The 114,043-nt window shown below is 71.1% G+C and carries 100 protein-coding genes and 3 pseudogenes (1 of these 103 only partly in view); 35 read left to right on the top strand and 68 right to left on the bottom strand.

Annotated elements, in window-relative coordinates:
* Positions 1–597, top strand: the 3' portion of a protein-coding gene (locus tag NQU55_RS16610) for a serine hydrolase domain-containing protein (protein ID WP_168092150.1). Its footprint begins 585 nt before the window's first position; the window shows 597 of its 1,182 coding nt (coding positions 586–1,182); the start codon falls outside the window, past its left edge; it ends in the stop codon at positions 595–597.
* Between the two features lie 350 nt (positions 598–947).
* Here the strand turns inward: NQU55_RS16610 and NQU55_RS16605 are convergent, their stop codons facing one another.
* From NQU55_RS16605 to NQU55_RS16585, 5 genes are all read right to left on the bottom strand, one after another.
* On the bottom strand, positions 948–2,024 hold the full coding sequence (locus NQU55_RS16605; protein ID WP_168092151.1) for an acyl-CoA dehydrogenase family protein: 1,077 nt from the start codon (positions 2,022–2,024) through the stop codon (positions 948–950).
* Positions 2,021–3,181, bottom strand: a complete 1,161-nt coding sequence (locus tag NQU55_RS16600) for an acyl-CoA dehydrogenase family protein (RefSeq protein WP_240976245.1) — start codon at positions 3,179–3,181, stop codon at positions 2,021–2,023. The genes NQU55_RS16605 and NQU55_RS16600 overlap by 4 nt, the downstream gene beginning before the upstream one ends.
* Positions 3,182–3,334: 153 nt before the next feature.
* A complete protein-coding gene (locus tag NQU55_RS16595) occupies positions 3,335–4,528 on the bottom strand; it encodes a CaiB/BaiF CoA transferase family protein (RefSeq protein ID WP_168092153.1) in 1,194 nt (397 codons plus the stop codon).
* Between the two features lie 84 nt (positions 4,529–4,612).
* Positions 4,613–6,058, bottom strand: a complete 1,446-nt coding sequence (locus NQU55_RS16590) for a CoA transferase (RefSeq protein ID WP_168092154.1) — start codon at positions 6,056–6,058, stop codon at positions 4,613–4,615.
* A 69-nt stretch (positions 6,059–6,127) separates the two neighbouring features.
* A complete protein-coding gene (locus NQU55_RS16585; RefSeq protein ID WP_168092155.1) occupies positions 6,128–6,865 on the bottom strand; it encodes a helix-turn-helix domain-containing protein in 738 nt (245 codons plus the stop codon).
* A gap of 324 nt (positions 6,866–7,189) precedes the next feature.
* Between NQU55_RS16585 and NQU55_RS16580 the strand changes: the two genes are divergently transcribed.
* Complete coding sequence (locus tag NQU55_RS16580) at positions 7,190–9,700, top strand: ATP-binding protein (RefSeq protein WP_168092156.1); 2,511 nt, start codon at positions 7,190–7,192, stop codon at positions 9,698–9,700.
* A gap of 75 nt (positions 9,701–9,775) precedes the next feature.
* Here the strand turns inward: NQU55_RS16580 and NQU55_RS16575 are convergent, their stop codons facing one another.
* Positions 9,776–10,273, bottom strand: coding sequence for a hypothetical protein (locus NQU55_RS16575; protein ID WP_168092157.1), 498 nt, complete (start codon positions 10,271–10,273; stop codon positions 9,776–9,778).
* 417 nt (positions 10,274–10,690) lie between these two features.
* Here NQU55_RS16575 and NQU55_RS16570 point away from each other — a divergent pair, with 417 nt between their 5' ends.
* Both NQU55_RS16570 and NQU55_RS16565 read left to right on the top strand, forming a co-directional pair.
* Positions 10,691–11,005, top strand: coding sequence for a peptidoglycan-binding domain-containing protein (locus tag NQU55_RS16570; RefSeq protein ID WP_256790780.1), 315 nt, complete (start codon positions 10,691–10,693; stop codon positions 11,003–11,005).
* A 17-nt stretch (positions 11,006–11,022) separates the two neighbouring features.
* Positions 11,023–11,439 (top strand): peptidoglycan-binding domain-containing protein, encoded by a 417-nt coding sequence (locus NQU55_RS16565; protein ID WP_168092159.1) that lies wholly within the window; start codon positions 11,023–11,025, stop codon positions 11,437–11,439.
* 180 nt (positions 11,440–11,619) lie between these two features.
* Here the strand turns inward: NQU55_RS16565 and NQU55_RS16560 are convergent, their stop codons facing one another.
* Positions 11,620–11,835, bottom strand: coding sequence for a DUF6243 family protein (locus NQU55_RS16560; RefSeq protein ID WP_168092160.1), 216 nt, complete (start codon positions 11,833–11,835; stop codon positions 11,620–11,622).
* A gap of 384 nt (positions 11,836–12,219) precedes the next feature.
* Here NQU55_RS16560 and NQU55_RS16555 point away from each other — a divergent pair, with 384 nt between their 5' ends.
* A complete protein-coding gene (locus tag NQU55_RS16555; RefSeq protein WP_168092161.1) occupies positions 12,220–13,437 on the top strand; it encodes an SUKH-4 family immunity protein in 1,218 nt (405 codons plus the stop codon).
* 152 nt (positions 13,438–13,589) lie between these two features.
* Here NQU55_RS16555 and NQU55_RS16550 read toward each other — a convergent pair whose 3' ends face one another.
* Complete coding sequence (locus NQU55_RS16550) at positions 13,590–14,582, bottom strand: helix-turn-helix transcriptional regulator (protein WP_256790779.1); 993 nt, start codon at positions 14,580–14,582, stop codon at positions 13,590–13,592.
* A gap of 93 nt (positions 14,583–14,675) precedes the next feature.
* Here NQU55_RS16550 and NQU55_RS16545 point away from each other — a divergent pair, with 93 nt between their 5' ends.
* On the top strand, positions 14,676–15,074 hold the full coding sequence (locus NQU55_RS16545) for a VOC family protein (RefSeq protein ID WP_168095322.1): 399 nt from the start codon (positions 14,676–14,678) through the stop codon (positions 15,072–15,074).
* Between the two features lie 579 nt (positions 15,075–15,653).
* Here the strand turns inward: NQU55_RS16545 and NQU55_RS16540 are convergent.
* The 6 genes from NQU55_RS16540 to NQU55_RS16515 are packed head-to-tail and all read right to left on the bottom strand — an operon-like array spanning position 15,654 to position 21,290.
* Positions 15,654–15,938, bottom strand: coding sequence for a hypothetical protein (locus tag NQU55_RS16540; protein ID WP_168095323.1), 285 nt, complete (start codon positions 15,936–15,938; stop codon positions 15,654–15,656).
* Between the two features lie 13 nt (positions 15,939–15,951).
* Positions 15,952–18,132, bottom strand: coding sequence for a heavy metal translocating P-type ATPase (locus NQU55_RS16535; protein ID WP_168095324.1), 2,181 nt, complete (start codon positions 18,130–18,132; stop codon positions 15,952–15,954).
* A gap of 2 nt (positions 18,133–18,134) precedes the next feature.
* Positions 18,135–18,443 carry a DUF1490 family protein gene (locus NQU55_RS16530; protein WP_168095325.1) on the bottom strand — a complete coding sequence of 103 codons (309 nt, stop codon included), beginning with the start codon at positions 18,441–18,443 and terminating at the stop codon, positions 18,135–18,137.
* A gap of 47 nt (positions 18,444–18,490) precedes the next feature.
* Positions 18,491–19,438, bottom strand: a complete 948-nt coding sequence (locus tag NQU55_RS16525; RefSeq protein WP_168095326.1) for a metal ABC transporter permease — start codon at positions 19,436–19,438, stop codon at positions 18,491–18,493.
* Entirely contained in the window at positions 19,435–20,352 is a 918-nt protein-coding gene (locus NQU55_RS16520; protein ID WP_256790778.1) for a metal ABC transporter ATP-binding protein, read from the bottom strand. Before NQU55_RS16520 ends, NQU55_RS16525 begins: the two co-directional genes overlap by 4 nt.
* Positions 20,349–21,290 (bottom strand): metal ABC transporter solute-binding protein, Zn/Mn family, encoded by a 942-nt coding sequence (locus NQU55_RS16515; protein WP_168096031.1) that lies wholly within the window; start codon positions 21,288–21,290, stop codon positions 20,349–20,351. The genes NQU55_RS16520 and NQU55_RS16515 overlap by 4 nt, the downstream gene beginning before the upstream one ends.
* A gap of 779 nt (positions 21,291–22,069) precedes the next feature.
* Between NQU55_RS16515 and NQU55_RS16510 the strand changes: the two are divergent.
* Positions 22,070–22,716: pseudogene (locus tag NQU55_RS16510) on the top strand (transposase); the annotation flags it as partial.
* Positions 22,717–23,124: 408 nt separating this feature from the next.
* On the opposite strand, the gene NQU55_RS16505 reads toward NQU55_RS16510, so the two are convergent.
* The 6 genes from NQU55_RS16505 to NQU55_RS16480 all read right to left on the bottom strand — a co-directional run bounded on the left by NQU55_RS16505 (position 23,125) and on the right by NQU55_RS16480 (position 27,186).
* Positions 23,125–23,523, bottom strand: a complete 399-nt coding sequence (locus NQU55_RS16505; RefSeq protein ID WP_168096030.1) for a PIN domain-containing protein — start codon at positions 23,521–23,523, stop codon at positions 23,125–23,127.
* Positions 23,520–23,804 carry a hypothetical protein gene (locus NQU55_RS16500; protein ID WP_168096029.1) on the bottom strand — a complete coding sequence of 95 codons (285 nt, stop codon included), beginning with the start codon at positions 23,802–23,804 and terminating at the stop codon, positions 23,520–23,522. Before NQU55_RS16500 ends, NQU55_RS16505 begins: the two co-directional genes overlap by 4 nt.
* 50 nt (positions 23,805–23,854) lie before the next feature.
* Positions 23,855–24,256, bottom strand: a complete 402-nt coding sequence (locus NQU55_RS16495; protein ID WP_168096028.1) for a hypothetical protein — start codon at positions 24,254–24,256, stop codon at positions 23,855–23,857.
* A gap of 187 nt (positions 24,257–24,443) precedes the next feature.
* Entirely contained in the window at positions 24,444–25,364 is a 921-nt protein-coding gene (locus NQU55_RS16490) for a methionyl-tRNA formyltransferase (protein ID WP_256790777.1), read from the bottom strand.
* Entirely contained in the window at positions 25,361–26,197 is an 837-nt protein-coding gene (locus tag NQU55_RS16485) for a HalD/BesD family halogenase (protein WP_168095186.1), read from the bottom strand. The genes NQU55_RS16490 and NQU55_RS16485 overlap by 4 nt, the downstream gene beginning before the upstream one ends.
* The gene (locus tag NQU55_RS16480) at positions 26,194–27,186 is read right to left on the bottom strand and encodes an isopenicillin N synthase family dioxygenase (RefSeq protein ID WP_168095187.1); all 993 of its coding nucleotides are present in this window, start codon (positions 27,184–27,186) and stop codon (positions 26,194–26,196) included. Before NQU55_RS16480 ends, NQU55_RS16485 begins: the two co-directional genes overlap by 4 nt.
* A gap of 852 nt (positions 27,187–28,038) precedes the next feature.
* On the opposite strand from NQU55_RS16480, the gene NQU55_RS16475 reads away from it, so the two are divergent.
* On the top strand, positions 28,039–28,827 hold the full coding sequence (locus NQU55_RS16475) for a HalD/BesD family halogenase (RefSeq protein WP_168095188.1): 789 nt from the start codon (positions 28,039–28,041) through the stop codon (positions 28,825–28,827).
* A gap of 380 nt (positions 28,828–29,207) precedes the next feature.
* Positions 29,208–30,338, top strand: coding sequence for a hypothetical protein (locus tag NQU55_RS16470; RefSeq protein ID WP_256790776.1), 1,131 nt, complete (start codon positions 29,208–29,210; stop codon positions 30,336–30,338).
* A 129-nt stretch (positions 30,339–30,467) separates the two neighbouring features.
* Here the strand turns inward: NQU55_RS16470 and NQU55_RS16465 are convergent, their stop codons facing one another.
* Positions 30,468–30,995, bottom strand: a complete 528-nt coding sequence (locus NQU55_RS16465; protein ID WP_168095190.1) for a phosphoheptose isomerase family protein — start codon at positions 30,993–30,995, stop codon at positions 30,468–30,470.
* Between the two features lie 992 nt (positions 30,996–31,987).
* Entirely contained in the window at positions 31,988–32,863 is an 876-nt protein-coding gene (locus tag NQU55_RS16460; RefSeq protein ID WP_168092290.1) for an RICIN domain-containing protein, read from the bottom strand.
* A 196-nt stretch (positions 32,864–33,059) separates the two neighbouring features.
* Between NQU55_RS16460 and NQU55_RS16455 the strand changes: the two genes are divergently transcribed.
* The 3 genes from NQU55_RS16455 (at position 33,060) to NQU55_RS16445 (ending at position 34,452) form a co-directional block, all read left to right on the top strand.
* On the top strand, positions 33,060–33,668 hold the full coding sequence (locus NQU55_RS16455; protein WP_168092291.1) for an NADPH-dependent F420 reductase: 609 nt from the start codon (positions 33,060–33,062) through the stop codon (positions 33,666–33,668).
* A gap of 78 nt (positions 33,669–33,746) precedes the next feature.
* On the top strand, positions 33,747–34,031 hold the full coding sequence (locus NQU55_RS16450) for a hypothetical protein (RefSeq protein ID WP_168092292.1): 285 nt from the start codon (positions 33,747–33,749) through the stop codon (positions 34,029–34,031).
* A complete protein-coding gene (locus tag NQU55_RS16445; protein WP_240976266.1) occupies positions 34,012–34,452 on the top strand; it encodes an LLM class oxidoreductase in 441 nt (146 codons plus the stop codon). The genes NQU55_RS16450 and NQU55_RS16445 overlap by 20 nt, the downstream gene beginning before the upstream one ends.
* Positions 34,453–34,462: 10 nt before the next feature.
* Here NQU55_RS16445 and NQU55_RS16440 read toward each other — a convergent pair.
* Positions 34,463–34,762, bottom strand: a pseudogene (locus NQU55_RS16440) (DDE-type integrase/transposase/recombinase); the annotation flags it as partial.
* On the opposite strand from NQU55_RS16440, the gene NQU55_RS16435 reads away from it, so the two are divergent.
* Positions 34,696–36,147, top strand: a complete 1,452-nt coding sequence (locus tag NQU55_RS16435) for an MFS transporter (protein ID WP_240976267.1) — start codon at positions 34,696–34,698, stop codon at positions 36,145–36,147. The pseudogene NQU55_RS16440 and the gene NQU55_RS16435 overlap by 67 nt on opposite strands.
* Here the strand turns inward: NQU55_RS16435 and NQU55_RS16430 are convergent.
* The 3 genes and pseudogenes from NQU55_RS16430 to NQU55_RS16420 all read right to left on the bottom strand — a co-directional run.
* Positions 36,107–37,939 (bottom strand): annotated as a pseudogene (locus NQU55_RS16430) (helix-turn-helix domain-containing protein); the annotation flags it as partial. The gene NQU55_RS16435 and the pseudogene NQU55_RS16430 overlap by 41 nt on opposite strands.
* A gap of 173 nt (positions 37,940–38,112) precedes the next feature.
* Complete coding sequence (locus NQU55_RS16425) at positions 38,113–38,991, bottom strand: 3-hydroxybutyrate dehydrogenase (RefSeq protein WP_256790775.1); 879 nt, start codon at positions 38,989–38,991, stop codon at positions 38,113–38,115.
* A 270-nt stretch (positions 38,992–39,261) separates the two neighbouring features.
* A complete protein-coding gene (locus tag NQU55_RS16420; RefSeq protein ID WP_168096690.1) occupies positions 39,262–39,939 on the bottom strand; it encodes a macro domain-containing protein in 678 nt (225 codons plus the stop codon).
* A gap of 331 nt (positions 39,940–40,270) precedes the next feature.
* Between NQU55_RS16420 and NQU55_RS16415 the strand changes: the two genes are divergently transcribed.
* On the top strand, positions 40,271–41,908 hold the full coding sequence (locus NQU55_RS16415) for an ADP-ribosyltransferase domain-containing protein (RefSeq protein ID WP_256790774.1): 1,638 nt from the start codon (positions 40,271–40,273) through the stop codon (positions 41,906–41,908).
* A gap of 402 nt (positions 41,909–42,310) precedes the next feature.
* Here the strand turns inward: NQU55_RS16415 and NQU55_RS16410 are convergent, their stop codons facing one another.
* Complete coding sequence (locus tag NQU55_RS16410; RefSeq protein ID WP_256790773.1) at positions 42,311–43,213, bottom strand: RICIN domain-containing protein; 903 nt, start codon at positions 43,211–43,213, stop codon at positions 42,311–42,313.
* On the opposite strand from NQU55_RS16410, the gene NQU55_RS16400 reads away from it, so the two are divergent.
* Both NQU55_RS16400 and dmpI read left to right on the top strand, forming a co-directional pair.
* Entirely contained in the window at positions 43,163–44,089 is a 927-nt protein-coding gene (locus NQU55_RS16400) for a LysR family transcriptional regulator (protein WP_308402244.1), read from the top strand. The two genes, NQU55_RS16410 and NQU55_RS16400, sit on opposite strands and share 51 nt — an antisense overlap.
* Positions 44,090–44,288: 199 nt before the next feature.
* Positions 44,289–44,471 (top strand): 4-oxalocrotonate tautomerase DmpI, encoded by a 183-nt coding sequence (gene dmpI, locus NQU55_RS16395; protein WP_168094642.1) that lies wholly within the window; start codon positions 44,289–44,291, stop codon positions 44,469–44,471.
* A 204-nt stretch (positions 44,472–44,675) separates the two neighbouring features.
* On the opposite strand, the gene NQU55_RS16390 is transcribed toward dmpI, so the two are convergent.
* Complete coding sequence (locus tag NQU55_RS16390) at positions 44,676–45,137, bottom strand: SRPBCC family protein (RefSeq protein ID WP_168094643.1); 462 nt, start codon at positions 45,135–45,137, stop codon at positions 44,676–44,678.
* A 194-nt stretch (positions 45,138–45,331) separates the two neighbouring features.
* Between NQU55_RS16390 and NQU55_RS16385 the strand changes: the two genes are divergently transcribed.
* The gene (locus NQU55_RS16385; RefSeq protein WP_168094644.1) at positions 45,332–46,231 is read left to right on the top strand and encodes a DMT family transporter; all 900 of its coding nucleotides are present in this window, start codon (positions 45,332–45,334) and stop codon (positions 46,229–46,231) included.
* 776 nt (positions 46,232–47,007) lie between these two features.
* Here the strand turns inward: NQU55_RS16385 and NQU55_RS16380 are convergent.
* The 3 genes from NQU55_RS16380 to NQU55_RS16370 are packed head-to-tail and all read right to left on the bottom strand — an operon-like array spanning position 47,008 to position 48,987.
* The gene (locus NQU55_RS16380; protein WP_168094649.1) at positions 47,008–47,853 is read right to left on the bottom strand and encodes a phosphotransferase family protein; all 846 of its coding nucleotides are present in this window, start codon (positions 47,851–47,853) and stop codon (positions 47,008–47,010) included.
* 23 nt (positions 47,854–47,876) lie between these two features.
* Complete coding sequence (locus tag NQU55_RS16375) at positions 47,877–48,176, bottom strand: alpha/beta fold hydrolase (protein WP_206329721.1); 300 nt, start codon at positions 48,174–48,176, stop codon at positions 47,877–47,879.
* A 46-nt stretch (positions 48,177–48,222) separates the two neighbouring features.
* Positions 48,223–48,987 carry an alpha/beta fold hydrolase gene (locus NQU55_RS16370; protein WP_168094645.1) on the bottom strand — a complete coding sequence of 255 codons (765 nt, stop codon included), beginning with the start codon at positions 48,985–48,987 and terminating at the stop codon, positions 48,223–48,225.
* A 152-nt stretch (positions 48,988–49,139) separates the two neighbouring features.
* Here NQU55_RS16370 and NQU55_RS16365 point away from each other — a divergent pair, with 152 nt between their 5' ends.
* Complete coding sequence (locus NQU55_RS16365; protein WP_168094646.1) at positions 49,140–50,102, top strand: LysR family transcriptional regulator; 963 nt, start codon at positions 49,140–49,142, stop codon at positions 50,100–50,102.
* A 409-nt stretch (positions 50,103–50,511) separates the two neighbouring features.
* Positions 50,512–52,050, top strand: a complete 1,539-nt coding sequence (locus NQU55_RS16360) for a hypothetical protein (protein WP_168094647.1) — start codon at positions 50,512–50,514, stop codon at positions 52,048–52,050.
* Between the two features lie 80 nt (positions 52,051–52,130).
* Here NQU55_RS16360 and NQU55_RS16355 read toward each other — a convergent pair whose 3' ends face one another.
* The gene (locus NQU55_RS16355) at positions 52,131–53,357 is read right to left on the bottom strand and encodes a cytochrome P450 family protein (RefSeq protein WP_256790772.1); all 1,227 of its coding nucleotides are present in this window, start codon (positions 53,355–53,357) and stop codon (positions 52,131–52,133) included.
* Positions 53,358–53,603: 246 nt separating this feature from the next.
* Here NQU55_RS16355 and NQU55_RS16350 point away from each other — a divergent pair, with 246 nt between their 5' ends.
* Positions 53,604–54,278, top strand: coding sequence for a TetR/AcrR family transcriptional regulator (locus NQU55_RS16350; protein ID WP_256790771.1), 675 nt, complete (start codon positions 53,604–53,606; stop codon positions 54,276–54,278).
* 142 nt (positions 54,279–54,420) lie between these two features.
* Here the strand turns inward: NQU55_RS16350 and NQU55_RS16345 are convergent, their stop codons facing one another.
* The 6 genes from NQU55_RS16345 to NQU55_RS16320 all read right to left on the bottom strand — a co-directional run bounded on the left by NQU55_RS16345 (position 54,421) and on the right by NQU55_RS16320 (position 58,480).
* Positions 54,421–55,605, bottom strand: a complete 1,185-nt coding sequence (locus NQU55_RS16345; protein WP_168093041.1) for a winged helix DNA-binding domain-containing protein — start codon at positions 55,603–55,605, stop codon at positions 54,421–54,423.
* A gap of 18 nt (positions 55,606–55,623) precedes the next feature.
* Positions 55,624–56,007 (bottom strand): VOC family protein, encoded by a 384-nt coding sequence (locus NQU55_RS16340; protein ID WP_168093042.1) that lies wholly within the window; start codon positions 56,005–56,007, stop codon positions 55,624–55,626.
* A 185-nt stretch (positions 56,008–56,192) separates the two neighbouring features.
* Positions 56,193–56,660 (bottom strand): SRPBCC family protein, encoded by a 468-nt coding sequence (locus NQU55_RS16335; RefSeq protein WP_168093043.1) that lies wholly within the window; start codon positions 56,658–56,660, stop codon positions 56,193–56,195.
* Complete coding sequence (gene sigJ, locus NQU55_RS16330; RefSeq protein ID WP_240976377.1) at positions 56,648–57,490, bottom strand: RNA polymerase sigma factor SigJ; 843 nt, start codon at positions 57,488–57,490, stop codon at positions 56,648–56,650. The genes NQU55_RS16335 and sigJ overlap by 13 nt, the downstream gene beginning before the upstream one ends.
* A 206-nt stretch (positions 57,491–57,696) precedes the next feature.
* Positions 57,697–57,843: a hypothetical protein gene (locus NQU55_RS16325; protein ID WP_206329352.1), complete on the bottom strand. Its 147-nt coding sequence runs from the start codon at positions 57,841–57,843 to the stop codon at positions 57,697–57,699.
* Between the two features lie 184 nt (positions 57,844–58,027).
* Positions 58,028–58,480: a VOC family protein gene (locus NQU55_RS16320; protein ID WP_168093045.1), complete on the bottom strand. Its 453-nt coding sequence runs from the start codon at positions 58,478–58,480 to the stop codon at positions 58,028–58,030.
* Positions 58,481–58,539: 59 nt separating this feature from the next.
* Here NQU55_RS16320 and NQU55_RS16315 point away from each other — a divergent pair, with 59 nt between their 5' ends.
* From NQU55_RS16315 to NQU55_RS16305, 3 genes are all read left to right on the top strand, one after another.
* Positions 58,540–59,142 (top strand): CGNR zinc finger domain-containing protein, encoded by a 603-nt coding sequence (locus NQU55_RS16315; RefSeq protein WP_168093046.1) that lies wholly within the window; start codon positions 58,540–58,542, stop codon positions 59,140–59,142.
* A gap of 5 nt (positions 59,143–59,147) precedes the next feature.
* Complete coding sequence (locus NQU55_RS16310) at positions 59,148–59,570, top strand: SRPBCC family protein (protein ID WP_256790770.1); 423 nt, start codon at positions 59,148–59,150, stop codon at positions 59,568–59,570.
* Positions 59,571–59,765: 195 nt separating this feature from the next.
* Positions 59,766–60,539 carry an isocitrate lyase/PEP mutase family protein gene (locus NQU55_RS16305; protein WP_168093048.1) on the top strand — a complete coding sequence of 258 codons (774 nt, stop codon included), beginning with the start codon at positions 59,766–59,768 and terminating at the stop codon, positions 60,537–60,539.
* Between the two features lie 49 nt (positions 60,540–60,588).
* Here the strand turns inward: NQU55_RS16305 and NQU55_RS16300 are convergent, their stop codons facing one another.
* The 3 genes from NQU55_RS16300 to NQU55_RS16290 all read right to left on the bottom strand — a co-directional run bounded on the left by NQU55_RS16300 (position 60,589) and on the right by NQU55_RS16290 (position 63,886).
* The gene (locus NQU55_RS16300; RefSeq protein WP_206329350.1) at positions 60,589–61,467 is read right to left on the bottom strand and encodes an aminoglycoside phosphotransferase family protein; all 879 of its coding nucleotides are present in this window, start codon (positions 61,465–61,467) and stop codon (positions 60,589–60,591) included.
* Between the two features lie 144 nt (positions 61,468–61,611).
* A complete protein-coding gene (locus tag NQU55_RS16295; RefSeq protein ID WP_168093050.1) occupies positions 61,612–63,207 on the bottom strand; it encodes a sensor histidine kinase in 1,596 nt (531 codons plus the stop codon).
* Entirely contained in the window at positions 63,200–63,886 is a 687-nt protein-coding gene (locus tag NQU55_RS16290; RefSeq protein WP_168093051.1) for a response regulator transcription factor, read from the bottom strand. The genes NQU55_RS16295 and NQU55_RS16290 overlap by 8 nt, the downstream gene beginning before the upstream one ends.
* Before the next feature lie 167 nt (positions 63,887–64,053).
* Here NQU55_RS16290 and NQU55_RS16285 point away from each other — a divergent pair, with 167 nt between their 5' ends.
* Positions 64,054–64,494, top strand: coding sequence for a PepSY domain-containing protein (locus tag NQU55_RS16285; RefSeq protein WP_168093052.1), 441 nt, complete (start codon positions 64,054–64,056; stop codon positions 64,492–64,494).
* A gap of 49 nt (positions 64,495–64,543) precedes the next feature.
* Here the strand turns inward: NQU55_RS16285 and NQU55_RS36830 are convergent, their stop codons facing one another.
* The gene (locus NQU55_RS36830) at positions 64,544–65,140 is read right to left on the bottom strand and encodes an RDD family protein (RefSeq protein WP_168093053.1); all 597 of its coding nucleotides are present in this window, start codon (positions 65,138–65,140) and stop codon (positions 64,544–64,546) included.
* A gap of 123 nt (positions 65,141–65,263) precedes the next feature.
* On the opposite strand from NQU55_RS36830, the gene NQU55_RS16275 reads away from it, so the two are divergent.
* Both NQU55_RS16275 and NQU55_RS16270 read left to right on the top strand, forming a co-directional pair.
* On the top strand, positions 65,264–65,809 hold the full coding sequence (locus tag NQU55_RS16275) for a hypothetical protein (protein WP_206329348.1): 546 nt from the start codon (positions 65,264–65,266) through the stop codon (positions 65,807–65,809).
* Between the two features lie 200 nt (positions 65,810–66,009).
* The gene (locus NQU55_RS16270; RefSeq protein WP_168093054.1) at positions 66,010–66,441 is read left to right on the top strand and encodes a cupin domain-containing protein; all 432 of its coding nucleotides are present in this window, start codon (positions 66,010–66,012) and stop codon (positions 66,439–66,441) included.
* A 33-nt stretch (positions 66,442–66,474) separates the two neighbouring features.
* Here NQU55_RS16270 and NQU55_RS16265 read toward each other — a convergent pair whose 3' ends face one another.
* The 3 genes from NQU55_RS16265 to NQU55_RS16255 form a co-directional block, all read right to left on the bottom strand.
* Complete coding sequence (locus NQU55_RS16265) at positions 66,475–67,539, bottom strand: magnesium and cobalt transport protein CorA (protein WP_168093055.1); 1,065 nt, start codon at positions 67,537–67,539, stop codon at positions 66,475–66,477.
* Between the two features lie 156 nt (positions 67,540–67,695).
* Complete coding sequence (locus NQU55_RS16260) at positions 67,696–69,423, bottom strand: carboxylesterase/lipase family protein (RefSeq protein ID WP_256790769.1); 1,728 nt, start codon at positions 69,421–69,423, stop codon at positions 67,696–67,698.
* Between the two features lie 52 nt (positions 69,424–69,475).
* Positions 69,476–70,876, bottom strand: a complete 1,401-nt coding sequence (locus tag NQU55_RS16255) for a condensation domain-containing protein (protein ID WP_168093056.1) — start codon at positions 70,874–70,876, stop codon at positions 69,476–69,478.
* 180 nt (positions 70,877–71,056) lie between these two features.
* On the opposite strand from NQU55_RS16255, the gene NQU55_RS16250 reads away from it, so the two are divergent.
* Both NQU55_RS16250 and NQU55_RS16245 read left to right on the top strand, forming a co-directional pair.
* On the top strand, positions 71,057–72,094 hold the full coding sequence (locus NQU55_RS16250; RefSeq protein ID WP_256790768.1) for a phosphotransferase family protein: 1,038 nt from the start codon (positions 71,057–71,059) through the stop codon (positions 72,092–72,094).
* 101 nt (positions 72,095–72,195) lie between these two features.
* The gene (locus NQU55_RS16245; protein WP_168094345.1) at positions 72,196–72,864 is read left to right on the top strand and encodes a dienelactone hydrolase family protein; all 669 of its coding nucleotides are present in this window, start codon (positions 72,196–72,198) and stop codon (positions 72,862–72,864) included.
* Between the two features lie 100 nt (positions 72,865–72,964).
* Here NQU55_RS16245 and NQU55_RS16240 read toward each other — a convergent pair whose 3' ends face one another.
* Positions 72,965–73,849, bottom strand: coding sequence for an alpha/beta fold hydrolase (locus NQU55_RS16240; RefSeq protein WP_168094344.1), 885 nt, complete (start codon positions 73,847–73,849; stop codon positions 72,965–72,967).
* A gap of 36 nt (positions 73,850–73,885) precedes the next feature.
* Positions 73,886–74,479, bottom strand: coding sequence for a TetR/AcrR family transcriptional regulator (locus NQU55_RS16235; RefSeq protein ID WP_168094343.1), 594 nt, complete (start codon positions 74,477–74,479; stop codon positions 73,886–73,888).
* Positions 74,480–74,599: 120 nt separating this feature from the next.
* On the opposite strand from NQU55_RS16235, the gene NQU55_RS16230 reads away from it, so the two are divergent.
* Positions 74,600–75,175: a GNAT family N-acetyltransferase gene (locus tag NQU55_RS16230; protein ID WP_168094342.1), complete on the top strand. Its 576-nt coding sequence runs from the start codon at positions 74,600–74,602 to the stop codon at positions 75,173–75,175.
* Positions 75,176–75,290: 115 nt separating this feature from the next.
* Here NQU55_RS16230 and NQU55_RS16225 read toward each other — a convergent pair whose 3' ends face one another.
* Positions 75,291–77,510, bottom strand: coding sequence for an MMPL family transporter (locus NQU55_RS16225; protein ID WP_168094341.1), 2,220 nt, complete (start codon positions 77,508–77,510; stop codon positions 75,291–75,293).
* A 499-nt stretch (positions 77,511–78,009) separates the two neighbouring features.
* Here NQU55_RS16225 and NQU55_RS16220 point away from each other — a divergent pair, with 499 nt between their 5' ends.
* Both NQU55_RS16220 and NQU55_RS16215 read left to right on the top strand, forming a co-directional pair.
* Positions 78,010–79,176 carry a sensor histidine kinase gene (locus NQU55_RS16220; protein ID WP_256790767.1) on the top strand — a complete coding sequence of 389 codons (1,167 nt, stop codon included), beginning with the start codon at positions 78,010–78,012 and terminating at the stop codon, positions 79,174–79,176.
* A gap of 80 nt (positions 79,177–79,256) precedes the next feature.
* Complete coding sequence (locus tag NQU55_RS16215) at positions 79,257–79,955, top strand: response regulator (protein WP_206329659.1); 699 nt, start codon at positions 79,257–79,259, stop codon at positions 79,953–79,955.
* 56 nt (positions 79,956–80,011) lie between these two features.
* Here NQU55_RS16215 and NQU55_RS16210 read toward each other — a convergent pair whose 3' ends face one another.
* The 3 genes from NQU55_RS16210 to NQU55_RS16200 form a co-directional block, all read right to left on the bottom strand.
* Complete coding sequence (locus tag NQU55_RS16210) at positions 80,012–80,365, bottom strand: hypothetical protein (protein ID WP_168094340.1); 354 nt, start codon at positions 80,363–80,365, stop codon at positions 80,012–80,014.
* Between the two features lie 221 nt (positions 80,366–80,586).
* A complete protein-coding gene (locus tag NQU55_RS16205) occupies positions 80,587–80,760 on the bottom strand; it encodes a hydrophobic protein (RefSeq protein ID WP_168094339.1) in 174 nt (57 codons plus the stop codon).
* 79 nt (positions 80,761–80,839) lie between these two features.
* Positions 80,840–81,340, bottom strand: coding sequence for a VOC family protein (locus tag NQU55_RS16200; RefSeq protein WP_168094338.1), 501 nt, complete (start codon positions 81,338–81,340; stop codon positions 80,840–80,842).
* A gap of 218 nt (positions 81,341–81,558) precedes the next feature.
* Between NQU55_RS16200 and NQU55_RS16195 the strand changes: the two genes are divergently transcribed.
* The 4 genes from NQU55_RS16195 (at position 81,559) to NQU55_RS16180 (ending at position 85,510) form a co-directional block, all read left to right on the top strand.
* The gene (locus NQU55_RS16195) at positions 81,559–83,094 is read left to right on the top strand and encodes a phage tail sheath family protein (protein ID WP_256790766.1); all 1,536 of its coding nucleotides are present in this window, start codon (positions 81,559–81,561) and stop codon (positions 83,092–83,094) included.
* A gap of 73 nt (positions 83,095–83,167) precedes the next feature.
* Positions 83,168–83,608 carry a phage tail protein gene (locus tag NQU55_RS16190; RefSeq protein ID WP_256790765.1) on the top strand — a complete coding sequence of 147 codons (441 nt, stop codon included), beginning with the start codon at positions 83,168–83,170 and terminating at the stop codon, positions 83,606–83,608.
* Between the two features lie 90 nt (positions 83,609–83,698).
* Positions 83,699–85,027, top strand: coding sequence for a phage tail sheath family protein (locus NQU55_RS16185; protein WP_256790764.1), 1,329 nt, complete (start codon positions 83,699–83,701; stop codon positions 85,025–85,027).
* A 66-nt stretch (positions 85,028–85,093) separates the two neighbouring features.
* Positions 85,094–85,510 carry a contractile injection system spike tip protein gene (locus NQU55_RS16180; RefSeq protein WP_256790783.1) on the top strand — a complete coding sequence of 139 codons (417 nt, stop codon included), beginning with the start codon at positions 85,094–85,096 and terminating at the stop codon, positions 85,508–85,510.
* 76 nt (positions 85,511–85,586) lie between these two features.
* Here the strand turns inward: NQU55_RS16180 and NQU55_RS16175 are convergent, their stop codons facing one another.
* The 17 genes from NQU55_RS16175 to NQU55_RS16095 all read right to left on the bottom strand — a co-directional run bounded on the left by NQU55_RS16175 (position 85,587) and on the right by NQU55_RS16095 (position 113,892).
* Entirely contained in the window at positions 85,587–87,932 is a 2,346-nt protein-coding gene (locus NQU55_RS16175) for an ADP-ribosyltransferase (protein WP_256790763.1), read from the bottom strand.
* A complete protein-coding gene (locus NQU55_RS16170; protein WP_168093361.1) occupies positions 87,929–90,298 on the bottom strand; it encodes an ATP-binding protein in 2,370 nt (789 codons plus the stop codon). Before NQU55_RS16170 ends, NQU55_RS16175 begins: the two co-directional genes overlap by 4 nt.
* The gene (locus NQU55_RS16165; protein WP_168093360.1) at positions 90,295–90,921 is read right to left on the bottom strand and encodes a Pvc16 family protein; all 627 of its coding nucleotides are present in this window, start codon (positions 90,919–90,921) and stop codon (positions 90,295–90,297) included. Before NQU55_RS16165 ends, NQU55_RS16170 begins: the two co-directional genes overlap by 4 nt.
* Before the next feature lie 128 nt (positions 90,922–91,049).
* Positions 91,050–94,940 carry a beta-propeller fold lactonase family protein gene (locus NQU55_RS16160; protein WP_168093359.1) on the bottom strand — a complete coding sequence of 1,297 codons (3,891 nt, stop codon included), beginning with the start codon at positions 94,938–94,940 and terminating at the stop codon, positions 91,050–91,052.
* A complete protein-coding gene (locus NQU55_RS16155) occupies positions 94,937–98,347 on the bottom strand; it encodes a baseplate J/gp47 family protein (RefSeq protein ID WP_168093358.1) in 3,411 nt (1,136 codons plus the stop codon). Before NQU55_RS16155 ends, NQU55_RS16160 begins: the two co-directional genes overlap by 4 nt.
* Positions 98,344–99,015 carry a phage tail protein gene (locus NQU55_RS16150; protein ID WP_168093357.1) on the bottom strand — a complete coding sequence of 224 codons (672 nt, stop codon included), beginning with the start codon at positions 99,013–99,015 and terminating at the stop codon, positions 98,344–98,346. The genes NQU55_RS16155 and NQU55_RS16150 overlap by 4 nt, the downstream gene beginning before the upstream one ends.
* A gap of 171 nt (positions 99,016–99,186) precedes the next feature.
* Complete coding sequence (locus NQU55_RS16145; RefSeq protein ID WP_256790762.1) at positions 99,187–101,553, bottom strand: baseplate J/gp47 family protein; 2,367 nt, start codon at positions 101,551–101,553, stop codon at positions 99,187–99,189.
* 3 nt (positions 101,554–101,556) lie between these two features.
* Positions 101,557–101,964, bottom strand: coding sequence for a GPW/gp25 family protein (locus NQU55_RS16140; RefSeq protein ID WP_168096463.1), 408 nt, complete (start codon positions 101,962–101,964; stop codon positions 101,557–101,559).
* 76 nt (positions 101,965–102,040) lie between these two features.
* Positions 102,041–103,837 (bottom strand): VgrG-related protein, encoded by a 1,797-nt coding sequence (locus tag NQU55_RS16135; protein WP_168096464.1) that lies wholly within the window; start codon positions 103,835–103,837, stop codon positions 102,041–102,043.
* Entirely contained in the window at positions 103,834–104,595 is a 762-nt protein-coding gene (locus tag NQU55_RS16130; RefSeq protein ID WP_168096465.1) for a CIS tube protein, read from the bottom strand. Before NQU55_RS16130 ends, NQU55_RS16135 begins: the two co-directional genes overlap by 4 nt.
* Before the next feature lie 100 nt (positions 104,596–104,695).
* Entirely contained in the window at positions 104,696–105,127 is a 432-nt protein-coding gene (locus NQU55_RS16125; RefSeq protein WP_256790761.1) for a phage tail protein, read from the bottom strand.
* A gap of 2,585 nt (positions 105,128–107,712) precedes the next feature.
* Positions 107,713–107,880, bottom strand: coding sequence for a DUF6760 family protein (locus NQU55_RS16120; RefSeq protein WP_168095642.1), 168 nt, complete (start codon positions 107,878–107,880; stop codon positions 107,713–107,715).
* On the bottom strand, positions 107,877–108,302 hold the full coding sequence (locus NQU55_RS16115; RefSeq protein ID WP_168095643.1) for a hypothetical protein: 426 nt from the start codon (positions 108,300–108,302) through the stop codon (positions 107,877–107,879). Before NQU55_RS16115 ends, NQU55_RS16120 begins: the two co-directional genes overlap by 4 nt.
* A 146-nt stretch (positions 108,303–108,448) precedes the next feature.
* Positions 108,449–109,990: a hypothetical protein gene (locus NQU55_RS16110; protein ID WP_168095644.1), complete on the bottom strand. Its 1,542-nt coding sequence runs from the start codon at positions 109,988–109,990 to the stop codon at positions 108,449–108,451.
* Positions 109,991–110,116: 126 nt separating this feature from the next.
* The gene (locus NQU55_RS16105) at positions 110,117–111,466 is read right to left on the bottom strand and encodes an NHL repeat-containing protein (RefSeq protein ID WP_256790760.1); all 1,350 of its coding nucleotides are present in this window, start codon (positions 111,464–111,466) and stop codon (positions 110,117–110,119) included.
* Positions 111,467–111,916: 450 nt separating this feature from the next.
* Positions 111,917–113,167, bottom strand: a complete 1,251-nt coding sequence (locus tag NQU55_RS16100) for a CU044_5270 family protein (RefSeq protein WP_168094936.1) — start codon at positions 113,165–113,167, stop codon at positions 111,917–111,919.
* Positions 113,164–113,892, bottom strand: a complete 729-nt coding sequence (locus NQU55_RS16095; protein WP_206329784.1) for a sigma-70 family RNA polymerase sigma factor — start codon at positions 113,890–113,892, stop codon at positions 113,164–113,166. The genes NQU55_RS16100 and NQU55_RS16095 overlap by 4 nt, the downstream gene beginning before the upstream one ends.
* Between the last annotated feature and the right edge of the window lie 151 nt (positions 113,893–114,043).

The following is a 114,043-nucleotide window of genomic DNA, read 5'->3' as shown; positions in this document are numbered from 1 at the left end:
ACCAACGATCCGGGCGTCTGGTCGTACTCCAACACCAACTACATTCTCGCCGGGATGATCATCAAAAAGGTCACCGGGCACAGCTGGGCGGACGAGGTGAACGCCCGGATCATCGGCCCGCTGAGGCTGACGAAGACCAGTACGCCCGGCAGCTCCCCGTCCATCCCGGGCCCGCACGCCCACGGCTACCGCGGGTTCGGTACCGGCACCGCCCTCGACGTCACGGAGTTCAACCCGAGTGCGGTCGATGCCTCAGGATCGATCATCAGCAGTGCGGACGACCTGAGCCGGTTCTACACCGCGCTGTTCGACGGCCGTCTGCTGGATCCGGCGCGACTTGACGAGATGACGACGACCGTGTCGGCGCCGGAACTGAAGGCGGAGTACGGACTCGGCCTTGCCGAGTTCTCGCTGCCCTGCGGCGGAAGCTACTTCACCCACGTGGGCGGGGTGTCCGGCTACCGCACCCAGGTCGGTGTCACACCCGATGCGACGCGGACCACCGTGGTGCTGGCCACCGGCGACGGGGACAAGAACACCCAGAAGGCCATGAGCCGGCTCATGGAGCAGGGGCTGTGCCGCAGCAAGGTTCAGTAGCCGGAAGGATGTCTTGAGACCGAAGGTCTTGTCGACGCCGCCGGAGTCGTCGGCCAGCCACACTCCACTGACCGTGACCTCGGTGGGCAGGCCGAAGAGGCTACCGTCCACCTTCACCAGGGCCGTTCCGGTCACGCCCCCGAGCTCCGGCCCCCAGTACTGGACCTTGATCTCCGACCCGAAACCGACGTTGGTCTCCTGCGTCCAACGGATGAGCAGGGCGCCCATGCACCAACCGGACTGGAACCCGGCGTTGTCGTGAACAGGCCGTCGCTGCCCGGTGGGGAGCGAATCCGAGCCGCCGACCGGTCTTGGCCGGTCGGCGGCGAGGCAGGGTGTGAGGCAAGGGGTCAGGGTGTGGTGGTGAGGGCGGGCCAGAGGGCGGTGGCGGTGAGGGGACGGGCCAGGCGGTGTGCCCAGTAGGTTTCGTCACCGTCTTCATCCCGCCAGGACCACAGGCGGGTGGTGGCGAAGTGGAGCGGATTGAGCTGCGTGATGCCGACGGCGCCGTGGAGTTGGTGGGCGATGCGGGCGATCTCGGCGGCCGAGGCGGAGGCCTGGGTCTTCGCGGCGGCGACGGCGACGTATGCGGCCGTCCCGCCGGTGTCGAGCGGCACGGCGGCGGCCTGGACGGCGGCGCGGACCAGGGCGGTCTCTTCGATCAGCCGCGCTTCTTCCTGCTTGACGGCCTGGAAGTGGTTGAGCGGACGGCCGAACTGGGTGCGGGCGGTGGTGTGGGCGACCGTCAGATCCACGCAGCGTTCGGCAGCACCGGCGATCAGGGCGGAGCGAGCCAGGGCCGCGCGGAGCCGGGCCTCGTCGAGCAGTTCGGAGGAGATCCGGCGGACCCGCGAGGCGGGGATCTCAAGGGTGGCGAGGTACAGGTCGTCTCGGGGTTCTTCGGCGGCGTTGCCGCCGGGGGTGAGGACGGCCTGGCCGGGGGTGAGGGTGAACAGGACGGGGCCGAAGGGGGCGGCGGCCAGCACGACCACCGCGGTGGCGGCGCGGGCCCAGGGGACACGGCGCAGGGTGCCGGTGACCAGCAGGGCGTCGTCGTCCCCGGAGGAACCGGCCGAGCCGACGCCGGAGGCGGCCGGGTGGGCGTAGCGGATCGTCAGCTCGGGGGCGATCGCGTAGCTGAGCGGTCCGCCCGGGACAGGGAGGCCGACGCGGCACAGCAGGGGGCGGGCGACCAGGGCGGTCTCGGCGAGGGGGGCGGGAACGGCGCGGTGTCCTGCTTCGCAGGCGGCGGCGAGGAGTTCGCCGGTGGAGGCGTCCTCGGGCGGGAGGGCCACGGCGTCGGGGGCGGTGGTGTTGGTGACGACGGCGATGGTGTCCGCAGCGGCGTGAAAGGTGGTGGTGTCGTAGGCGTCGGCGGGGATGACGGGGGTGCTGGTGTCGATGGTGTGAGTAGTGTGGCTGTTCATCGGTGCTGCTCCAGACCTCGGGTGATGATGCCGCGAAGGATTTCGTTGGTGCCGCCGCGCAGGGTGTAGCCGGGGCTGTGCAGCAGGGCGAAGGCGAGCAGTTCGGGGTGGCTGCCGGGGGTGCCGTGCGGGTCTGCCGGGGTCGGCAGGATGCTGCGGACGGTGTCGACCAGTGCGCCCTCCAGGCGGGTGCCGAGGTCTTTGACCAGGGCGGCCTGGGTGTCGGGCGAGTTCCCGGCGTCCAGAGCCGCGGCCACGCCGAGGGACAGCCGGCGGATACTGTGCAGGCGGGCCGTCAGGATGCCGATCTGGACGAGCTGTTCGGCCGTGGCCGAGCGCTGCTCCAGTTCGCGGAGCAGGGAGACCAGCAGGGGGAAGGTGGACAAGTAGCGTTCCGGGCCGCTGCGTTCGAAGGCGAGTTCGCCGGTGACCTGCTTCCATCCGCTGCCCCGCTCCCCGAGCAGCATGCCGTCGGGGACGTCGACGCCTTCGAGGTGGACGGCGTTGAAGCGGTGCTCGCCGCTCATCAGGCGGATCGGCTCGATGCGTACGCCCGGCGCGCGCAGGTCGACGATGAACTGGCTGAGCCCTGCGTGCTTGTCCCCGGTGTCGTCGGTGCGGGCCAGGACGATGGCGTAGTCGTTGACGTGGGCGCCGCCGGTCCACATCTTGGTGCCGGTCAACCGCCAGCCGTCGGCGGTGCGTTCGGCGCGGGTGGTGACCGAGGCGAGGTCGGAGCCGCTGTTCTTCTCGCTCATGCCGATGGAGAAGAAGCACCGCCCGGCGGCGATCCTCGGCAGGAAGAAGCGACGCTGCTCCTCGGTGCCGTGCTGGAGGATGGAGGGGCCGGCTTGCCGGTCGGAGACCCAGTGGGCGCTGACCGGAGCGCCGGCCGCGAGCAGTTCCTCGATCACCACGTAGCGTTCCAGGAAGCCGCGGTCGGCGCCGCCGTACTCGGTGGGCAGGGCCATGCCGACCCAGCCGCGCCCGGCGAGGCGGCGGCTGAAGCCGGGGTCCCAGCCGGCAAGCCAGGAGTCGGGACGGCCGAGGACGGTGCCGCGGGCGCGCTCCTCGTCGACAAAGGCGCGGACCTCGGCGCGGAGTCGGCGGGCCGATTCGGGCAGGGCGGGATCGGGGAAGGCGATCGGAGAAAGCATCGAGGTCGGTGAAAGCGTCGAAGGAGACATGGCTCATTCGCTCCCGGGTTGGTGACTTGATCGGTGCATTGTTTGGTGCATTGATTGGTGCATTGATTGGTGCATTTCTTTGCGTTACGGAGCTTCGTTACGGAGCCTCGCTACGGAAATCGGTCAGCCCGTGGTGTGCAGCACGGAAGGGTCGAAGCCGGCTTCGCGGAGCACCTCGTCGGTGTGCTGGCCGATGCCCGGGCAGGGCCGCAGCTCCGGCTCCGGGTCGGCCGAGTAGCGCACCGGGCGGCCGATGACCCGGTAGCGGCCCTCGGTGGGGTGTTCGGCCTCGTACAGCAGGCCGCCCTCTTGGGCGTAGGCCGTGGTGGCGGCGGAGGCCAGGTCGAGCACGGGGGCGGCGGCGATGCCCGCCCGGTCGCAGAACGCCTGCCACTCGGCGCTGGTGTGGCGCGGCGTCAGCTCCGCGAGCAGCGGATAGAAGGCGTCGGCGTTGCGGGCCCGGTCGGGGCCGGTGGAGAAGCGCGGGTCGGCGGCCAGTTCGGGGCGGCCCACGAAGGCGGTGAAGTCCCGCCAGTTGCGGTCGCTGTGCGGCAGGATGCACATCCAGCCGTCGGCGGTGCGCAGGGCTCGGCGCTGCGGGCTGAGCGAGCGGGCCGAGCCGAAGGCTCCGTCGGCCTCCAGGGCGGCCGCTCCCAGGTGCTCGACCAGGTTGAAGGCGAGCATGGTGTCGGCCATCGGGACCTCGATGTGCTGTCCGGTGCCGCCATGCTCCCGGTAGTGCAGCGCGGCCAGTACCGACTGGGCGATCTGCATGCCGCAGATCTTGTCGGCGAGGACGGTGGGAACGTAGTGCGGTTGGCCGGAGACCTGGTGGTTGAGCCAGACCAGGCCGCTGGCCGCCTGGATGATGTCGTCGTAGGCGGCGTGCGTGCCGTAACGGCTGTCGCTGCGGAAGCCCTGGGCATTGGCGTAGATCAGGCCGGGGTTGACGGCCGCGACCTCGTCGTAGCCGAGGCGGAGCTTCTCCAGGGCCTGCGGGCGCAGGTTGGTGATGAAGACGTCGGCGGTGCCCAGCAGGGCGAGCAGGGCGTCGCGGCCGTGCGGGGCCTTGAGGTCGATGGCGGCGCTGCGTTTGTTGCGGTTCAGGTTGAGTGCCGGGCCGCCCATGCCGGGGTGACGGCGCGGCGGGTAGTGGCGCGTCATGTCGCCCGTGGGCGGCTCGACCTTGATCACGTCCGCGCCCAGGTCACCGAGTTCCTTGGCGGCGTACGGGGCCATGATCACACTGGCCAGTTCGATGACGCGGACTCCGGCGAGGAGTCCTCGGCCGGACGGGCGGATCGGCTTTTCGGGCATCTTGCGGTGCCTCCTGGGGTAGCGGGTGGGGCGGGCGAACAGAGGTGCGCGGACCGCGGCAGTGGCGGGTGCCGGAGAAGTGGCCTAGCGCCACTGGAGCGCGGCAGACCCGAGCGGGGAACGCCGGCCGGCCTGTGGGACCGTGCGCCCGCTGTACGTGAACGGTGTCGCCGGTTCGGTGAGCGGGCCGAAGTCGGTCTCGGCGGTCGACAGCGCGGCGAACGGTGTGCGCCCGGGCCGGGGCAGGTCGGTGACGTCCTCCGGTGCAAGCAGCCCGAGTTCCTGCACCCAGTGGCAGACCCCGGCCAAGGTCACGCGGATCCGCCAGGAGCCGCCCTCGGTCGCACGTCGGCGCAGGACCGCTGCCACGGCGGCGGCCCCGAGGTAGGCGGCGAGGTAGTCATTGAGCAGGTACGTCGGCGGCAGCGACGGCCGGTCGGTCCACTCTTCGATGGCGAACCCCGTTGCTGAGCAGGCGAGTTGGTCGAACCCTCCGCGTTCGCCCCAGGGTCCTTCGGCGCCCCAGGCGTGGTATTCGAGGGTGATGAGTCCGGGGCGACGCCGGACGAGTTCCTCGGTCGACGCCCCGTGCCGGGCAAGTCCCCGGTAGGCGTGCACGAAGACGTCCGCGTCCTGGAGCGCTTCGTGGAAGGCCGCACGGTCGTGATCGTCGCGCAGGTCGCAGTAAGCGTTGCGCTTGCCGCCACCGGTCATCGCGATCATCGGGATCGGGTCGGGGCGGTCGGGACGCGACAAGTGCAGCACGTCGGCCCCGAACTGGGCGAGGAGCCGCGCCGCCACGGGACCCGCGATGACATGGGTGAGATCGAGCACCCGTACGCCCGCGAGCGCCTCATCTGCCTCACCGATCGGCTCCAGTGGCCGGACCGGTCCGTCACCGACGCGTTCGATCTCGACGACCGGACGCTGGGCCACGTACCGCCCGGAGGGGTGCGCGAGCCACTCGTCGCGGGTGCGTACGACGCAGGCGACGCCACCCCGCGCGCAGATGGCCTCCTCCAGCGTGAAGGCGTCCCAGTCGGCCGTGGCCCGCGCGATCCCCACCTTGTCGAGCCCGCACCCGAGCACGGAGCAGACCGCGTCCCGCAGATGCGGATAGGTGGTGATGAGGAAGATCCACCGGCCGTCGCGCGCCCGGTAGAAGTCGTTGTTGCCGAGCAGCGTCGGATCGTCGAGGAGAGCGCCGATCGGGCGCCCCGCCAGCGTCGTGTGATACGTGGCCATGAGCTGGTCGATCGCGGCCCCGGCCTGCACCTCAACCCTCTGGTGCGGGTGACCTCGCTGTTCGCCGACCGCCGCCGTCTGCCGGCCGAAGACACCGATCGCGGCGGACATGGCATCGGCGAGGCGGTGCACCGAGGGTACGAGGGGATCGGCCCCGAGAACGGTGATGTCCTCGGCGCCCCGGGCCGGATCAGGGTCGCCGAGGGTGTGCAGCAGTTGGGAGACGATTTCGCTGGTGGGCATCGGCGGTGTCGGCTCGGCCGTGGTGAGCGTGTGCGAAGTCATGCCGGGATGCTCGTTCCCAGCGCTGCACGAGCACCCGGATTCACGGATATCCGTGAATCGATGCGGATGTCACATCCGCCTCTCCTGGATGTGCGCGAGCAGCCGGGCCGCCGCCCGGTCCAGGCGCAGCCGCTCCGAGCGGCCGCGACGCCGGTGCGTCAGAACGAGGGCGCCCGTGACGACGGGGCCGTCGGTGACGGGGATCGCGAGCGCGCTGACCTCGGGATCGGCCAGACCCTCGCTGCGGCTGATGCGCGACGCGCGGATCGCCGGAAGAGCACGGCGGAACTCCGCGACCGCCTCGGGGTCATGGCGGGCGAGCTCGTCGAGCAGCCCCTGGCGCTCCGCCTCGTCGGTGAAGGCCAGCAGCAGCCGGCCTGCGGCGGTGCGCAGCAGCGGCCGGGCCATGTGCTCGTCGGCAAGCGGCAGGAGGCGGGGGATCTCGTCCTCGCCGCCGCGCGCGAGGTGCACGGCGTCGAGCCCCACCCGCACCGTGAGCAGCACCGGGGTACCCGCGACGCGGCTCAGTTCGTTGAGCTCGGCCTGACTGATCTGCGGGACGACCCGGCCCGCGATGAGGTTGAGGACGTGCGGGGCGGGCCCGAGCCTGAAGCGCCCGTGTCGTTCCAGCAGAAAGCCGGTCGCGGCAAGGCCGCCCACCAGGTCCTGTACCGAGCTCGCCGGCGCCCCGACCGTCCGCGCCAACTCGGCCACGGTCACCCCGCCCGGCTCCCGCGCGGCGGCCTCCAGGATCCACGCGACCCGGTCCACCGTACGGTGACGCCGCCGTCGGCCGTGCTCGCTCATCCCGCCCCACCTTGTCCTTCTTGTACGCCGCCGGCCACCAGCGCCGACACGGCCCGTCGATCCTCTCCCGCACCATCCCGACGAGCAAAGTGAGGCGAACCCCCTGTCCGACCCCGGGCATCACTCACCACCGACGCCCCGCCCCTTGCCTTGGCCGACAATCCCATAGTCGTCACGTAGGGCCACGCCCATGATGTGGGTCATGCGGTACGTATGCGGTTCGTCTGTCTGCGCTGCTCGGGCGCGTGTCGCTCTGACATGCGGCTTGCCGCGGGGCAGGGTCCCCCTCGCACCGTGGCCACAAGCGCGTAGGCAGGTGGCGAGATGAACCCCGTCGAAGCGACCGGCGTCGACCCCGGCGACGCACACAACAGCAGCGAATTCGTGGCCCAACTGCGGCGGCTCAAGACCAGAACCGGCCTTTCCTTTCGTGACATCGAACGACGCGCCCGCCAGCAGGGCTACAGCCTGCCGATGAGCACGGTCGCCAGCGCCCTCAACCGGGACACATTGCCTCACGACGAATTGACCGGCATGCTGCTGCGCACCCTCGACCTGCCGGAAGACGAAGTGGCTCGATGGCTGGAGGTGCGCCGGTCCATGGCCGAGGAGCCCCCGGCCGTGAAGAGCAGAAGCAAGTCCGTGGGAGCGCCGTGTCTTCTGCCCCCGGCTCAGCTTCCTCTTGTCGGGCGCGACGAGGAGATCCACGTCGCAGGCGGGTTCCTGAAGGCGGCCGACGACGAATCGCAGTGCCTGATCATCACCGGGCCGGCCGGTGTGGGCAAGACATCCCTGGCCGTCTACCTGGGGCACAAGTTCATCAGTGAGTTTCCTGACGGGCAGCTCTACGCCGACCTCGGCGGTTTCGGTGCGACGCCGGTGGATCCCCGGAAGGTCCTCGCCACATTCCTGCGCGCCCTCGGCATGCGCAGCTCCGCGATCCCCCGGGACATCGGTGAGCGGGTGGCGATGTACCGAACGTTGCTGGCGCAGCGACGGGTGCTCGTCATCCTGGACAATGTGGCCGGCTCACGATCTGCGCGCGATCTGTTGCCCAACGGCCTGGGGTGCCGGGCCGTCATGACCAGCCGGTCCACTCTTGCCGACAACAGCGGAACACGCCTGCAACTGTCCCATCTGCGCCAGGACGACGCGGTTGTGCTGCTCAGCCACATGGCCGGAAGCAGCCGCACCGCGAAGCGGCCGGTCGTGGCGCACCAGATCGTGACCGAGTGCGGGTGCCTGCCCTTGGCCGTGTGGGTGATCGGCGCCCGCCTGGCCGCCCGCCCGCACATGCCGTTGGAAGACATGGCGCGGGCCCTGGCCGACGAGCGGAGCAAACTCAACGAGTTCACCGTCGGCGACGTCGCCGTACGAGCCAGCATCGAGCTGTCCTACCGGCACCTCGGGGCCTCCGCCCAGCGAGTGCTGCGGCTGATGAGCTTGTGCGGCAGCACCGACCTCTCCTCCTGGGTTGTGGCGGCGTTGCTCGACACTGACCTCGCCGGTGCCGAGCTCCTGCTGGATCAGCTGCTGGAACTGCATCTGGTGGAGATCCGCTCCACGTCGAGCGGCAGAGCCCGCTACCGGATGCACGACATGGTCGCGGCGTTCGCTCGGGAGGCTGCGCACCAGGAAGACGCGGAAGAGCATCGGAAACGTGCACTCGACCGGGTGCTCAGTGCTGCACTCCAGCTGGCACAGACAGCGGATGTCCAGCTCAGCGCCGACTTTCGCGGGATCACCCGCCACCACCACCCGCCGCAGTGGACGCTGCCGGGCGACGATGCCCACCGCCTGCTGTCGCACCCGCTGAGCTGGTTCGACGAGGAGGCGGAGTTCCTTGGCCGGCTCATCGAGCGTCTGATCAGTACCGACGCCACCCTGGCCGGATGTCTGGCGGTGTCGTTGACCACGTTCTTCCAGATCCGCAGTCACTTCGACGAGTGGCGCCAACTGCAACAGAAGGCCCTGGCCGAAGCCGTCGCCAATGGCGACCGTCGCACCGCCGTCAAGCTGCATCGATCCCTCGGTGAGTTGGCCACCATCGTCGACCGGTATCCGGAGGCCATCGAGCACTTCCACAAGGCACTGGACCCGCCGGAGCCGGCGGAGCCGGATTACACCGCCAGCGCCATGGCCGGGTTGGCCTACGTCTACCGGCTCATCGGTCAGCAATCACGCGCGCTGTCCTACTTCGAGCGCGCTGCCGAGCTGGCGCGTTCGATCGACAACGCGAACTGCCTGACGTACGCGATCAACGGAAGCGGCGTCATCTGCTTCGAGCGTGGCGACCTCGCGGAGGCCGAGCGTCTTTATGAGGAGAGTCAGCGGCTCAGCCGGCTCATCGGCTACCAGCCCGGCGAATCGCTGGCGTCGCGGTCGCTGGGACACGTTCACCGTGCCCGCGGGGACTACGCGTCGGCCGCCCGATGCTATGCCCGGGCGGAGAGCCTGAGCCTGAGCGTGGGCGACAGGCTGTCGGCGACACACGCGCGGTGCTGGATCGGTGATGCGCAGGTCCGGCTGGGCCAACCGGCGGCGGGACGCCGGCTGCTGGCGGAATGTCTGCACGTCTATCGGGAATGTGCGAACGAATGGGGGGAAGCGGCCACTCTGCTGAACATCGGCAACGCCCAGCTCGCCGCCGGCCGACCGCGCATCGCCCATCTCCGCGCCACCGCGGCCGCCGCCATCTGGCGACGGCTGAACGCGTTCTACTGGCTTGCACAGGCCCTTGACCAGGTGGCCGCCGCAGCCGACCTGCTGGGAAACAGCGCCGAAGCCACGCGTGCCCGAACGGAGGCACGACTGGCCCGTTCGCAGCTCACCTGATGCCGGTGGGTGCGGTCAGCGCATGACGCACCCGCCGGCATCAGAAGGCATGTCCGTCGCCTGGAGGAACCGCTTTCACCAGGGATAGTGGATCGCTGGGGTCAGCTCCTTGCAGTAGGCGTTGGTGGTACCAGGCTTACTCTTTCCCAGGCACACCCAGATCGACATGTGGCTCAGGTAGCCCTCGAAACCCCACTTGGTTGCCCCAGGAGTAGCGGTGGTGTCCTTCTTGCGCTCGAACTTGAAGGTTGTTCCGCTTTGGTACCGACCCCACAGCCAGACAGTCGCTGCGACGCCGTCGCCGCTGACCAGATCCTTGACCGAGCTCGTACCGGTCTGGGTCTCGAAGTAGCCGTCGCCCCGCAGGCACCACGAGGTCTTTGCGTAGGCCCCCTTCTGACCGTACTTGTTCTTGACGTACGCCTCGGAGCCGTAGCAGATGGGATAGGGGGCAGCAGCGGTCCGAGCAGCCGCTGTGGCCGTCCGGGCAGCCGCTGTGGCCGGTATGGCCGTACCCGCCATCGTCAGCCCCAGCAGGGCGGTGCCGACGGCCAGCTTGCTTGTGACGCTCATGGGAACTCCCTTCGCCGGATCGGCGCAGGCTCGCCAAGGACGATGACTGCGCCGCGGGACAACGATCCGATGCGACCACAGGAGAGTCCGCCTCAGCAGCCCTCGTGCTGTACGAGGGTGTTCGAGTCCGTACGTGGTGACGGAACGTGCGTGGCCGGCGGCGGCCGGGCTCACATTCGTACGCCCTCGTACGGGACCGCCCCTTCAGACAGGGACATGCCGGCTGCTTGGCTGCGGGGTATCTCTTCGTCGGCCGACGGGGCAGTCAAGGCACCCGTCAAAAAGCCAGGAGGTTGATGACTCATGCGGCTTCGCCATGTGCTGATGACCGTCACACTCGCATCAGCGCTCGCGGGCGGCCTTGCGGCCTCTCCCGCTCCAGCCGCTGATCGGTCGATCGCGTCCGATGCTTCCGCGGTGGCGTACTCCGCTGCCTCGGACCGCTCGGCCTGTGTCAATCAAGTCGGCACCCGCGTCTACCGTCCGAGCAGCGACGTGCAAACCCTCAAGATCCCCAACGTTCTCCTGCGCCAGGGCAATACCGGCGCCTGCGTGCGCTACGCCCAGGTCCTGCTGTCCTCCCATCTCGGGGCCCCGGGGCCGGGATTCGTCGACGGCATCTTCGGCCCCACCACGCGCACCTACGTGCAAAGGTTCCAGCGCAACGCCGGCCTCTCGGTCGACGGAGTCGTCGGGCCCAACACCTGGTACTGGCTGATGACCATCAACTGAGCAGAGAGGAGAAGGACGTGAGCGCACGCCGATGGGCGCTCGGCATGGCAGTTGTCCTGGCCGCCGGCGCACCCGTACTGCTCGGCGCGGGCACGGCTCAGGCCGCGACGCCCACGTGCAGCACCAGTGTCTCGTACACCACAGTCCACGGGTCCAGCACGACGATACCCGCTGCAGGTCGCAACGTGAGCTGCCTGCTGGCGCGCGGCAGCAGCGGTAATGGGGTGAGGGCACTGCAGCTTTCCCTGAACGAATGCTACGGGGCGAACCTCGCCCGAGACGGGATCTTCGGGGCAGGCACCCAGGCGGCACTGCGGCGCGCACAGTCCCAGGAGGGGCAGGCGGCCGACGGGGTCTACGGCCCGCGCACGCGGGACGCCCTTCACTGGCGAGTGGCCGGCTTCGCCTGCGACCGGGTCAACGGTCCCGGGTGATCACCGAACATGCAGCCCGGCCGGGCTGTACCCGGCCGGGCTGTATGTTCCGGCTTCGGCCGGACCACATGCACGCGCGTCCGCGCCACCTGGGGGCCGGCACGGCAGCAGGGCCCGGACCGCAACGGCGTCGCGGTCCGGGCCCTGCCCCGTGCGGTGCCGCCCTGCGGCGGCGATGCGTCAGCTCTGTGCGGTGCCGTCGCCCGTCTGCCCGGCACCCCCGGCTGCGCGTGTCTTCTCGCGCATCTTGCGAACCAGCTCCGCCTTCTGGGCGGCGGCCCCCTGGCGGTCGAGGTTGCGGTGCGGACCGTTGTTCTGCCGTTCGGCGCGGGACAGCTTCTTGCGCTGGCCGCCGCCCTGGCCCACGGGGTTGTTGATGTTCTTGCTGTCGGTCACGGGTTCTCCCGGTGGTGATGTGAAATGAGCTACGGATTCATCGGTGGGGGACGGGCGCGGCGACATCGAAGGACGTCAGCAGGGGCCCGTCACGCGCTCACTCGTAAATCGGTGTCTGGAAGAACATGGCCAAGACGTTACCTGGTTCCGTCGGCCCCGCACACCAAGTTTTCGCCGTCCCGGCGTCGGCCGGCTGACTGCTGCTGTGCCGGCCCTGCGCACCTGGGGCGGCGGCCGTCGAGGCCGGCTTCGCGGACCAAACCCACCTCACGCGATGGTTCACCCGCACCCACGGCGTCACCCCAGCCGTCTAAGTGCCCGTTAAGGTCGGGGCCACGGAGATCAGCGAGCACCACCACGGGGGCGACGAACATGGGCACGGGCATGGGCACGGACAGCGACGCGACGGGCGAGCGGCAGGAGGCGGCGACGAGCGACGGCCAGTGGTGCCGCCTGGCCAAGACCGCGTTGCCGGCGGGGCTCACACACGCCCCCAGTCGCCGCTTCCTCGTCGAGGAGGGCCTGCCCGTCGCGGCGGCGGACCTCGACTTCACCGGACTGGGCACGGACGGTCCGGAAGCCGGCGCCGATGGCCTGTTCGTCCTCGGTGAGACCGACTACTGCGGCCGCGTGGTCCTCGACGGGTCGACCGGTGAGGTCTACCTCATGGAGGAGGCCGGGCATGACGCGCGCCGCGACCTCCTCGCCTCAAGCCTCCCCGCCCTCGCGGGCCTGATACGGGAGACCGAGGAGCTCTCCGCGGCGGCCCGGCGGACCGAGGAATACGGTGGCCGCCGCGGCCCGGCGGTCGTCGCCGAGGCGCGCGACGCCGCCGAGCGGCGCATGCGCGCCGTCGACCCCCGGCTCTTCGCCTCCGACATCCCGCCGGCGCACTGGAGCACCGTGCTGCTGATGCGCTCCTTGAGCTGGGGTGCCCGTCCCGGCGGCCCCGGCGAGCCCCTGCACGTCTTCGACGCCGACCTCGTCGAGGACCTCGCCCGGCTCGCCGGCGACGGCACGGTGCACCGCTTCGCCCCGGACCGGTTGCCGTCCCGGCTCACGCACGAGCCCACCCGGCGACTGCTCATCGGCATGGGGCTTCCGTCGGACGGCGGGCTTTTCAACGCCTGCGAGGAACCTCTGCGGACCATGGGGGAGGTCTACCCGAAGTCCTTCGGCTCCGAGACCGGGGACGTGGGCGAGATCGAGGGTGGCGGGGACGGTCCCGTCGACCGCCGGTACCAGCGCGAATTCCTCGCGCTCGGGTGGTGGCCGCACGACCTCGCGGTCGCTCTCGACGGCACCACCGGCCGGCTCGAGCTGCCCGGCTGGTACGACGACGGGGAACCGCACCCGTATCTCCACCACGACCTGTCGGCGCTGCTCTACGCCTGCTGGACGTACGAGCGGTTGCGCGGGGAGTGGGACCGCTGGGAGTACGGCGCGGCGGAGGAGACATGGCAGGTGTTCGACCCCAAGAACCTCCTCCACCGGTGCGTCGACGAGATGGTGGAGGCCGTCGACCCGGAGGCGTTCGCGACCCCTCGGCACTCGTGGAGGATGCTCGCCGAGGACGACCACACCGGAGGACTCCTGGCATAGCTCCGCCGCACAGTCGTCCGGTCGTCCGGTCGTCCGGTCGTCCGGTCGTCCGGTCGTCCGGTCGTCCGGTCGTCCGGCTGGTGACGGCCGCTGTGCCTGGCGCCACGGGACATCATTTAGTTGTGCCATATCGTGACACTGGTTCCTCGCTGTCAGGCTTGGCGGGCGTAGGACGCGAGGCGATCGGCGAGCGCGTTGACGAGGTCGCGTAGTTCATCGGGGCGCTTGATGACGAACGGCCGGTCGAGGGAGGCGAGTACCGGAGGCAACCAGTCGAGCCGCTCCACCCGCAACTCGACGTGCAGCCAGCGCTCGGCCGCCACCCGGTCCTCACCTGCGACGGGCTCGTGCTCCTCCAGGATCGCGACGCTGGCGGGAAGGTGGGCGCGGATCTGCTCAACCGTCCCCTGGATCCGCAAGGTCACCTCATGCCGGTACTCGGCCGTGGCGAAGCCGGACAGCACGCGCTGTGCCGGACCGGGACCCATGGGCGCTTCGAATGAGCCGGGCAGGGCCCTCGCGTCTGCGATGCGATCGAGCCGGAAGGTTCGGTCCTCGCCGATCCGGGCGTCCTTCCCCGTGACGTACCACCGGCCCGAGTGGGCGACGATCCCGTACGCGTGCAGGGTGCGTTCGCTGCGCCGGCCGTCGCGGTCGGTGTAGCGGATCGAGACCGGTCGGCGGTGGCGCACCGCATCGGCGATCGTGAGCAACACCCCAGCGTCCGGAGTGTCGAACTCACCGGGCTGATCCGTGAAGGCGAGAGCCTCCAGGAGTGTGTCGAGCCGGCGAGCGATGTGCTTGGGCAGCACCCGCCGGATCTTCGCCGACGCCGTCTCGTTTGCCGTGCGTTCCGCCGTCGTCAACCCTGCTCGGCGGCCGGCGACCAGGCCGAGCAGCACGGCCAGTGCCTCGTCGTCGCTGAGCATGAGTGGAGGCAAGCGGTACCCGGGGGCGAGCCGGTACCCGCCGTAGCGGCCACGCACCGATTCCACGGGCACGTCCAAGTCGATCAGCTGGCCCACATACCGGCGCACGGTGCGCCCTTCGACGCCGAGCCGGTCGGCGAGTTCGGCCACCGTTCGGGTGCCGCCCGACTGCAGCAGCTCCAGGAGTGTCAGCACGCGGCCGGTGGGTCGAGGCATGTTCGCAGCGTAACGCGAATACAGGACCGATTCTGTCCACTATTTCTCCTAGCCTGCGAGGTGCACGCCTCCAGCACAGCCAAGGAGATTCCCATGGACTTCGTCTCGATCCGTATCATCACCGGCGACGTAGCGCGCCTCGTCGAGTTCTACGAGCGAGCCACAGGGGCGCGGGCGTCGTGGGCCACCGAGGACTTCGCCGAGCTCAAGACCGCGGGCGCCACCCTCGCGATCGCCGGCACCCGCACCGTCCCGCTGTTCGCCCCGGGCTCCGCCCGCCCGGCGGAGAACCACAGCGTGATCACCGAGTTCCTCGTCGAGGACGTGGACCGCGTTCACCAGAACCTGACCGGATTCGTCACCGACTTCGTCACCGAGCCCACCACGATGCCCTGGGGCAACCGGTCGCTGCTGTTCCGCGACCCCGACGGCAACCTCGTCAACTTCTTCACCCCCGTCACCCCGGCGGCCATCGAAAAGTTCGCACGCTGACGCCACTCGCAGCCGCTCACGCGGGAGCCCTGAGATCCCCAGGGCTCCCGATGAACGCGGTGGCCGAGTTCAGGAGCGCCACCAGCAAGGGGCATCGCAACGCACCGCCGACCGTCGACCGTCGACCGTCGACCGTCGAAGGACGTCTGCGCTTGCGCCTGCGGATCGACGCCGGACATCCGATCACACACGGTCGCTGCGGAAGCCGGGACCTCCCGCCGCTGCCTTGCCAAGTGGAACACCCGCCGGCGCGGCGCACGGCGAGAACGACGTGCTCGACCACTCCTCCCGCACCGCCACACTCTCAGGTGGCACATCGCTCAACGTCGGTCTGTCCATGAACGTTTCCGACGGACCTCAACGCTCCAGAGCAATCACGGTACGTAGTGAGCAGGAGCGGCCACGCAGCTCGCCGACAGCTTGGGGAGCCCGGACGCGTGTCCGGCAACCGGCCGCGCCACGGGGTGGCGGCCGACCCTCGGGCATCCGCTCGACCGTGGCAAATGTCAGAACATCGGCACCGATGCCTCAGCTGCGCCCACCCGGCACTACAGCCGAAACCGAAGCAACGAGCAGCCCTCAGACAGTGAGAGGGACGTCCGGCATCAGGTAGCGGTCGGCGCCGACCTGCAGGGCGCACATGACGGCGTCATCGCCCTTGGGCCGGCTCACCAGGACCGTCACGGGCTGCGGCGGCTCCCCGGGCAGCTCGGCCTCCAAGGAGATGACACCCGCACCGCGTCCGGGGCGTCGGCAAGCGACGACCTTGCCGTCCACCAGCACCTCGATCGGCGCCGTCCCCCGGCCGACGAGCACCGAGACCGAATGTCCGGCAAGGTCGAGGTGGAAGCGACGGCTGGCCATGGCGGGGCTCACTTCATCGGACGCGGTGCTCTTCGAAGGGGGCCGCCCTGACCTCCCCGTGCACCGGCGGAAGGTGGGGCGTGTGGTTGACGAGGCGGGCGGAGTTGGCGACGACGGCGATACTGCTGGTGTTGTGGAGCAGCGCTGCGAGGACGGGGTTCAGGGTGCCGCCGGCGCCGGCGAGGAGGCCGGTGAGGTTGACGCCGATGGCGAGTCCGTAGTTCTGCCGTACGACGCGCAGGGTGTGGCGGCTGAGTTCGACGACTGCGGCCACCTGACGCAGGTCGTTGCCTGCCAGGGCGATGTCGGCGGTTTCCAGGGCGACGTGGGAGGAGTGCTCGCCCATGGCGATGCCGACGTCGGCGAGGGCGAGGGCCGGGGCGTCGTTGGTGCCGTCGCCGACCATCGCCACGGTGTGGCCCTCGGCCCGGAGGTCGCGGATCAGCTGGAGCTTGCCTTCCGGCAGGGCGTGGGCGTGGACTTCGGTGATGCCGAGGGCGTCGGCGACGACCTGCGCGGTCTCCGGGGCATCACCGGTGAGCAGGATCAGACGCTCCACGCCGAGTTCGCGCAGCTGGCGGACGACGGTCTCGGCGCCGTCGCGCACTGCGTCGGAGACGCCGAGCATGCCGATGAGATCGTCGTCCCGGGCCAGGCAGATGACGGTCTCGCCGCCGGCGCGCAGCTGCCCGCTCCAGTCGCGAGCGGTCTCGGTGAGTTCCAGACCGTGCCGGCGCAGCAGAGCCGGGCTGCCGACCAGCAGGCGGGTCCCGTCGAGTTCGGCCCGCATGCCCATGCCCAGGACGACCTCGCACGCCTGGTGGATGGGGATGTGGAGGCGTTCGGCCTCGGTGCGGGCGACGATGGCCTGGGCGAGTGGGTGCAGTGCGTGCAGTTCCCCGGAGGCGGCCAGGCTGAGTACCTGGTCGGCGGTGTACCGCTCGCTGAGGGTGACGACGCTGGTGACCAGCGGACGGCCGAAGGTGAGGGTGCCGGTCTTGTCGAAGACGACGGCGGTGACACGGCCGACGCCTTCCAGGTGGGTGCCGCCCTTGATGAGGGTGCCGTGGCGCGCGCCGTTGCCGATGGCGGCGCTGATGGCGGTCGGGGTGGCGAGGCCGGCGGCGCACGGGCAGGCGATGAGCAGCATCGTCATCGCGCGGCGCGCGTCGCGGGTGACGGCGTAGGTCACTGCGGACAGGGCGAAGGAGACGGGGACGAACCGGCGGGTGAAGCGGGTGGCGACGGTCTGGATGGGGGCCCGGTCGGTCTGGGCCTCCTCGACCCGGCTGATGATCCGCCCGACGGTGGTGTCCCGTCCCACCGAGGTGGCCCGGACGACGAGCGAGCCAGAAGTGACGATGGTGCCGGCGTAGACCTGGGAGCCGGCGCGGGCGTAGACGGGCAGGGCCTCGCCGGTGATGGCCGCCTGATCCACCAGGGCCTCCCCCGAGACGGTGTCCCCGTCGACGGGGATGCGGTGGTGTTCGTACACGGCCACCTCGTCGCCGGCCTCGACGCGTTCGAGCGCCACTTCGACCTCTACGCCGTCCTTCACCAGCCAGACGTGCTCCTCACCGATGGTCAGCAGTTCCTCGATGGCGCGTCGGGTGCGGCGCAGCGTGAGGGTCTGGAGGAACTCGCCGATGTTCAGCAGCCACAGCACGGTGAGTGCGACGACGTTCTCGCGCAGGACGAGTGAGATCACCGTCGCCGCGGTGACGAGCGTGTCGGTGCCCGGCGAGCTGCGGCCGCGCAGCGAGCGCAGGGCGCCGCGGAAGAAGGGCAGGCCGGTGAAGAGCGTGATCGCGGCGGCGAAGCCGGAGGAGCCGAACGACAGGCGGGGGCGCCGCAGGAGGCGGCGCAGTCCGATGAGGGCGAGGACCGCCCCGCCGACGACCAGCCGGGCGACCTCGCCGGTGGAGGAGTCCGGCAGGGATCGGGCGGCCTTCACGGGCGCGGTGGCGGGCGGCGCCTCTTCGAGGGCGGCGGCGATGCGGTCCACGTCCAGCTGATCCGGTGCCATCCAGATGACGACGTTCCCGGTCCGGGGGAAGACGCGCAGTGCGCGGAATCCTGTGAGGCCGACCAGTCGTTCGTCGACCTCACCGGCGCTGCCCGGGCGGGTGCGCAGCCAGGAAACGGTGAGCCGGGCGCGGCCCGCGGCCACTGATCGCACGACCACGGCGGTCATGATCAGTGCTCGTGTCCGTGATCCTGCTCGGCGGCGACCGCGGACGGCGGCGGGGCTTCTTCGCCGAGCGTGGTGCGGGCTTCGGCCAGCATGTCCCCGGCCTTGAGCCGGGCGTCCTCGGCGGCCGAGGCCAGCCACCGGCTGGCAACGATGCCGCCGGCGATGCTGCCGACCAGGGCTTTCCGGGCGGCGGGCTTCGCCTCGGGGAGCCGTTTGGCGGCTCCTTGGATGATCAGGCCCCCCACTACGCCCGAGATCGCGTAGTGCGCGAGACGGCCGGCTGCGGCGCCGGCCAGAGCGACCGGGTGCATGAAGCCTCCCTCCGTCGTGCAGGGCGGGCTCGAAAAAAAGCTCCCCCTCAAGTGTGCGCCTGACCGGCGTACGACGACGAGCCGAGCCGGTGGGCATGGCGGGCATGGCGCACGCCTCTCAGCCGGCAGCCGAGGTAGATCGCGAAGGAGATCGTCGTGACGTAGGGGCTGACGGGCAGGGTGCCCCCGAGCGCGAGGAGGAGCCCGCCTTCCATGGACACCAGCGCGAAGGCGACGCTGAGCAGGGGCAGCCGCACCGGGGACGCCGTGACGCGGGCCGCGGCGGCGGCCGGCGTTACCAGGAGCGAGAGCACCAGCAGCGCTCCGACCATCTGGACGCACAGGGCCACCGCCAGGCCGAGGACGAGCATGAACGCCGTGGACAGGGCCCGTACGGGTACGCCCCGGGCCGCCGCCACCTCCGGGTCGGCGCTGGCAAAGGTCAGCGGTCGCCACATGGCCGCCAGCGCGGCCAGCACCACCACGGACGTGCCCAGGAGCCATGCCGTCTGCGGCGAGGCGACGGCGACGATCTGGCCGGTGAGGATGCCGAACTTGTTCGCCGCCCGGCCCTTGTAGAGGGAGAGGAACAGCACGCCGAGGCCGAGGCCGAAGGGCATGATGATGCCGATGACCGAATTCCGGTCCTGGGCACGCACCCCCAGGAGACCGATCGCCACCGCGGCGAGCAGAGAACCGGCGATGGAACCGGCAACGATGTTCAATCCCAGGAACAGCGCCACGGAAGCCCCGGCGAACGACAGTTCACTGATGCCGTGCACGGCGAACGGCAGGTCCCGCATGATGACGAAGACTCCGGCCAGGCCACCGACCAGGCCGAGCAGCGCCCCGGCCAGGAGGGAGCTCTGCGCGAGCGCCAGCAACTCGCCGTAGTGGTCGAAGCCGAAGATCTGGTCGAGCACGCCGTCGTCCTGCCCACCGTCGGCAAGAACTCCTGCGGCGGCGCCCGGACAGGCGCGGGGGTACCCGTTCATGGCGGCGGGCCCCCGTTCGGAGCCGTCATGTCGCCGCGCTCGTGGCTGTGCCCGGGGCCGTCGTCCGGGGCGCCCACCACGACGATCCGGTCGCGTACCCGCACCACGTCGACCCGTGTCCCGTACAGCCGGGACAGGGTGGCCGAGGTCATCACCTCTTCCGTCGCGCCGACCCGGTGCCCGCCCGGGGCCAGGTACAGGACGCGGTCCGCCAGGCCCAGGACGGGGTTGATCTCGTGGGTGACGAAGACGACGGCGGTGCCCGCCGAGCGCCGCCGCGCGTCCACGAGTGCGGTGACCGTCCGCTGGTGGTGCGGGTCCAGGGAGAGCAGCGGCTCGTCGCAGAGCAGGAGCTGCGGGTCGGGCGCCAGCGCCTGGGCGATGCGGATGCTCTGCAGCTCACCGCCGGACAGCAGGCCCAGGGGTACATCCGCATACGGGCCGGCGCCGACCATGGCCAGCAGTTCCTCCACCCGTTGCCGGGCCGCGGCCGTCCGGCGCGGCAGCCCCCAGCGGTGACCGTCCAGCCCGAGCCGCACGAGGTCCCGGGCCCGCAGCGGCGTGGGGGCGGTCAAGGCCTTGTGCTGCGGGACGTAACCGATGTGCCCACTGCCGCTGCGGGGCGGCATGCCGAGGACCGCCACCCGTCCGGCGGTCAGCTGCCGGCGGCCCAGCAGGACCCGCAGCAGGCTGGTCTTGCCGGAACCGTTGGGGCCCAGCACCGCCAGGAACTCTCCGGGCCGCACGTCGAGGTCCAGGTCACGCCACAGGACCCGGTCGCCGTAAGCGAGCGCGGCACCACGGAGGCTGACCGCGGGCAAGGCCGGATCGGCCTGTTCGGGAGCGGCCCATTCCGGAGCAGTCCGTTCCGGAGCGGCGGCGGGGACTGCATGGCTCCTGATGTGGCCGGTCATGCGTTCAGCGCCTTCCCGAGCTCCCCGATGGTGGACTTCATCCAGCCGACGTAGTCCCGGCCCGGCGGCAGTGTCTCGGTCACCGGCACCACGGGGATGCCGTGGTCGCTCGCGGCCTTCCTGACCTTCTCCGTCTGGGGCCCGGAGGTCTGCTGGTTGTACACCAGTGCCTCGACGCGCTTGCCGGAGAACAGGTCGAGCATCTGCCGCATGCTGCCGGGAGAGACCTCGGTGCCCTCCTCGACGGCCTCGGCGAAGTCCGGGGGCGTACGGTCCCGCAAACCGCACGCTTCAACGAGGTACAGGGGCACCGGCTCGGTGACCGCGACCGCAGCGCCCTCATGGGCACTACGGATCCGCGTTTCCTCGGCCTCAAGGGCCTTGAGCCGGCCCTGGAACGCTTGGGCGTTCCGCCGGAACAGGTCGCCGTCACCCGGTGCGGCCTTCGCCAGCGAGTCGGCGATGCGGGCGGCCAGCTTGCCGACCGTGGGCAGGTCGTACCAGACGTGCTCGTTGAGCTCCCCGCCAGCGGGCGCAGTCTTGCCCGAGACCTGCACGGCACTGATCACGTCGGCCGACGGGTTGCTCGCCGCCCGCAACATCCTGCCGACGAACTCGTCGTAGCCACCACCGTTCTCGACGACCACACGAGCCCGGGACAGCGCCAGCTGGTTGCGGGTACCGGCCTCGTACGAATGCGGGTCCTGGGCCGGATCGCTGATGAGCGAGACGACGTCGGCCTTGTCGCCCCCGACCTGCCGCACGATGTCCCCGTACACATTGGTGGACGCCACGACCGGCACGGCCGAATCCGGTGCGCCCCCTCGCTCCGTGCCGCCCGTTCCCGGCGCCGATGCACCGTTGCACCCTGAGAGCGCGAGCGCGAGCGCGGCGACAAAGGCCAAGGGGAGGGGCAGGAGCGATGCAGAAACCCGCATGCGCATCTCCACGGAGAAAGGAAAGCGAAACGGTTTTCACCTCATTATCGCCCGGGGATGACATCGCTTCCAGCCGAAGAAAGCCTTCGAAGAATCACCCTGCGACTCTCGCTCCTACCGCGGCGGACAGACCGGGCCCCGCTGGGGGAGTTCCCACCGGCGGGGCCGGACCTCGGTGGCAGTCGCCGATTTCAGTGCGTCGTGGGTTGACTACTCATGCGCGTGCGGCGGCAACTTCTTGGTTGCTGATCAGCCACCGCACCGGCAGGGGCCGCCTGACTGGCATCCGCAGTTGCAGCGTGAACCTCAGGTACAGCCCGCGCCGGCGCCGCAGACAGGGGCGCAAGGGGTCATGCGTCGTTCGCCTCCCTGAGGATGGACACCCTTCTCTCAATTCAGAGAACACCCCAACGCCGCTCCAGGGCAAGGGGATTGTGCACCGGCACGGGAGTCGGCACCCGGGTGCCAGATCAGCCAGTCGCGACATTACTCCGCACCGAATTTCTAAAGTGAGTCGAGTGGTACGCAGGTTCTGCAGTACCCCCTCATGGGCGCCACCCTCACACCCCGCCCCCAAAGCGTGGTCCCCCGCCGCATAGGCCACTGACCTGCACCTTCCTACGGTGAGGCGACGCAATGACGCGCCCCTCGCCCACCCAGAAGCGATGACCATGGCCAGCCCCTCGCCACACACTCCAACTCCCAACTCGCTCCCCAGAATCGTCGTCGCCAGCCTCATCGGGACCACCATCGAGTGGTACGACACCCCATCCGGAGCCGAGACGGCCACAACTCGCCCGACCGCGCTGGGCAAACCGTTCACGCGCTGGTCGCTCCGCAAGCTCGTCGAACACCTGCGACGCAACATCGTCCGCCCTGTCCGGATCGGACGTGAAGCCCTTCGCCGTGTGCTCGTCCGCCGGAGGATCTCCTTCCAGCGGACCAAGACCTGGAAGGAATCCCCGGACCCGGAACTTCGACGCCAAGCTGGACCGGATCGAGTACGCGATCAACGCGCGGCCGGACCGCACCTTCGCCTTCGACGAGTTCGGCCCGCTCGGTATCCGTCCGATCGGCGGGTGGGCGGCCCTGCGGACGATCCGCGCGGCCCGCCCGGACGGCGCCCCTATCTACGTGATCCTCGACAACCTCTCCGCCCACGCGAACTGGAAAATCCGCAGGTGGGCGGCCCGGAACAAGGTCGAGTTGTGCTTGACTCCGACCTACGCGTCCTGGGCCAACCCCATCGAGGCCCGCTTCGGGCCCCTGTGGCAGTTCACCCTCGCCCACTCGAACCACCCCAACCGCAGCGTCCAGACCCGGGCCCTGCACGCCCTACCTGCACTGGCGAAACCAGAACACCCGCCACCCGGACATCCTGGCCGCCCAACGACGCGAACGCGCACGTGTCCGCAGCTACGGCGGCGAGGGCGGGCCAGCGGTCCAGCACGGCTTCGCCGGCGGCCGGGAGCTCCCAGGCCGGGTCGGCCATCAGGCCCGGAGCTTCGGGTCCCGGCCACCACCACGCTGCGGACCCGGGTACCGGGAGCTGTGGGGCGGTCCCGTGCGACGTACGAGGAGCACGGGACCGCCTCCCGTGCCGCGTGGGAGGCGGAGGGGAGGAACCTGCGGCCACCCCAGCGCGACCCGGGTGAGGCCAAGGCCAGGCACCGGCGTCCCGGCTGTCGCCGCCAGCCCCTGTTTCAGCATGCCGCCTCGTCACAGAGAGGATGCGGTTGGCGGAGCCCCGCATGAGCACGGCGCGTACGCCCCTTATCGGAGCAGGCCCTTGCCAGGCTGGTCCGGAAAGGGGGTGCTGGCTCGCCTTCGGTGTTTACGGGAATCCGAGCATTCCGGGTGAGTCGATGTCCACCGTCACGATGCCGGGCGGGTAGGCGTTCTCGTTTCCGGTGAGGAGGATGGACATGCCGGTGAATTCTGGGCGTGGCAGTGCGCAGTACAGGGCGTGGCAGGTGTCGGGGCCGCCGTAGCCGTCTCGGATCAGGGTGCCGACGGTGACGGCGGCGGCCGTGTCGAGGTTGTCGATGACGACGGAGGAGAGGGCGAGGACACGGCGGGAGAGGTCCGCGTCGTCGGCTTCGGCCTGCATCAGGCACAGAGCGGGAATGTTCAGCCGGTCGCCGGGCGTGCGGGCCATGTTGCCCGCCAACAGGTTCAGCGTCTTGTGGCCGGCGGCGAGGGCTTTGACGGCACTGGTATCGAGGATGATCACGCGGCGGTGCCCCGGGCCGCCCGGACCTTCTCAGCGGCAATCTTGTAAATGTTGCCCAGCACATCCGGAGCCCGCTCGAACTCCTCGTCGCTGATCTCCACACCGATCATCCGCCGCACAGCCTCCCGGTCAGCGGCCAGCCGCTCCGCCCGCTGCGCCGCGGTCGGCTGCGCCGCAGCGAGGGCGTCGACCAGCTGGCCGATGCTCACACCGCGCTCCTTCGCGAGCTCGGCAAGGTGATCGCGTGTCTCCCGCAGGACCTGGATCGTCGTCGAAGCCATAGAGTCACCATAGCTCTACTACAGCCTTCGCCGCCAGAGCTCCACGCCGCCTAGGCAGGGGCATGAGGCCGACCGCTCCAGACGGCCCCGGTTGGTACGTACAGGTACCAATCGCGCCGAGACCATCCGGCCGCTTCACACGTGCCCGGACAGCGCTGTGCGGAGTGCTCGCCGTACCGGTCAATGTGGTCGCACACCAGCTGGTGGTCGGCGGCGCGATAGCACCAGTCCAGGACCTGGTCCCGGGTGAGCTCCTCGAGGATCAGCTCCTGGCCCTCGTCGTCGGCGGCGGGCTCCGGAGCAGCGACGACGGCCGGGCGCGGCGCGGGCAACGCGGCCGGGGCTTCGTCGGCCAGCGGCGCGGCCGCGGCTGTGGCGCGGGCCTTGGCGGTGGTCTGCCGGGCGCGGACCTGCTCCCAGTCGTACGCCTTCCCCCAGGCCCTGGCCGTCACGTCCTATTGCAGCCGCTGCTCGGTGGCCGCACGGCGCTCGGTCTCGGAGGCCCGGGCATCGCCGCGTCGACGGCGGCCGCGCGACGCTGGTAGCGGCGGTCGGCCTGCCTCTCCGCCCCCGGCGCTCTGAAGCGCCGCCGGCCCCGCCACCACGCCCTACCGGTGCGAACGACCTGGCTCAGTTCCGTCAGGCCAGCTGGATCCCAGGCCCGGGCAGAATCCGTTCCGCCGGGCCGGGCTGTTCCTTCTCCCACCGGGCCTCCAGCAGGATGATGCCGTCCGATCCCTGCATCCAGCTCGGGCCGCAGCTGACCGCGACTCCGCCTTCGGCGTGTTTCACGACCCGCCCCGGGGTGCCCCGGTAGGCGCGGACGGGGCGCTTGGCGCGCTTCACGTACAGCTTCCGCCCATCGACCGTGCACCAGGCATTGAGGAAGGGATCGCTCTGTGCCCTGATGAGGTTGAACAGATGATTGGTGGACAGTGACCAGTCGATGCGGGTGTCGGCTTCCGTAATGCGGTGGTAGAAGGACGCCCCCTCCGTCGGCTGAGGCACGGGCTGCACGTCCTGGGCAATGCGGTCCAGCGCGGTGAGCACGGCGTCGGGGTACTCGCGCAGCAGTGCCGCGTAGACCGAGCCGGCCGTCTCGTCCTCCCCGATGGGCACCTCGACGGTATGCAGCACCGGGCCGGTGTCGAGTTCGCGTTCCATGACGTGCACGGTCAGGCCGATCCTCGATTCCCCGTTGCGGATGGACCAGTTGACCGATCCGAATCCCGCGTAGGCGGGGAGCAGCGCGTCGTGGACGTTGACGGGGTAGCGGGTGGGGATGTTCAGGACGCTCTCGGGGAGTCGGGTGCGCCAGTTCGCGGAGACCAGTACCTCGGGGGCGGCTTCGCGCAGTACGGGCAGCACCTGGGGTTCGTCGGCACGGCGGGCGAAGCGGAAGGGCAGGCCGAGCTTCTCGGCGAGTGTGACGACGTGCTGCTCTCTCAGCCCGGCGTAGGCCGGTTCATGGGTGACCACCATCGTCACCTCGTGGCGTTCCGCCAGCGGTCCCAGCACGGTCGCGCCGATCTCTCCGTAGCCGAGGAAGACGATCCTCATGTGAAACCTCCGGGGGTGGCGGGGCCCTCGGCCCACAGGGCATCCATGGTTTCGTGGCTGACGGGCTTGCCGAGGTCGGACCGGGACGCGTAAGCCATGTTGACGATCAGCCGCCGTCCGGCGTGGAGGGGGTGCACGCGATGCAGGGTCCGGTCCGTGCGCATGACGTACAGGTCGCCCGGCGCGAGCAGCAGTGGGTGAGGGGGACGGTCGATGAGCAGGCGGTGCAGCCGAGAGTCGTCCTTGTCCCAGGTCGTGTGGGGAACGCATTCGACGAATCCGCCGTCGGCGGGTGGCGGGCAGTCGATCACCCAGACCAGGGCGAAGCTGTAGTCGTCCCAGTGCCAGCCATGTGTGTCCCCGCGGACGGTCAGCTCGGTGATCACGTACTGCTCGGGCTCGTACGGGCACTCCAGGACGTCCTCACCGGCAACGTGGCCGAGAGCCCGGCGGAGGGCCGGGTGGCCGTACAGGGCGGGTATCAGGCGGCCGTGCCGGTGAATCTCTCGTCTGCGGACGTTGCGCATGCGGCGTGGGGTGAAGCCGGTCTCGGCGAGAGCCATGTCCCGCCGTACGCCGTGCGCGGCGGCCAGAGCGCGGGCCTCGGCCCCCAGGTGGGCCTTGACCAGGTCCGGCGCCAGGAATCCGGCCTTGACGAAGCCGGTCTCCGCGAAGGCCGTGCGTGCGTCGGCCAAGCAGCGGGAGCGCCCAGCACCGGCGAGGTGCTCGTCGAACGAGGTCAGCAACGCGCACGTCGAGGCATTCTGCTTCTGCGCGGCGGAACCCGCCGTAGTGCCCGGGAACGGCCCCGGGCCGGTGCCGGAGGCGCTCACCGTACGTCGCTCCACCAGCGTTCGACCACGTGCGGGTGCGAGCGCAACCAGCCCCTGAGCGCGTTCTCCCCGTACGCCGCCGGCAGCGGGTTGTCCGGAGCCCGGCCCACGCCCCCGGCCGAGGTGGCGAACCGCGGTGGCAGCGGCATCGGTTCCACGACCGCATCGAGCCGGGGCGAGAGGAAGAACGCGGCCGCGTAGCGGTCGGTGCCCGGCGGCGGGCTGACCACCCGGTGCTCGGCAGCTGTGAGGTAGCCGTCCGAGGCGATCTCCAGCATCTCCCCCACGACGATCAGCAGGGTGTCCGGCCGTGATGACGCCTCGGCCCACTCCCCTGCCCGGGTCCGTACCTGCAGGCCGCTGATCCCGTCCTGCTGCAGCAGACCCAGGTAGCCGTAGTCGCGGTGCGGGCCGATACCGGCGCCGGCTTCGCCGGCATGACGGCCCGGGTAGTGCAGGAGCTTGAGGAACCATGCCGCTTCGTCGTCGAACCAGCGGTCGAAATAGTCCGTGCCCTGGCCCAGTCCCCCGGCGATCAGCCGCATCAGCCGCTGGCCCACGTCCTGGACCGTGGCCTGCCAGGCGAGCGTGACGGTCCGCAGCTCCGGCAGCGCCGCCGGCCACTGGTTCGGCCCGATCAGACGGAGGTAGGGCGGATCGTCGGCACCAAGGGTCCGTGGCAAGCGCTCCGGCCCGACATCGAACTGCTCCCTCCAGTCCGGCAGGCCGTCGGTCTGCTCGCCACCGAGCCGCGAATAGCCGCGGAACTGCGGCGAGTGCAGATTCTCGATCTCCCGTAACGGGGCTGGCGGCAGAGCGAACAGCCGCCGCGCCATTCCCAGGACTCCGGCCGAGAGCGCATGGGGAACACCATGCCCGATCACGTGAAAGACACCCGTCTCACGGGCCGCGGCCAGCACTTGGAGCTGCAGTTCCGCACCGTCGGCAAGAGACAGGTCCACGACGGGCAGCGAACCGTTGTCGGCCATGCTTCTCCCCTTCCGGTCCGGCGGCGTCCGCACCCGTCGCCCGGACCGATTGCCGGCCTGCGGGGCCCGGTCTACTCGGTAGTGATGGCCAAGTCATCCGTCTGCTGCGTGCGCCGACGCTACCGAACCGTCCGCTATTCTGCCCGGTCTCCGTAGCCGTAAAGCGCGCCCCTTGACGCATCAGCAACGCTTCACGAGGGCCCGAACGGTGTGGTCCGGCCGACCGGTCTCCGGAAGGGATGCGGTTGTGCTGGCGGCACCCGCAGCATGCTCTTGGGAGAGCCGGTCCGCGCGGGTCGCATGACTAGGCCCATTCGCCCTCGTCGCCCCCGGCTTCCGCAAGCCCTGTGAGAGCCTCGCTGTTCCTCCAGATGCGCGCGCCGTTCTACGGGTGAGCGCTTGGGGAGGCACAACGGTGTGCGCGCTGCCTCCGCCTCTCTCGTGTATACGGTGGTCTCGAGGGTCTTGCGTACGCGTCCACGTCTTCTTGGCCCAGCCCGGCTCGGCATTGCCCGGGTACGCAGCAAAGGTCTCGGCGGCCTGACCACCTGCCGACGGTGAGCCGGAGGGCGCAGGTCGGTTCCCTGGACGATCACGGCACCGTCGCCTCCGGCCGTGGCATCCGTGCCGCCGTCTCCGTTTCCGCCGGGTATGGCGTCGAATCCTTGACGGCGTCCGCTGCCGCTACCGCAAGCCGCACCCTCGTCACTGGTGCCGCCACGCCCCTGCCTGTCCGTGGCATGCCCCGTTGCCAGGCCGGGCAGCATGGGAGACCGTCAAGAGGCAACGAGTCGGCGAGCGCGTCCCGGCAGGGGCCCCAGCGACCGGGCTTCCGCCTCTGGAGGATGACCAGTGACCGCACGGACCCTGGAACTGATCGACCACGGGCGCTATCCACTGCACGACCTCGCCAGCGATGCCGGCCGACGCTTCGTCGACGACGCACGCCTGACCTTCTCGAGGGAAGGGCTGATTGCGCTTGAGGGCTTCCTGCGCCCTGGCACCACCCGGCGCATCGTGCACCATGCTCTGTCCGACGAGAGGCAGGGCGGTCACCGATTCTCCGGAACCAGCGACGTCTTCTTCCACACCGAGGCCGGCGAAGACCGCCAGACGGGCCTGGCTTACACCAAGACCGACGTGCCCTACGACCGCATCTCACCCCTCTCCCCCGTGCGTGCCCTGTATCAGTGGGACCTGCTGCTCGACTTCATCACCGCGGTGGTCGGCGGCCCGGTCCACCGCTCAGCCGATCCGCTCGGCGCCGCCGTCGTGCAGATCCAACGTGACGGCGACCAGCAGGACTGGCACTTCGACATCAGCGAGTACTCCGTACTGCTGCACGCCCGGGCCCCCGAGTCCGGCGGCGTCCTGCAATACGCCCTCCGCTCCCGTGACCGGGTGCGGCGTGACCCGGACGCCTTCCGGCGCATCACCGCCGAGGACCCCGCCGCCCCTCTCCGGCACCTGCCCACTGCCTCCGGCACGCTGGTCCTGCACGCCGGGAGTGTCTCCATGCACCGCGTCACCCCCGTCCGCGGCCGCACGCCCCGCATCAATGCCACCTTGACCTTCAATTCCAAGCCCGGTCAAACGCTCAACGAATACACCCGGCGACTTCACTTCGGCCGAGATCACTGAGTCCTGGCCGCCCAGGCTGCAGCGGCCTCGGGCACCCGCCGGCTCGGACGGGTGGCATCGGCTGACGTGGGTGACAACGAACGTTGCGCACCATGGAAGCCAGGAGGATCTCGTCGACTGTGCCCGGATCTCCGCCTGTCCGAGGACAACAGAAGGCCGGAGCCGACAAGCTCGTCACGAGCGGCTCGTGGTGGTAGCCGACCAGGTCGTCCGCCGGGCGCTCCTGTGCAGGCTCAACGGTGACGGACACGGGCCAGCGAGCCAATTCGGACACGGCGTACGGAGCTTCTGCTGGACCAGGAACACCAGCTCCCGGCTCACCGCCAACTATGCTTACACCACTGCAGGTTGAATCTGCACCCACCGGCAGAGGAGGTTCCGTGGTGGTTCGCCATGCGACCCGCATTACCGCGGCCGAGCGCGACGTCACCGTGGTCAGCGGGACGCGCGCGGTAACCGATTGGGCGCTGCGCTACCTCGGCCGGTGGTGGCAGGCGGCCGAGGCCGGCGCCCCGTTTACCGAGCCTCTGGTCAGCGCCGACGTGGACGAGAACCAATTCGCCAAGTACGTACAGCACCTGACATCACGTGCACACCGGCAGACGGTGTACGCCAACGCCCCGACGTTGTACGAGAACGGCAGCGGCGGTATGGTCACGGCCGCCCAGCCCGGCGACCGGCTCGGCTACCGGGTGCGGCCCGGGCACATCCGCATCGTGGGGTGCGACGAGGAGTCCGTGGCCCTGGCCGCTGCCCGGCTCGCCCGTGAGGTCGTGCGCGGCCGGCTGCTGCAGGAAGGCTGGTCGATCCTGCGTGCCTCGGCGGTCGTCCGCGGCGACCGGACCATTCTTGTGCTGGGCAGTCACGGCGCGGGCAAGACCACGTGCGCCCTGTTGCTGGCACGGTGCGGATGGCAGCTGTTGGCCAACGACCGGGTCTTCGTCCGCCCCGCCGGCGACGGCGTACGGGTCCTGCCCTGGCCCTCGGCAGCGGCCATCGGCCTGGGGCTGCTGGACGCCCTCGACCTGTACGACCCGGTACGTGAGCACACCCTCCGCGGCGAACGCCTGCACCCCACCCAGGACCGGCGGGTCACCGACGCGCTCGCGGCAGGCCACCGCACACCGCTGTGGAACGACAACGGACGGGAGCTCAAGCCGCAGTTCTTCCCCGACCAGCTCGCGGACTGGCTCGGCCTTGCACTGGCCGCAGAGGGACGCGCCAGCTGCCTGCTGTTTCCCCGTACCAGCCCCACCGCCACCGCGGCCGAGACCCACGAGGACCGCAGGATCGGCGAGGACGACTTCTTCACCGGCACCACCGAAGCCCGCTACCCCGACATCTTCCGCATCCTGCCCGACCAGCGAGCGACCGTCGGCCCCGCACTCGCCTGCCTCGCCCGGTTGCCCCGGCACACCCTCACCCTCGGACATCACGTGGAGGACAACACTGCCCTTCTCACCCTCGTCAGTACCGTAGGCCCCAAGGACGGTGTCAGCAGGGAGGCTTGACCATGTAACGATGCCCGACCACGGTGTGCTCCCGCACAGCCTCCAAGTACCGGGCGAGACGACTGGCGACGGAGGTGAGGGCGATGGGGGCGAACTCACCGCGCAGATACCCGGGCACACCCGGCAGACTCAGCTCACGGCTGTCGATGCAGTGGGCCTTCGCGGTGTGTTCCCGCAGGAAGCCCCGGGCGCGCTCGGCGATCGGCCGGGTGGCATCCTCTCCCAGGAGCAAGACAGCCGCCTGCTGGGGGGGGTGAGCATCTCGCACGCACCGTGGAGGAACTCCCCCGCGTGGAAACAGGCCGCGTGTTTCCACTGCCGCTCCATCAACGAACACATCGCCAACGCGTACCCGCTGCCGTAGTTGGGCCCGGCCGCCAGCACATAGATGATGACCTCATCAGCCAGCGCGGTGGCGATCGAGCCGTTGAGATCCTCGGTCTCCCGCAGCGCCGAGAACAGCGTGCCGGGCAGCGCCGCGTACACCTCGGAGAGCACGGCGAAGTCGCCTTCGGCACCGAGCGCCTCCAGCAGTGCGTGGGCAAGCTGCCCGAACAGGACCTGTCGGGGCTCCACGACGATGTCACAGCTGCGATAGGCACAAGCCAGGTCGGCCCTCGCCGCCAGGGCGCTGGCCGCACTGCGGGTGACGGCCACGACATCATCGCCATCGTGTACTGCTGCCCGAGGTAGTTCTGGAAGGAATCGGCCTGCTGCTTCGGGGCCGCTTCGAGGAGGCCGTCGGGGAAGTCGACACGGATCGTGCGGGTGAAGAGGGTTCCTGGGCCCGAGGGCGCGAACTCGTAAGTGATCGTCTGGCAGCAGGGGTTCCCGCTGCCCAGTTCCGCCTGCGAGACGATGGTCAGGCGTGTGTTCGGGGTCGCTTCCTGGACGGTCCAGGGGAAGGTGTACTCCGTGTCGCCCTCCGGTCCTGCGGCGTGCTCGACGAAGGTGTCTCCGCCCGCCAGGGGGCGGGCCGGATCGCCCGTCACCGGGGTGATCCGCAGAGTGACGCCGTGGTTGATGGCGGGCCAGTTGCCCGCGTCGGCCAGCACGGACGCCGTAAAACCATCGCCCAGGTCGTGCAGCAGTCCTCCGCAATGGCCGGCGCCTTGGGGGGGATCGTGGTCCGTGACCTCGGCGAGGGCGCGCACCATCCGGCGGGCGAACGGCGACGAGCGAGAGCGCCGGGCAGCCTGGGTATCGGAGGAGTTGCCGACCTCGATGCCCGCGCCTGTGTCCCGCAGAGCGCCCCGCGACCAGGTCGGCACCGTCCTCTTGCCAGTTCACCGAAGCGTGGTCGGGGACGACGGTCCACGAGCGGATGAGCGCGGCGCGCTCCTCGGGACCGGACGCGATCCACGCCCCCGCGGTGACACCGACAGCGATCCCCGGGGACGGCGGCGCGCACCGCAGTGACGGTCTCCGCGACGATCGCGGGACCGAGGGTGTCCGCGCCCTTCGGGCCCTTGGGACGCAGATGAATGTCCTCGACCCCGGCCCCGACCGGACCCGGGGCACGACGCCACGAGTCCGGCGGCCGAGGGGCGAACGAAGCTTCTTCCGGCCGTCCACGTGGAGACGCCGTGCGGTTTCGCCGCGGCGAAACCGCACGCCCCCGGGATCCCTTCAGGCCGCGCTACCGGCTGTCAGACGCGCTCCAGGCGCCATTTCTGCGCGTTGGTGTCGTTGAACGTGTACTGCTGCACGTTGGCGCTGTTGTCCATCGACATGCCGGCGACGTCCACGGCCTTGCCGCTGAGGACGTTGCTGATCACGAAGATGCCATCGTCGACCGGGGTGACCCACCAGCGCTGGTTGGTGCCGCCGTTACCCGTCCACTGCTGGATGTTGGCGGTGTCCTGGAGGCCGGCCTTGTCGACGTCGAGGAACAGCCCGCCAGCCTTGGAGATGATCTCGTACTCGCCTGTGACGTCCCACGGGGACTGGCGACCTGCGCGCCGTACAGCCTTGAAGGTCCACTGCTGGTTGGGGCCGCCGTGGCGGGTGTACTGGCCGACGTTCGCCCCGCTCTCCTTCTCGTTGCCCAGGATGTCCAGCACCTTGCCGCTGGCGACGTTGGTGAGGATGTAGGTGCCCTCCTCGACCGCCGGTTTGCGGGCCGCCTGTGCGGCGTCCGAGCCGTGCGGGAAGATGCGTATGGAGGCCGTCCGGTTCTTCAGCGCCGGGCCCAGGGTGGTGCGGGAGGCACCCACTATGGCACCGAGGTCGTCGATCTCCCGCGTGTCCTTCTCCGCGATGGACGCAAGCTCGTCGCGCGGGCCCACCTGGGCGGCGAAGCCCTTGAAGTCCGCCTCGACGTGCAGGGCGAGGCTCTGCTCGGTGTGGTCCACCACCGACAGGACACGACCTTCGAAGCCGAACGCCCGGACGTCGCCCAGCGTCTGGTCGGAGAGCAGGACGCGGCCACGCTCCTTGGTGTTGAAGTCCTCGTGCTCGTACAGCGCGTACCAGCCCTTAGGGCACACCTCGACGCCACTGCCCTCGAAGATCTTGACCGTCACCCTGGTTCCGTCCTTCTCTGATCGCATCTCCCGCGTACCGCGGGCCACATGATCACTCTAGGGTCCCGACCGCATCACCAACAGTGATCAAATCCAGTCACTGACCCACACGATCCGGGCGGCCGGGCAACCCGGTCGAGCGCGGCGCCCGAACCGCCGGGAGGCGGGGTGCGCGAAGGTGTGCGACGGTGGGGCCATGAAGGTGGGAATCATCGGTACCGGCCGGCTCGGCAGGGCGCTGGCCGGGCATTTCACGCGGGCCGGGCACCAGGTGAAGGTGGCGAACTCCCGCGGTCCGGACACCCTGGCTCCGCTCGTCGGCGAGCTCGGCAAGAACGCGTCGGCCGGGACGCCGCAGGAGGTCGCCGACTTCGGCGAGGTCGTCGTCCTGGCCGTCCAGTGGGACCAGAAGGAGAGCGCGGTGGCCTCGGTCTCCTCCTGGCAGGGACGCACCGTCCTCGTCCCGGTCAACCCGCTGCGGGAGACGGCGAGCGGCCTGGAGCACGCGGACACCGGCGGCCGCCCGCCCACCGAGGTCATCGCCTCGCTCCTCCCGGGCGCCCTCGTGGTCAAGGGCTTCAACACCTACCCCTCCCAGGTCCTCGCCCAGGACCCGGCCGTCGACGGCGGGCGCCGCATCGTCCTACTCGCCGGGGACGACACCACCGCGAAACGGAAGGTCGCCGACCTGGCCGACAGCGCCGGCTTCCAGGCCGTCGACACCGGCACCCTCGCCGAGGGCGGGCCCCTGTTCGACAGCGGCGGACCGCTCGGCGGCCCGCGCAAAGACCTGCTCGCCCTCTGATTCCGTCGGGACGGAAGAGGACGAGCGACATAGCACCCGTCCCGGGCCTCGGCCCCGTCGGTATCTTGAAGCAGCTGGTTGCGAACGGACGATCCGGCCGAGGCCGGACAGGTCGGCCAGGCCGCCGCGGCGCTTGAGGACATGGGCTTCGCGGCCCTGTGGATCGGCGGCAGCCCGGGCATCGACCACGCCGCCCACCTGCTCGCGGCGACGAACCGCGTGATGGTGGCCACCAGCATCCTCAGCATCTGGCAGTACGGGGCCGCCGACGTCGCCGCCACGGCGCGCCGCCCCCGCGCCGGTGCCCGCCGGCCGGCGGGTACTGGCTGCGATCGGCCCGAAGATGCTCGGCCTGGCCCGTGACCCCGCGGCGCGCGCCATCCCGTACCTCGTCACACCGCAGTTCACCTCTCAGGCCCGCGACATCCTCGGGGACCAGTCCTTCCTCGCACCCGAGATGGATGAAGGCCGCTCTCGACACCGACCTGACCCGCGCCCGCCGCACCGCCGCGTCTACCTCACCACCTATCTGGCCCTGCCGAACTACACCAACAGCCTCAAACGCGCCGGCTACGCCGACGAGGACTTCGAGAGCGGCGGCAGCGACCGTCTCCTCGACGCCCTCGTCGCACTCGGCGACGCCGACCGCACCCGCACCCGCACCCGCACCCGCACCCGCACCCGCACCCGCGTCGAGGAGTACCCGAAGGCGGGCGCCGATCACGTGGCTGTACAGGTCGTACTGCCACGGGGACAGGGATACAGTGAGCTTGCTCCGCTTTGACGGACACGGCGAATTCGGCGCTGGTGTACTGACATCCGCGGTCCGAGTGAAAGATCACCGCACGGGCCGGCCGACGTTGCCGGCAGGCCGTCTTGAGGGCGTCGGCGACCAGCTCGGTCCGCAGATGGTGCGCCGTGGCCCAGCCGACCACCCGCCGGGAGGCGATGTCGATGACGGTGGCCAGGTACAGCCAGCCCTCATCGGTGGGAATGTAGGTGATGTCGCCGCACCAGCAGGTGTCGAATGCGGCCGTTCCGGGAGCGAAGTCGCGGCCGACGAGTTCGGGCCGGGTACCGGCTTGCGGGTCCGACCGCTATCGAGTGGTACGACTTCTTCCTCTACGGATCCGCCGCCGCGCTCGTCTTCAACAAGCTCTTCTTTCCCGGGTCCGATCCGATCGTCGGGACGCTGCTTTCCTTCCTCACCTACGCCGTGGGCTTCGTTGCGCGGCCCGTCGGGGCGTTGGTGTTCGGGCATTTCGGGGACCGGCTGGGGCGGAAGCGGTTGCTTGTGGTGAGTCTGGTGATGATGGGGGGTGCTACGTGCGCCATTGGGGTGTTGCCTACCCATGCCGCCGTCGGGTCGCTGGCGCCCGTGTTGCTGACTCTGCTCCGGCTCGTGCAGGGGTTTGCGCTGGGTGGGGAGTGGGGCGGGGCTGTGTTGTTGGTGTCCGAGCACGGGGATGCCAAGCGGCGGGGGTTCTGGGCTGCTTGGCCGCAGACCGGGGCTCCTGCCGGGCAGCTGCTCGCCACCGGGGTGCTGTCCGCGCTGACGGCGCTGTTGTCCGATGCGGCGTTCCTGTCGTGGGGCTGGCGGGTGCCGTTTCTGTTGTCGGGGCTGCTCGTGATCGTGGGGCTCTGGATCCGGCTGTCCGTGGACGAGTCGCCGGTCTTCAAAGCCGCCCTCGCACGGGCCTCCTCCGGTGAGCCGGAGAAACCGCCCCTCGTCGCGGTGCTGTGGGACCACTGGCGCGACGTCCTGGTCGCCATGGGTGCCCGTATGGCGGAGAACATCAGCTACTACGTCATCACCGCCTTCATCCTCGTCTACGCCACCGAGCACACCGAGCTGTCCAAGCAGACCGCCCTCGACGCCGTGCTCATCGGCTCCGCCGTGCACTTCGCGGCCATCCCGGCCTGGGGTGCCCTCTCCGACCGGATCGGGCGGCGGCCCGTCTATCTGACGGGAGCCGCGGGCGTGGGGCTCTGGGCGTTTCCGTTCTTCGCGCTCGTGGACTCCGGGAGTTTCGGCGGGCTCGTGACTGCCGTGACGGTCGGGCTGGTGCTTCACGGTGGGATGTACGCGCCCCAGGCGGCCTTCTTCTCGGAGATGTTCGCGACGCGGATGCGGTACTCGGGTGCCTCGATCGGCGCGCAGTTCGCGTCCGTGGCTGCCGGTGCGCCGGCCCCGCTGATCGCCACCGCGCTGCTCGCGGAGTACGACAGCGGCACGCCGGTCGCCTTGTACGTGATCGCCGCCGTCGTGCTCACTCTGGTCGCGGTCGCTCTCGCGCCGGAGACGCGCCACCGTGACCTCGACGATCCGACGGCGGCGGGGGCGAAGCAGGGGCCGGGGTCGGGGCTGCGAGACGGTGGAGCCGGAGCGCCAGCTGGATCTCCAGGGAACGGGCAGGGGTCTGCCAGTCCGGGCCCAGCAGGCGGCCGACGCGGTCCAGACGCTGGGCGACCGTGTTGACGTGCACGTGCAGGGCGTCCTTGGTGCGGGCCGGGCTCATGCCGGCGGCGAAGTACGCGTCCAGGGTGGGGACGAGCGCGGTGCCGCGCCGCGTGTCGTAGTCGACGACGGGCCCTATGGTGCGGGCCACGAAGCGGCCGATACGGTCCTCTCCCCCACCTCCGCCCCCGGCGCCATTGCCCGCGTCGGCGAGCAGCAGCCCCACGAAGCCGAAGTCGTCGGCGGCCGCGCCTTCTCCGTCCCGGCCGAGCACGTGCAGCACATCGAGGCAGCGTCTTGCCTCGGCGTAGGCGTCGGCCACGGCTCCGGGGCGGGCCGTCGGAGCGGGTACGGGTGCGGAGGCGCCCACCGTGACGCCGCCGGGGACCGCGGCGCCGAGCTGGCGGGCGGCACGGCAGGCCGCTTCGGACGGGCTGTGCCGCCCATCATGCGGCAACAGCAGCACCGTGCCACCGTCCCGGGCCGCGGCCAGGCCCTGCCGGGTCGCCGCCAAGTGGGACGCTGCGGACCATAGTCGTTGCCGGTGGTCCGCGGGTGGGGACGGCCATGTGATTGCGGACCCGTCGCCGACGCGACCTCCCTCATGCCTCGCCTGACTCGGTTCATTCGAAGCACAGCCTCGCGCGGCATCTGTCGTTCCCTCCACCACCCTCGCCGCCAGGACCACGTGCGGTGTGTCCAGGTCCGCGCGCAAGCGTGCGGCGCGCTCCCTCAGCAGGCGCGGGTCGCGGCCGGGCGCGTCAAGGAGGTCGTCGAGCAGCTCGCCCCGTACCCGCTGCTCGGCCTCGCCCGCCTGGCGGCTTGCGAGTTGCAGGAGTGAGGTGACCATGGCCGCCCGTTCCAGGGTGCGCTGGTCGACGGGGTCGAGCGCAGGGTGCCCGTGCAGGACCAGGGCGCCGAGGAGTTCACCGCCTGCGGAGACCGCGGCGTACCAGCCGTCCTCGTGCCGTACGGCGCGGGAGCGGTCCACGGCGGTTGTGGGGAACTGGCCGGCCTCCAGGAAGGTGACCTGTCCGCCGAGGCTCTCCGCGACGGCCGCGGCGACATCGTGCACGTCGCCGCCGTGCAGGACGAGTGAGGTGAGCCGGTCGTGGACGTCGGAGGCGCGCTCTATTACGGCGCTGCGGTCGCGGATGATCTCGTTTGCGGCCTCCAGCCCGGCAAGGGCGCAACGGGTCTCGGCCAGCAGGTTCGCCGTGTCGATGGCCACGGCGGCGTGTGCGGCGAACGAGGCGAGGAGCGCGGTCTGCCCGCGTTCGAACGCACGGGCTCGGCGGTCCGCCGCGAAGAGCACCCCGATGACGCGGCTGCCGAGCTTGAGCGGCACGCCGAGGATCGCGACCAGGCCCTCGTCACGGACCCCCGAGTCGATGGCCCGGGTGTGCTGAAAGCGAGGGTCGTCGAAGTAGTCGTCGGTGACGTAGGGGCGGGCGGTCTGGGCGACCAGCCCGCCCAGCCCCTCCCCCATGCCGAGCCGCAGCTGCTGGAACCGGGCCGAGACCGAGCCGTCGGTGACGCGCATGTACGTGTCGCCGGCGGCCTGGTCGTGGAGGGTGAGGTACGCGACGTCCGTGCCCAGGAGAGAGCGGGCCCGCTGCACGATGGCCTGCAGCACCGCGTCGAGGTCACGTAGGCCGGCCAGGTCGTGGGCGGTCGCGAACAGGGCCGACAGCTCGGCCTCGCGCCGCCGCCGGTCCTCCAGCTCGGCCCGTACGCGCAGGGCCAGATGTTTGGCCCGGTCGAGGGCGGCGAGTCGGTCCGGCGGTGCCCCGTCGGCGCGGGCGCGGAGCATCGGACGCTCGTACTCCCCGGCGGGCGCGCCGCGGGCGAGCAGGGCAAGGTACGGGGTCTCGGTGTGATCGTCGAACACGTCGGACATGGGCACAGGCTCAGGCTTACCGCCGCCGGCCGGCGGCGCGCCAGTGATCGGGTGCCCGTGAGTCACCGGATGCCCGTGCCCGTCCGTCAGTGGGCGGTCCATCCGCCGTCCATGGTCAAGGTGGTACCGGTGATGAAGGAGGCGTGCGGTCCGCACAGGTACGCCACCGCCTCGGCGACCTCGCCCGGCTCGATGAGGCGTTTGAGGGCCGAGTCCGCCAGGAGGATCCCCGTGAGCACGCTCTCGACCGGGATGTCGTGGAGAGCCGCCTGGTCGGCGAGCTGCTTCTCGACGAGAGGGGTGCGCACGTAGCCGGGGCTGACACAGTTGGACGTGACTCCGTGTGGTGCCCCTTCGAGGGCGGTGACCTTGGACAGCCCTTCGAGGCCGTGCTTGGCGGCGACGTAGGCGGACTTGTAAGCGGAGCCCCGCAGGCCGTGCACGGAGGAGATGTTGACGACGCGGCCCCAGCCCCGCTCGTACATGTGCGGCAGGGCTCCCCTCAGCAGCCGGAAGGGTGCCTCCAGGAGGAGGGTGAGGACGGCGCGGAACTCGTCCGGCGGGAAGTCCTGGATGGGGCGTACGAGCTGGGTGCCGGCGTTGTTGACGAGGATGTCGGTGCCGGCGGCCGCCTCCTCGGCCGCATCGAGGTCGGCGAGGTCGAGCACCACGCTCTCGACGGCGCCGGGCAGGGAGGCCGCCCGTTCGTGGAGAGCGTCCAGGCCGGGAGCGTCCCGGTCCAGGGCACGGACCCGTGCTCCGGCCGCAGCCAGCCGAAGGGCGCATGCGGCTCCGATGCCGCCCGCGGCCCCGGTGACGAGTGCCGTGCGGCCGCGCAGATCGAGGGCGGTGGCTACCGGGTGAGGGCGCGGATCGGAACGTTCCGGAGGAGACTGGGAGTTCAGCGGATTCGACGGGTTCAGCGGGTTCAGCGGATTCGGGGAGTGGGACGCGGACGCTGTCATGCCCGCACCCTAGGTGGGAGCGACGGCAGACCCGATGTGCTGCACCACCACACTGTCGCTCGGAACCATGGCGCTGAATGACATGCAGTTCCTCCACGACGCTGCGCAGACATGGACGCTTCGGCACGTCAGTTTCGTCACTGCCCAGCCCTGCGCTCGTCGGCAGACTCCTCGGCAGACTCGTCGGCAGAGCCGGGCAGTGGGCGCGTGCCGCAGCAGCAGTCACTCTGCTGCTGCGGCACGCCCCTGCCCGTCAGGCTCTGAGCCTTATCAGCGGCGGGAGTCCGAGTCCTTGGGCGGCTCAATGCGTACCCGCTGTTCGGCAGGTGCGTTCTCGATGTCGTCGAGCTGCCCGATCACCGTGCTGCGCAGGTCGTCGTAGTCCTCGAAGTAGTAGTCGTTGAAGAGCGTGTAGCCCGTCCACATCAGGTTGGCGCACACGCGTGCCGGCACCCGGCCCGTCTGTGCGCCCATGCCGACCAGCGCCACGGACCGGATGCTGCCCGGCTTCTCCTTGTTCTGCCGGTGGATCGTCTGGAATGCGGCGGCGCACGCCAGGGCCACATTCAAGGTCTCCCTCACGTTCTCCGAGGAAGTTTCCATCGTGGGCGTCGATATCAGAAACTTCGGGGCGACCGCCCCGGACGGCACGCACACCGCAGCGCCCACCGGGAGACTTCCCGCGAACTGATCGCGGATCGCCCGCTGCACGCGAAGTTGGATTCCGGCTCCGAGGTGCCGCTTGATGACCGCGTCGACTCCGCCGTCCATCCGGCCCCGGGAATTGGTCGGGGTGACCCAGGCATCGACATCCTCATCGAGGATCGAGCCTTTGCGGATCTCGATCCCGGGGGTGTCGGCGAACGCCGCCCGCCATGCCTCCACCACCTTGGTGTTGATGTCGGTCAGCACCACCCTGAGCGGGGACTGCATGCGGTTCACGGTCATAGTGCGCTCCAATCGGCAACCGGTCCTTCGACCACTTACGAAGCTACCTTGCCCCACTGACAACGCCACTGGCAGCGGCGGTTCGTGACCCGCCATCACGATTGCGAGCGCACTGAGCCGGTGCTAGCCTGCCGCCAGATTTCCGCAGGTCAGCCCTGACCTCCGACAGTCGGACACTCCGACGAGAGCCCCACCGGCCCGCCCGCACGCACGGCGGTCGGGGCTCCTGCCCCCTCTTGTCGCATTCAGTACTTTTGCGGGGAAGTAACCCCCTAACTGCCTCACCGATCATGCCCCTCAGCACGCTTCGACAATTCGGAGGACCTCCACCATGAGCGATATCAATGCCGAATCCCCGGCCCAGCCCGACCCGAATGACCCACTGGCTCTCACCGAACTGTTCAAAGGCGGCGGCGAACCGTGGCTTCCGCTCCTGAAGCCGGTTATCGAAGCGCAGCCGGACGCAGCCAGGTTCATCGGTCCCGCCCGAGGCCCGGAAGTCGTCCCCGTACGCGAACTGACCTTCCAGGCGCTGAAGCCCAATCCACCGCACAAGTGGAAGGTCGTCATATTCGGGCAGAACCCGTATCCACGGCCCGAAAGCGCCACCGGCATCGCCATGTTCGACAACACCTTCCACGACTGGAAGGACAGTCAGTTCGGCAGGGTCGTCAGCATCCGCTGCATCATCAAGGCAGCGGCGATGTGGAAGTACGGGATTCCCAAGAAGACCCCCATCGCCGACATACGTGCACTGCTGAAGAAGCAGGACACCGTCCAGCCGCCGGAATGGTTCCAGGCGATGCTCACGCAGGGCGTACTGCTGCTGAACGCGGCGCTCACCGCCAGCAGTGAGGGAGCGCGGGGAGCCGACCCGCACACCGCGTTCTGGCGGCCGGTCGCCGAGCGGATCGTCGAAGAGATTCTCAAGGCCAAGCAGAACGCCGACGAGGAGGACCGCGGCGTCGTCTTCGCATGGTGGGGCGCACACGCACGCAATCTGAAGAAGATCGTCCTCCGGCTCCAGGAGAAATACCCCGAGGTCGAGGTCCGGCACATCGACCACCCCAACCCCGCGGCGCAGGGCGACATCTTCTGCGACGGCGACCATTTCCAGATGGTGAACGATGCCCTCGCATCGCTCGGCGCCGACCAGATCGACTGGCTGCCGAGCAAGGGCTGGAACAAGCGCACGGAGGGGGCCGACGGGGCCGGCGGGACGGATAGCGACATCGCCGAACGCATGGGCGCGTTCATCACGTCCACCATGGAGCAGCACCAGCTCTACCTCGAACGGCTCGCCAGCGTCAAAGACGAGGGCCTCGCCCTCCCCGCGATCACCGGCGTGTTCGACACCCCGCTCATGGAGTTCCGCGACGCGGTCGCCCCGGTCGCGAAACTGCTGTCCGGTCTCAACCGGCACGTCGACCTGTCGCACGAATTCGGCAAGAGCCGGGCGGAAGCAGCGGCCGGCAACGGCAGCCTGTCCGCGGACGCGATAGCCGCCCTCTACCTCTACACCTGCGAGTCCGCGTTCTACCGGGAGATCAACAAGGTCCTGCGCTCCCCGGACCGGGCCAGGATCGTCCCGTACCTCCCGTACCTCCGGCTGCTGTTCTCGGCGGTTTCACAGCTTCCCGCCCGCACCGAGCCGCTGTGGCGTGGCGTCTCGCTGGACCTGCGCGCGCAGTACCCGCTCGGTCGGACCGTGACCTGGTGGGGTGTGTCCTCGTGCACGCCCAACCTCAACGTGGCCCAGGCATTCCTCGGCAGCCGCGGCAAGCGGACCCTCTTCGAGGTGGTACCTGCCCGGGCGGTGGGCATCAGCAAGTTCTCCGCCTTCACCGGCGAGGAGGAATTCATCCTCTCGCCGGGAACACAGCTCAAGGTGACGGACGTGACGACCGAGCGCGGAGGTCTGTGCACCGTGAAACTGACCGAATTGGAGGAGCAGCCTCTGGTGTCCTGAGCGGGCCTCGGCACGGCGGGCGGCTCACGGCAGGCTGGATGCCGGGGCTTCCCGCCTGCCTGCGGAGGGTTACGGGAGGGCGGGTGGCAGGCCCTGGTGAAAGACGGCCATGGGCCGGCCGAGGGTCGTCGCAGTCGTCGACGATAGCGAGGGTGATTGGCGAGGACCTGGTCAAGTCGGCTGTGTCGGCCGACTGCAGGTGACCGGCCGCGGGGCCTGCGGTGCTCCGTGCCGGGCTCCGCAGGCCCCTTGAGGCTCCGCAAGGCCCCTTTTGCCGTAGCCGCCGCAACCGCCGTTACCTGCGCGACACGGTTACCCCCGCGGCGACGATCGGACCTGGCTCCGCTGCTGGTCCGCTCAACAGTCCTTGGGAGCAGACCGCAGGCAGGAGTAGTGCCGGTTTCAGGGCCCGTAGATCAGGGTCCATTTCTGATTGGGCAGTCCCTGATTGTCGTTGGTCACAACCGGGGATTCGTTGGCCCCATTCCATCCGCGGTCGGGTTCGAGGACGCGGCCGTAGAGGTTGGCGATCCGGGCGGGGTCGGCGCTGTGGGCAGGGTCCACGTACCAGAGCTGATCCACGTTGGTGAACGATCTGTCGCAGTCGCTCAGCCACGTCGCCCAGCCGCTGGGCCCTTGGGCATAGCCTGCCAGGCAGCGGCCGTCCCTGCGCGTGACCATGTGGTAGGCGCCACGGCCGTCGGCGATCAGGTCCCAGAGCTGGTACGGCTCGCTGGTGCAGTTCCAGACCCGCATCCGGTCATCGCCCGCCGGCATGCCCATGCAGCGGCCCGTGCCCTGGTTCCGAACCTGGAACGGACCGACCGCAGCACGTGCCGTGGGTTCAGCAGCCCGGCCCACGGCGCCCGAACTCGGCGCTACGCATGCCAGCGCCGAGAGCAGCCCGCCAAGAACCAGTGCCCGCCACGTACGCGATAGCCTCAAGATTCCTCCTGCCCCAAGTGACGTGACGGGACACCACGATTCCCCAACGTAAAGGTGAGAACACAGGGCTGAGCAGCCAAACCCCTCGAACGAGTACCCTCCTCGCTCCAGCAGCTGTCTCGACCTCAGGTAGCAGCCCCATGTACATGGGGCCGGGAGCCCCACCCGAACCAGCCTCTGCCAGCGGCAAGCGGCCAAAGCATGAAGATCGTGATCTGCAACTGGAGCCTGGAGCACTGACCGCTCATGAGTCGCTGTACGGCAGGATCGACCGAAGGGCCTGGGAAGAGGCGTGAGGAAGGGGGTCCGGTGGAGCTGCGGCAGTTGCGTTACTTCGTCACCGTGGCGGAGGAGCTGCATTTCGGTCGGGCGGCGGAGCGTCTGATGATCGGGCAGCCGGCCGTCAGTCAGCAGATTCGGCGGCTGGAACGCGAGCTGAAGATCGAGCTCTTCGACCGGACGCCCCGGCTCGTCCGCCTCACCGTGGCCGGCCAAGCCTTCCTCCCTGCCGCGCGCGCCGTCCTCGCGGCAGAGGACTCCGCCCGGGCCGTAGCCGCAGAGCTGACCAGCGGCAGCCGCGGCATCTTCCGGCTCGGCACCATCACCGGGCTCGGCGAACGCCTCGACCGCGTGCTGGAGGCCTTCGGGGAGCATGCGCCGGACATTCGCGTGGAGTTGGCTGCGCTGCCCGTACGGGAACGACTCGCGCGCCTCGCCGACGGCCGGCTGGATGCCGTCTTCGTGCGTGGCGGTGCACCGGTCATCGACAGTGCATCAGCTCAGGACGGTGACGAGCAGCAGCGCCGCCTGCTCTGGGAGGACGAGCTGGTGGCGGCGGTGCCCGCCAGGCACCCGCTCGCTGAGCAGCCGACAATCAGCCTCGCCGAGCTCGCGGCGCTGCCGCTCCGTCTGACTCAGCGGCGCCATCACCCGGCGCTGGTCGACCTCGTCCTCGACGGCTGCCGGAAAGCGGGCTTCGAGCCCACTCCGGGGCCCGTATTCGGCAGCCTTCAAGACACCCTGGCGGCGATCGGCTCGGGCACGCCGATGTGGACGGTGGTCTACGCCGGCAACGCCCAGATGATGCGGATGCCGCGCGTGGCCTTCGTCCCCTTTTCCGATTCCGGGCTGCGACTGCCCGTCGAGCTGGTGGTCCGGGGCGGTGCCTCTTCCCGGCTGGTCGGCTTGCTGGAGGAGGCGGTGGTGAACCACCCCCGTCACCCGCTACCTGATTAGCGGTCCTCACCGTCGGCCATAGGCCATCGGTCGTCAGCCGTCAGCCGTCAGCCGTCAGTGATCAGTAATCGTGATCGCTGCGAGAGTCATTCGGGTCTGGGTGGGCACCTGCCCCGCGCGGTCAACTGTTCCCAGCGACGGAACGCACCGCACCGGGACCGCCGGTGAGGCACTCCCGTCCAAGACCAAGGAGGCCATCATGCCCATCGTCACCATTCAGCAGGGTCCCCGTGACATCGAGCTCAAGCGTGACCTGGTGGCTCGCGTCACCGACGCGTTCGTGGATGCCCTGCACATTCCTGCCGAGGCCGTACAGGTGTGGATTCACGAGGTTCCGGCCGACAGCTGGGGCGTGGCGGGCCAGCTGACCGCCGACAAGTAGACCGATCTTTCCCGGGGCGGGGCCGCCACGCCTGTCTCGAGACCACGTGTCCGGGGGTCACGTGGTCTCGAGGCGAGGCTGCCTCACCGGCGGGACCCACAGGACTGGCGGGTAGCCGGGCGCCGACCCGGTCGGCCGGGCCGGCCGGCCCGGCCGACCGGGATCACCCTGCCTGGGGCTCCTCGCGACACAGCAGGCCTAATGTCAGCCCCCAGGCGTGATCCGGCCCCGCCAGCCCCCCGTCGCCCAGCCCCGGTTCTCGACGTAGTCCTTGAAGCGCCTCATGTCGCCTTTGACGCGCCGGCCGATCGTCCCGGTCAGGTCGGCGGCCGTTTCCGCGGCCCCACTGGGGTCGACGTCCATCACCAGCACCACGCGCGTGTGCGCCTCGTCCACACGCTGGAAACTGACCGTTCCCCTCTGCTCCGTCTCGCCGCCGACCGTCCGCCAGGTGATCCGCTCGTCGGGGAACTGGTCAACGATCTCGGTGTCGAACTCCCGCCGTACCCCACCGATCTTGGTGGTCCAGTGGTTGTGACGGTCGTCGATCTGCCGGACCTCCTCGACGCCCTCCATGAAGTTCGGGAACTCCTGGAACTGCGTCCACTGGTTGTAGGCGGTGTGGACGGGCACGCCGACCTCTACAGCCTCTTTCACCGTGCTCATCAGCGACCACTCCTCGTTCTCGTCAGGTCAGGGTCACTGGTGCGCCTACCCCCTCACGCCCGGGTACGCGTCAGCAGCCGACGTGTCTGTCCTGCGCGCCGCTTCCCCCAGTCCGCCCGTCCATGTGATCGTCTTTCTCACGTGACGGCCGGTGCGGTCACGCCCGGGGTACGGACGAATGACGGGAGGACTGCATGTCAGCCACCCTGCTCTCCGCGGCGTTCGCCCTGCTGGCGGCCGCGGCCAACGCGACGGGGACGGTGCTCCAGCGCATCGGCGCACGCACCGTGCCTCACGGGGACGCGTTCAGCGTGCGCCTGATCCGGCATCTACTGCACAACCCGGCATGGCTCGGCGGGGTCGCGGTGATCGTGGGCGCTGCGGCGTGCCAGGCGCTGGCTCTGAACCTCGGGTCGCTCTCACTCGTCCAGCCCATCCTCGTGACGGAACTGCCCTTCACGCTCGTCATCGCCTGCGCGTTCTCCCACCGCCGCCTTTCCGCGACGGGTTGGGCCGCCGCCCTCATGGTGGCCTTCGGGCTGGGGCTGGCGCTGTTCGCCGCCGCGCCCTCCGGGGGCCACGGGGAGGTTTCCGCCTGGGTGTGGGTCCTCACCCTGGTCTCCACCCTGGGCGCCATGGCCCTCTGCGTCATGGCAGCCCTCACCAGGCCCCGCGGTATGAGCAGGGCGGCACTGTTCAGCTCCGCGTCGGCGATCAGCTACGCCTTGACGGCGACCCTGATGACGACCGCCACCGACGTCTTCGAGCGGGAAGGCGCCGGGGCTTTTCTCACCTGCTGGCAGACGTATGGCTTCTTCGCCGCCGGCGGCCTGGCGCTCTTCCTCCTGGCCAACGCCATGGAGTCGGGGCCACTGGTGGCCTCTCAGCCGGCCCTCACCCTCGGCGAGGCACTGGTCAGCCTGGCGTTGGGCGGCCTCGTGTACGGCGAGCGCGTACGGACCGGCTGGTGGCTCATCCCGGAAGGGGTGGGTGCGGTGCTGGTCACCTGGGGCATCCTGCTCCTCCCCGGGGTCGAGACGGAGGCCGATGAGTCATCCGAGTCGTCTGAATCATCTGAGCCGCCGGCCACGTGACTTGTCCGTCGACAACCGCCCGCACGCCCACCCGTGCGTCCATCCGTCCATCCGTCCATCCGTCACGGAGACTTGCCGCCCCCTCCAGTTGCCATTGCCATTGGTGACCCTTCCGGCTCCATGGCCCCACAGCCGGAGTCGGTGAGCTACGCGTGTCCGCCGTACGCGCTCCAAGACGCTCCAGGACCCTGCGGTCCGCCTACCTCGTACGGACATCACCGGGGTTCCATCGGGTAAACGGAAGATAGACAGCCCGAAGGAGGAGCCATGGCGGGGTTGCTGACACGCATCAAGCAGTTCGCCCGCAGCCCACAGGGACAGCGGACCATCGCGTCGGCCCGGCGCGCTGCAGCCGACCCGCGCAAACGTGACCAGGCCCGCAAGCTGCTCGGGCGGCTACGCGGACGCCGGTAGCGCCGGTAGCGCCGGTACACCCGTACGCCGGTAGCGGCCGCTGACACTACAGCGGAGGGTCAAGGCCTCCTACGACCGTCACACCGTTACTGGAGGAGGGCTAGCCAGCTGGACGTGTCCGACCGCGCGGAGCGTCGTTGATCCGGTCACCAGGCCGCAATGATGAGCGGCCCATATGACAGGAGTGCAGCGATGCTCTTGCCCCACGTCGGTCCGCTCTTGAGCGTGGTCGTGACCGGGCTCCACGCCTTCGTCGGAACCTTGCTCAACCCTGTGGCCGGCCTGCTCTGAGAGCAGTGCAATTCCCATGGCGTCGGGCCGGGGAAGCCTCGCGGTCTCCCTCGGCCCGCGCCGCCCGGCGCTCAGCGGTAGTCGGCCAGGCCCTCCGCCAGTTCCTCGTCGTCGCCGTCCAGACGCCCGGAGAGGGCTTGCTGCAGGGCGAACGTGCCGCGGATCGCGGCGATGCGGGCGGTAGGCCCGGCAGTCGGCCGACCGTCACAAGCCAGCACCCGCCCCAAGAAGTCCTCGCCGTAGCTCGCGCCGACGGCTGCGAGGTCTTCGGCAGGGTCGCCGAGCCCCACCTCGTCCCAGTCGACGACGCCACTGAGCCGCGGCAGTCCGTCGACGTGCTCCCACAGGACGTTCTCGCTACCGAGGTCGCCGTGCACCACTGCGTCGGTTATGTGCGGAAGGTTGCCGAGCGCCCTGAGTTCCCGCTCGGCTCGCCGCCGTCCGCTGCCGGACATGAGGGGGAACAGCTCTGCACGCACGTCGGCCGCGAACTGCCGCCACCGGCCTTCCGGCGCCACGGGCAGGGCCGCTCGTACCGTCGCGTCCGTGCCGGCCCGGGCCAGTCCGGCCAGCAGTGAGGCGTACTGCGCCGTCGCGGCATCGGCCACGACGGGATCGTCGAGCGCCCCGGCCTCCAGAGGTGCCCCTGGGATGCGGCTCAGGACCAGGAACGGCATCCCGTCCACATCATGGCCTCTGCCCTCGGAGGAGGAGGCCAATACCTCAGGCGTGCGGAGGCCGAGATCGAGCCCGCTGAGCGTGCGCAGTACGGCTGCCCGCTCCGGCAACCTGGCAGCCGCCGCCTCCGTACGGGCCAGGCATACGACCCGGTCGGAGCCGATAACCAAGTGATGGAACTGGCCCCGGCGCACGGTCAGATCGTCCGGTTCGTCGTCCGGCAGCAGGCGGTTCAGCAGCGCGCTGTGCTTCTCTCATAGCTTCACAACATCAGACTCTGCACGAGGTCGAGGTGTTCGGCGACCTTAGCCGCGAGAAGTGCCGAGTTCTCGGCCGGGAGGCCGATTCCGCCCAGCACGCGCAGCACCCGGGCGTGGGGGATGCCACCGGCCAATTCGTGCTGGTGGTGCGGGCACACGATGCGGTCGTCCGCACTGGAGATGATCAGCGCTGGGCGGTGACGTCCCGGTGTCGAGGTAGCGGGCCTTGCTGGTCCTCCGGAGACGGCGACAGCGACAGCGACATCGGCATCGGCATCGGCATCGGCATCGGCTACGGGCACGGTGCTTCTCTTCCAGAGAGTCCGGTTCAGAACCATTGAGGGTCGTTCAGCGCAAGGCCTCACGAAGCGCTCGGTTGAAGCGTTCGGCCTGGTCCTGCTGGGGCATGTGGCCGGCGCCCTCGATCACGGTCAGCCGCGCGCCGGGGATCAGGCCTGCGCACTCCTGGGGAACGGACAGTGGGACTTCGGTGTCCAGTTCGCCGTGCAGGAAGTGGGTGGGCACCTGCACGCGGTCCAGTCGGTGGCGCGGGTCGTAGTGCGCCTGGTCGACGACGAGCCGGTCGATGAGGAACGTGGAGTCCAGGACCTGCCGGACCGTCCAGTCGATCAGGGCTTCGCTGACTCCCGGGCGGTACCAGTGCGGGACGAAGCCGGCCAGGGTGCCCGCCCTGTCGGCGCGTAGGTCCGCCAGCAGCTTGTCCATCACCTCCCGCATCCCGCAGAAGTGGTGGACGCCCGCGCCGACGGGCACGATGGCGCCGATCCGGTCCGGGGCGGCCAGTGCGGCCTCGATGATGTACGCCCCGGCGATCGACGACCCGATCAGCACCGGACGGTCGAGCTCCAGGGCGTCGACGAACTCCAGGATGTCGTGGGTGATGTCGGCGATGGTGTAGCCGGTGGCGGGCCGGTCCGATCTGCCGCAGCCCCGCCAATCGAGGGTGATCACGCGGTGGTCGGTCATGAGGTCGGCCGCCTGAACGTCCCACACGCGGCCGCTGCTGCCCCAGCCGTGCAGGAACACCAAGGGCCGGCCGGTGCCGAAGTCCTGGTAGTGGAGCCTCGTGCCATTGACGGTCGCGTGGGCCATTGTCGTATTCCCTTCCCCTGCCCCTCGGGCTCCCCGGGATTCCTGGGCTCCCCAGGGCGATTCCAGCGGACAGGCCGGTGACGACCAATGAGCAGTCCGCTCCTAAACTGATCAAGGACCATGATCAATAAGAGCGGTCAGCAGGGGGCTACGTGGAACTGCGGCAGGTGCGCTACTTCGTAGCGGTGGCCGAGGAACTGCACTTCGGGCGGGCAGCCGAGCGGCTGCACATCGTTCAGCCGACCGTCAGCCAGCAGATCCAGAGGCTTGAGCGCGAACTCGACCTGAAGCTGTTCGACCGCACGACCCGCACCGTGACACTGACCGCCGCCGGGCACGTCTTCCTGGCTCACGCCCACGCCCTCCTCCAGGCCGAGCGTTCGGCGAACGAGGCCATGTCCGCCTTCCGCGCCGAACAGGAAGCGACCCTGCGCATCGGCACCAGCACCGGACTCGGCCTCCGCCTGGACGCCGTACTGACCGCCCTCACCGAACGGGCCCCGCAGCTGCTGGTCGAGCTGGTCAGTACGCCCCAGGCGGCCCGGCTCCAGCAAGTCCGCGACAGCGAACTGGACGCCGCGTTCGTCCGGGGTGCGGCCCCCCTACCCCGCACAGACGGTGCAGAGGACAGCCCGGGCCTGGAGCTGCTCCCCCTCTGGTGCGATGCCCTCGTCGCCGCGCTGCCCGCCGGACATCCACTGGCCGCGCAGCCGGAGGTAGCTCTCTCCGACCTGGCCGGCCTGCCCCTACGGATCGCACCGCGCGATGCCAACCCCCTCCTGGTCGACACGGTCATCGACGCCTGCCACGCGTCCGGCTTCGAACCGGTCATGGGTCCTGCGTTCACCACCGACCAGGACACCCTGGCCGCGATAGCCACCGGCAGGCCCAGCTGGACCGTCTACTACGCCTCGCAGGCCGACATCCAACCGGCTCCCCGCATCTCCTTCCGCCCCTTCGCCGCCCCTGCCCCGGCCGTCCGGACGTACCTGGCGGTGCGGCCCGACCCGCCTTCCCGCCGGCTCGCCGCCCTCCTGGACGCCTGCAACAGCCTGCCGTTTTCCGTAGCGGCCCTCTCAGCTGGGTGCGTAACGAGGTCCCCGGCCGCCACCTGATCGAGCCCGCAGCCGTCCACCGGTCCGGCCCACCGCACCACCCAATCGCACGGGAGTGCGAGTCACCCTGGTTGCGTGCCGTAACAGGCGATGTCCTCGTAGGCATGACACCACGGTGCGCCCGTTACGCAGGGAACTTACTGTGAAATCAACCGTGACCACTCGGGAAGGTTCGGGAAGGTGAGGAGGGCGCGGCATGCCGGACCGGTCGGGCCTGGGGTACCGACTGATCAGCTTGCCCTGGATCGGCTTGCCCTGGATCAGGTTGCCCTGGAACAGCTTGTCCCGGATCGGCCGTCCGGTCGCTGACGACCGCAATCCCGCAACCGGGCCCGCCGCCCGACGCGGCACCGGCCCGGCCCGTGCTCGCACCCGCCGCGCGACGGGAGGCCGGCGGTGGCGCGGAATCGTGCCGGTGGTGTGGGTGGCGGTGGCCGTCGGTGTGGTGCAGCTGCTGGTGGTGCCGTTGCGGCTGCCACTGGGCTGGGACGAGGCCGTGTACGTGAGCCAGGTGAGCCCGCGGGTGCCGGCCGCGTACTTCAGCGCGCCGCGGGCCCGGGGCATCAGCTGGCTGGCCGCGCCTGCGGTGCTGCTCAGCGCATCGGTGGTGGTGTTGCGGACCTGGATGGTGGCGCTGGCCACGGCCGGCCTGTTGGCGGCCTTCTGGCCGTGGCGCCGCCTGGTCGGCGAGGCCGTGACGGCGGCGGCTGCGGCGGTGTTCGCCGGCCTGTGGGTCGTGCAGTTCTACGCGGGCGAGGTCATGCCGAACCTGTACGTCGCCTACGGGGCGACGGCCGCGACGGGATGGTTCCTACGGGCTGTCTCTGCCCCTACCCCTGCCCCTGCCCCTGCCGCTGCCCCTGCCGCTGTCGCCGCCGCCAGGCCGGGGCCGCGCGGCGCCTGGGCAGGGGTGGCGGTGAGCGTGGCGTTCACCGCACTGATGCGCCCGCCCGACGCGGTCTTCCTCGCGCTCGCGCTGCTCGCAGCCGTGGCGGCGGTGCCCTCGTGGCGCCGGTGGCGCCCGGCGGCCGCGGTAGTGGGCGGGCTCGCGGCCGGGCTGGTGCCGTGGCTCGCCGAGGCGTACACAGACTTCGGCGGTCCGGTGGCCCGGCTGCGGGACGGCAGCGGTGTCCAGGGCGGCATGGGGTGGACCAACACCCTCGGCATGCACCTGCGCGCCCTCAACGGGCCGCTGCTGTGCCGCCCGTGCCACATCCCCTGGGACTATCCGCTGCTGTCGCTGTGGTGGCTCGCCACGCCCGTCGTGGCCGTCGCGTCCCTGGCCCTGGTCCTGACCAGGAGGACCAGGCGCCGGCACGGCGACCGAACCGCCACCTCCGTTGGGCGCGGCATGCCACGGGTGGCGGTGATCGCACTGCCCCTGGCCTGCGCGGCAGCGATGTCGCTGCAGTACCTCTTCCTCCTCGACTACGCGGCCCCCCGCTTCCTCATCCCCGCCTACGCCCTACTCGCCATCCCCGTCGCCGCCTGCGCCGTGGCCCTGTTGCGTGGCGCCCGGCGGCGATGGCGCCCGGTCGTGGCCGTGGTGCTGGGCACCGCCTTCGCCCTGCACCTGACCTCCCAATACCTCGTACTCCAGCGGAGAGTCGGCGATCAGGTGCGCCTCCGCGCCGACACTCTGCAGGCCGCCGAACGCCTGCACCGCGCCGGTCTGAGCCCGCCGTGCACCCTGGTCGGTCCCGAGATCGTCTCCGTCGCCTTCCACGCGGGCTGCTCGTCCGAAGCGCTGACCGGCAACAACACGTCCACCAACGTCGACGAACTACTCCAGCGGGCCCGGTCGGAACCAGTGGCTACCGCCGCTCGCGTCCCGGGGGCGCCGGGATTCGCGCGCGGCTGGACGCCATGCGTCCTACGGATGCCGGACGGGGCCGACTGGTACCTCTACCTGGCCCCGTCGCCCCGGGTTACGGGCAGCTGCGGCTGACGCTGCTGACGCTGCCGATTCGGCTGATGCGGCTGGCACGGCTGATGCGTACTGGCGGATCTCCAGAGGTGAGCGACCGGTCACCGCGTCGGGCTGTAACGGACGGGCAGACGGGACAAGCCACGGATCAGGCCCGGGCGCCAGGAAGCCTCGGCCGGGTCGGTGTCCAGCTTGAGGTCGGGCAGGCGGCCGAGGAGGGCGGGGAGGGCAACGGCCGCCTCCAGGCGGGCGAGGGGCGCGCCCAGGCAGTGGTGTATGCCGTGACCGAAGGCCAGATGTCCACCACCGGGCGTACGAGGACGGCGGATGTCGAAGCGGTCGGGTTCGGCGAAGCGGCCGGGGTCCCGGGATGCCGAGGCCAGCAGGACGAGGACGGCCTCCCCTGCCGGGATGGTCCGGCCGGCGATCTCCACCGCCTGCCTGGTCCAGCGGTACGCGGCAGAGGTCACCGGTCCCTCGTAACGCAGCATCTCCTCGATCGCGCCTTCGAGGAGGGAGGGGTCGGATTGCAGGGCCGCGAGCTGCTCGGGGTGGGTGAGCAGGGCGTACGTGCCGTTGGCGAGCAGGTTGACGGTGGTCTCGTGGCCGGCGACGAGCAGGAGGAACGCCATGCCGATCAACTCGTCCAGGGGCAGGCGGCGCCCTTCGGCGTCCTCCGCACGGACCAGCGCGCTCAGCAAGTCTTCCTCGGGGTGGCGTTCCTTGGACTGGAGCAGCTCGGTGAGGAAGGCCGCCATCGCTGCGGCCGCCTCGGCGCCTGCCGGGGAGGCGGGGTCGAAGACCATGCGCTGCGACCACTGATGGAAGGACTCCCGGTCCGCTTCGGGTACGCCCAGGAGCTCGCAGATGACGGCGATGGGAAGGGGAAGCGCGAAGGATGCGACGAGGTCGGCGGCACCCAACGGGGCGATCCGGTCGAGCAGTTCGTCGGTGACCTGCTGGATGCGCGGCCTGAGAGCTTCGATACGCCGGGCGGTGAACTCTCCGGCGACCAGCGCGCGCAGGCGGGTGTGCTGGGGCGGGTCGGTCTGAAGCATGTTGCGGCCGATGGCCTGGCCGCCGTCACTGCTCCAGCGGGATGAGTGGCGGACGTCGGTGCTGAGCCCGGGATTGGTGAGGGCGGCGCGCACCGCGTCGTACCCGAGGATCACCCAGACGTCGCCGGCCCCTTCCGTCGGGACGCGGTGGACGGGGCCCTGCTCGCGCAGGTGGGCGTAGAGGGGGTAGGGGTCGGCCACGAAGTCCGGGAAGTCGGCGAATTCCTTGCCGACCGGGGCCAGGGCCTGGAAGTCGGGAAGCGTGCTCATTGATCGTCATCCCTTCGTCGGCGCCGGTGCGAGCACGAGCCCGCACGCACGGCCCAGAAAAGTGGGGATACCTCCCCACTACGTGGCTGTGACCCTAACAGCGAAACGGGGACCAGTCCACGGTTCGCTGTTAGAGTGCTGCCACGTCCACTGACCTGCCCCTGGGCGGACACTGAAAGAGCGGTCAGCGGTCAGCGGTCAGCGGTCAGCGGTCAGCGGTCAGCGGTCAGCGGTCAAGGAGGGTCGATGAGCGACAGCGGAGGGACGGGCGGTCACTTGCGCAAAGACGCCCAACGCAACCGGGACCTGCTCATCGCAGCCGCCCGCGAGGTCTACGCCGAACGCGGCGTGGAAGCCCCCCTGGACGACATCGCCCGCCGCGCCGGCGTCGGGAACGCCACCCTCTACCGGCGCTTCCCCACCCGCGGCGCGCTCATCGAGGCGGTCTTCGGCGACGCCCTGACGCACACGCTGCGCCGCGGCGAAGAAGCACGTGGCGCCGACGACGCGTGGGCCGGGCTCACCAGCTATCTCGAGTACATCTTCGAGGGCCTGGCCGCCGACCGTGGTGCCAACGACCTGATGACCACCAGCATCCCCGACGTCCCCTCCCTCGACGCCCTCAAGACCCACCACTACGAGACCGTCCGCGCGCTCATCCGGCGCGCCCAGGAACAGGGCTCCATGCGCGGCGACGTGGTGGTCGAGGACCTCCTGTTCGCGCTGGCCGCCCTCGGCCGCGTCGTCCCCGCCTCCGTGACCGTCGCCCCGCAAGCCTGGCGACGCCACCTCCACCTCCTCCTGGACGGCCTACGCACCCCCGCCGCCACTACCCCCACCGCCCTCCCCGTACCGCCGCTCACCCCTGACCAACTGACAGGCGCACTCCGCGCCCTGGCCGGCCGCGACGACGCCGGCTGATGTCCGGGGCACTGCCGTCCGTGATCCCGCCCATGCGCGGCCCGGGGCGGCAGGATCCGACCTCGGCGGACCGCCTCCACGCCGATGAATCCGCGCACCTAGCGCCCGGGCTGTCGCACCCCCTGCCCCATGAAGCCGCGCGTCAGCTCGCGAGTCGGCGTTCGAGAGGGGTGCGGTAGCAGGGGGTGACCCGGGTGCCGTTCAGGAAAGTGGTCAGGCGCTGGATCTCAGTCGTGATGAGCCCGCGGGTGTGGCGGCCGGGGGCGGAGTCGGTGAGGAGGTGGTGGTTGATGCGGCCGTCCGGGTGCTGGGCCCAGGCGCCGATGATGCGGCCGTCGGCCCAGATGGTGGGGCCTATGTTGCCGTTGCGGTCGAACAGGGCCTCCGTGTGGGCCGGGTCGAGGTACCAGTCACGGTGACGCCAGCCCATGGAGGTGGGGTCCAGGCCGGGCAGCAGCGCCACCCAAGGCTCCGGCTCGCCCTCGCCCTCGCCCAGGGGCTCGTTGTCCTCGGGGAGGAGGTAGCCGGTGCCTTCGTCGAGTTCGACGGCTTCCGCGCCGGTGGCGGCGATGGCCTTGCGGGTGTCGGTCAGGGTCCAGCCCGTCCACCACTTCAGGTCGGCCGCCGTGACCGGCCCGAACGCGGCGAGGTAGTGGCGGGCGAGCGCCGCCTTGGCTTCGGGGGCCGGCACGGCAGGGAGGGGTTCGGCCGGGGCCCAGCGGAACCGGGCCGAGGTCCACGAGCCCGCGGGGCGGGTGCGGCGGATGCGGCCTTCGGCGGCCAGGGCGCCCAGGATGGGGGCGGTGACGCGCTGGCGGGTCTCGTACGACTTGCCGGGGTTGACGGCGTAGTACTCGCGCAGGTCGGGGATGTCGGCAGCCAGTTCGGCGGCGGTGGCCCCGCCGCGGGCGGTCAGGGCGCCGAGGGTGGCCTTTTCCACGGCCGCGTAGCGGGCGGGGGTCCAGCCGAGGGTCGTGCGCAGGTGCTCCACGGCGTCGCCGCGGTTGCGGTGGGCGTCCTTGGTGGTGGCGGCGTGGAGGACGGGCGCGAGGTGCCGGGGAGTGACGAACATCGTGCGGCGCATGCACCGTATGCGGGCGAGCGGAGGGGCGGCGTCGTAGAGGGCGTGGTCGATGGCCGCGGCCGTCGGGGTGGCCATGCGGGCGGCGGCGGAGAGGAAGACGGTGGCCGGGTCGGTGGCGTGCAGGCCTATGAGGGCCCCGGCCACCTCCTGCGGCGCGGCGGCCCGGTGGGCGGGGGCGAGCAGGTGCCGCCCCGCGAGCCGGGCGCGGCGTTCGACAGGGGTGATACGGCGCAGAGCGGTCATCGTGCAGGGCTTCCGGGCTCACCACTCCCGCTTCTGTACGACGCCGAGGACGTAGCCGTCGGGGTCGGTGAAGTAGAAGATCTGCACGCCGCCGTGGGTGACCTCCTTGATGACGTCGACCAGCGGGCGGATCTTCTTCACGTAGGCGTCGAAGTCGTCGACGGCCAGGTAGAACATGCCGAACGCGCCGGGTGTGCGGCCCTTGAGGACCGGCAGCCAGTCCCGCAGGTGATCGTCCCGGTAGACCATCAGGGCGAACTCGTCACCGAAGAGCAAGGTGCGGAGGTCGTCGTTGGGGTCGTCACCCGCGGGCGTGGCGGTGAAGCCGAGCTTCTCGTAGAAGTCGACGGACGCCTGGGTGTTCTTCACGCCCAGGCAGGGGGCGATGGCGGGGGCCTTCATCAGGGTCTCTCCTCGGGGGCGGCTTTCAGTACATAAGTACTGTAACCACGGAACCGAGCAGTGCGCAATACGGACACATCCATATATTCGACACGCGCCCCTAGCCTCCCACCCCTCGGCCACCAGGGGCTTCACCCCACCCCGACCCAGGCAATCCACCTACGTTACAGATGTACCGTAAGTCGTCACACCCGGTGCTCACCGGCGCCTCCGGCCAGCGCCGCGTCGGCAGCGGCGAGGATGTTCCCGAACGTGCGGGTGATGATCGGCCGCGCGAAGCGCCGCGTGAGGAAGCCGCCGATCAGCGGAACGGGAATCTCGGCGCGCGTGGTCCAGCGGACGTGGGTGCCGCCGCCGTCGGTCTCGGTGAACGTCATGCGGCCGAGCTCGTGCCGGGACGGCGGCAGGCTGCGCTCGACGACGTAGTCAGTGGCGTACGGCGGGTCGTAGTGCGTGATGCGCTCGCGGAACCAGCCGATCAGCCACAGGTGATCGCGCACCGCGCCGACGCCGTACGGCGCGGTCTCGCCGCGCCGGGTCAGGCGGCAGCGCAGCACCAGGGGCGAGGACGTGTAGTTCGTGGTCGTCGTGAGCCAGGCGAAGACGGCGTCGATCGGGGCGTCGATGGTGCGCTCGACGATCATGGTTTCCATGGCTGGCGTTCTCCCCTGTTGAGTGGGTGCACGGCATCGGCGCGGTGCATCTTGTCCGGGTTGCGCATGACGTAGAGGCCGGTGATCCGTCCGTCGTGGATCTCGAAGGCGAGCAGCCAGTCCAGTTCGCCGTCGGTGAGCGAGCGGGCCGCGGGCATGCCGTTGTAGGTGGCCTGCTCGATGCGGGTCGTAGCGCTGACGCTGGTACGGGCCACGCCGAGGACGTACCGCGCGACCTCGGCGCGGCCGGTGATCGGGTGGCGGGCGGCGGACACCTTCCCGCCGCCGTCGGAGACCTGCACGACATCGGGCGCCAGCAGGTCCATCAGTGATTGGACTTCGCCGGTCGTCGTCGCGAGCAGGAACCGCTGGACGATCTCGCGGGTGGCTTCGGAGTCGGGCTCGAAACGGCGGCGCCGGGCGTGGACGTGCCGGCGTGCGCGGTGGGCGATCTGCCGGACGGTGACCTCGGTCTTCCCGATCGAGGCGGCGATCTCGCCGTGGGTGTAGCCGAACACGTCGTGCAGCACGAACACCGCGCGCTCGGCCGGGTTCAGCGTCTCCAGGACGAGCATCATCGCCATCGACACCGACTCGTTGAGGATCACGTCCTCACTCACCTCGGGTGCGGTGCGGATCGGCTCGGGCAGCCAGGTGCCGACGTACTCCTCGCGCCGCGCCTTGGCGGCACGCAGGTGGTTGAGGGACTGCCGGGTCACCACACGGACCAGGTAGGCGCGCGGATGCTCGACCGCGGCCGGGTCGACCGCGCTCCATCGCAGGTAACTCTCCTGCAGCACGTCCTCGGCATCGGTGGCGCTGCCCAGCATCTCGTAGGCGATGGTGAACAGCAGCGCGCGGTGCTCGGTGAAGGCGTCCACGACGAACCGGCTCCTTTCCTTCGGGCACCCATCGAGACACACCGCACCGGAAAACCGTGACAGCCCTTGAGTGTGAATCACTTCACACTCAAGGGCTCAATCGAGCTCGGGAAGCGGGAGGTTCACCGACGGGGCGGGCGCCGACGCGCCCACCCCTACCTCCGGCGTCGGTAGTAGTGGACCGTGACCGCGCCCAGCAGCGGACCCCACAGGAGCAGCGGCGCATAGGCGATGTTGAGGAGCCAGATGCCCCAGGTCGAAGCGGCCATCTCCGCGTTGAACGTCGTGTACGCGAACATCACGCCGTAGACCGTCGTCGCCAGCGTGCCGAGTCCCGCCAGGACGGTGGCCGGGGGCAGGCCGGGGACCGGGCGCCCGTGGGCGGAGGCGCGCGTATGCTACGCCGCTTTGCCCCTACGGCCCCATGGCCCTGCGGCCCTGCGGCCCTGCGGCCCTGTGGCTCTATGACCCTACGGCTCTACGGCTCTACGCCGCGCAGAACTCGTTACCCTCCGGGTCCTGCATCACCCACCAGTGACCCGCCGGGCCCTGGTCCACCTCGCGGATGCGGGTCGCTCCCAGCCCTTCCAGCCGGGTCACCAGTTCGTCGAGGCCGCCGGGCTCACTGTGCACGTCGAGGCGCAGGCGGTTCTTGCCGGACTTGCCCTCGGGCACGTCCTGGAAGAGCAGTCGTCGGCCGCGGCCGATGCCGCTCGTCTCGTCGAACGGGTCCTCGGGGTGGCGGATGGCGGCGTACCCGCGGAAGGTCTTGCGGCCGCGGTGCTCGACGACCGCCTCCTCGCCGATGTGGCCGGCGGTCAGCAGCTGCTCCACGAGCCTGCTGGGGTCCTCCACCTCGTACTCCAGGGCCGCGGCCCAGAAGTCGGCGAGGGCGGGTGCGTTCGTGCTGTCGATGACCAGCTTCCAGTTCAATGCCATGCCGCCAGTGTAGCCAGATGTAACCCATATAACTGGTTACATCTGGCTACACTGGCGGCATGGACTCCACCGCAGCCAAGGGGCTCACTCTGCGCTCCCACACCGGCGTCGCCTACCGGTTCGACCCCGGTGCCCTGTGCCTGGAGCTGCTGGTCACCGGCGGCCCCGGCCCGTACCGCCGCTACGAGGTGCTGCACGAGCCCGGCGACCTGGCCGCCTGGGCGGAGCGGTCGCGGCTGACACCGACACCCGTGCTTGAGATATCCGAAGCCGAAGTGACCGGCATGCGGGAGCTGCGCGACGCGCTGTTCCGGGTGTTCATGGCCCACACGCACGGCGAGCCCCACCCGCAAAGCGACCTGGAGACCATCAACGAGGCGGCCGCCCGCCCCTCCCTGGCCCCCGTCATCGCACCGACCGGCGAGCGGCAGTGGGCCGGGACCCCCAGCGGCACGCAGCTTGCGGCCACCGTCGCCCGGGACGCCGTCGAGCTGCTGACCGGCCCCTACGCGCACCGCATCCGCACCTGCGCCGCAGGGGACTGCAACCTCATCTACGTCGACACCTCACGCCCCGGCCGGCGCCGCTGGTGCTCCATGGAGCACTGCGGCAACCGCCACAAGGTCAGGGCGCTGCGCGCCCGCCACTCCGAGGAAGGATGACCGCCATGCCTACCGGACTCACCAAGGACGCCGGCTGGCAGATCGGCGTGTCCCGCACACTGCCCCACCCCCCGACCGCCGTCTGGGACTTCATCAGCAGCCCCGAAGGAATCGCCCTCTGGCTCGGCCCCGGCGCGGACCTCACCCCGGAACGCGGCGCCCCCTACCGGACGGCCGCCGGAGTGACGGGCGAAGTCCGTGGCTACCGGCCGGGAGACCGTATCCGCGTCACCCACGGCACCACCACGGTCCAGGTCGCCCTCACCCCCGCCCCCCCCGCCCCCCCCGCCACCCCCGCCGCCGACGGAGCCCGGACGATCCTCCGCTTCCACCAGGAGCGCCTGGCGAGCGCCGAAGAGCGCGAGCAGCAGCGGGCGCACTGGCAGGGCGTCATGGACCGGGTCGCCGCCGCCCTCGACCGGCGGTGACGGCGAGCTGACACCTGCGACACGCGCCCCGACGCGGGACGTCCCACGTCCTGCGTCCTATGTCCCACGTCCCATGTCCTGCGTCCCATGTCCTGCGTACTGCGTCCTGCGTCCCTCGCCACCCCTCAATGGCCCATGAAACGGGCCCTCAAGTGGACCACCGCCGCGCAGGCCTCCGCGTCTACGGTCGTTCCCATGACACCCATCACCGGCAACGCCGCCGCCTTCCGCGGCCTGCACCACGACCGCGCCGGGCGCGGCCCGCTCGTCCTGCCCGGCCCTTGGGACCCCGCCAGCGCCCGCGTCTTCGCAGCCGCCGGGTTCCGGGCCCTGGCCACGCCGAGTGCCGGCATCGCGGCCTCCCTGGGCTACGACGACGGCAGCACCCCGGCGGACGAGATGTTCACCGCGGTCGCCCGTATCGCCCGGGCCGTCGCGGAGGACGGCGTGATGGTCTCCGCCGACATCGAGGACGGCTACGGCCTGCCGCCCGCCGAACTCGTCGAGCGGCTGCTGGAGACCGGCGCCGTCGGCTGCAACCTGGAAGACAGCGACCGCACCACCGGACGGCTCAAGGACCCCGCCGAGCAGGCCGAGTGGCTGGCGGAAGTACGGGCCGCGGCCGGCGACCGGCTCGTGATCAACGCCCGCACCGACACCTTCCTGCGGGGCGACCGAACGGCCCCGGACGCCACCTCCGCCATCGCGCGCGCCCGGCTCTACGCCCTCGCCGGCGCCGACTGCGTGTACCCCATCCTGGCCCCCGCGGAGCTCCTCCCGGAGATCGCCCGCGCCGTTCCCGCACCCGTCAACGCCATCGCCCTCCCCAACGGGCCCGCACCTCGCGAGCTGGGCGAGCTGGGCGCCGCCCGGGTCACGTTCGGCGGTGGGCTCCACCGCCGCACGATGGCGATGGTGGAGGACCTGGCGAACGGGCTGCGGAAGACAGTCGACGTCACGGCGAACTGATCGCTCGACAGCCGGCCACTCGCGCCACGGACCCCGGCACGCGCGCCGCTCAGCTCGCCAGAACCTGCTCGATCACGTGGCGTGCGTTGGCGGAGATGACCGGGTTGGTCTTCCGGTAGTACGGCAGCTGGATGACCGCCATGGACAGCGCCCAACCGCGCCCGCGCGCCCAGGTGTCGTCGTCGACGTCCACGCAGTCACGGAAGGTCTGCCGGGCTGAGGACGGCAGCAGGTTCCACGCCGGGATGAGGTCGACGGCGGGATCGCCGAGCCCCGCGGTGCCGAAGTCGATCACCGCGGCCAGGCGGTCGCCGGCGCCCAGCAGGTTGCTCGGCATGAGGTCGGAATGGATCCAGCACGGCGCCTGCGGCCAGTCCGGGACGGCGAGCGCCACATCCCAGGCCGCGAGGATCGCGTCGGCGTCGAAGGGCTCGTCCGTGCGACGGAGCGCCTCGATCGCGTCCCGGGTCTCCGCATCAGCATCGGCCAGGGGCTCGCCCCGGTGGGCCGGAGGGCCGCCGTCGAGGTCGGCCTTACGGATGGCGGTGACGAAGCCCGCAAGGTCACGGGCCATCAGCTCGGGCCGGGCCACCCGCCCCTCGACCAGTACCTCGCCCTCGATCCACCGGTGGACTGACCACGCCCACGGATAGCCGTCGGCGGGCTCCCCCATCCCTACGACCGTCGGGATGGGGACGGGCAGCAGAGGCGCCAGCTCCGCCAGCCACCTGGCCTCCGCGTCCAGCCCTTCGGCGCCGCCCGCGGTGAGCGGTAGTCGGACGGTCAGCTCGTCGCCTACCCGGTAGATCGCGTTCACCGTCCCACCGGAGGCCAGGCGCCGGACCGGCAGGCCCGCCCACTCGGGAAACTGGGCGCGGAGCAACCGCTGGACGAGACCCGCGTCGGTGTCCGCCTCGTCCGCATGCATCTTGGCCATGTGCCGACCGTCTCTCCGATCCGATCTCGCTGCCGGGAGTGGATTCGCGTCCCGCCCTACCGCGCGTCAACCTATGTCTCCCGGGCCGGTCGGTGGCAAGGCATTTACCGGAGATCGCCAAGAGGGTTCTGCAGCTCAGGGGGCAGTGCCCGAGCCCGCGTCCCCGTCCCCGTCCGCGTCCGCGTCCGCGTCCGCCAAGGGAAGCCTGACCTCGAAGAGGGCCCCGCCTTCCGGCGCCCGGCGTACGGAGATCCGTCCACCGTGGCGCTGCACGACGTCGCGGACGATGGCCAGGCCCAGCCCGGCGCCGCCCTCGTCGCGACTGCGGGCGTCGTCGAGACGGACGAACCGTTCGAAGATGCGCTCCCGCTCGGCCGGGGGCACGCCCGCGCCGTCGTCGCCGACGGTCAGCACGACCAGGTCGTCCTCTCGGCTCAAGGCCACGGACACGCGGGTGGTGGCGTGGCGTTGGGCGTTGTCGAGCAGGTTTCCCAGCACGCGGGTGAGCTGGGAAGCATTGCCGCTGACGCCGTGGCTCTCCCCCGTGATCTGCACATCGGGGGTGATCCGGTCGGTTGCCGCGCGCTGGACCAGCTCGGCTCGCACGAGGCGGGCGAGGTCCACGGCTCCCCTCCCGGCACCTTCAGTGCTGTCAGTGCTTTGAGTACCTTCGACCCTTTCCCCGGCGTCGAGGCGGGCGAGCAGGAGCAGGTCCGCGGCCAGGGTCTGCAGGCGCGTGACCTCTTCGAGGAGTCCTTCGGTTTCGAGCAGTTCGGGGTGGGCGTGGGCCACTTCGAGCTGGGCGCGGAGGCTGGCGATGGGGTTGCGCAGCTCGTGGGAGGCGTCGGCGACGAAGCGGCGCTGCCGTTCGACGGAAGTCTCCAGCGCGGCCAGGGTCTGGTTGGTGGTCGCGGCCAGGCGGGCCACTTCGTCGCGCGAGGCGGGTTCGGGTACGCGGCGGCTGAGATCGTGGCTGGTGGTGATCTCCGCCATCCGCGCGCGGATGGCCTCGACGGGGCGAAGGGCGCGGCGGGTGACCAGCCAGGTGACGGCGGCGATCACGAGGAGGAGCAGGGGCAGGCCGATGAGCATGGCCCGGGTGACGGAGGTGACGGTCTCCTGTTCGTCCTCCAGAGGGGTAGCGGCGTAGACGGTGTAGGTGCGGCCGTCGTAGGTGGTGGCGTGGACGGACGCGAAGCGGTAGTCGTGCTTCTCGTCCGGATCGCCGCTGTCGGCGTCGGTGTCGGCGTTGATGCTCACCGCGACGGTTTTGTGGTCGGCACTGGTGGAGACCTGCCCCCGGGGCGGTGTCTTTTCGTTGTCGTCACTGCCGTCACCGCTGTCACTGTCGTCGCCGTCGTCACCGTCGTTGTCATCGCGTTCCGGGGACTTCGCCGTGTGGGCAGGGACGGGCGCGGGATCGTAAGTGGTCAGCGGGGCCCGTCCGTGCAGGGGCTCACTGGCGGCGAGCACCTTCCCGGCGCTGTCGACGATCTGGACGAGATGGTCCTCGTCGTCGGGGAGGGAGACCTCGGTGAAGCGGCCGTTGAGGGCCGCCTGGGAGCCGGCCACCGCCCGGGCCCGTACCTCGGACTGCAGGGACACGCGGTCCATCAGGTCCCCGCGCAGCACGCTGATGACGGTGACCCCCGCCGCCACCAGGGCCAGGGCGACCACGACCGTGGCGCCGAGGGTGGTGCGCGCCCGTACGGAGGCGAACGGCCTAAACATGGGTGCCGCCGTCGGTGGAGAGCCGGTAGCCCGCTCCCCGTACCGTGGTGATCGAGCGGCGCCCGAAGGGGATGTCGAGCTTGCGGCGCAGTGTGCGGATGTAGACCTCGACGATGTTCGGGTCGCCGTCGTAGGCGAAGTCCCACACGTGCTCGAGGATGACGGCCTTGGAGACCACCTGCCCGGCCCGCAGCGCCAGCTGTTCGAGGACCGCGAACTCCCTTGCCGTGAGCGGGATTTCCGTATCCCCGCGCCACACCTGCTTCGCGTCCGGGTCCACCGTCAGGTCGCCCAGGCGCAGCACCGGGGTGCCGGAGCGGGTGCGGCGGCGCAGCAGGGCGCGGATGCGGGCGACGAGCACGACGTAGGAGAACGGCTTGGTGAGGTAGTCGTCGGCGCCGGTGTCGAGACCCTCGGCTTCGTCGTACTCCCCGTCCTTGGCGGTCAGCATGAGGATCGGGGTGCCGTCCCCGGCCGCCCGCAGCGTGGAGCAGACCCGGTAGCCGTTCATGCCCGGCAGCATGATGTCCAGGACGATCAGGTCGTACGCGGTCTCGCGGGCCCGGTGCAGGCCGTCCGGGCCGTTGTGGACGAGGTCGACGGCGAAGCCCTCGGCTTCCAGGCCGCGGGCCAGGGTGGTGGCCAGCCGTTTCTCGTCCTCCACGATCAGCAGTCGCATGCCTTCAGCGTCGCAGAGCGAACCTGAAAAGAGTTTCAGGTTCCTTCAGCGGGCGTTCAGGAAGGCCCGGGCACCGTGAGAACAGCAACGACAACCGCCACGAAAACCGCGACGACGACCGGCCTCGCCATCGGGGCCGGGTCCTCGAAGCCGAAGGGACTTTCCTTATGAAGCCGCAGCTCAAGCGCGTACTGACCGGCCGCCGCCGCATCCTCGCCGCTGCGCTGGCCGCAACCGCCCTCCTCGGCGGCGCGGGCGCCGCGACCGCCGCCTCCCTCGCGGAGGACGGCGGAGACACTCCGGCCGTGTCCTCCGTCGGGGTGGACGAGCGCGAGCACCGCGCGCTCGTCAAGAGCGCGAAGGTCGACGTCAAGCAGGCCGCCGACGCCGCGCTCAAGAGCGTCTCCGGCACCGTCGTCTCCGCCGAGCTCGACGACGATCACGGCCGTGCCACCTGGGACGTCGAGATCGTCGACGGCAAGGGCACCGAGCACGACGTCACCGTCGACGCCGCGTCCGGCAAGGTCACGGCCAGCACCGTCGACACGCCTGACAACGACCGCGATGACCGCGATGACCATGACGACCAGGATGGCCAGGACGACTGACCGTCACCGCCCGGCCCCGCCCGGCCCCGCGCGGTGCCCGGGGCCTTGATCAGCGCAGGTCCCTGCTGCGTACGTAGCGCAGGCCGCAGGCGTCCTGGTACGGATCGCCGTCAGCGCCGATCAGGCTCCGCACGGGCTGCATCGGGAGCCAGGTCAGGCCGAGGAGCCAGCGGCCCACGGCCTGCCAGAAGCGCGGCCGCCCGCCGTCGGCGTCGCGCACCACGCGGGACACCAGCAGGAACTTGCCCACCGTCGCCCGGAACACCACGGCCCCCAGCACGTGGTGGACGAAGGACACCCCGAGCACGCACCCGACGACGTAGGCCCAGAAGACGCCGACGGGCTTGTCGTCCGCGAGCTGCAGGGCGAGGCCGAGACCGCCGACGACCGTGATGGTGCCGTCGACCGCCGCGGCGAGCATGCGGCGCTCGTCCCCGATCTCGTCGGGGACCTCCGGCTGCAGGGCCGGGGCCGGGGCCGGGTACTGAGGCGGGTAGGCGTAGGGGTGCGGGTGGTGCTGCTGGTCGGGGTACTGCTGGTTCGGTTGGTGCTGGTACGGGTGCGGCTGCTGGGGGTGGGGAGCGTACAGGTGGGGCGGGGACTGCGGGTGCTGATTCGGGTGCTGCTGATGCTGATAGTCGATCACGGGAGGTCATCCTGCCTGATGACTGTCACAGCTCATTCTCAAGTTGATACCCGACCGGAACCGAACAGGATCGAACGCGCGGACACGCGGCACGCGGCACGCGGACGTGGCTACCATCTGCGAATGGCTCGCAAGGGAAAGACCGCACGGCGTCTCGTAGTCGACGGGGCGACCTATATGTGGTCGATCGGCCACACCCACCACGTGCTGAGCGACGGTCGGTACGAGGGCTGCAGCGAGACCCTCGTCATCCGCCTGTTCAAAGCGAGGGGACGTCTCCACGTCTCCTTCACCACAGGCCCCGGCAGACTCGTTCCGGACGGCCGCTACATGCCGTCCGGGGCGGTCGGCACCACCGACGGCAGGATGCTGAACCTCAACGAGCCGGGGACCGTCAGGGCGCTGCTGGACGAGGCACTGAGCCGGGGATGGCGTCCCGACGATCCTCCGGTGGAGGAGCTTGACGGCTGGAGCCTCTTCGACGTCGTAGCGGCCCGCCGCGGCGCGGTCTCGCGCGAGCAGCATGCGACGTCCGAGCCCGACAGCGACACCGACACCGGCACCGGCACGGACACCAACCCGGGCACGGACACGGGCACGGACACGGGCACGGGCACGGGCACGGGCACGGGCACGGGCACGGGCACGGGCACGGGCACCAGCCTGTGACACCAGCGAGGACGAGGCCGCTCTACCCCCGCACGGCATACGTCAGCAGGCTCTCCAGGCCGGGACGGCGCGGGGAGTCGCCCGGCTTCCGGTCTTCGGCGCCGAGCCGCTCTTCCAGCGCCCGGCCCTCGGGGCCCGGACCGCCGCCCGTCTGGCTCGAACTGACCGCAGGCCGCAGGCGGACTTGTTGTACTGCGCGCATGGAAGATCACAAGCAGTGCACGGTGGTCCGCACCGGGCAGTACGAAGGTATTCAGGGCGGCCTGTTCGGGGCGGGGATCAGCGCCCAGTCGGCAGGCGCGAAGGCACTGTGCCTGCACCGGCTGGTGATGCCCGCCGGCACCCGGGGGCGCCCACACCTGCACGAGGGCCATGAATCGGCCATCTTCATCCAGTCGGGTCAGGTGGAGGTGTGGCACGGCGAGGGCCTCGCCCAGCACGTCGTGCTGCACGCGGGCGACTACTTCCACATCCCCGCCGACACCCCGCACATGCCGGTCAACAGCAGTGACGAAGACATGGTGTGCCTCGTCGCGCGGACAGACCCCAACGAGCAGGAAGGCGTCCGGCTGCTGGAGCTGCCGGACCGGCTGGCGGCACTGCTCGCCCCGCTGCCGGTCGGGGTCGGCTGAGGCCGGACCTGGCCCGGCGGGGGCGCGACCGGTTCACCGCGCCCCCGCACGTTCACCGCGCCCCGCACGCGGGTGGGCGTCGCTCACTTCCGGGACCGGAGGGGCGGGGTGGCCGCGGCGCCGGCGCAGCCAGAGGTACAGCAGCAGGCAGGGCAGCAGCAGTCCGCAGACGGTGATGACGAAGAAGGCCGTGAAGCTGCTGATGTGCGTGACCAGCCAGTCGAAGTTCTGCCCGAAGAAGCCGACCACGAACGACAGCGGGAGGAACACCGACGCCAGGATCGTCAGCCGCTCCATCGTGGCGCTCTGCCGAAGGTTGATCTTGTTCTGTTCTACGGAGATCACCGCGATGTTGGCCTCGAGGACGGTGGCCAGCAGGTCGCGCTGGGCGGCGACCTCCTCGTTGACGAGCAGCAGGTGGTCGTGCACGTCGCGGAAGTACGGCAGGAGCCCTGCAGGCGTCTTGCCCGCCTGCAGGCGGCGGGTCACCACGGCGAGCAGCGGGTGCACCGCGCGGTAGAAGTCGGTGGCTTCGCGGCGCAGGGAGTAGATCCGTTCGGTCGGAGCGACCGCCCCCGAGAAGACCGTGGCCTCGATCTGCTCGATGTCGCGCTCCAGTTCCGCGACGACGGGCGCGTAGCCGTCCACGACCTGGTCGAGGATCGCCCACAGCGTGGAGACGCTTCCCGCCCGGAGCAGTTCGGGGCGGCGTTCCAGCCGGCTGCGGGCTCCGCTGAGCTCGCTGGCGATGCCCTGGCGCACGGTGATCACGAAGTGTTCGGCGAGGAAGATGCTGATCTCGCCGGTGTCGATCTCCTCGCGCTCGTCGTCGTAGCGCGCCGTGCGCAGGATGATGAGCTCGGTGCCGTCCTCGTACTGCTCGGCCTTCGGCCGCAGGTGGAACGCCCGGGCGTCCTCGACGGCGAGCTCGTGCAGCCCGAAGCACTCGCGCACCCTCGCCAGTTCCGCGGGCCCCGGCTCGAACATCCCCAGCCAGACGAACCCGCCCTGCGCACAGCGCGCCGCCGCCTGCTCCAGCGGCATCGCGCCCTCGTGCTGCCGTCGGCCGTCACGGTAGTGGGCACAGTCGACGATCACGGCCTTCCTCCTCGCGGCCGGGGACGGGATGAGATGGGATGAGACGGGATGAGATGGGACAGCCCGGGTTACGGTGCATGCGAATCTAGCTGCCCGGTGGCTGAAAGTGGTGCACCCACACGACGCGATCGGCCTCTGGACCGTACGGCCCCGGCTTCAGCCGCGGTGGCGTTCCCAGAAGGAGCAGTGGTGCGCCTGCCCCACGTCGAAGGGCTCCACTCCGTGCCGGCCCGGTGCCAGGGACTGGGCGAGCGGTGTCCGGTCGCTCCGGAACGCGGGCCAAGCGGGAGCACCTGGGTGGTTCGGGTTGCCGGTCCGTGCGAAGCGCGTCCAGTAGTCGACCATCCGGTTCGCCAAGGCGCGCTGCCGGTCGGTGAGGGGCTGCTTCGTGAGCGGGGAGACGAAGAGGTACGGGAGCTCGAAGCCGTGCGCGGCACCATAGGGGAAGCCCAGCACGTCGGGGAGGCCCTCCAGGACGGGGGCGGTCCGGTCGGCGAACTCGTAGGCGTAGGTGGGGACGCGCCGGGACAGGGCCCTGTCGGCGTGCAGTGTGGTGCACGCCCACGCGTTGTCGGTGGTCACCGCGGCCCAGGCGAGGGCGGGCGTGGGGTACGCGGAGAGCGGGTATTCCGCTTCGACGGACCCGGCCGCGGCGCCGAAGGAGTTCCGCAGGCGGGCCCGGTAGTCCCGGGCTCCGCGGAGGGGGTACTGGCCGAGGGTGAAGCCGAGGAACATGCGCATCTCGTCGCGGTTGGCGCCCTGCATCACCGGCATCCGGTGGAAGCGGCCGGCTTCCAGGGCGCGCGCCGGCTCCATCGGCAGGAGGGGGTTGCCATAGGCCGGTCCGTTGAAGACCGCGGTCAGCTCGGGCGTGACGAGTTTTTCGGCACTCAGGCCCCGCAGGCAGTCCAGCGCACCCGTACCCGTACCCGTAGCCGTTCCCGTACCCGAACCCGTTCCCGTACTCGCGCCGGTGCCCGCACCGCCCTGCGGGCACCCGAGGCGGGCGGCTGCGGCCGCGCCCGCGTCGCGGAGGCTGCGCTGGGAGACGAAGGGCCGGTAGGCGGGGAGGCTCGGGATGAGGGCGCCGGGCGGGTACGCCGTCATGCAGGAGCCGCTCTGCAGGACGGCCTTGTCGAAGAGGCCGGCGGCGGTCGGCGAGACCAGCTGGGCGCAGGTGCTGAGCCCGCCGGCCGACACCCCGAACAGAGTCACGTTACCCGGGTCCCCGCCGAAGCGGGCCGCGTTGGACCGGACCCAGCGCAGGGCGGCCTGCTGGTCGGCCAGGCCGAACGGAGGAGCGTTCTTCAGCTCCGGATGGCCGAAGAACCCGAGCGTTCCGAGCCGGTAGTTGACGGTGACGACGACGGCACCGCCCCGTACGGCCAGCCGCTCGGGGTGGTAGATGCTGCCCGTGCCGAAGGTGAAGCCGCCGCCGTGCAGCCACACCATGACGGGCCGCCCCCGGAGGGGTCCGGGGCCCGTGGGCGTGGTGACGTTGAGGTGCAGGCAGTCCTCCGAGCCGGTGGGCGGCCCGCCGCCCAGCGCCGGCGGCTGCAGGCACTGCGGGCCGGGCTCCCCCGCCTCCCGCACACCGCGCCAGGGGCGGGCGGGCTTCGGGGGCCGCCAGCGCAGCCCGCCGGTGGGCGGCACCGCGAAGGGGATGCCCTCGTACGTGGCGAAGCCGTCGTGCGCTCTGCCCCGTACGAGGCCGTGGTCGGTCGCGACGACCGGGCGCCCCGGCGTGCCGGTGGCCCCCGGTGCTGCGGCGGCCGCGGTGACGGTGGACGACAGCGCCAGGAGCACGGCAGCCAGAGCGCCGCGGCGGCGGCGCGGGAAACCGGCGCGCTGTGTACTTCTCTGACCGCTCGACGACTTCAGCACCTTCACTCCTTCAGCATCTCCCGCGCTCTCCGGCCCCTCCGGCCCCTTCAGCTCAGAACTCCCCCGAGCCGGTCATGTTCTCCAGCGTTCGGGTGAGGGTCCGCCGCAGGCCGGACACCGTACGCCGGGCCTCCGGCGTGCCGAGGTAGATCGAGTTCATGTACAGGCCCGTGTCGGTGCGGTGGAGCCAGAAGCAGAAGCCGTTGGTGCGCGACAGCCAGACGTGCTTCCTCGCCTGCCGGGGCACGTGGTGCCGGGCCCCGGGCGATCGCCGGAAGTCGAGGTAGGAGAAGAAGTTCACGGCGTACGGCCAGTAGCGGATCTTCGTGTACTCCACGGGGGCCAGCAGTTGCCACGCCTTCACGAACGGCACGTCGGCGTGCTGCTGCATCTCGGTCGACGCGGCGCGCACGTTGGCCATGACGGCCGCGAAGTCCTGGTTCTCGGCGACGGAGAAGGCGATGGGCATGGTGTTGATGAACCAGCCCATGGTGTGCGCGTAGGGGCCCCGGCCGCGTTCGCTGACCGGCATGATGCCCCGGTAGACGTCGGGGCCGCCCTCCCTCCTGAGGGACACCCCCACGGCGGCCAGGAGCCCCATGAAGAGCCTGCCGCCGACAGCGCGGCACGTGGTCTCCAGCTTTTCGATCTCGTCGGCCGCGAGCAGCCTGTCCGTCTCGTTGACCGCGGGGTACATGCGGCCCGGCTCCGCGCCGAGCTCCAGGGGGAAGCGCGGGAAGAAGCTGTCGCCGCCCGCCATGAACGTCTTCCAGTGGTCCAGTCGGGCGTCGTCGGCGTCCAGGGAGACGTTCCGGCGGCGCTGCTCGCGGCTGAAGTCGACGTAGCTGCCGGTCTCCGGGAGGTCGGGGGTGCGGCCGTTCGCGAACGCCTCGTAGGCCGCGGCGATGTCGTGCACGGCGATCGGCGTGGACAGGCCGTCGGTCACGAGGTGGTCGCAGGCGAACCAGACCGTGGCGGAGTCGTCCCTGACCACGGCGCCCATGCGGATCAGCGGCCAGGACAGCGGGTCGACCTCCTGGAACGTACGGTGCAAATGCTCCCGCACGCCATCGGCCGAGCCGACGAAGCCCATGTCGTGCTCCTTGAGCTCCACGTCGTCCGGCCCGAGGACGTCGCACGACACCTCGCCGACGAGCTGCTGGAAGCTGCAGCGCAGCACCTCGTGGCGCCGCACGAAGTGCAGCATGGCGGAGCCGAGTGCGTCGCGGTCGACGGGCCCGGGGAGGTCGAAGGTCCCGGCGACGTAGGCGCAGACGGTGTCGTTCGCTCTGTGCGCGTCCTGCGCGACGGCGAAATGTTTCGCCTGGTTGTACGTCGTGGCCGCGCCCGGCCGGAGCGACCCGGCGGAGCCGACCATTTTCGCAGAGACCACCGCCCATTCGAAGACGTGCCCTGGGGCGATTTCCACATCCTCGACGGATACCTGGATCACGGGGTCCCTTCCCCTTGTCGGTTGTCCTGGACGGGAGTTGCCGCCGCGGGCCGGGAAGAGACCCGGCCGACGCACTCACTCGATCAGCCCAACGAGCCGACTGGGCAGGGGAAACGGGCGGAGGCGGGACGCGGGAGTCCGTTTCCGCCGGTCCGCCGCCTGATCACTAGGCTGTGGCCCATGGCCAAGGGCGAAAGCACGGCGGCTGTCCGCGCCGCCATCGATGACCGGGGCTGGTCCCGCACCCGTCTGTGGGTGGAGCAGGCCCTGCCTCCCGGAAGACGGATACGAGCCGTCGCGACGTTGCGAGGCGGGTGGACGTCGGAGATGCGCCGTCTCGAAGTCGGGGGAACGCAGGAGAGGGGAGCTCAGGGGGGAGGAACGCAGGAGGGAGAAGTCCAAGAGCCCTCCTCGCTGGTCCTGCGATCCTTCACCAAGCCGTTCTACGTGAAGCACGCCCTGGGCCTGCTCACGCGGGAAGCGGACATCCTCCGTTTCCTCGACGGCACGGACGTACCGGCAGCTCGCCTGCACGCCGTCGACGCGGCGGCGGAGCACTGCGACCATCCGTCACTGGTGATGTCCCTGCTGCCGGGGAGCGTACGGCTCGACGAGCAGGACGAGCAGGACGTGGAGCGGAAGTCCCAGCTCCTCGCACGGCAGTTGGCGGCCCTTCACGCGCTGACCGTTCCGGAGGCGGACCGGCCGCGTACGTACGAAGCGTGGACCGGCCCCGAGCGAGTGCGGATACCCGACGACACGAAGCGCCCCCGGCTGTGGCGACGCGCCGTGGACGTCATCCGCCGCCCGGCCCCCGCCCACCGGTCGTGTTTCCTGCACCGAGACTTCCACCCCGGCAACGTCCTCTTCACCGGGCACGGCGCCGGTCTGGCGATCAGCGGCGTCGTGGACTGGGTGGAGACGTCCTGGGGACCCGCCGACCTGGACGTGGCCCACTGCTCCACCGCGACAGCCTTGCTGCACGGTGTGCAGGCCGGTATGGGACTGGTGGTTCCCTATCTCGCGGCCGGAGGCACGCTCAGCGACGATCCGGCCGACCATCTGTACTGGCGCCTCCTGGACGCCCTGGCCTTCGCACCGGACGCGGAGAAGGTCGCCGTGCCCTGGCGGGACCTCGGGCGAAGCGATCTGACGCCGGCCGTACTGACGCAACGCCTGGAGGACTACCTTCAGGCGCTCTTCGACCAGTACGGCTGAGGCCACCGCCGGCTGGCTCCTCTTCCGGCGTGGCGGGCCAGCCCGGCGCCGGGTCCGGGGGAAGGTGACTACAGGGACACGGGTGAGAGGAGAAGGTGCCGGTGATCTCCGAGGAGGTTCTGATCCCCACCGACGGGCCGCGGCTCGTCGGTGACCTTGCGGTACCCGGTTCCGCCCGGGCGGTGGTGCTGTTCGCCCACGGCAGCGGCAGTTCCCGGATGAGTCCGCGCAACCGGGCGGTCGCCGCGACGCTGCAGGAGGCCGGCCTGGCCACGTTGCTGATGGACCTCCTGAGCGAGCGGGAGGAGCAGGTGGACGCGGTCACGGCCCAGCATCGCTTCGACATCCCCCTGCTGAGTGAGCGCTTGGCCGCAGCGATCGACTGGCTCGGCCAGGACCCGAGAACCGCCGACCTGGCAGTACATCTGTTCGGGGCCAGTACGGGCGCGGCGGCGGCCCTCACCGCGGCCGCGCAGCGACCGGATCGCGTGCGGTCGGTCGTCTCGCGCGGCGGCCGCCCCGACCTCGCCGATGACGCACTCGGCCGGGTCCGGGCGCCCGTCCTGCTGATCGTGGGCGGCCGGGACTACGACGTGCTGCAGATGAACCGCACGGCCGCCACGCAGCTCCAAGCACCCCACCAGGTACATGTCGTACCGGCGGCCACCCACCTCTTCGAGGAACCGGGGACGCTGGAGGAGGTCGCCGACGTGGCGTGCCGGTGGTTCCTCGGGCCTGCGGAGGCGCCGAGCGAAGAAGGGCGGCCGTAGGAGGGCGGCCATAGGAGGGCGGCCATAGGAGGGCGGCCATAGGAGGGCGGCCATAGGAGGGCGGCCATGGAAGGACGGCCGCCGGTCGCAAGATCTCAGGTCAGGCGAGCGTCTTGAGCAGCTGCTCGCCGAACTCCTTCGCACGGTCCACGCCTCCGAGGTGCCCGCCGGGGAACTCCACCAGCGGAATGCCGAAGAGCTCCGCGAGCCGGGCGGCCGGCCCGTAGAAGGGCTCCTGGGTGCGCGACAGCCGTCCCGCTGCCGGGACCAGCTTGTGCGCGACCGGGCGCAGCGCCTCCAGGTCCGGGACGGACGAGGAGAAGGGGCACAGCATGTGCTCCAGGAAGACCGGGAAGTTGGCGTGCATCCGAGGAGCCATCTCCTGGACCTCGGGCGGCAGTTCGGTCGACTGCTCCGCCTCCTCCGCCGTCACCGGCTCCCCGATCCCTTCGCTGAACCGCGCCATCGCCGGGCCGAGACCCTCCGCCCGGTAGGTGTCGCGGACCTCGGCGAACAGCGTCCGGTACGAGGCGGGGTCCGGGAGGAGCTCCACGAGCGGCGGCTCGTGCACGACCGCGCGGCGCAGCCGTTCGGGGTGGCGGGCCAGCAGGTCGAGCGCGATGATGGCGCCGGAGCTGCAGCCCATCACGCTGACTTCTTCCTCGCCGGGCGCGAGGTGGTCGAGCAGGCGCCGCGCGTCGTCGCTCCACACCCGGACCTGCTGGTCGGCGAGCGGGCCGTCGAGGGGGCTGCGGGAGAGGGCGCGCGGGTCGTAGGTCACCACGGTGTACTCGGCGGCCAGCGCCGGGAACATGCCCGCGTACATCCCGGCGTCTCCCGCGCCGCCGGAGATGAGCAGCAGGAGCGGGCCGTTGCCGCGCGTCTCGTAGTACAGGGTGGCGCCGGGCACGGCGAGCGTGCCGGTGGTGGCGCCGGTGGTGGGACTGGGCTTGGGGTTGTGGTTGGGGTTGGGGTTGTCGTTCATTTCTTACTCCCCGTTCGTTTCTGAAAGCTCTGAAGATTAGGAGTGGCCGGAGGGGCCGGAGGGGCCGGAAGGCCACTGCTCCAGGAGGACGTGGAGAGCCTCCAGCCCGCGCGACCAGGACTCCTGCACCGGCCGGGAGTGGCCGAAGCCGCCACTGAGCTCCAGGTGGATGTAGCCGTGGAAGGTGCTGCGCAGCAGTCGGCCGGCGTCGGTCAGGTCCGGCTCGGTCAGGCCGTAGCCGCGCAGCATGCCGTAGGTCAGCTCGACGCTGCGTCGGAACCCGATGGAGTCCGCGACTTCTTCCGGTGCGAGCTGCATCTGCGTGGCGGCGTACCGGCCGGGGTGCGCGAGCGCGTAGGCCCGGTAGGCATCGGCGAAGGCGATGAGCGCGTCCTTGCCTGCCCGGCCCGCGACGGCGGCGGCGATGCGCTCGGTCATCTCCGCGGACCCCAGGAGGGCGATCCGCACGCGCAGCTCCCGCAGGTTCTTCACGTGCGAGTACAGGCTGGCGTCCTTGACGCCGAAGTGCCGCGCGAGGGCGGAGACGGTGACCTTCTCCAGCCCGGCCTCGTCCGCCATCACCGCGGCTGCGTCCGTCAGCCTGGCCACGGTCAGCCCTGCTCGCACCATGCGGACCCCTTTCCTAGGACCTCTAGGGAAAAACCTAGCATGCCTAGCTACCGTCTGCCCGGGCCCTGCATGCGAAGATCACTTCGCCGTATGTGCTGGTAACGACCGTGGAGGGCAACGATGTACGCGATATCCCTGGGTGACGACGGCGCCGAGCTGTGCCCGCTCGAGCCGTGGCAGGCCGAGGAGTTCCTGGCCCACATGGACCGCGGACGGGAGTTCATCGGGCAGCACATCGCACTGGCGGACGTGGTCGCGGACCTGGCGATGAGCCGGGCCTTCCTCCAGTCGTACGCGGAGAAGGCCGCATCCGACAGCGGGCGGATCTACGGCATCCGCGTCGACGGCAAGCTGGTCGGCGGCGTGCTCCTCCGGACCATGGACGTCGCCCAGGGCACCGCCGAGGCGGGCTGCTGGCTGGAGCCGTCGGCCGTGGGCAAGGGTCTGATCACCAGGGCCGTCGGCGTACTCATCGACTGGGCCGTCGAGGAGCGGGGGATCCACCGCGTGGAGTGGCAGGTCGCGGCGGCCAACCAGTCCAGCATCGCCGTGGCCCGGCGGCTGGGGATGACGAGGGACGGCGTGCTGCGCGAGAGCTTCCTGTACCGGGGGACCCGGCGCGACATCGAAGTCTGGTCGGTGCTGGCACCGGAGTGGCGGGCGCGCAGGCAGGCCGCGCAGGGTCAGGCGGCGTAGTGGCGAACGGGGCCCGGTCGACTGAGGTCGACCGGGCCCCGTTCAGTTACTCCGGCTGCTCCGGCTCCTCCGGCTGCTCTGCCTGCTCCGTCAGCCCATCCGCTCCGTCAGCAGGTCAGCGCGCGGAGGCGCCCTCGTAGTGCGACTCGGAGGCCTGCGGCCCCGCCTGGTGGCGGCCCCCGTCACGGCCCGGCCGGAACGGCCACCACATGCCCCGGCCGAGGAGCGCGGCGAGCGCGGGCACCAGCACGATGGACAGGACGAAGGCGGAGAGCACGATGCCGAGCGCCGTCGCGAAGCCGATCTGCTGCGTGGACGGGGCGGCGTTGACGGCGAGGCTGCCGAAGGACGCGGCCAGGACGATTCCCGCCGTGGCGATGGCGGGTGCGGTGTGGCGCACGGCGCGGGCGACGGCGGCGCGGGCGGGGCCCGGGCGTTCCATCTCCTCGCGGATGCGGTCGCTGATGAGGATGTTGTAGTCGGTGCCAAGGGCGACGACGAAGAGGAACAGCACCAGCGGCAGGACGAAGTTGACGCCCGGCTTGCCGAGGAGGTGCTGGAAGAAGAGCGCGGAGGCGCCGAGCGTGGCCGCGAAGCCGAGGCCGACGGCGACCATGAGGACGGCCGGGGCGAGCAGGCTGCGCAGCAGGGCGAGCAGGATGAGGGCGATGAGCACCGCGGCCACCGGGAACACGATCTTCAGGTCGTGGTCGACGGCGGTGGAGATGTCAGCGAAGATCGCGGCCGTGCCGCCGACGTGGGCTTCCAGACCGGCGGGCGTGTGCGCGGCGACGGTGGCGCGGACGGGTCCCGAGACGAGGTCGCGGGCCTGCTGGGACTGGGTGTCGGCGGTGAGGTAGAGGTCGATGCGGGCGGCGGTGCGGTCGCCGTTGAGGGTGGTCCTGCCGACCTGGCCGACGCCCTTGACCCCGGCGAGGGCCTTGGGCAGGGCGTCGAGCGCCTCCGCGGTGAGGGCGCGGCCGTCCTCGGCGGTCACGTAGACGGTGGCCGGGTCGGACACGCCGGCGGGCAGGGCGCGGGAGATCTCGGTGGAGGTGGCTGCGGCCGGGGTGTCGTGAGCTCCGGAGGTCTGGCCGAAGTCCATCCGGATGCCGGCCAGTCCGGTCGCCAGGGCGCCGAGCAGGGCGACGCAGGCCAGCACGGCGGCGAACGGCCGGCGGGCGACCAGGTCTCCGGCGCGCGCTGCCGCACCGGGACGGGGCTCGCGCTTGAGGGAGCGTGAGGGCCAGAACATCTTGCGCCCGGTGACCGCGAGCAACGCGGGCATCAGGGTCAGGCTGGCCAGCAGCATGACGAGCACCGACACGGCGATGGCGGGGCCGAGCACGCGGAACTGCCCGAAGGTCGCCACGCCCAGGGTGGCGAACGCGGCCACGATGGTCAGGGCTGCGGAGGTGATCGCCGTGCCGACGCGCGCGCTGACCTCGGCCGCCACGGCGCGCGGGGCCAGGTCGGGCCGGGCCCGCAGCTGTTCGCGGAAGCGGAAGAGAAGGAAGAGGAAGTAGTCGACGCCTATGCCGATCAGCACGACGCTGATCATGCTCGGGGTGGAGGGGTCGAGCGTGATGCCGGTGAGCATCGCGAGGCCGACCACCGCTCCTGCCGCGGCGCCACCCACGATGACGACCGCGAGCAGGGGCACGAAGGCGGCCAGCACGCTGCGGAACACCAGGATGTTGATCAGCACGATCAGGCCGACCATGACGATGCCGACGACCTTCTGGGTGGTCTCCTCGGCTTCGGCGGTGTCGACGAGGTCGGCCAGGCCGCCGGTGAAGCCCGTACGCATCCCGGCCTCGGCGAAGTCGGCCTTCGCCCGGTCGCGGAAGGCGCGGTAGAGGTCGTGCATGCCGGGGTCGGTGGAGTTGCCGGTCAGCTGCACCGAGAGCAGCTCGAAGCTGCGGTCGGGCGCCACCATGGCGGGGCTGACCCCGGGGGTCTGGGAGTGGTCCTCGGCCAGGAAGGAGGGCGGCCCGTCCTCCTTGGGTGCGGGCATCTGGACGCGCCGGTGGCCGAGTCGCTCGGCGAGCTCTCCGACGCGGCGGTGGTCGGGGCCGGTCAAGGGCTTGCCGTCGGCGCGGGCGACGAGCACGGTCACCGCGTTGGCGTCGGGCTTCACCCCGAACCGCTCCTCGGCGACCTTGAGCGCGGCGGCCGAGTCGTACTTCGCGGGCAGGAAGTCGCCGCTCTGGCTCTGGGTGACGCGGTAGAGCAACGCCTGGCTGAGCACGGTCAGCAGGATGCCGAGCACCGACCAGAGGGCGATGACCTTCCATGGATTGCGGGTGGAGAGCCCGGTCAGGGCGCGGATCACGGTGTCCTCCGGCAGTGGGTGGTGCGTGTGGTGCGCCGGGTCGTCCCGGCCGGTGTCCAGCTCATCAGCGCGAAACGCAGGATTCGTCCGAGCGCGGGACGAGAAACGGCCTGGGAGCAGAGGCCGGGGGACGCCGCCACCCAGGACCCTGGTCCTGGGCGGGGATCGGCTCAGGGGCCCGGGGCCGGGCCGCCGGCCGGTGCCAGAATGGATCATCAGATGACAGCTGCGCCGCACCGTAAGTGGTCGGAGGCGGGGGCGAAGGCGGCTGAGGGGGTTGAGGGGAAGAACCGTGATGTCGACGACGCGCCCTGGTGCAAGAGAATCCACCGGATCGGCCGGATCCGCCGGACCTACCGGATCCACCACCGGCCCCACCGGCCCCACCGGATCCAGTGGATCCACTGGATCCACTGGAGGGTTCCGGGCTGCAGCGCCGGGCGGCGACGCGCTGCCGTGGACACGCAACGACGCGCTCGTCGCCGTCGGGGCCGCGGCCGTGGACCTGATCGGCTTCACCCTCGCCAGCCAGGTCGACCTCGGGTATGTCCCGCCGACCGGCTGCGTCCTCATGGTGGTGTCCGCGCTGCCGCTCCTGGCCCGGCGCCGGGCCCCGGTGCTGACGCTCGCGGCCGTCCTGCTGTCCGGCCTGGTGCTGAACCTGACCGTGACGGTGTCACAGCACTTCACCGCCGCGGCTGTGGTCGCGCTCTACACGGTCGTACGAAACCGGCACCCGGCCGTGGCCGCGCCGGCGACGCTCGCGGCCGTGACGATACCGCTGGTGGGACTGGCGTCCTGGCCGCGGCCGAGGCTCGTCGAGGTGGTGGGCAGCCTGGCCACCGGGGTGATCGTCGTCATCGCCGCGCTCGTGATGACCCGCTGGCAGCGGGCCATCGAGGCCAACCGCCGGCTCCTCGCCGACCGGGCCGTCGCCGACGAACGACGACGCATCGCACGCGAACTGCACGACATCGTGGCGCACCACATCACCACCATGCAGCTGATGGCCGGAGGCGCCCGGGCCAACCTCACCCACGACCCGGAGGCGGCCAAGGGGGCACTGGTCGACCTGGAGGCCTCCGGACGGATCGCGCTGCGCGAGATGCGCCAACTGCTGGACGTCCTGCGCGCCGGGGAGGAACCGGAGGAGGCGCCGACAGCCCCGCAGCCCGGGATCGGGGACCTGGAGCGCGTCGTCTCCGAGTCCTGCCGGGCCGGGTTGCCCACCGCACTCGACGTGCGGGGCGAGGAGCGCCCGCTGCCGCCGAGCGTGGGCCTGACCGTGTTCCGGATCGTGCAGGAGGCGCTGACGAACGCCCGCAAGCACGCGGGCAGGGCGCAGGCGTCCGTACGACTGACCTACGAGCCGGGCGGCGGCGTGACGGTGGAGGTGACGGACGACGGCGGGGGAGCCGGCACGGACGCGGGCTTCGGGTGGGGGCCCGGGGGCGGGGCCGGAGTCGGGGGCGGCATCGGGGGTGGCATCGGGGCCGGTACGCGCTCCGGTTACGGACTGGTCGGGATGCGGGAGCGGGTCGTCCTGCACGGCGGGACGCTGGAGGCCGGCCCGCTGGACGAAGGCGGGTTCCGGGTTTCGGCCCGGTTGCCATTGAAAACCGACGAACAGCTGCTGTCGGCGGGCGGCGAGGGGGTGCTGCGATGAGCGCGGTGACGAACGATGCGAAGGCGAATTCGGGCGTGGACGTGGGTGTGAGCGTGGGTGCGGGTGCGGGTGCGGACGTGATGGGTGACGCAGCGGAGCGTCGGACGATCAAAGTGCTGATCGTGGACGACCAGCCGCTGGTACGGCGCGGGCTGGCACTGATCCTCACGCCCGACCCGGCCTTCGAGGTGGTGGGCGAGGCCGGGGACGGCGCGCAGGCGGTGGACCTCGCGCACCGGCTGCGGCCCGACGTCGTCGTGATGGACATCCGGATGCCGGTACTGGACGGGGTCGCCGCGACCGGACAGCTCGCACGGGAACTGCCCGGTTGCCGGGTTCTGGCACTCAGCACCTTCGACATGGACGAGTACGTGGTGGCCGCCCTGCGGGCCGGTGCCTACGGCTTCCTGCCCAAGGACATCTCGCCGGAGGAGCTGGTCGCGGCGGTCCGGGTGGTGCACACGGGAGAGGCCGCGGTCGCACCCCGGCTGCTGACCAGGCTCATCTCCACCTACGTCAGGACCCCGCACCGCCCGGAGCCGCCCGTCACGCACACGGGCGAGCTCACACCGCGCGAGCTGGAGGTGTGGCGGCTGATGGCCACGGGGCTCGACAACACCGGGATCGCGGGCGCGATGGACATCAGCCTGTCCACCGTGAAGAACCACATCACCAACGTCTTCGGGAAGCTCGGCGTCCGTGACCGCGCTCAGGCGGTGATCGCCGCGTACGAGACGGGACTGGTCGAAGTGGGCGGCGGGCGGAACTCGGCGCCCTAGCAGGCCTCCACGCCTCGGCGGAACTCCGTGCCTCGGCAAGCCTGCACGCCCGCCCCTCAGCAAAACTCGTGAACCACCTGGATCTCACCGACGATATGGGTGTTGAATTCCTCGAGCTCCTCGGCCGGAACCCACAGTTCGAGAATGGTCCGCCCGCCGGCCTGCTGGACCGGATAACGGCTCAGGAATTCGGTCCCGACCTCGAATCGGGTGACGAAACCGGCACCGTCGTGTTTCACGTTCCAGTCCCGGGCGATGGCGATCGCGTAGTCCTCGTTGAGGACTGGGTAGAAGATCGGCTGCTCGGGAAGACGGGGCGGCCAGGCGCGCCAGCCCGAATCCCGGACCAGGTCCAGCTCCTTGGGGCCGGTGGGGCGCCACAGGGTCGTCGTCGCTGGTCGGCTGGGCATGTGAATCACTCTCTGGATCTGAATGGATCTGGCCCCGGACCTGGATCCCCTTCCGGATCTCGGCCTGGGACCGGCTTCGGGGACCTGCCGATACAGCTGGTCGGGAGACCAGACGGTACCTGCCTCGCCAGCCCGGCCACCACCCGATTCTGTGCGGCGGCCGTATCGTCCGAAGGACCGTGAGCGGAGCGCTCACGGTCCGACGTGCGGGCGGTGTCAGGTCACCAGCGGTACCAGCGACCCCGGCTACCGCCCCCGGGGCCCGGGGAACGCATGACGAAGCCGAGGAGCCAGAGCACCAGAACCACTACGGCGACCCACCAGAGCACCTTTACCGCGAACCCGGCGCCGAAAAGGATCAGCGCGAGGAGCAGAACAAGGAGAAGAGGAACCATCGTTATCAACCTCCGAAAGGACGTGTTCCCCGGATTCCCGCTCACACACGCTCCGCCGCATTCCCGAACCGCCCGCGGCTCAGCGCTCCGAGAGCTCCGAGGGTGCCTCCTGGACCACCCAGCCGTTGCCGTCCGGGTCCTCGAACGTCATGAACGAGTTCCAGGTGCCGCCCTTGCCCTCCTCCCAGCCCGTCGCACCGACGTGGCGGACCGGGGAGACGTCCACGCCCCGTCCCACCAGTTCCTCGCGGGCCGCCTCGATGTCGGTGACGCACAGCTGGAGGCCCTGCAGCGTGCCCGGGGCCATCGTCTTCGCACCCGGTGCCGCCGGCATCCCATGCAGCATCGCGATCGAACACCGCGAACCGGGCGGGGTCATCTGGATGATGCGCATGCCGGGGGCCACCTCGTCGTCGAGGTCGAGCTTGAAACCGGCCTTGCCGACGTAGAACTCCTTGGCCCGGTCCATGTCGGCGACGGGGACCGGGACGACTTCGAGTGTCCAGTTCCGGGGGTTGGTGCCCTTGCTCGTGGTGTCCGTGTTCGTGGTGTTCGTGTTCGTGGTGTTCGTGGTGTTCATGGTGAGTCTCCTCAAGAACGCCGGCGTCTCCGGCACGACGCCGGACGCCCGGTTACCCAGTGTGCAACCGCACATCCGGAGCGGCGTAGTCGGAATCACCAAGTGGGTGAGGGGCCTCCGTACGTCATCCGGCTGAGCTTCACTCGTTCGCGTGCGCGCACGCGCGCGCGATGATTCGCTGAGGGCGCGCATTTCCCGATGAGAGGGGCAAACAGCGCATGTCTACAGGCCCATTAGCGCCCGGAGTGTTCGTCAAGGAACAGCCCAGCGGAGTCAGGGCGATCACCGGCGCGGGGACGTCCACCCCTGCCTTCCTCGGGTACGCCGTCCGGGGTCCCGGTGACCAGGTGGCTTCCCCGCCGACCCGCGTCAGGAGCTGGCCCGAGTTCGTCGACCTCTTCCACTTTCGCTCACGGCTGCCGGCGGAAGCCGTTGAGGAGGAGCTCAGGAGGCTGGGCAAGGCCGTCGAGGAGGTCACGGAGCTCCTCGAACCGCTGGAGAACAGTCTCCGGGAGGCAGCAACCAAGGATCCGGCCCCGACCGTCCCCCTTGAGGAGTTCGACAAGCTCGTCGCCGTCCGTACGGCCCAGTGGCAGGGGCAGCCGGTCGAGCCGACGGACGAACAGGCGGCCGAAGCCACCGCGACGACCGTCTCCGGAGCCCACCCCACCGAGTACGCGCAATGGAACTCGACCGGGGCCCGGCTGCTGCCGCTCCACCAGCGCCAGGCGGAGCTGACCGCCCTCAAGGAACGCTTCGACGAGGCGAAGACCTATCAACTCGCCGAAGCCGTCTACGGATTCTTCGCCAACGGCGGGACGTCCTGCTACGTCCTACGGCTCGATCCCGCCGAGGCGCTCGCCGCGCAATACGACGGTGACCCGGTCAAACGCACCGGGCTCGCGGGCCTGAAGTCCGTCCCGGAAGTGACCATGGTCGCCGTTCCGGACCTCTGGTCCAAGGGCGCCGATGCCGCCACGGGCGCGGCCGTCATCAGTAAGGTCGCCAGCCATTGCACGACCATGCGCAACCGGCTCGCCCTGCTGGAACCGCAGCCCGGCACACAGCCCGGCGACGTGCCAGGCTTCCTCACTCATCTGGCGTCGCCGGACACGTCCGACGCGGAGTTCACCACGCTCTACTACCCGTGGGTGAACGTTCCCGGGGTCGACGGCAGCCCGCGCACCGTCCCGCCCTGCGGTCACATCGCCGGCGTCTGGGCCCGCACCGACGCCGAACGCGGCGTCTTCAAAGCCCCCGCCAACCAGAACCTCCGCGGCGTGCTGACGCTGCCCACGCTGCTGACCGAGGCCCGCCACGGTGAGCTCAACGACAAGGGTGTGAACTGCCTGCGGGTCTTCCCCGACCGCGGGCTACTGGTGTGGGGAGCGCGGACGAGGTCCAGCAGTCGTGACTGGAAGTACCTCAACGTCCGCCGCCTGGTCAGCTTCCTCTCGGACTCCATCCGCCAATCCACCACCTGGGCCGTCTTCGAACCCAACGACGACCGCCTCTGGGCCACCCTCCGCCACTCCATCAGCACCTTCCTCACCGACCAATGGCGCCAAGGCGCCCTCCAAGGCCGCACACCCGACGAAGCCTTCTACGTCATCTGCGACACCACCAACAACACCCCCACCGCCATCGACAACGGCGAAGTCCACTGCGACATCGGCATCGCACCCGTCCGCCCCGCCGAATTCGTCCACTTCACCATCACCCAGATCGCCGACGGTCCCGCGCAGTCCGGCTGATCCGCCCGGCCCGGCCCGGTGCGGCCCAGCCCGGCACACCATGAGGACACGATGAGCCCAGGAGGCCACGCACGTGTTGACCGGTGACACTTTCAGCAGCAGCACCTTCGCCATCGAACTGGGCAAGTTCCAGGTCGAGACCGTCCAGGACGTCTCGGGACTGACCCTGGAGCAGGACGTGGTCGAGACCCGCCAGGTCTCCTCCACGGGGGAACTGATCGTGCGCAAACAGCCGGGCGCCCGCCGCACCGGCGAGATCACCATCACCCGCGGCATGGACAAGAGCACCGCGTTCACCGACTGGATCAAGGCCACGCTGGTCAACGCCGACCTCGACAGCGCCCGGCAGAACATCACCATCGCCCTCAAGGACGCCAAGAAGCAGACCGTCCGGCGCATCCACCTGAGCAACGCCTGGGCCTCCCGCTGGGAAGGCCCCCAGCTCGGGGCGACGAACTCCGGCGTCGCCACGGAACAGGTGACGATCACCTACGAGGACATCACCGTCGAATAGCTCTCCCCCCGTCACAACTCGTCGCAATGTGTCGCAATGCGTCGCACCGCAAGGACAACAGCAGATGATGAAGGAGAGGGAGCAGCAGCGATGACCACACCGAAGCCCCCGGGTGTCTACGTCACGGAGAAGTCCAGCGGAGTCCGCATGATCGTCGGGGTGGGCACCTCCACTCCTGCGTTCCTGGGGTACACCAAGGTCCCCGACGCGAAGGCCGAAGGGGCGGCCACTCCCCCGTTCACCGCCGAGGAGCGCACGCATCCCCAGCGGATCCGCGGCTGGCAGGAGTTCGCCGCCCGCTACAGCATCCAGGAGCTGAGCGCGGAGCTCGCCGAGCTCCGCAAGAAGAACAGCAAAGAGGGAACCGAACTCAAGAAGGTCCGCGCACTACAGCGGTGCCTCGTCCTCGCCGAGTCCGTCTACGGGTTCTTCGCCAACGGGGGAACCTCCTGTTACGTCGTGGGCTTCACCGACCCGTCGGCGGCCGTCGCGAGCACGGCACTGCAGGGCGACGCCGAGCAGCGGACGGGTCTGGGCGGGCTGGAGACCGTCCCCGAGGTGACCATGGTCGCCGTGCCGAACCTGTGGGACATGACCGCCGCGGTCTCCGACGCCGCCACGCCCCCCGCGCCGGACCAGGCCACGGGGCGGGAGCTGATGAGCGCCGTCGTCGGCCACTGCAAGGCTCTGAACAACCGGCTGGCGGTGCTCGACGCCCCTCCGGACCAGACCGCCGATCTGGTCAAGGCCTTCGCCGACGCGCTCCCGTCCCAGGACACACCCGACGCGGAGTTCACCACGCTCTACTACCCCTGGCTGAACGTGCCCGGCGTCGACGGCAGCCCGCGCACCGTCCCGCCCTGCGGCCACATCGCCGGCGTCTGGGCCCGCACCGACGCCGAACGCGGCGTCTTCAAAGCCCCCGCCAACCAGAACCTCCGCGGCGTACTCGACATCCCGGTCCTGCTCACCGACGACATGCAGGGGGAACTCAACACCAAGGGCGTGAACTGCCTGCGGGTCTTCCCCGACCGCGGGCTCCTGGTGTGGGGAGCGCGTACGAGGTCCAGCAGCCGCGACTGGAAGTACCTCAACGTCCGCCGCCTCGTCTCCTTCCTCTCCGACTCCATCCGGCAGTCCACCACCTGGGCCGTCTTCGAACCCAACGACGAACGCCTCTGGGCCACCCTCCGCCACTCCATCACCAGCTTCCTCACCGACCAATGGCGCCAAGGCGCCCTCCAAGGCCGCACACCCGACGAAGCCTTCTACGTCATCTGCGACACCACCAACAACACCCCCACCACCATCGACAACGGCGAAGTCCACTGCGACATCGGCATCGCACCCGTCCGCCCCGCCGAATTCGTCCACTTCACCATCACCCAGATCGCCGGCCAGCCGGGACAGAGCAGCTAGCCGCCGCCCACGACGTCAGGAGGGGTGTCCGCCATGCAGAAGATCGTGGTGCGGGAGGGTGATCTGGTGACGATCCAGGTGACCTTGACCGTGCCGCCGGTAGGCGCCGTGCTCACGCCCCCGCCCCCCTTCCCTCTACAGGGCTCGGCGGGCTTCCGGGTGGAGGGGCACGTCGCCTGTGTCCCGGGTGACATCGAATCCTTGCGGATCGAAGCAGTCCCCTACGTGACACCGGCGTTTCCCGTCGCGGGGGCCGGCACGGTCGAGTTCAAGGTGCCCCGGCAGAACCGCGCCCGGTACGCCAGGACCGCGCAGGGCAAGGAGGTCGTCGTCGACGGCGGCCCGCTCGATCTGGTCTTCACCCCGACGAAGGCTGCGAGCATTGCCAACCCGCCCGCCGAGGACACGGTGAAGAAATACGAAGGCACGGCCACCCTCACCTGCGTCCGCGCACGGCCCGTCACCGCCGGTCCGGCCGCCTGACGGGCTCCTTTCATGCTTGTGCCCTGGACACCGGTCCGGTGTCCAGGGCACAAGCACATCACGACAAGAAGCGCCGTCAGCCCGTCGTTTCCGTGGCCCAGACGAAGTCGTAACGGATCTCCTGCCCGTTGACCCGCACGGATTCGTCGCGGTTGCGCAGTTGCACGGTGAACGCCGCCCCCGGCAGGAGGAGCACTTCCTTCTCCTCCGGCTTCTGGGAGAAGGCGGAGATGTCCCGCCCGCTGCGCCCGGCCAGTTCGAGCTGGTAGAGGACCCTGCGCCCGCCGGCGGTCGGGTACTGGAGCGGCAGGAACTCCTCGGCCTTCTTCCGCTTCTCGCTGGTGCTGGTGAAGCCGTCGAAGGTCAGTCGCTTCCGGGGCCACATCTCCCACCCCGCGCGGTACACCGACCCCCTCACCGGAGGCAGCCGGTGCAGGGAGTCGGCGAGCATGTCGGCGTGGGTCTTGGCTTCGGCGCGCAGCGTCCCGGCGAGGGCGCGCAGCCTCTTCCTCACGGGCTCCAGCCGGGCCTTCCGCTCCTGATCGTCGAGACCTGGCGCCGTGTACTGGCTGATCAGCCCTTGGAGCTCGTCGTCGCGCCACCTGGTGAAGGGCACCTCCGTAGGCACGTCGTCGGCGACCCGGGAGATCATCTCGTCCATCAGCCGGCCGACGCCGACCGACGTGAATCCGCCAGGGGTGGTGAGAACGCGGTTGATGAGCTGGTGGTTGTCACCGGTGTACTGCGTCAGCGCCAGGAAGTGCGCGAAGCCGAGGTCCTTGCCGGGTCCGTCTGCACCACCCACAGGCTTCTGCAGGCGCCGCTGTTTACGGCGCGCCGTGCGCACCGTGTCGTCGTGCACGGTGAGCATCCCGCCCTCCTCCCGGTCGGCCTGCGCCGCCTGCTCGTAGAGAGCGGCGTACGGCAGCTCGGGCAGCTTCGCCCCGGGCAGCGTGGTCCGTACGAACACGTCGAAGTCCCGGTACATCGCGGCCACGTCCTTGGAGGACGCCGTGAGGCCGGACAGGCTCGGGAGCCCGGCCGCTTTCGCGCCGCGCAGGATCTCGTACAGCGAGTGGTCCCGGCCCGTCAGCATCCAGGAGGCGACGGCGAGGAAGAACTCCCGCTCGGAGCGTTCCTGCCCGCCGCCCGTCCCTCCCAGTCCTCCCGGCACGGCCTTCAGCCAGCGGAAGGCGCTGAGCATGCGGGTGGTGGTGCCGGAGATGCCCGCGACGAGGGGTGCGCCGCGCTCGTGGTGCTTGCGGTACCAGGCGGCCGCGGGGTCCATGGCGAAGAGCGCCTGCCCCGAGGCCCAGGGCAGGGGGAACTCGGGCCCCTGCTCCCCGGCGGGAGCCATGGCGGCCCAGATGGCTTCAGGGCTGACGTCGTACTCCTGCGGAAGGATCCGGTCCCCGTCGAGCCGGACGCCTTCGACTCGCAGGGGCGTGGTGCTGCGCTGCGCGTGCGCCCGCTCGGCTTCGCTCAGGGGCACCCCGATGTCCTGGTAGTTGCGGAGGGTGCTCCTGCCCGGTCCCGTCCCGGCCGGTGCCTCGGGCCGCTCAGTCCTGCCCTGCTGACTGCGGCCCATCGACATGGTGGTGCCGGTACCGTGCTGGAGGGTCATGTTTCCCAGGGCGAAGATGTCCTTCGCGAACAGCCGCCCGACGTCCTGCGGCAGGCGGCCGAGGACGCTGCGGGCGCCGCCGGTCAGGTACTCCCGCTGTGCGCTCAGGGCTTCGACGTCGAGGCCGAGCTCGCGGGCGCGCCACAGGTCGCCGTCGAGGACGATGCGGTGCAGGAGGGTTTTGAAGGAGACGTCGCGGTCGTCGCCGGACAGCCCAGGCTGAGGGCCGTACTTGTAGTAGGCGGCGTTGTAGAAGGCGGTGACGAGCTCGCGGACGGTGGCGGAGGAGCCGGGGGCGGTCCACTGCAGGAGCCGTTCCCGGGCGTCTCCCGCCGTTCCCCCAGTTCCTCCCGCTCCCCCCGTTTCCGGGCCTCCCGTACCGACCTGGCCGGCGCTGGCCGGGTCGTCCTTGAGGAAGGCCCCGGCCGCGCGCTCCGCGGTGAATTCCGCGCTCAGCACCTCGTTCAGCCGCAGCACGGCCGTACGCGCGGCGCGGCCGACCTCGGGTGCGGTTGCCAGTGCCGCGCCGAGCCGCTGTTCGTAGAGCTCGGCCTCCTGGTGCCAGCGGGGCGAGGCGAGGATGCGACGGTGACCGAACGGCGCACCGGCGGTGGCCTGCTGTCCGCCGGTGCCGAGCGCGTGAGCGGCCGCCGCCGCGTTGCCGGCCTGCTGCTGGAGATCCTTGAGGCGGGCGGCGAGGACGTCACCTATCGCGGCCGCGGGCGATGCCGCCGGTCCCGCGGCTTCGGGGGTGGGCTCGTGGCTCTGCTCCGGCTCCGGGAGCGGGCCGGGGCTCACCGCGACACCGCCTGAGCCGCCCGTACCGCCTGCCCGGCCTGTTCTGTCTGTCCAGCCTGCCCGTCCTGGCCGACCTCCGCCGCCTGCGCCGTTACGGGGAAGCGGGATTCGTCCACGTACCGCCCGAGCTTGGCGTACTCCTCCCGGACGGCGGCCAGCAGGTCGGCCGTGCCCAGGGGACGGTCGTCGTCGGCGGCGCGGTAGGCGGCGGTGACCGTACAGCAGCGGATCGCGCCGCCGGGCAGGTCGAAGGCGGCGGCGAGGGTATCGAGCGCGGCGTCGTCGAGGTCGGCGGCCCGGGGCAGGCCGGGGCCCAGGCAGCGGTCCCACAGGGCGCGGCGCTGCGCTTCGTCGGGGGCGGGGAAGTGCACGACGAGGTCCAGGCGGCGCAGGAAGGCGGCGTCGATGTTGGCGTGCATGTTGGTGGTGAGGAGGGCGAGGCCGTCGAAGGACTCCAGGCGCTGGAGGAGGTAGGAGGTGCCGGTGTTGGCGTAGCGGTCGTGGGCGTCCTGGGTGGCGGTGCGCTTGCCGAAGACGGCGTCGGCCTCGTCGAAGAGGAGGACGGCGTTGACGGCGTCGGCTTCGGTGAAGATGCGTTCGAGGTTCTTCTCGGTCTCGCCGATGTACTTGTCGACGACCGTGGCGAGGTCGACGACGTACAGGTCGAGGCCGAGGTCCGCGGCCACGACCTCGGCGGCGAACGTCTTCCCCGTGCCCGAGGCGCCGCTGAAGAGGGCGGTGACGCCGCGCCCGCGCCCGCCGCCGGGCCGCATCCCCCACTGGCCGAGGACACGGTCGCGGTGACGGATGCGGCGGGCGAGGCCGCGCAGTTGCTCGTACGGGCGCTCGGGCAGGACCAGGTCCGGCCAGGAGACGGCGGGCCGCACGCGCCGGGCGAGGCGGCCGAGGGCGCTGCCGTTCCAGCTCCGGGCGGCGGCGTGGACGGCGGCCGGGCCCACGGGTGTGCCGTCCGCGTCGGCCTGGCGGCAGGCCGACGCGGCCACGGCGGGGATCCGGTGTGGGGCGATCCGGTAGCGGGCGCCTGCGGCCGCAGCCTCGTCGATTCCGGCAGCCGTCGCCCCGCCGGTCCCCCCGGCCGGGTCGGCCCGGTCGGTAACCGTGCGCAGCTCTTGCCGCCACAGCGCGGCCCGCTCGGGCTCCGTGAACGGAGGGCATTCAATGAGGACGGGGGGCGTGGGCGTCCAGTGCGCGTCCCAGGGCTCCGGGCCGGTGAGCACGACCGGGACGGGCAGGTCCATGAGCGGGGCCAGGAGGGTGCGCATGCGCCGGACGTCGGCGGAAGAACCGGCGACGCCGCCGGCGCCGGCGCCGAGAGAACCGGCGGAGCCGACAGGGCCGACGAGCAGCCCGTAGCCCCGCAGCCGCGCTTCGAGGACGGCGGCGCGGACCACCTCCTCCGGATGCGGCTCGTCCGCGAGAGCGGAGAGGGCGCCCAGGTCGAGTCGCAACGCCGGCCTGCCGACCGCTGCCAGTGCTATCTCGGCGACGCTGCCGGCCGCGCCGCCGGGCCCGTCACGCAGGTGGGCCGACGGGTGGCGGGTGAGCAGCGAGGCGAGGTGCCGGGCGGTGGCGGCGAGCGGGCCCTCACCCTGCGGCGGTAACGGTGGGACGGGCCGGGCCAGATGTACGGCAGCGCGCAGGGCGGCCGGGAGGGCGTCATGACCCAGCAGGTGGGCAGTGACCCGGTCCGGGACGCGCAACGGACGGGTCAGGAATGGGCGTTCGGTGCCGCCGTCCTCCAGCAGGCCTCCGGCCCGCAAGGGGCCGTCGGGCGAGAAGACGCGCCGAGCGGTCGCGGAGGCGCTGGCGACGCCGCACAGGGCGAGGGCGAGGCCGGTGGTGGCGTGACGGCAGGTGATGTCGTCGTTGAGGTACCCGTAGCAGCGCTCGAAGCGTGCGTCGGTGTCCGGGGCGAGCGCGATCAGCAGGACGTCCACGTCCAGCGGCCCCAGCCCGAACTCCTGGGCGAGGCGCATGAGGGGTGGTACGGCACCGGCGTCCGCGGCCGCCTCCTCATGTGCGCGGAGGGCGGCGGCGAGGCGGGCCTCGGCGGGGTCGGGCGGCAGGGGGCCGGTGGGGGCGTCCAAGAGGTGCGGGGCTGCGTCATCGGAGATGTAGAGCCCCTGGAACGGGTCGAAGGGGGCTTCGGCGAGCCCCGGAAGCCCGCCCGGCCCGGCCGCCGTCTCGTCACCGGTACGGACGGCAATGGCGCGCCGCACCCTGACCTCGATCAGGGCCAGGCGGGCGAGGAGCCAGTCGGCGGCGGTGGGAGCCGCCGACTCGGCCGCCAACTCAGCCGACGGTTCGGTGACTTCTTCGGGACATGTCGGCGAGGGTGCGGTCATCGGTCGCCGCCTCCTCCGGTGATCTCCACGTTCTCGTCGCCGATCTCCAAAGGCTTGGTCACCCAGTGGTCGTAGCGGTCCGGGAGGTACGACAGCAGGGGCACGGTCACGGTGACGTTCAGGGCGGGTACGAGCGTGTGGCCCACCGCGCTCCACAGCTCGGTCAGGGCCCGGTCCTCGGCCGGCGGGTGGCCGACGTCGAGCAGGGCCTGCAGGTGCATCTGCTCCAGCTCCGGCGGGAGCGGCACCTTGAGCTCACGGCTCCTGGCGAAGCCGACGAGGAGTTCGCCGAGCATGCGGTGGGCGATGAGTGCGTCCGGGGCCCAGGCGCTGACGAGATAGGATAGCCGGACGTACCGGGGCGGGTCGTGCTGCTCCAGCTTCTTCTGCTGCCCGGGTTCGCCGCCCCGTGCCGGGCCGTAGATGTACACGGTGCCGGTCTGTTTGCGGTCCAAGTCCTCACGAATGTCGTACAGGTAGATGCCGACGGTCTCCGCGCCGACGACCTCACCGTGTCCCCCGTCGCGGCCGGGAGGCTGGAAGGTGACGGGGAACTCCGGCGGCAGATAGGTCAGATCCTTCCGGACGCGGTCCTCCAGTGCCTGGTCGACCAGTTCGATCATCTGCCTGCCTCTGTCTTCTGCTGTCTTCTGCTGTCTTCTGCTGTCTTCTGCTGTCGTCTGTCTGCCTCCGACGCCACTGCCCGCGCCGGATGGATGGGGCGTACGAAGTACGAGAAGGGTGGCGGGTGTCAGGCGGGACCGCCAGGCCCGAGGAGCGCCTGGCGTGGGTCGGTTCCCAGGGCGGTGGTGCCTGCCTGAGCCAGGTCCGTCGTGTCGACCACCGCGACAGCGGCTCCGGACTCGTCGGCCACGTACACGCGGCGGCCCGCCGCATCCGGTGCGACAGTGACGGCGGCGAGCCGGGCACCGGTCGGCACGGTGAAGCGCAGTGCCCCGTTCCGGGTGTCGAGGATCGTGAGCGTTCCGCTGTTATCCGAGGTCACGAAGAGCCTCGTGCCGTCCGCCGAGACCGCTACGGACTGCGGCGCGGCGATGTGCGCGCCCTGCCAGGTCCCGGTGACCCTGGGCGGGCCGAGTGTGACGTCGGCGAGCCCGTCCGAAGTCAGGCACAGGGCGCCGCTGCCGTCCGGACGGAAGACGGCGCCCGGGCGAACCCCCAGGCCGGGGGTGCCGCCTACGAGCCGGGGCCGGGCGGGGTCCCCCAGCTCCAGGACGTGGATGCCGCCGCCGTCCTCCCCGACGAAGGCGTAGCCGCCTAGCGGGTGCACAGTGATGCTCCGGGCTCCGGGTGGAAGGAGGAGGCCGGGACCGGGCAGAAGGACCGGTTCGGCGGGGGTACCGGCGACATGCAGGACACGGAGCCGGCTCTCGTCGCTGGAGCGGGTCACCACGTAGGCGTGACCGGTGGCACCCGGGTGGACGGCGACGCCTTCGACTGCGGGGAGGGGGGCGGGGAGGGGCTGCTGCACCATGCCGGTCATGGAAGGGCGGTCCGGCTGGGACGTGTCGAGCACCCACAGGACGCCACCCGCGGCACCGTCGTGAGCGCCCTCCTTCACTCCGCTGACGTATCCCCACGGCTGCGAGGGATGGAAGGCGATGCCGGTGGGCCGCGCGCCACCGGTGAGCTGTACCGGCTCCGCCTCGGCACGGACGGGCCTACCGGCCTCGGACAGGTCGACGACGCGCACCTCGGGCACGGGGCCGCAGGCGTCCACCGCGTAGGCGTACGTTCCGCCAGGATGCATTGCTACGGCGCACAGGGACGCGCCGGTGCTCAGGGAGGCGCCCGGGCTCAAGGCAGGATCGGCCGAGCCGGTAGCGAGGGCCACGGCGTCGAGGCTGTTGTCCCGGGCGACGTAGGCGTACGGGGCTCGGCGGTCGAGCATCAGGGCCCGGGCGCCCTCGACCATGGCCTTGAGGGCAGGCGTACCGGTCCGTTCAGGGGTCCTGTCGAGGACGGAGATGCTGTTGCCCGCGTGGTTGGCGACGTAGGCGCGGACTCCGCCCGGCCCGCTCGCCACGCCCATGGGATCCTCGCCCACGGGGAGCGTGCTCACGTCGTGGTCGACGAGGCGGACGCACCGTACGGCCCCGGCGCGGCGGTCGGTGACGTACGCGTAGACGCCGTCCTCGGTGACGGCCACGTCCCACGGCTGCGAGTCGGCTGTCTCCCCGACCGGGACGGGCGTGACCATGGAACCGAAGACCGTGACCGTCGGCCCGTCGAAATTGGCGATGCACAGGGTGCCGTCGTCCGAGACGGCGGGCGAGTACGGGAGGACGTCCTTGTCGAGGGACACGGTCTTACTCTCGCGTACGGCTAGCCGGGTCTCGTCGTCCAGCGTGAGCACCGCCAGGCACGCGGGGCGCGAGGACACCGTCTTGTCACCCTGGTTGACGACGCACAGGGTGTGGTCGTCGCGGCAGACGAGCCCGCTGGGTGTGTCGATGCCGACGGCGGACGCGGCGTTCGCCACGACGACTGCCTGCATGTCCCCTTCCAGGCGTACCCCGTACACCGTGCCGGTCGCTGTCGGCGCTCCCTCGCTGAGCTCTTCGTCGGCCGCGTAGAGGTACCGGCCGTCCGGGGAGAGGGCGAGCCCGAGGTGGACGTTGGCCTGGTTCTGCTTGACGATGATCGTCCCCGTGTGCCTGTCCCCTTGGCCGTCAGCGACGTTGAACATCTCGACGGTGCCCCTGTTGTCGGCGGCGTTGGAGACGTAGAGGGTGGCTCCGTCCGGGGAGAGGGACAGGCCGTAGGGCTGCAGTAGGGCGGGGCTCTTGGTGATGGTCCGGCGGAAGGTCCACGCATGGCCTTCCCCGTCACGCCCCAGGACCGACACGGTCCCGTTCTGGTAGTTGGCGACGTACAGCAACTCTTCGTTCGACGACAGGGCCATCTCATGCGGACCCGACAGCTTCCTTGCCTGTGCGTCGATGACCGCCGTGCGCGCCCACCGGCCCGACGCGTCCTTGGTGAGGACGGCGATCTGGCCGCCGAGTTGCCCCGGCTGGGTCTCACCGAAGTCCGCGACGTACATCGTCCGGCCGTCTTTGGACAGCAGGACGCCGTCGGGCTGCCGGCACTGGACGATGTCCGCGCCGATCGTGTACGTGCCCCCGTGCGGGTCGACGAGTGACACAGTCGCCGTGCCGTGGTCGGCGGTCACCGCGTACCGGCTGTCCGGAGTGACGGCCACACCGTGCGGCCGGGCTCCGGGCGCGAGCGCGACCGGAGTCACCCGGGCGCCTTCTCCTCCGTCCAGGGTCTCACCCGAGGCAGGTGTCAGCAGGAGGAGGTGGTCCGAGTCCGGGCTGGTCGCGCAGGCGAACGTCCGGTCCGGCGCCACGGCGGCGTCCCAGGGGGTGTGCCCGGTTCCGAGACCGACGGGCGTGCCGGACGAAAGGCGTTCGAGGTCCAGCACGGCGAGCTTGTCGGACGTGGGCGCGGTATCGGCCGCATAGGCCCACCGGCCGTCCGGAGAGACCGCGACGCCGACCGGCTTCGAGCCGGTCCCCGTGCCGATCTCCCCCTCCTTGTACGGGGCCGCGCGTACGGTGGCGAGGTGGCCCGTCGCCTGGTCGGTGACGTACGCGTAGTGGCCGCCGGGCCCGAACACCACGCCCGAAGGCACGGTGGCGACCTCAAGCTCCGCGGTCTCCGGCTCCTCCCCCTGCCCCTGCCCCTGCCCCACAGCATCCAGACGGATGGCGGTGACCTTCCCCGTGGTCTGGCTGACGGCGTGGATCAGACGGCCGTCCGGTGTGAAGGCCACGGCGACCGGGTGCGCGCCGGTCGCGACCGTTACGACGGATCCCATCCGCCCGCTCTGCCGGTCGAGTTCGGCGATCGCGACCGACGCCGCGCCGTAGGCGGCCACGCAGATGCGGTCGCCCGCCGGGCTCACCGTGATCTCGCGCGGCTCGGCGCCGACGGCCACCGGGGACCCTTGCGGCACCTCGGCGCCTTGGACGAGGTCGACGATCGTCACCGCACCGGTCGTGGCGTCCTTCCTGCTCGCGACGTACGCGAACGCTCCGTCCGGGGACACCGCGACCGCCCCGGTGGCCCCCTGCACCACCACGGAGCCGGTCACGGACGGTGCGGCCGGCCCGGCCACGCCGATGACCGAAGCCGTACCGCCCGTCACGTCGACGACGCAGACCCGCTCCCCCGAGGGAGCCGCGGCCAGGATGCACGGTCCCTTGCCCAACGCGAGTTCGGCCACGCGGTCGCCGTTCGCCTCGAACACCACGACCCCACCGGAGTCGTCCGCCACGCAGACGCGGTCGCGGGCGAGCCCGGCGACCACGGAGACCGGGCCCGGACCGGTGGAGACGCTCCGCAGCACCACGGGCTCGGCTCCGGTCAGGTCCACCACCGACAGCGTCCCCGAGCCGTGGTCGGCGACGTAGGCCCGGGTGCCGTCCGTCCCGGCGGCCACCGCACGGGGGTTGCTCCCGACCGCGAAGGTGCGCAGCGGCCCCGGGCTCCCGGGTGTGCCGAGGCCGACGACGGCCAGCTGGTCCGCCGCCCAGTCCACGGCCAGCAGCCGGGGCTCCGCGGCGGTGACAGCGGCTCCCCCGCCGGCGCCCCCTTGATCCGTCCCGCTCATGACGGCACCTCCGCAACGGTGATCCGGTGTTCGACGGAGTACACGGTCTCGACCGGCCCGCAGGCGACCAGGTCCACGGGAGGCTCGGCCGCACCGCTGCGCGGATCGACCGGCGTCAGGGTCGCGGTGGCCACGCGGGCGACGCCGGGCACCTGCTCCAGGATCCGGAAGGCCTCCCCTACGTACACCGGGCGGCCCAGCGGCCAGCCGGTGCCGTCCGGGCCGCCGCCGACCGGGCTGAAGTACCGGTACAGGGCGCGTTCGGCGGCTACTCCGAGGGCGGCGCGCTCGGAGGCGGTCCGGTAGTCGGCGGGCACGATGCGGGCTTCGATGCGGATGCCCCGGTAGCCGGGCTGTTCCAGCCACACGGGCACCCCTTCCGGCTGGCGGGCCCGCAGGGAGCGCCGCAAGGTGTCGCAGGCGTCGCGACCGGGAGTGAGCATGTGGAACGGGAACCAGCCGCGTTCGTCGGCGGTGACGAAGGGGATGACCATGAGCCGTACGCCGGCCTGGGTGTTCCCGCCGCTGGTGTCCGTGTAGCCGTTCTTCCCCCCGCCCGTGGAGGTGGTGTTCACCACGCCCAGGACGCCGCCCGCGGGATCCTTCACACGGTTGACGTCGCCTGGAGGGATGCCATTGGCGGCGGCGCCGAGAGTGACCTTGTACGGGCCGCCCGTCGTGATGCGCGTGTCTTTCGGGGGGACCTTTCCGTACTGACGGTTGCCGATCCAGGGGCCGAAGTGGACTTGTCCCGTGCTGGCGTTGACCACGACGTGCTCGTCGTCGGGCTGCGAGTCGGTGAAGGAGACGACGGTCGTCCAGTCGCCCGTGCCGACCCGGATCGTCGGCAGGTCGCCGTACACCGGCGCTTCGAGCACCGGGAGGACCTGCCCGGGCGCGCCGGTCGACACGGCCTCCTTGTGGCCCGCGGGCTGCACCGCGTACTGCACCGCGGAGACCCCCTTCGTGGTGCCGGAGTCGGCGTGGACGGTGTACGTGGTGTCGTCCGTGCCCTTGGGGTCGAGGATCTGGACGGCCAGCCAGCAGGCGGCTCCGGCCACCGGAAGGTCCGGTCCCGGAGCTTCGACGGCCTCCTGCGGTGTCGTGGCGAGCGCTCCCCGGTCAACAGCTGCCAGCCACCGCGCGGAGGCGGCCAGGGGGACGGGGTGAGCGGCGAGGTTCCTCCCCTGCCCGTCTTTTGTGCCCCCTTCCCCTCCGGCAACCGTGATCTCCTCGGCGGGTGAGGCGGCATACGCGCACGGGAAGGCCGTGTCCCACCAGGGCTTTCCCTTCCGGGGGGCGAACACGGACACAGCGATACGGTCGCTCGACTGCCGCCCGCCGTTCCCGGACGCCGCGACCCACAGGGTGAGGTTGCGCAGGTCGTGCGACTTCACGATGCGCACCAGGGCCAGGACCAGCTTGCCGTGTTCCTTGAAAGGTCCGGAGAAGCCGGACTCCGCCGCGTAGCTCCCGGCGAGGAACATCTCCTCGGCTCCGATGACGTTCGGGCGGAGACGGAGGGGTGCCGTGCCCATGGGTTCGGGCAGTTCGCGGCCGGCCGCCTCGGCGGTGGTGAAGACCGTCTTCCCGTCCTCCGTCGTCACCTGTGTCCCCGCGGGCGCTTCGCGTACGCCGGGCCCAAGGGTGAACCGGACCTCTGTCGTGGCGGGCTCCCAGGGGACGTAGTTGCGCGCCGGGTCGAGCGCGTCGTCGGTCAGGTCCCGGATGTGGTGGATGCGGGCCATGCCCGCGGAGGCGGCGAGGGCCAGCTGCTCGTAGTCGCGCGGGACGACGGCCCGTTCGGGCACGGGCGAGCCGAGCGGCAGGCGGGTCGCGCAGGCGGCGGCGCTCTCGCGCTCGGTGCCGCCGACTGCGGGCGCGGGGTTCGTCACGGAGGAGATGTACGGCAGCGGCGTCCGCAACACCGTGATCGTCCGGGCGGGGACGTTGCCCCGGGCGCCGCCGCCGGACAGGTAGCGCCGCGCCTGGACAACCGCGCCCGCCGGCAGCGCCGCCCCGTGCTGCCGCGGACCGCGGGCCCCGGCCACCACCGGTGCGAACACGGCTTCGCCGGTGCGCGGGTCCAGGGTGAAGTGCCGGTCGTCCGGCCCCGATCCGGCGAGCGAGGCGACGTGCGTCCACCGTTCGGTGCGCCCGCCGAGGGTGGCTTCGACGACGAGGGGGTCGGTGGACCGGGACATCGGCGGGTGGGCGAAGCGCAACCGCTCGCCGGGGATGCCGGAGGCCGTGCCCAGCGTCTCGTCCTGGATGAGCCGGGCCTGGACGACCGGGACGGGCACGCTCAGCACGGGGTTGAGCGCGACTTCGGTCAGGGGGGCTTGTCCCGCATCCGTGCGGTAGCGGATCAGGCCCACATCGCGCAGTCGGCGCGGCGCGTCCTGCTCCTCACCTGGGTCCGGAACGTCCGGGTCCGGGGCACCCGGGTCCCCGCCGGGGTCCCGGCCCGGGTCCGTCCGCCGGTGGAGGAGAAGCTGGGCCGGCGCGTGGGCGGACGGGAGGTCGAGGGTGACCTGTCCCGGCAGGCCGGGAGCGGTCACGTCGTCCGTCACGACGCGGCAGGGGGTCCAGTGCGTTCCCTGCCAGGCTTCCCACCGGCCCCGGGCCAAACGGCCGCCGGCTCCGGCCCTGGTGACGGGGGCCTCACCGAGCCGGACGTCGAGCGTCACCCGGGTGTTGGGGACGGGCACGGACAGGATCAGCAGGGCGTAGGGGGCGGTCGCGGCGGGCGGGCCAGCAGGCGCAAGGCCGAAGCCGGAGCCGCGTCCGAGACCCGGTCCGAGTCCTGGGCCGAGTCCTGGGCCGTCCGTGGCGTCCCCGGGAGCCGGGAAGTCCTCCAGATAAGGGAGGTTGAGGTGGAGCGGCGGCCCTGCGTACGCGGGGGCGGAGAGCTCGACGGGCTTGCCCGCGTCGGCGCCCAGCCCGGTCAGTGTGCCCTCCAGCGCCCCGCTGCCGGTGCGCCGCTCCTGGAAGCTGCCGGCGGCGACGAGGACGCACGGGTTGAGCACGGCCTCGGTCAGGGTGCTGAAGACGACTGGTTCCTCGTCCCCCACCGGGCGTGTGGCCACTTCCAGCCCGGCGGGGACGACGACCGGTTCGGGCGGCGGTGCCGCGAGCCGGAAGACGACCTCGGTCTGCGCGGGCGACGGCTGGTACGGCCGGACGCCCAGCAGGCTCAGCGCCTTCAGCCGGCGCTGGTCGGGGGCCAGGTTGATCCGGTCGCGCAGCGCCACGACCATGTCGGTGCACGTCTCGATCAGGCCCCGGCCGGGGTCGGTGCGGTCCTGCCCGCTCCATACCCCGACTTGTCGGTGTACGGCGGCTACGGCGGCGGCCACGACCTGGTCGCGGGTGCGCCCGTCGTACTCGGGTGTCGGCAGACTCATCCCTGCTGTGACCTCTCGTCAGGGCCGGCGGGGGCGGGGGCCTGCCCGGAAGTCCCGGCGCCCTCGGTGTGCTGCGCCTCCACGAGGTCGCCCTGGCCGCTGCGACCCGCTCGGTCACTGCGACCCGCTCGGTCACTGCGATCCGCTTGGTCACTGATGACCACGACCTTGAACGGCAGGTGCGCGGGGCAGTGCGCGCGCACCAGGCGGGTGAGCCGGTGTTCGAGGGCCTGGCGGTCCTCGTCGCGGCCTGCGGTCAGGGTGACGGTGAGCATGCGGCCCGCCCGGCCGGACCCGTCGGCGAAGATGCCGCCGGGGTCGTCGATGACGAGGCGGTCCCAGCCGTGGAGCTCTTTCGCTTCCAGCCGCAGCCCGTACGGGGTGCCGCGGTATGCCGTCAGCCGGGGCGCCAGGTCGACGGCCTTGCGCCGCTGGGTCTCGGTCCACCCGGGCTCGACCCGGGCGCCGGTGATGCGGATCAGCCAGTCCAGGAAGGCGGGAGGCGCGCGCCAAGGGTCGAGGACGGCGTCGAGGGTCTCGATCCGCTCCTCCGTCGGGGCCAGGGCCTCGCCGATCGCGGCGGCGAACGCCTCCGCCACCATGTCGCCGGAGTAGACGGACGGCAGGGCGAGGTGGCGTGCGGCGCGGTCTGCGGGATGCGGATCCATTTGCGGTGGGGTCCTCTCCGGGATCCCGGCGAACGGCACCGGGTCCTGCGGGCGGTCAGTCTCGGGGTGATCCGTCTCGGGTGATCCGTCTCGGGTGATCCGTCTCGGGTGATCAGTCCTTGGGGGATCGGTTCTCGGGTGGCCGGTTCTCGGGGGTCAGTCCTCGGGAGGTCAGTCCTCCGGGCGGGCGACGGTGATGTCCACGCCGTCGAGCAGCACGAGGCCGCCGTCGGAGACCTCGACGGACGTGACGGGCCGGCCGCCGCCGTCGTCGTCGATGTCCTCATCGTCCTCATGCCCCTGTGAAGGGGGCAGGGTGAGGCCGACGGCGAGTGTGCCGCGGAGCTCCGGGAGCGGTTCCAGTGCGGTGAAGACGTCGCCCACGTGGACGCGGCGGCCCCACGGCCAGCCCCGCCCGTCCGGCCCTCCGGCCGTGGGGTGGAAGAAGCGACGCAGGGCCCGTTCGGCGGCCTGCCGGGCCCGTGCCTCGTCCTCCTCCGTGCTGCTCCACGGACGGACCGTGGCGGTGACGCCGAACGAGTGGTAGCGGGGAGGGCCCACGCCGAGGCGCTCGCCGAGCAGTCGTGAGGCGTCGGCGACGGCGCTCACCCGTGTGAGGACGTCCGGGGGAATCCCGAATTCCCCGGCGGTCGGCTTCCGTTCGGGGTCGGCTTCCGTGCGCGGAACGAGGAGGACGTGCAGGAGGGCGTCCTCGGAGCGCCAGAGGGCGGGTTCGGTCCGCGTTCCCTTCATGAAGAAGAAGACGCCGTCGACGACGGCCACCGCGTCCGGGGTGTCCTGGCACTGCGGGGAGAGCCCGGGGAACGCCTCCGAGATGCGTGACGTCACGCCTCTGCTGTCCGGCCGGGGCAGGAATCCCCGGCCGCCGGGGCCGACGGTGTAGGCGCGGTGGTAGAAGGTCTCGCCCTTGAAGAAGAACAGTTCGTAGGCATCGGGTGTCCCGGGGTCGGCGAGCACGGCCACCTCGTCGAGGTCGGCGCGGAAGGCGTCCGGCAGGCCGGGGAACTCCAAGCGGATCTCACGCGGCCCGGCCCCGCCGTCCCATAGGCAGTGCTGCCCGTAGAACCAGAGCCTCGGGTGCTGTTCGGCCCGGAGCGCCCGGAGCGCCGGGAGCGTCGACAGTGATTCGCCGACGCGGATGACGGCGTTCAGGCACTTGGCCTGCTGGACTTCGGCGGGCACGTCGTCGGTCTCTCCAGCCGGAGGGGGCGCGGGCGCGCCGATGTCCTCCATGTCCGGCATCCGCAGGGGCAGCGAGCGGGCCCTGATGGTGCCGTTGTCGTCGTAGTAGTGCACGGCCCGGCTCGGATTCCGGGCGGCGACCGCGCAGGCGAGGACCTCGACAGGGCGTTGCGGTACGTCGAACGCCTCCGGCACGCGGGAGTCGGTGGGGCGCGTCAGCGCCGTCACCCGCACCCGGGCCAGGCCGTCGACGTGCTCCTCGATCAGCTGCTCGTGGTCGGCCGCGGTGACCGCGCGCCGCAGGGGGGCCAGGCCGAGCCCGGCCCGCTCCAGCGCCTGGCGCCAATCCTCAGCGTCCTGCGCGGGAGCGAGCACCGTGCGGACGGCGGCGGTCAGCTCGTCGGGGGACGCAACCGTGAGGGGCGTACCGGCGGGGACGCCGCCCTTGCCGCCCCGGTAGGCGGTGTACTCGGCGCTGATCGCGGCGCCGGCCGGTGGTACGTCCCCGTGCTGCACGCTGCCGCTTGCCGCCGGAACCCGCGGCCCGAAGACGACTTCGCACGCGGCGTCGTCCCACCAGTAGGCCGGGGTGCGTGGTCCGGCCTCGGCGAAGGTCTGTACGGGCTCCCATTCCGTGCGATCCACCCAGACCGTGAGCGGCGGCCCGAACGGCGGGGCCGCGACGGGTGCCCCGGACCTCCAGGGGCGCTGCGACGTCGCGAACCGGCCCCCCGGGGCGCCGTCGGCGATTCCCAGCACCTCGTTGTGTGTGACGGGCTGTTCGACGGCCTCGACGCACCCGGACGGCTGCCCCTCCGCGAGGGTCAGCGGAGCCAGCGTGCGCATGACGACGGCGTCCTCGCCGTCACCGGTCCGGATCTCCGTGCCCTCGGGAATCGCGAGGGAGGGGAGGGCGCCTTCCCGCGAGAACTCGACGACGGTACGTGCCGGAGAAGCGGGCAGCGGCGTGATCCCCATGAGCCGGAACATCGCGGACCGCTGCCGGTCCGTCATCCGGTCGATGCGGTACGAGAGCTGGTCGGTGCGCTCGGCGCAGGCTTCGATCAGGGTGACGCCGGGGTCGGACACGTTGTGGTCGGTCCACTCCGGTACGCGCTCCGGGAGGGCGCGCTTGGCGGCGTCGACGAGCGGCTGGAAGCGCAGGTCGTCGAGGTCGGGAACGGGAAGGCCGGACGGGTCCGCCGGGTCGGTCGCGGCGCCTGCCGCATCCGGCTCGGGCACGGACGCGGACGCGGACACGGAGGCGAAACCGGAGGACGCAGAGACGGGAGCGGAGGCGCTGCCCGGTCCGGGGGTGGGCAGGGAGATGGACATGGGTCACTCATCCGGGGATTCGGATTCGCCGGGCAGGGTGTAGAAGGGGAAGACGAGGTTGCGGGGTTCGTTGGTGGCCCGCAGCCGGTAGCGGATGTCGATGTAGAGCACGCCCGTGTCCTCGGAGTCCGTGCTGAAGAGAAGGTCGTCGACCTCGATGCGCGGCTCCCACCGGTCCAGGGCCTGGCGCACCTCCACGTCGGCGCGGGCGACGGTGGTGGCGTCGAGCGAGTCGAAGACGAGCCGGTGGATGCCGCAGCCGAATTCCGGGCGCATGGGCCGCTCGCCGGGCGCGGTGGACAGGATGATGCGGACGGCCTGCTCCACGTCGTCGCTGCCGCGCGCGAGGCCGACCCGCCCCGTACCGGTGATGACGGCGGGGAAGGCCCACCCCGCGCCGATGATGTCCACGGTCCGTCCTCCCGGTGGTCGGTACGTCAGTTGATGCCAGTTAAAGTCAGTTGGTGTCAGTTGGTGTCAGTTGGTGTCAGTTGATGTCCACGGTGTCGCCCGTGATGGTCGTGCTCTTGCCGTTGAGCTTGAGCGTGCCCTTGCTCTCGACGGTGACGGTGGCGCCTTCGAGCCGCAGCTCTCCCCCGCCGCTCCCCTCCGCCTTGACGGTGACGGTGCCGGCCGTGACGATCACGCTGCCCGCCTCGCCCGCGTCGATGGTGAGGGTGCCGTCGCCGCGCCCGTCGAGCGAGACCCGTACGGTCTTCTCGCCCTCCCCGGCCGCGAAGGCGATCGTGGTGTCCTTCCGGTCGAGGTGCGTGGTGAGCTTGCCGTCGCCGGTCAGGAGCCGGACGCCCTGGGGCCCGTCGGTGGCGCTGAGCAGTTCGAGGCGGTCCCCGGTGCGGGAGGCCAGCGAGCGGCGGTTGGCGCGCCCGGTGTCGGCGTCGACGAGCGGCAGACCGTGGTCGGTGGGGGCGTCCACGCCGTTGTAGAGGCCGCCGATGACGTACGGCCGGTCCAGGCGCCCGTGTTCGAAGCCGACGAGGACTTCGTCCCCGGCCTCCGGCGCGAAGACGCCCCCGCCGTCGGTCCCGCCCCACTGGACGGTACGGACCCAGTCGGTCACGTAGTCCTGGGAGAGCCACGGCAGGCGCAGCCGTACGGCGCCGCGCTGGCCCTGGCCCGGTTCCTTGGTGTCGGTCACCACGCCCACCGCGACGCCGAGCCCGCACAGGGGCGGCGGGTAGGGCACGACGGGCGGGGGCAGCGGGCCGACGTGGACGTGGGTGCGGTAGCCCTGTTCGCCGTCGAAGACGTGCCGGCAGGCGGTGACCGTGTACTTGCCGGTGAAGGGCTCGCCCACCCCGGCCAGCGCGATGGGCACCCCGGCCCGCAGCTCCGGGGTGCCCGCGGCCTCGGCGGAGAGCCGCGCCATCGCGGCGGCCGCCTCCTCCGCCACCCCGCGGGCCGCGACGTCCACCTGCTGCGCGGCGGTGTAGGGACGGCCGCTGACCAGCAGCCCCGACGGCCCACCGCCGAACGCGCCGCCGAGCTGCGCGGGAGTGACGCCCAGGCTCAGCCGCTCGCTGCGGCCCGCGCTCGCGGTGGCGGACAGCGCCGCCTTGGTCCCGGGGTCCCAGCCGCGGACCTCCACGTCGGCGACCTGCCCCTCGGAGGACACCGCGGCCTGCAGCGCCATCAGGTTCATCCCGTACTGGAGGACGTACGGGCTGCGGTCCGCTCCCGTGGTGGGTGCGGGGGCGCTGCTCGCGGCCGCGGGGCGGGTCATGTGGACGGTGCTGCCCTTGACCGACAGGCGCAGTCCGCGCTGGTCGGCCAGGTGGGTGAGGAGCTCCCAGTCGGTCAGGTTGGGCTGGGCGAGGTGCTCGATCCGGGTCCGTTCCGCGTCGATGGTGCCGGTCTTCAGCCCGTGCCGGCCCGCGGCCGCCTCCGCGACCTCGGCGACAGTCGTGTCGACGTAAGCGGCCACGCGCCGCCCCCGCATCAGCCGGTGGCCGCGATCCGTAGCCCGTACGGTCGTGAAGGTGCCGTCGCTGTCCACCTCGGTCTCCAGCGCGGTGACCTCCCCGTCGAAGATCTCGGCGCGGGCGCGGCGGCGGGCGGCGGCCACGGACACCGTCAGCGGCGAACCGACCTTGATGCCGGCCGCCGCCAGGAGCCGGTTGCCCGGATCCCGGAACCGCAGGCGGGCCCGGGCCGGTGCGCCCACGGCGGTGTCGACCACGGCCTCCACGAGCCGGTCGGCCCACAGCTCCTGCAGGACCGAGCCGAAGGCGATCACCGGCTCCGCCGCGTACATCCGCTGCGTCACGCGGGGCCTCCCGCGGTGCGCTCCCCCGCGGGCCGGTACTCGGTCGCGTACCGGGTCCGCTCCTCCAGGACCGGCAGCACCAGTACGGTGCCCGGCGGCACCCGGGAGGGGTCGTCGACGGCGTTGGCGCGGGCGATGGCCCGCCAGCGGGTGGCGTCCCCGTACGCCTGCCAGGCCAGCCCGGCGAGGGTGTCGCCCGCGACCATCCGGTGCGTGGCCACCGGTCCGTCCGCTCCGGAGGTCGGGTTCTGCCGTGGCGACGAACCACCCACCTCCTCCAGAGAGACGTTGCAGGAGGCACGCAGCGGCACGCCGTCGTGCCCGAAGCGCGTGTACGTCGCGTCGACCTGTGTCACCAGCGCCAGGAACGCCGTCGTCCGCGAACGGCCCCACTCCAGCCGCACCCACGGCGCGGAGGCCGGCTTGGCCGTGGTGCTCGCGGAGGTGGGAGCGCAGCAGTCGAGCAGCTTCTCGACCTGGTCCTGCACGCTGGAACGGAAGTCCCCCGCGTCGAGGAACACTTCCAGCGTCATCGTCCGCGGCTGGGCCCCTACGAACTGGGCCTGAGCCGCCTCCCCGTTGGACGGCGAACGGCTGCGGTCCCAACGGGCCTGCTTGCCCACCTGGACGCGGTCCGGGTTGAAGTGCAGCCGGACGCGCCCGCGTTCGGGACCGGGCGTGTTGCCGGTGCCGGTCGGGGGATCGTAGATCACGAGGGCGGCCCGTACGGGGGCGCCTCCCAGCAGCTCGGACAGCATGCGGTCCTCTCGGGGACGGGCCGGGGATGGGCTGGAGGTGGATGGGCTGGAGGTGGATGGGCGATGGTCTGGAGGTGCGCCGGAATCGGCTGGGTCCGGCTCAGATCGTGATCCCCAGGAATCCGTTGTGCGTGATCTCCAAGGTCTCCCGGGCCGGCTGCGACTGGTCCGTGTCGAACGTCGGCCCGCTCCAGCGCACCGGCAGTACGCCGTCCAGCAGCCACCGCACGATCGGCTGCCGGTCCGGTCCGAGCGCGACGAGCTGCCCCGGCAGCCGCACCGGCTCGCGTACCTGCTGCTGCAGCCAGGCCCAGATGAGGACCGTCTGCTGGGACAGCGGCCGGGTCAGCACGACGTTCGTGTAGCGCAGGCGGGTCGGCAGCTGCCAGACGTGCCCGTTCAGCCCGCCCTCGACGCGCTCCTCGACCTCCATCGCACAGCCCACCCCGTCACAGGAGGTGAACGAGCCCAGCGCGTGGAGGCCGATGTCGAGCTGGAAGTGGGAACTGACGGCGAACGGCTGGTCCAGCATGTGCGGGGTCTCCGTCGGGTCGGGGACAGGGGCGGCGGGTGGCTAGCGGGGATCGGCGGATCCCCAGGGAAAGGGGGCGGGGGCGGGAGTGGGCTGGTCGTACGCCGACCACCGGGATCGCTGCGCTCGCCGGGCGCGGGGCGAGGCCTCCAGGGCGGGAAGCACGGCCTCGGCCAGGAGGCCCGCGTGAGCGCGGACTACTTCACGGGCGATGTCGCGGGGGGTTGGGGCGGGAACGGGCGCGGGGGTGCTGACCGGAGGCCTGGGCGAAGGCGCGGTCGTGAACGGTGGGGCGGGGTGGCTGCTTCCTCCACTGCCCGGGGACGCCGCGCCCGGGGCTGCGCCCGGCGGAGGGGACGCGAGGGGCATGGCAGTACGGGGTACTTCCCGCAGGGGCCGGCCTATCCCCAGGCGCCGGGCGGCGGGGCCGCTCGGGCGTCCGTCACCGGCAGGCCGGCCGGAGCTCCGCTGGCCGGAGCTCGCGGCGGCACCGGGGGCGTCACCGAGGGGCATCCAGGCATACCCGCCGCCGAATCCGGGCCCGTTTCCATCGCTACGGGCAGCGGGGGCCGGGTGGGCGCCGCCGGGAGCATGGTGCGGGCCGGGTACGGCGTGTTGTGCCCCGGAAACAGCCGGGAAGGCAGGAGCGGTGGCGGGAAACGGGGCGGAGTCGGAGCCGACGGGGAGGGAATTTGCGCTGCTGCCGCCGCCCAGGAACCCAGGACTGTTGCCGGTTGCGGCTCTTGCGGACGGGCCAGGGCCCGCCTCCGGGCCGGTGCCGGCGGGGAAGCCCGGGGCAGGAGCGGTCGTCCCTGCATCGGAACGGCTCCACGGGAGCGGACCGGCCCCGGCTCCCGAGTCCCGCCCTGAGCGCGATGCCGGCCCGCCAGGGCCACCGAAACCGGCCGCAGCCCCAGCAGCGGCCGAGCCCGAATCCGCCCCCGGGGCTCCGTTGCGCCTGGCTGCGTCGGCAGACCCTGCACGGAGCCCAGCTGCGCCGGGGCCGGTACCGGTGCCTGCGACCCACCCGGCCGACGCACTGGGTGCTGCACCGAGCGTCCCCCCGGATGCGGCCCCGAAGCCCTCCGCGGCGACAGGGGAGACAGGGATGAACCCCGGCCCGGCGCTGGAGCCGGAGTTCTCTTGTCCCCGGACGCCGGGGCCGCGGCGGGTGTCGGCGGCACGGCGCGCCGGAAAGCCGGGCGCTACGCCGGACGACGCCTCCGTCCTCTCCCCGTGGCCGAAGTTCCGCTGCACCCCGGCCCTCGGCTCGGAACCGGCTCCGGCTCCGGCTCCGACTCCGACTCCGGCAACAGTCCCCGCTGGTGAGGCGCCTCTCCCGTCCCCCGGCCTCAGGCCGCTCCATGCAACAGGACCCGTCGGCTCACCGAGAGCCGCACCAGAGAGTTCTCCGGACCCGTGCCCACGGACGGCACCGGCACCAGGCACAAGCCCGAAACTCGGGCCGACGCCATTGCTGAAACCGGCCTCTGCCCCAACGCCTGGCTCTAGGCCGCTATCTGCAACCGGGCCCGTCTGTGGGCCGAATGCCACACCCGGTGGCTGCCCGGTCCCATGCCCACGTGGAACAGAGCCCGTTCCCGGCCGCCCTGCATCGGAGCCCACCCCTGTTGAGGGCAGGGGGAGCGGCTCCCGAGTGGCATGGGCAGGGTCGTCGACAGGGCGGGCCGCCGCAGGAGCACCGAAGTCAGGATCCGGCCTCCCGATCCGTCCGGGCACGCCCTCGAAGGCCGCTCCCTCATGTGGTCTGCCGCCGGGTAAGGGCTCCGGCGGCACCGTGTCGGCTCCTCCTCGGAGACCCCGGTGGAGCTCAGAACCCCCCGCTGCACGCACCGCGACGGACCGCGCCTCGGGACCGTGGCGGCCGCTCCCGGCAGTCCCTCGTCCCGAACCGACATCCCCATCTCGTACCGCCAACGCAGCGTGGGTGACCGCCCGTGCCCCGGCCCCGTCGTCAGCCGGGCCCGGCGTAACCGCCACCGCCACCCGGCCGTCTCCGGCACCCTCGCCCCGCGCATCCGGCCGCCGGTTCCGGCCCCCCAAGGCGTTCACCGCCGACCTCAGTGCACCGCGCCACCCGGCCCCCGGCAGTACCTCGGAGGCGGGCACCGGCGCAGCTTCAGGAGAGCCGTGACCACCTACCGCAGGCTCGTCCCCCAAGCCGCCGGCAGGGGGCAACGGCATGTCGCCCACCGGTACGTACGGCAGAGCCGGAGCGATATACGCCCCGCCCCCGCCCATCCGCGGCAAGGCCGCAAGAGGCCCCCGTGCCGCCGCGCCGGACAGCGGCACCGCGCGCGGCAGCAGGCAGCCGGCCGTTGTGACGGTCGGGGCCGGGCGCCACGCCGCGAGTTGCTCCCGGAAGGCGGCGGGGCCCCCAGCCCCCAGGACCGGCAGCCGTATTAGCCCGACCGGTGGCACCGCCCGCCACTCCCCACGAGGCCGCTCGGGTACGGCGGAGGACGCAACAACCGGGGCCGGGGCCGAGGCCGGCGCCTGGCCCAAGGCGGACTCCTCACGTAAGCGGCGATCCCGAACCCGCCGACGCCACCGCCCCGCCGTCCTCACCGCGCCCCCCGCCCCTCGGCGAGCGCGGTGTTGATCCCTGCGATCTCGCGCACCCAGGCGCGCCGCTCCCCGTGCGTCAGGGAGAGGAGGTCCGCGTACCCCCAGTGGAAGTGGTAGGCGATGTACGCCACCTCTTCCCGGAGCCGCTGCGCGGGGTGCGTCATGCTTCCCCCAGGCGTTCACCGGCCATCGCGCCCGGTACGGCGAAGCTGGTGCCGCAGGACGGGCAGGCGACGGCGCCGTGGCCGGAGTCGAGGCCGTTGATGCGCCGGTAGAAGTCCTGGAGGTAGGCGAGGTCCGTGGCGAAGAGGCCTTCCACGACGCCGGCGTGGATGTCGCTCACCGTGCCGAGGCGGGTGATGACGAGGCTGAGGAGGACGACCCCGAGGTAGGCGGGGTTCTCCCGGACGCGCTGGTCGATCAGGGGGGAGAGCTCGTCCCGGGCGGTGGCGAGCCGCATGGCGCCGCGGCGGTGGACGGTGCCGGCGGCGTCCACGTAGCCGTGGGGCAGTTCGAAGTCGAACTCGGTGCGCAGCGGGGATCCGGCGTCGTACGATCCGGCGTTGTGCGATCCGTTCTGGGGCATGGTGGTGCGGTTCCTCCATCGGGAGTGCGGCCGCGCGGGGCCGTGGGGCCCGGCCCCCGCCCGGGGAGGGGGGCGGGAGCCGGGAGGTCGTTCAGCCTTTCTCAGTCAACCCATTGGGTGCGCTGCTCGGTGCGCTGCCGCCGTCATCACTCGATGGTCTGGTCGAGCAGCAGGCTCACCGGGGTCTTGGCGACCCACACCCGCACCGAGAACACTCCGGGCTTGTCCCCGGCGGTCAGCACGGGCGACGCGGCCGAGCCGTCGGGCCCGCTCGTCACCTTGGCGGTGTCCTTCCCTCCCGGGAACGTGGCCACGTTCTCACCACGGATCTTGAAGGTGACCTCGGCGCCCTCGACGGGGTTGCCGTTCTTGTCCTCCACGACGACCGTCATCGGCTCGTCGAAGGACTTGCCCGCGGGAACCGTCTGCCCGGCTCCTGACACGTAGCGGACGTGGTCCGCGACGCCCTTCTCCGGGGTGACGACGAGACGGGAGAACGAGGCCACGGCATCGCCCTCTGTCCAGCGGGCAGTGACGACGCAAGGCCCTTCCTTGAGCGCCTTGAGCAGCGTGCTGGTCGCCACGCCGAGGTCCTCGACTCCGGCCCCGGTGTAGCGGATCTCGACCGGCTTGCCGTTCTCGAAGACGGCGGAGCCCGCCTCCACCGAGAACTCGATCCGCTGCCTGGCCACCGGCGTTCCGTCCAGCAGCGTGGCCTTGACGACGAGCGGCTCGGGGAACCGCTGACCCACCTCGGCGGTCTGGTGATCTCCGGACTGCACGGCCAGCCGGTGCCGGGAGATCCGTTGCAGAGCGTTCTGCCCGGACAGGGCCACCCACAGGTCGCCGTCCCCGGCCAGGGCGAGGCCCGACGGGCGGGACCGGGAGCCGGTGGAGATCACCGACGCCGTGCCCTCCCCCGGCAGGACGTATCCGATCTGGTCCCCCTCGGTGCTGGCGAACCAGAGCGTGCCGTCACCCGACACCAAGAGCCGGTGCACCGGGTGGGGAACGTTCATCTGTGCGAACCGTCGGTCGTGGACGCTGTACCGGTAGAGCCGGTTTCCGGCGGTGGCCACCCACACGACGTCCCCGGCAGCACTGATCGCCAGGTCCTGCGCCTCGGCGCCGACGCTGATGGGCTCGGAGAACCGGCCCGTGACCATGTCGTACGTGACCAGGGCCTGGCGCTCCGGGGAGCTGAGCCACAGCCGTGTCGGGTCCTGCTCCGCGACGGCGATCCCGTACAGGCCGGCGGAGTAGACCTGGGAGGTCTCGACGACGCCTCCGGGCTCCAGGAAGGCCAGGAGGTTGCGGTCCACGAGCGGAGCGACGATCAGGCTGCTGCCGCGCTCGTCCTGAGCGATGGCCAGAGCCCGGCACCGCGACGTTCCGCTCACGGACCGGACCTGGTAATTGCCGTCCTGGTCACACCGGATGAAGGCGGATTCGCTCTGCCCGGCGACGTACGACCACACGCCGTGGCCCGGCCAGGCGAGAAGGGCGTCCGCCCGGCCGGTGACGCCCACGGCCGGAGGGAAGAGCATGTTGCTGTGGCCGCGGGGATCGGCATACCCGATGCGGCCTTCGGCCGTCACGAACCATAAACGATGGTCTTCGACATTCCACGTCAGATCGACGGGGGCGCCTTGAAGGGCGACCTTGTCGGTGTCGCCGGCGGATGTCACGTGGGGTACGGGAGGTACGGGGGTCACGAGGGGTGTCACGTCGGACGGCATTCTGCTGCTCCCTCCGGGGAAAGAAATGGACCGGCAGACGGGTCGGTCGGCGGCCCGTCTGCAGCGCGAGAGGTGCTACGCCGGCCTGACGTGGAGCTTGGTGGTCGCGTGCGGCTCGGTGCCGCCGAGGCCGACGCTCAGAATGGCCTCTTCCTCGGTGTCCCCGGCGTACACGGGAGGCAGGCAGACCCGGCCGCGCTGGTCGGTCAGGATCACGCGCTCGCGGGTGTTGTCGTCGAAGGTCGCGCCTTCCGCCTCGATGCGGCAGGTGAGCGGAATGCCCGGGATCGGCCGGCCGTCGGCGACGTACTCGGCGACCAGCGGAGCGTCGACGTGCTCCTTGGCGTGCAGCACGGTCTCGGTGTGGGAGACCACCTGGGTCCGGCCCGTGCGGGAGGGCGCCCCCAGCGCGGGGAGGCCGGTGATGTACCTGCCCAGGGTCTTCCGGTCGGGATTCGTGTACCAGATGTTGCCGTCGCTGCCGACGCAGATCCCCTTGGCCTTGCCGCCGTTGGGGAGGTGGATGATGGTTCCCTCTTCCTCCATCTGGCCGTCGAAGATGTGGATCCCCGCGCTGGAGGCGACCCAGACCTCGCCGTTCGGCGTGAACGTCAGCTCCTGGGGGATGGCGGTGTTCAGGTTCCGCTCCTTCCACCGGAGAGTGTTCAGGTTGAGCCGGAGCACCTGGTTCGGATTGGTGGCGGTCACCCAGACCGCCTCCGTGTCGACCTTCACGTAGTACGGCTTCTGCCCCGGCCCGCCGGGCAGGGGGATGTGTTCCCAGTTGTTCTGCCTGGGGGCGCGCCTGAACAGGCCGTTCATGGTGCGGGACGGGTTGCTGTTCGTCTGGCCGGTGACCCAGTAGGTGTGGGTCTTCCCGTCCACGTCGGTGCTGACGGCCACGTCCCAGAGCCACGTGTTGTGCTCGACGGACATCTTCTCGACCTGGCCCGCGCCGGACTGCGTGATCGGCAGAACGCCCACGTACTTGTGCACGGGTTCGGCGAAGAGCAGGCTGTATTCGTAGACCGGCGTGCCCGAGCCGCCGACCTTCGTCGTCTCGAGCTCGATGCTCTCCGCCTTGGCGTCGGCCTCCAGCGGATAGAACGTGACAGGGTAGCCCGCCGTGGTCAGCATCGAGACGATCGGGTCCTCCTGCGCGGGGGGTGCCGGTGCGGCGAACCACACCTTGGCGGCGCCGAGCGGATCCTTGATGATCCCTGCGGTGAGGCGGGGGATGTGCGAATGGTCCGCGCGACCCAACTCGCTCGGCCGCAGCGGATTGACGCGGACGACACACCCACTGCCCGTGGTGGCCGTGTTGCTCGTGGTGACCCAGAGTTTGCCGGCGTTGCCGACGCCCACCGAGTGCGGTGCGAATGTGGTCCCGAGCCCGAGCGAGTACTCCACAATGCCGTCTGTCACAGCGCGCTCCGTCCGGTTCTTCTGATTGACGCGTGGACTCATCGACAGCGCACAGGACAGAGCACACCTGTTGCAGGTGTGACGAAGAGGCAGCCGCATTCCGATGACCCACGCGGGGGCGACTCAGACCGGTCGAGATTATGCCGTCAGCACTGCCGTCGCAGCCGGACGAACCAGCCACCGAGGGTGCGAAGTTACGACTTCAGGACAGCGCGGAGACCACCTGTCGGACCGTTTCGCGTTCCACCTGCAAACAGGGACATCCGACATATCGAGTTCCGCATCCGGCGCCTCACCTTCACGCAACCGAACCGCTGTCAAGAGGCCCGGTACCTGGACGGCGAACGGCGGTGCGATGTGGCCGGATTTCCCTGAAGAACGGTTTCATGCCTAAAAATCTGGCCCAATGACGTGAAACGACCCACCGGGCCGAAGCTCACCTCCATTTCGTCATCGGTGACCGGCGGGAACGGCGGGAACCTCGCCGACGCGATCGACCGCGGCCTTGGTGAGGACCGCGGAACTGCCGACGACCGTCCCGGCCGGGCCCGCGTCGCCGGCTTCGGTGAGGACTGTCCGTTCACCGAGGAACGCGTACGTGCTCCGGTCGAAGACCCACTGGGTCTGCTGCCCGTGCGCCGTGCGGGCGACGGCGATGCCCTCGCGTCCCGCGGCATCGCGGGCCGCGTCGACCACCGTGACTCCGGGGATCTTCGCGGCGGCCTTGTACAGCGCGGCGCTGACCTTCGGAGGCGCCCAGGTCTCGGCGAGCAGGTCGCCGATCGCGGCGAACGCCCGCTGATCCGCGTCCGAGGCCGGGGACGAAGACGGGGAGGAGGACCGGGACGGGTCCGAGGCCGGCGACGGGGACGAGCCCGCGTCCTGCGTCCGGTCCGGGCCCGGATTCCCGTCTTGCCCACGGGTCTCGTCCCGGATCAGTTTCAGCAAGGCGTCGGGGTCGGTCGGCAGCGACGCGACGTACTGATGGGTCGGGTTACTGATCGACGGGCCCTTGACCAGAGTGGTCGGCCGGGGCGTGGATCCCGGGCCGTCGAGGGCGTATACGGGAGTGTCGTCGGTGCCGAGCAGCGTGTCGGGACGGCCCTCCTCGCGCAGCAGGCCGGGGTGGCCGCCGTTGGCGGACAGCCACACCTGACGTGTGTGCACGGGGGCCGGGGTGACGGCACCTCCCGCGGCGCTCTGCGCGGCGTAGGCGACCTTGCTCTCGACGTATACGAACTGGTCGGCGCGAACCGCCGGCTGCTGCACTGCAGCAGCGGCGAGGGCGATCCGGTCGAGGAGCCGTGCTGCTCGCGCCGCTTCGGGCGTGCGGGCGGCGCCGTAACCCGGTACCGCGGGGGCTCCGCGCCCGGGCGCATCCGCGAGGTTCACCGCTACGACGCCGCCCACCGCCAGGGCGCAGGCGACCGCGGGAACCATGACCCGGACGACCAGGCGCCGGGGCGGGATCAGGCGCGAGGTCCGGGCAGGCCGGGCAGCCCGGGCAGCTCGGGCAGCCCGGGCGGCGCGGCTGCCCCGCGGTTCGTCGGCGGCGGCCTGGCGCAGCAGTGCCTGCTTCAGCAGCAGTTCACGGTCGGGGTCCAGGCCGGGGACCGGCGGCGGAGGCAGCAGCTCGGCGAGGCCCGGGCGTTCGGTCTCGTCGGACCCGGGGAGCGGACGGCGCCGCGGGGTGGTGTTCATCCGTGGTTCTCCTGGGTCAAGGGCCGGGGTGCGGGGGTGCGGCCCGGTGCGGGCTGGTCGAGCGGCTTGGCAAGAGGTTCGCCGAAGGGCTCGGCGAAGGGCTCGGCGAAGGGCTCGGCGAAGGGCTCGGCGAGGGGTTCGTCGCGTGAGGACCGCGAGGCCTTCGAGCTCTTCGAGCTCTTCGAGCGCACGGCGCGGGCTTCGGCGTCGGCGAGCTCGCGCAACCGGGTGCGGGCGCGGGACAGACGCGACCGGACGGTGCCGGCCGGCACGCCGAGCGCCTCGGCCGCCGCCGCATAGTCCAGGCCCGCCCACACCACGAGGGTGAAGACCTCCCGGTCGCGGCGCCGCAGGCGGGCGAGTGCGGCGTGTGCGGCGCGCAGTTGCTCGGTGTCCGCGAGGTGCGTGACGAGGTCGTCGGCGAAGTCGGGAATCGTGCCGCGTTCCGGGACGCGGGCGAGCGCGATGTCGCGGCGGCGGCGTGCGCGGGCGTTGCGGCGCATGATGTTGGTGGCGATTCCCAGCAGCCACGGGCGCAGGCTGTCCCCGTCGGGGTGCACGCGCTCGCGGCCGTGCCACGCCTCCAGGAACGTCGCCGAGACCACGTCCTCGGCCTCCGCCCAGTCGCCCGTCACCCGCAGGGCGTAGCGGTACAGCACTTGGGCGTGCTCGTCGTACAGCTCCGCCAAGGCGTCGCGGTCTCCGCGGCGGAAGCGGTTCCTCATCAGTGATTCCACATTCTGCTCTGCCACGTCCGGGACTCCGGTTCCGGTGACGTGCACCACAGGAGCCGCCGCCCGCAACACGAGCCCCCGACCCGAGCGACAACCCGAGTGACGGCCTGGGTGACGGCCCGAGTGACGCAGGCCACAGGAA

It is taken from the genome of Streptomyces telluris (assembly GCF_024519335.1).
Taxonomy (GTDB): Bacteria; Actinomycetota; Actinomycetes; order Streptomycetales; family Streptomycetaceae; genus Streptomyces; species Streptomyces telluris.
The sequence above is the reverse complement of the archived record's forward strand: the minus strand, read 5'-3'. Positions and strand labels throughout refer to the sequence as shown.

Bases quoted from the DNA above. Each gene is read 5' to 3' on its own strand.
- NQU55_RS16285 (WP_168093052.1), top strand. From the start codon at position 64,054: ATGAAGCCGCAGCTCAAGCGCGTACTGACCGGCCGCCGCCGCATCCTC.
- NQU55_RS16250 (WP_256790768.1), top strand. From the start codon at position 71,057: ATGGCCAAGGGCGAAAGCACGGCGGCTGTCCGCGCCGCCATCGATGAC.
- NQU55_RS16125 (WP_256790761.1), bottom strand. From the start codon at position 105,127: ATGCTGGACCAGCCGTTCGCCGTCAGTTCCCACTTCCAGCTCGACATC.
- NQU55_RS16370 (WP_168094645.1), bottom strand. From the start codon at position 48,987: ATGGCCCACGCGACCGTCAATGGCACGAGGCTCCACTACCAGGACTTC.
- NQU55_RS16425 (WP_256790775.1), bottom strand. From the start codon at position 38,991: ATGACAGCGTCCGCGTCCCACTCCCCGAATCCGCTGAACCCGCTGAAC.
- NQU55_RS16275 (WP_206329348.1), top strand. From the start codon at position 65,264: ATGGCTCGCAAGGGAAAGACCGCACGGCGTCTCGTAGTCGACGGGGCG.
- NQU55_RS16160 (WP_168093359.1), bottom strand. From the start codon at position 94,940: ATGAGCGGGACGGATCAAGGGGGCGCCGGCGGGGGAGCCGCTGTCACC.
- NQU55_RS16165 (WP_168093360.1), bottom strand. From the start codon at position 90,921: ATGATCGAACTGGTCGACCAGGCACTGGAGGACCGCGTCCGGAAGGAT.
- NQU55_RS16580 (WP_168092156.1), top strand. From the start codon at position 7,190: ATGAACCCCGTCGAAGCGACCGGCGTCGACCCCGGCGACGCACACAAC.
- NQU55_RS16095 (WP_206329784.1), bottom strand. From the start codon at position 113,892: ATGAGGAACCGCTTCCGCCGCGGAGACCGCGACGCCTTGGCGGAGCTG.
- NQU55_RS16530 (WP_168095325.1), bottom strand. From the start codon at position 18,443: ATGCACCCGGTCGCTCTGGCCGGCGCCGCAGCCGGCCGTCTCGCGCAC.
- NQU55_RS16435 (WP_240976267.1), top strand. From the start codon at position 34,696: ATGCGGCCGTTCCGGGAGCGAAGTCGCGGCCGACGAGTTCGGGCCGGG.
- NQU55_RS16500 (WP_168096029.1), bottom strand. From the start codon at position 23,804: ATGGCTTCGACGACGATCCAGGTCCTGCGGGAGACACGCGATCACCTT.
- NQU55_RS16600 (WP_240976245.1), bottom strand. From the start codon at position 3,181: ATGCTTTCTCCGATCGCCTTCCCCGATCCCGCCCTGCCCGAATCGGCC.
- NQU55_RS16210 (WP_168094340.1), bottom strand. From the start codon at position 80,365: ATGCCCAGCCGACCAGCGACGACGACCCTGTGGCGCCCCACCGGCCCC.
- NQU55_RS16445 (WP_240976266.1), top strand. From the start codon at position 34,012: ATGCTCGGCCTGGCCCGTGACCCCGCGGCGCGCGCCATCCCGTACCTC.
- NQU55_RS16170 (WP_168093361.1), bottom strand. From the start codon at position 90,298: ATGACCGCACCCTCGCCGACATGTCCCGAAGAAGTCACCGAACCGTCG.
- NQU55_RS16550 (WP_256790779.1), bottom strand. From the start codon at position 14,582: ATGCCTCGACCCACCGGCCGCGTGCTGACACTCCTGGAGCTGCTGCAG.
- NQU55_RS16525 (WP_168095326.1), bottom strand. From the start codon at position 19,438: ATGAACGGGTACCCCCGCGCCTGTCCGGGCGCCGCCGCAGGAGTTCTT.
- NQU55_RS16290 (WP_168093051.1), bottom strand. From the start codon at position 63,886: ATGCGACTGCTGATCGTGGAGGACGAGAAACGGCTGGCCACCACCCTG.
- NQU55_RS16540 (WP_168095323.1), bottom strand. From the start codon at position 15,938: ATGGCCAGCCGTCGCTTCCACCTCGACCTTGCCGGACATTCGGTCTCG.
- NQU55_RS16490 (WP_256790777.1), bottom strand. From the start codon at position 25,364: ATGAGGATCGTCTTCCTCGGCTACGGAGAGATCGGCGCGACCGTGCTG.
- NQU55_RS16585 (WP_168092155.1), bottom strand. From the start codon at position 6,865: ATGAGCGAGCACGGCCGACGGCGGCGTCACCGTACGGTGGACCGGGTC.
- NQU55_RS16205 (WP_168094339.1), bottom strand. From the start codon at position 80,760: ATGGTTCCTCTTCTCCTTGTTCTGCTCCTCGCGCTGATCCTTTTCGGC.
- NQU55_RS16415 (WP_256790774.1), top strand. From the start codon at position 40,271: ATGAGCGATATCAATGCCGAATCCCCGGCCCAGCCCGACCCGAATGAC.
- NQU55_RS16215 (WP_206329659.1), top strand. From the start codon at position 79,257: ATGGGTGACGCAGCGGAGCGTCGGACGATCAAAGTGCTGATCGTGGAC.
- NQU55_RS16340 (WP_168093042.1), bottom strand. From the start codon at position 56,007: ATGAAGGCCCCCGCCATCGCCCCCTGCCTGGGCGTGAAGAACACCCAG.
- NQU55_RS16520 (WP_256790778.1), bottom strand. From the start codon at position 20,352: ATGACCGGCCACATCAGGAGCCATGCAGTCCCCGCCGCCGCTCCGGAA.
- NQU55_RS16385 (WP_168094644.1), top strand. From the start codon at position 45,332: ATGTCAGCCACCCTGCTCTCCGCGGCGTTCGCCCTGCTGGCGGCCGCG.
- NQU55_RS16390 (WP_168094643.1), bottom strand. From the start codon at position 45,137: ATGAGCACGGTGAAAGAGGCTGTAGAGGTCGGCGTGCCCGTCCACACC.
- NQU55_RS16155 (WP_168093358.1), bottom strand. From the start codon at position 98,347: ATGAGTCTGCCGACACCCGAGTACGACGGGCGCACCCGCGACCAGGTC.
- NQU55_RS16410 (WP_256790773.1), bottom strand. From the start codon at position 43,213: ATGCAGCTCCTCCGCCACGGTGACGAAGTAACGCAACTGCCGCAGCTC.
- NQU55_RS16120 (WP_168095642.1), bottom strand. From the start codon at position 107,880: ATGACGCACCCCGCGCAGCGGCTCCGGGAAGAGGTGGCGTACATCGCC.
- NQU55_RS16575 (WP_168092157.1), bottom strand. From the start codon at position 10,273: ATGAGCGTCACAAGCAAGCTGGCCGTCGGCACCGCCCTGCTGGGGCTG.
- NQU55_RS16535 (WP_168095324.1), bottom strand. From the start codon at position 18,132: ATGACCGCCGTGGTCGTGCGATCAGTGGCCGCGGGCCGCGCCCGGCTC.
- dmpI (WP_168094642.1), top strand. From the start codon at position 44,289: ATGCCCATCGTCACCATTCAGCAGGGTCCCCGTGACATCGAGCTCAAG.
- NQU55_RS16145 (WP_256790762.1), bottom strand. From the start codon at position 101,553: ATGTCCATCTCCCTGCCCACCCCCGGACCGGGCAGCGCCTCCGCTCCC.
- NQU55_RS16590 (WP_168092154.1), bottom strand. From the start codon at position 6,058: ATGACTTCGCACACGCTCACCACGGCCGAGCCGACACCGCCGATGCCC.
- NQU55_RS16555 (WP_168092161.1), top strand. From the start codon at position 12,220: ATGGGCACGGACAGCGACGCGACGGGCGAGCGGCAGGAGGCGGCGACG.
- sigJ (WP_240976377.1), bottom strand. From the start codon at position 57,490: ATGCTGGGCAGCGCCACCGATGCCGAGGACGTGCTGCAGGAGAGTTAC.
- NQU55_RS16515 (WP_168096031.1), bottom strand. From the start codon at position 21,290: ATGCGGGTTTCTGCATCGCTCCTGCCCCTCCCCTTGGCCTTTGTCGCC.
- NQU55_RS16150 (WP_168093357.1), bottom strand. From the start codon at position 99,015: ATGGATCCGCATCCCGCAGACCGCGCCGCACGCCACCTCGCCCTGCCG.
- NQU55_RS16100 (WP_168094936.1), bottom strand. From the start codon at position 113,167: ATGAACACCACCCCGCGGCGCCGTCCGCTCCCCGGGTCCGACGAGACC.
- NQU55_RS16345 (WP_168093041.1), bottom strand. From the start codon at position 55,605: ATGACCGCTCTGCGCCGTATCACCCCTGTCGAACGCCGCGCCCGGCTC.
- NQU55_RS16455 (WP_168092291.1), top strand. From the start codon at position 33,060: ATGAAGGTGGGAATCATCGGTACCGGCCGGCTCGGCAGGGCGCTGGCC.
- NQU55_RS16195 (WP_256790766.1), top strand. From the start codon at position 81,559: ATGTCTACAGGCCCATTAGCGCCCGGAGTGTTCGTCAAGGAACAGCCC.
- NQU55_RS16230 (WP_168094342.1), top strand. From the start codon at position 74,600: ATGTACGCGATATCCCTGGGTGACGACGGCGCCGAGCTGTGCCCGCTC.
- NQU55_RS16185 (WP_256790764.1), top strand. From the start codon at position 83,699: ATGACCACACCGAAGCCCCCGGGTGTCTACGTCACGGAGAAGTCCAGC.
- NQU55_RS16270 (WP_168093054.1), top strand. From the start codon at position 66,010: ATGGAAGATCACAAGCAGTGCACGGTGGTCCGCACCGGGCAGTACGAA.
- NQU55_RS16355 (WP_256790772.1), bottom strand. From the start codon at position 53,357: ATGAGCACGCTTCCCGACTTCCAGGCCCTGGCCCCGGTCGGCAAGGAA.
- NQU55_RS16335 (WP_168093043.1), bottom strand. From the start codon at position 56,660: ATGGAAACCATGATCGTCGAGCGCACCATCGACGCCCCGATCGACGCC.
- NQU55_RS16545 (WP_168095322.1), top strand. From the start codon at position 14,676: ATGGACTTCGTCTCGATCCGTATCATCACCGGCGACGTAGCGCGCCTC.
- NQU55_RS16235 (WP_168094343.1), bottom strand. From the start codon at position 74,479: ATGGTGCGAGCAGGGCTGACCGTGGCCAGGCTGACGGACGCAGCCGCG.
- NQU55_RS16595 (WP_168092153.1), bottom strand. From the start codon at position 4,528: ATGCCCGAAAAGCCGATCCGCCCGTCCGGCCGAGGACTCCTCGCCGGA.
- NQU55_RS16240 (WP_168094344.1), bottom strand. From the start codon at position 73,849: ATGAACGACAACCCCAACCCCAACCACAACCCCAAGCCCAGTCCCACC.
- NQU55_RS16130 (WP_168096465.1), bottom strand. From the start codon at position 104,595: ATGCTGTCCGAGCTGCTGGGAGGCGCCCCCGTACGGGCCGCCCTCGTG.
- NQU55_RS16480 (WP_168095187.1), bottom strand. From the start codon at position 27,186: ATGGCCGACAACGGTTCGCTGCCCGTCGTGGACCTGTCTCTTGCCGAC.
- NQU55_RS16350 (WP_256790771.1), top strand. From the start codon at position 53,604: ATGAGCGACAGCGGAGGGACGGGCGGTCACTTGCGCAAAGACGCCCAA.
- NQU55_RS16115 (WP_168095643.1), bottom strand. From the start codon at position 108,302: ATGCCCCAGAACGGATCGCACAACGCCGGATCGTACGACGCCGGATCC.
- NQU55_RS16320 (WP_168093045.1), bottom strand. From the start codon at position 58,480: ATGGCATTGAACTGGAAGCTGGTCATCGACAGCACGAACGCACCCGCC.
- NQU55_RS16310 (WP_256790770.1), top strand. From the start codon at position 59,148: ATGCCTACCGGACTCACCAAGGACGCCGGCTGGCAGATCGGCGTGTCC.
- NQU55_RS16315 (WP_168093046.1), top strand. From the start codon at position 58,540: ATGGACTCCACCGCAGCCAAGGGGCTCACTCTGCGCTCCCACACCGGC.
- NQU55_RS16420 (WP_168096690.1), bottom strand. From the start codon at position 39,939: ATGACCGTGAACCGCATGCAGTCCCCGCTCAGGGTGGTGCTGACCGAC.
- NQU55_RS16305 (WP_168093048.1), top strand. From the start codon at position 59,766: ATGACACCCATCACCGGCAACGCCGCCGCCTTCCGCGGCCTGCACCAC.
- NQU55_RS16200 (WP_168094338.1), bottom strand. From the start codon at position 81,340: ATGAACACCACGAACACCACGAACACGAACACCACGAACACGGACACC.
- NQU55_RS16295 (WP_168093050.1), bottom strand. From the start codon at position 63,207: ATGTTTAGGCCGTTCGCCTCCGTACGGGCGCGCACCACCCTCGGCGCC.
- NQU55_RS16605 (WP_168092151.1), bottom strand. From the start codon at position 2,024: ATGAACAGCCACACTACTCACACCATCGACACCAGCACCCCCGTCATC.
- NQU55_RS16300 (WP_206329350.1), bottom strand. From the start codon at position 61,467: ATGCATGCGGACGAGGCGGACACCGACGCGGGTCTCGTCCAGCGGTTG.